The organism is Nitrospira sp. (assembly GCA_029194535.1).
Lineage (GTDB): Bacteria > Nitrospirota > Nitrospiria > Nitrospirales > Nitrospiraceae > Nitrospira_C.
Genome location: JARFXR010000002.1, coordinates 1 through 115,343, shown reverse-complemented (window position 1 = coordinate 115,343; position 115,343 = coordinate 1). Strand labels below are relative to the sequence as shown.

At 59.6% G+C, this 115,343-nt stretch carries 98 protein-coding genes, 1 rRNA gene and 1 pseudogene (1 of these 100 running past the window's edge); 72 read left to right on the top strand and 28 right to left on the bottom strand.

Annotated elements, in window-relative coordinates:
- Nucleotides 1–830, top strand: partial view of an SUMF1/EgtB/PvdO family nonheme iron enzyme gene (locus P0111_11930; protein MDF0644735.1) — the 3' portion only. The gene continues 778 nt to the left of window position 1, outside the view; only the last 830 of its 1,608 coding nucleotides appear in the window; its start codon lies beyond the left edge, outside the window; it ends in the stop codon at nt 828–830.
- Nucleotides 831–880: 50 nt separating this feature from the next.
- Here P0111_11930 and P0111_11925 read toward each other — a convergent pair whose 3' ends face one another.
- The 3 genes from P0111_11925 to P0111_11915 all read right to left on the bottom strand — a co-directional run bounded on the left by P0111_11925 (nt 881) and on the right by P0111_11915 (nt 4,039).
- A complete protein-coding gene (locus tag P0111_11925) occupies nt 881–1,681 on the bottom strand; it encodes a PaeR7I family type II restriction endonuclease (protein ID MDF0644734.1) in 801 nt (266 codons plus the stop codon).
- Entirely contained in the window at nt 1,671–3,299 is a 1,629-nt protein-coding gene (locus P0111_11920) for an Eco57I restriction-modification methylase domain-containing protein (protein ID MDF0644733.1), read from the bottom strand. The genes P0111_11925 and P0111_11920 overlap by 11 nt, the downstream gene beginning before the upstream one ends.
- Nucleotides 3,300–3,814: 515 nt before the next feature.
- A complete protein-coding gene (locus P0111_11915; GenBank protein MDF0644732.1) occupies nt 3,815–4,039 on the bottom strand; it encodes a hypothetical protein in 225 nt (74 codons plus the stop codon).
- Nucleotides 4,040–5,304: 1,265 nt separating this feature from the next.
- Here P0111_11915 and P0111_11910 point away from each other — a divergent pair.
- The 5 genes from P0111_11910 (at nt 5,305) to P0111_11890 (ending at nt 8,580) form a co-directional block, all read left to right on the top strand.
- A complete protein-coding gene (locus P0111_11910; protein ID MDF0644731.1) occupies nt 5,305–5,667 on the top strand; it encodes an STAS/SEC14 domain-containing protein in 363 nt (120 codons plus the stop codon).
- Between the two features lie 264 nt (nt 5,668–5,931).
- Nucleotides 5,932–6,699 (top strand): GDSL-type esterase/lipase family protein, encoded by a 768-nt coding sequence (locus P0111_11905; GenBank protein ID MDF0644730.1) that lies wholly within the window; start codon nt 5,932–5,934, stop codon nt 6,697–6,699.
- Nucleotides 6,700–6,790: 91 nt separating this feature from the next.
- Entirely contained in the window at nt 6,791–7,942 is a 1,152-nt protein-coding gene (locus P0111_11900; GenBank protein MDF0644729.1) for an acyltransferase, read from the top strand.
- 274 nt (nt 7,943–8,216) lie between these two features.
- The gene (locus tag P0111_11895; GenBank protein ID MDF0644728.1) at nt 8,217–8,351 is read left to right on the top strand and encodes a hypothetical protein; all 135 of its coding nucleotides are present in this window, start codon (nt 8,217–8,219) and stop codon (nt 8,349–8,351) included.
- Nucleotides 8,341–8,580, top strand: a complete 240-nt coding sequence (locus P0111_11890) for a hypothetical protein (GenBank protein MDF0644727.1) — start codon at nt 8,341–8,343, stop codon at nt 8,578–8,580. The genes P0111_11895 and P0111_11890 overlap by 11 nt, the downstream gene beginning before the upstream one ends.
- Nucleotides 8,581–9,516: 936 nt before the next feature.
- Here P0111_11890 and P0111_11885 read toward each other — a convergent pair.
- The 5 genes and pseudogenes from P0111_11885 to P0111_11865 all read right to left on the bottom strand — a co-directional run bounded on the left by P0111_11885 (nt 9,517) and on the right by P0111_11865 (nt 20,749).
- Nucleotides 9,517–10,875 carry an outer membrane protein transport protein gene (locus P0111_11885; protein MDF0644726.1) on the bottom strand — a complete coding sequence of 453 codons (1,359 nt, stop codon included), beginning with the start codon at nt 10,873–10,875 and terminating at the stop codon, nt 9,517–9,519.
- The gene (locus tag P0111_11880; protein MDF0644725.1) at nt 10,872–11,294 is read right to left on the bottom strand and encodes a hypothetical protein; all 423 of its coding nucleotides are present in this window, start codon (nt 11,292–11,294) and stop codon (nt 10,872–10,874) included. Before P0111_11880 ends, P0111_11885 begins: the two co-directional genes overlap by 4 nt.
- Before the next feature lie 247 nt (nt 11,295–11,541).
- A pseudogene (locus tag P0111_11875) lies at nt 11,542–12,498 on the bottom strand (IS5 family transposase).
- Between the two features lie 174 nt (nt 12,499–12,672).
- On the bottom strand, nt 12,673–15,375 hold the full coding sequence (locus tag P0111_11870) for a hypothetical protein (protein ID MDF0644724.1): 2,703 nt from the start codon (nt 15,373–15,375) through the stop codon (nt 12,673–12,675).
- 3,106 nt (nt 15,376–18,481) lie between these two features.
- Nucleotides 18,482–20,749 (bottom strand): hypothetical protein, encoded by a 2,268-nt coding sequence (locus tag P0111_11865; protein ID MDF0644723.1) that lies wholly within the window; start codon nt 20,747–20,749, stop codon nt 18,482–18,484.
- Nucleotides 20,750–20,843: 94 nt separating this feature from the next.
- Here P0111_11865 and P0111_11860 point away from each other — a divergent pair, with 94 nt between their 5' ends.
- Nucleotides 20,844–22,571, top strand: coding sequence for a hypothetical protein (locus P0111_11860; GenBank protein ID MDF0644722.1), 1,728 nt, complete (start codon nt 20,844–20,846; stop codon nt 22,569–22,571).
- A 38-nt stretch (nt 22,572–22,609) separates the two neighbouring features.
- Here P0111_11860 and P0111_11855 read toward each other — a convergent pair whose 3' ends face one another.
- From P0111_11855 to P0111_11830, 6 genes are all read right to left on the bottom strand, one after another.
- Nucleotides 22,610–23,257 (bottom strand): response regulator, encoded by a 648-nt coding sequence (locus P0111_11855; protein ID MDF0644721.1) that lies wholly within the window; start codon nt 23,255–23,257, stop codon nt 22,610–22,612.
- Entirely contained in the window at nt 23,254–25,923 is a 2,670-nt protein-coding gene (locus P0111_11850; protein ID MDF0644720.1) for a PAS domain S-box protein, read from the bottom strand. Before P0111_11850 ends, P0111_11855 begins: the two co-directional genes overlap by 4 nt.
- 161 nt (nt 25,924–26,084) lie before the next feature.
- Nucleotides 26,085–26,441 carry a hypothetical protein gene (locus P0111_11845; GenBank protein ID MDF0644719.1) on the bottom strand — a complete coding sequence of 119 codons (357 nt, stop codon included), beginning with the start codon at nt 26,439–26,441 and terminating at the stop codon, nt 26,085–26,087.
- 151 nt (nt 26,442–26,592) lie between these two features.
- Entirely contained in the window at nt 26,593–28,233 is a 1,641-nt protein-coding gene (groL, locus tag P0111_11840; protein ID MDF0644718.1) for a chaperonin GroEL, read from the bottom strand.
- A gap of 53 nt (nt 28,234–28,286) precedes the next feature.
- The gene (locus tag P0111_11835; protein MDF0644717.1) at nt 28,287–28,592 is read right to left on the bottom strand and encodes a co-chaperone GroES; all 306 of its coding nucleotides are present in this window, start codon (nt 28,590–28,592) and stop codon (nt 28,287–28,289) included.
- A gap of 281 nt (nt 28,593–28,873) precedes the next feature.
- Nucleotides 28,874–29,872: an RNA polymerase factor sigma-32 gene (locus P0111_11830; protein MDF0644716.1), complete on the bottom strand. Its 999-nt coding sequence runs from the start codon at nt 29,870–29,872 to the stop codon at nt 28,874–28,876.
- A gap of 348 nt (nt 29,873–30,220) precedes the next feature.
- Between P0111_11830 and P0111_11825 the strand changes: the two genes are divergently transcribed.
- The 28 genes from P0111_11825 (at nt 30,221) to P0111_11690 (ending at nt 55,148) form a co-directional block, all read left to right on the top strand.
- Nucleotides 30,221–31,453 (top strand): bifunctional 3,4-dihydroxy-2-butanone-4-phosphate synthase/GTP cyclohydrolase II, encoded by a 1,233-nt coding sequence (locus P0111_11825; GenBank protein ID MDF0644715.1) that lies wholly within the window; start codon nt 30,221–30,223, stop codon nt 31,451–31,453.
- A 76-nt stretch (nt 31,454–31,529) separates the two neighbouring features.
- Complete coding sequence (ribH, locus tag P0111_11820; GenBank protein ID MDF0644714.1) at nt 31,530–32,066, top strand: 6,7-dimethyl-8-ribityllumazine synthase; 537 nt, start codon at nt 31,530–31,532, stop codon at nt 32,064–32,066.
- Nucleotides 32,067–32,068: 2 nt separating this feature from the next.
- Complete coding sequence (gene nusB, locus P0111_11815; GenBank protein MDF0644713.1) at nt 32,069–32,512, top strand: transcription antitermination factor NusB; 444 nt, start codon at nt 32,069–32,071, stop codon at nt 32,510–32,512.
- A 93-nt stretch (nt 32,513–32,605) separates the two neighbouring features.
- Nucleotides 32,606–33,943, top strand: a complete 1,338-nt coding sequence (gene purB, locus P0111_11810; GenBank protein ID MDF0644712.1) for an adenylosuccinate lyase — start codon at nt 32,606–32,608, stop codon at nt 33,941–33,943.
- The gene (locus P0111_11805) at nt 33,940–34,740 is read left to right on the top strand and encodes a chlorite dismutase family protein (GenBank protein ID MDF0644711.1); all 801 of its coding nucleotides are present in this window, start codon (nt 33,940–33,942) and stop codon (nt 34,738–34,740) included. The genes purB and P0111_11805 overlap by 4 nt, the downstream gene beginning before the upstream one ends.
- A gap of 23 nt (nt 34,741–34,763) precedes the next feature.
- The gene (locus P0111_11800) at nt 34,764–35,468 is read left to right on the top strand and encodes a phosphoribosylaminoimidazolesuccinocarboxamide synthase (protein ID MDF0644710.1); all 705 of its coding nucleotides are present in this window, start codon (nt 34,764–34,766) and stop codon (nt 35,466–35,468) included.
- A 252-nt stretch (nt 35,469–35,720) separates the two neighbouring features.
- The gene (locus tag P0111_11795; GenBank protein MDF0644709.1) at nt 35,721–35,939 is read left to right on the top strand and encodes a hypothetical protein; all 219 of its coding nucleotides are present in this window, start codon (nt 35,721–35,723) and stop codon (nt 35,937–35,939) included.
- Nucleotides 35,936–36,175 carry a phosphoribosylformylglycinamidine synthase subunit PurS gene (gene purS, locus P0111_11790; protein ID MDF0644708.1) on the top strand — a complete coding sequence of 80 codons (240 nt, stop codon included), beginning with the start codon at nt 35,936–35,938 and terminating at the stop codon, nt 36,173–36,175. Before P0111_11795 ends, purS begins: the two co-directional genes overlap by 4 nt.
- Before the next feature lie 147 nt (nt 36,176–36,322).
- On the top strand, nt 36,323–37,039 hold the full coding sequence (gene purQ / locus P0111_11785; protein MDF0644707.1) for a phosphoribosylformylglycinamidine synthase subunit PurQ: 717 nt from the start codon (nt 36,323–36,325) through the stop codon (nt 37,037–37,039).
- A gap of 155 nt (nt 37,040–37,194) precedes the next feature.
- The gene (locus P0111_11780; GenBank protein ID MDF0644706.1) at nt 37,195–38,364 is read left to right on the top strand and encodes a hypothetical protein; all 1,170 of its coding nucleotides are present in this window, start codon (nt 37,195–37,197) and stop codon (nt 38,362–38,364) included.
- A gap of 5 nt (nt 38,365–38,369) precedes the next feature.
- Nucleotides 38,370–38,699: a pyrimidine dimer DNA glycosylase/endonuclease V gene (locus P0111_11775; protein MDF0644705.1), complete on the top strand. Its 330-nt coding sequence runs from the start codon at nt 38,370–38,372 to the stop codon at nt 38,697–38,699.
- A 6-nt stretch (nt 38,700–38,705) separates the two neighbouring features.
- Nucleotides 38,706–40,955 (top strand): phosphoribosylformylglycinamidine synthase subunit PurL, encoded by a 2,250-nt coding sequence (purL, locus tag P0111_11770; protein MDF0644704.1) that lies wholly within the window; start codon nt 38,706–38,708, stop codon nt 40,953–40,955.
- A 27-nt stretch (nt 40,956–40,982) separates the two neighbouring features.
- On the top strand, nt 40,983–42,413 hold the full coding sequence (gene purF, locus P0111_11765; protein ID MDF0644703.1) for an amidophosphoribosyltransferase: 1,431 nt from the start codon (nt 40,983–40,985) through the stop codon (nt 42,411–42,413).
- 165 nt (nt 42,414–42,578) lie between these two features.
- Entirely contained in the window at nt 42,579–43,049 is a 471-nt protein-coding gene (locus P0111_11760) for a lasso peptide biosynthesis B2 protein (GenBank protein MDF0644702.1), read from the top strand.
- A gap of 304 nt (nt 43,050–43,353) precedes the next feature.
- Nucleotides 43,354–44,349: a hypothetical protein gene (locus P0111_11755; GenBank protein MDF0644701.1), complete on the top strand. Its 996-nt coding sequence runs from the start codon at nt 43,354–43,356 to the stop codon at nt 44,347–44,349.
- A complete protein-coding gene (locus P0111_11750; GenBank protein ID MDF0644700.1) occupies nt 44,273–45,184 on the top strand; it encodes a hypothetical protein in 912 nt (303 codons plus the stop codon). The genes P0111_11755 and P0111_11750 overlap by 77 nt, the downstream gene beginning before the upstream one ends.
- Before the next feature lie 94 nt (nt 45,185–45,278).
- Nucleotides 45,279–45,734 carry a PqqD family protein gene (locus tag P0111_11745; GenBank protein ID MDF0644699.1) on the top strand — a complete coding sequence of 152 codons (456 nt, stop codon included), beginning with the start codon at nt 45,279–45,281 and terminating at the stop codon, nt 45,732–45,734.
- A gap of 228 nt (nt 45,735–45,962) precedes the next feature.
- A complete protein-coding gene (locus P0111_11740) occupies nt 45,963–46,997 on the top strand; it encodes a hypothetical protein (protein MDF0644698.1) in 1,035 nt (344 codons plus the stop codon).
- Nucleotides 46,998–47,003: 6 nt separating this feature from the next.
- A complete protein-coding gene (locus tag P0111_11735; GenBank protein ID MDF0644697.1) occupies nt 47,004–48,041 on the top strand; it encodes a sterol desaturase family protein in 1,038 nt (345 codons plus the stop codon).
- Entirely contained in the window at nt 48,038–49,333 is a 1,296-nt protein-coding gene (locus P0111_11730; protein MDF0644696.1) for a nucleotidyltransferase family protein, read from the top strand. The genes P0111_11735 and P0111_11730 overlap by 4 nt, the downstream gene beginning before the upstream one ends.
- Nucleotides 49,334–49,482: 149 nt before the next feature.
- Nucleotides 49,483–50,019 (top strand): TlpA disulfide reductase family protein, encoded by a 537-nt coding sequence (locus P0111_11725; GenBank protein MDF0644695.1) that lies wholly within the window; start codon nt 49,483–49,485, stop codon nt 50,017–50,019.
- A gap of 30 nt (nt 50,020–50,049) precedes the next feature.
- Entirely contained in the window at nt 50,050–50,289 is a 240-nt protein-coding gene (locus tag P0111_11720; protein MDF0644694.1) for a hypothetical protein, read from the top strand.
- A gap of 97 nt (nt 50,290–50,386) precedes the next feature.
- Entirely contained in the window at nt 50,387–50,992 is a 606-nt protein-coding gene (locus P0111_11715) for a hypothetical protein (GenBank protein MDF0644693.1), read from the top strand.
- Complete coding sequence (locus P0111_11710) at nt 50,989–51,801, top strand: tetratricopeptide repeat protein (protein ID MDF0644692.1); 813 nt, start codon at nt 50,989–50,991, stop codon at nt 51,799–51,801. The genes P0111_11715 and P0111_11710 overlap by 4 nt, the downstream gene beginning before the upstream one ends.
- Nucleotides 51,794–52,231, top strand: coding sequence for a hypothetical protein (locus tag P0111_11705; GenBank protein MDF0644691.1), 438 nt, complete (start codon nt 51,794–51,796; stop codon nt 52,229–52,231). Before P0111_11710 ends, P0111_11705 begins: the two co-directional genes overlap by 8 nt.
- Entirely contained in the window at nt 52,228–53,283 is a 1,056-nt protein-coding gene (locus tag P0111_11700) for a methyltransferase (GenBank protein MDF0644690.1), read from the top strand. Before P0111_11705 ends, P0111_11700 begins: the two co-directional genes overlap by 4 nt.
- A 381-nt stretch (nt 53,284–53,664) precedes the next feature.
- Complete coding sequence (locus P0111_11695; GenBank protein ID MDF0644689.1) at nt 53,665–54,084, top strand: DUF393 domain-containing protein; 420 nt, start codon at nt 53,665–53,667, stop codon at nt 54,082–54,084.
- Nucleotides 54,085–54,359: 275 nt separating this feature from the next.
- On the top strand, nt 54,360–55,148 hold the full coding sequence (locus tag P0111_11690) for a hypothetical protein (GenBank protein ID MDF0644688.1): 789 nt from the start codon (nt 54,360–54,362) through the stop codon (nt 55,146–55,148).
- Between the two features lie 2 nt (nt 55,149–55,150).
- Here the strand turns inward: P0111_11690 and P0111_11685 are convergent, their stop codons facing one another.
- Nucleotides 55,151–56,581 (bottom strand): peptidase MA family metallohydrolase, encoded by a 1,431-nt coding sequence (locus P0111_11685; GenBank protein ID MDF0644687.1) that lies wholly within the window; start codon nt 56,579–56,581, stop codon nt 55,151–55,153.
- 88 nt (nt 56,582–56,669) lie between these two features.
- Here P0111_11685 and recG point away from each other — a divergent pair, with 88 nt between their 5' ends.
- The 4 genes from recG to P0111_11665 all read left to right on the top strand — a co-directional run bounded on the left by recG (nt 56,670) and on the right by P0111_11665 (nt 61,025).
- Nucleotides 56,670–59,267 carry an ATP-dependent DNA helicase RecG gene (gene recG / locus P0111_11680; GenBank protein MDF0644686.1) on the top strand — a complete coding sequence of 866 codons (2,598 nt, stop codon included), beginning with the start codon at nt 56,670–56,672 and terminating at the stop codon, nt 59,265–59,267.
- 84 nt (nt 59,268–59,351) lie between these two features.
- A complete protein-coding gene (locus P0111_11675; protein MDF0644685.1) occupies nt 59,352–59,675 on the top strand; it encodes a hypothetical protein in 324 nt (107 codons plus the stop codon).
- Nucleotides 59,672–60,646 (top strand): Ppx/GppA phosphatase family protein, encoded by a 975-nt coding sequence (locus P0111_11670; GenBank protein MDF0644684.1) that lies wholly within the window; start codon nt 59,672–59,674, stop codon nt 60,644–60,646. The genes P0111_11675 and P0111_11670 overlap by 4 nt, the downstream gene beginning before the upstream one ends.
- An 85-nt stretch (nt 60,647–60,731) precedes the next feature.
- Nucleotides 60,732–61,025, top strand: a complete 294-nt coding sequence (locus tag P0111_11665; GenBank protein ID MDF0644683.1) for a hypothetical protein — start codon at nt 60,732–60,734, stop codon at nt 61,023–61,025.
- Between the two features lie 552 nt (nt 61,026–61,577).
- On the opposite strand, the gene P0111_11660 is transcribed toward P0111_11665, so the two are convergent.
- Both P0111_11660 and P0111_11655 read right to left on the bottom strand, forming a co-directional pair.
- Entirely contained in the window at nt 61,578–63,068 is a 1,491-nt protein-coding gene (locus P0111_11660) for a methyltransferase domain-containing protein (protein ID MDF0644682.1), read from the bottom strand.
- A gap of 134 nt (nt 63,069–63,202) precedes the next feature.
- Nucleotides 63,203–63,574, bottom strand: a complete 372-nt coding sequence (locus tag P0111_11655; GenBank protein MDF0644681.1) for a hypothetical protein — start codon at nt 63,572–63,574, stop codon at nt 63,203–63,205.
- Between the two features lie 156 nt (nt 63,575–63,730).
- On the opposite strand from P0111_11655, the gene P0111_11650 reads away from it, so the two are divergent.
- The 3 genes from P0111_11650 (at nt 63,731) to P0111_11640 (ending at nt 65,887) form a co-directional block, all read left to right on the top strand.
- Nucleotides 63,731–64,720 (top strand): hypothetical protein, encoded by a 990-nt coding sequence (locus tag P0111_11650; protein ID MDF0644680.1) that lies wholly within the window; start codon nt 63,731–63,733, stop codon nt 64,718–64,720.
- 155 nt (nt 64,721–64,875) lie between these two features.
- A complete protein-coding gene (locus P0111_11645) occupies nt 64,876–65,310 on the top strand; it encodes a hypothetical protein (protein MDF0644679.1) in 435 nt (144 codons plus the stop codon).
- A 118-nt stretch (nt 65,311–65,428) separates the two neighbouring features.
- On the top strand, nt 65,429–65,887 hold the full coding sequence (locus P0111_11640) for a hypothetical protein (GenBank protein MDF0644678.1): 459 nt from the start codon (nt 65,429–65,431) through the stop codon (nt 65,885–65,887).
- Nucleotides 65,888–65,913: 26 nt separating this feature from the next.
- Here P0111_11640 and P0111_11635 read toward each other — a convergent pair whose 3' ends face one another.
- Complete coding sequence (locus P0111_11635) at nt 65,914–66,570, bottom strand: hypothetical protein (GenBank protein ID MDF0644677.1); 657 nt, start codon at nt 66,568–66,570, stop codon at nt 65,914–65,916.
- An 83-nt stretch (nt 66,571–66,653) separates the two neighbouring features.
- On the opposite strand from P0111_11635, the gene P0111_11630 reads away from it, so the two are divergent.
- The 12 genes from P0111_11630 to P0111_11575 all read left to right on the top strand — a co-directional run bounded on the left by P0111_11630 (nt 66,654) and on the right by P0111_11575 (nt 81,671).
- Entirely contained in the window at nt 66,654–67,778 is a 1,125-nt protein-coding gene (locus P0111_11630) for a pentapeptide repeat-containing protein (protein ID MDF0644676.1), read from the top strand.
- A gap of 75 nt (nt 67,779–67,853) precedes the next feature.
- Entirely contained in the window at nt 67,854–68,648 is a 795-nt protein-coding gene (locus tag P0111_11625; protein ID MDF0644675.1) for a segregation/condensation protein A, read from the top strand.
- A 2-nt stretch (nt 68,649–68,650) separates the two neighbouring features.
- Nucleotides 68,651–69,496 (top strand): SMC-Scp complex subunit ScpB, encoded by an 846-nt coding sequence (gene scpB / locus P0111_11620; protein ID MDF0644674.1) that lies wholly within the window; start codon nt 68,651–68,653, stop codon nt 69,494–69,496.
- Between the two features lie 174 nt (nt 69,497–69,670).
- Nucleotides 69,671–72,637, top strand: a complete 2,967-nt coding sequence (locus P0111_11615) for a 6-bladed beta-propeller (protein MDF0644673.1) — start codon at nt 69,671–69,673, stop codon at nt 72,635–72,637.
- Between the two features lie 57 nt (nt 72,638–72,694).
- A complete protein-coding gene (gene guaB / locus P0111_11610; protein MDF0644672.1) occupies nt 72,695–74,161 on the top strand; it encodes an IMP dehydrogenase in 1,467 nt (488 codons plus the stop codon).
- Nucleotides 74,162–74,258: 97 nt separating this feature from the next.
- Nucleotides 74,259–75,815 carry a glutamine-hydrolyzing GMP synthase gene (gene guaA / locus P0111_11605; protein ID MDF0644671.1) on the top strand — a complete coding sequence of 519 codons (1,557 nt, stop codon included), beginning with the start codon at nt 74,259–74,261 and terminating at the stop codon, nt 75,813–75,815.
- Nucleotides 75,816–75,887: 72 nt separating this feature from the next.
- The gene (locus P0111_11600; protein MDF0644670.1) at nt 75,888–76,724 is read left to right on the top strand and encodes a pseudouridine synthase; all 837 of its coding nucleotides are present in this window, start codon (nt 75,888–75,890) and stop codon (nt 76,722–76,724) included.
- A 165-nt stretch (nt 76,725–76,889) separates the two neighbouring features.
- Nucleotides 76,890–78,653, top strand: coding sequence for an aspartate--tRNA ligase (gene aspS / locus P0111_11595; GenBank protein ID MDF0644669.1), 1,764 nt, complete (start codon nt 76,890–76,892; stop codon nt 78,651–78,653).
- Between the two features lie 35 nt (nt 78,654–78,688).
- The gene (gene aroC, locus P0111_11590; protein ID MDF0644668.1) at nt 78,689–79,852 is read left to right on the top strand and encodes a chorismate synthase; all 1,164 of its coding nucleotides are present in this window, start codon (nt 78,689–78,691) and stop codon (nt 79,850–79,852) included.
- A 15-nt stretch (nt 79,853–79,867) separates the two neighbouring features.
- Nucleotides 79,868–80,674, top strand: a complete 807-nt coding sequence (locus tag P0111_11585) for an ATP-binding cassette domain-containing protein (protein ID MDF0644667.1) — start codon at nt 79,868–79,870, stop codon at nt 80,672–80,674.
- A 422-nt stretch (nt 80,675–81,096) separates the two neighbouring features.
- Nucleotides 81,097–81,345: a DUF433 domain-containing protein gene (locus P0111_11580; protein ID MDF0644666.1), complete on the top strand. Its 249-nt coding sequence runs from the start codon at nt 81,097–81,099 to the stop codon at nt 81,343–81,345.
- Nucleotides 81,342–81,671, top strand: coding sequence for a DUF5615 family PIN-like protein (locus P0111_11575; GenBank protein ID MDF0644665.1), 330 nt, complete (start codon nt 81,342–81,344; stop codon nt 81,669–81,671). The genes P0111_11580 and P0111_11575 overlap by 4 nt, the downstream gene beginning before the upstream one ends.
- 421 nt (nt 81,672–82,092) lie before the next feature.
- Here the strand turns inward: P0111_11575 and P0111_11570 are convergent, their stop codons facing one another.
- Nucleotides 82,093–83,043, bottom strand: coding sequence for a transporter (locus P0111_11570; protein ID MDF0644664.1), 951 nt, complete (start codon nt 83,041–83,043; stop codon nt 82,093–82,095).
- 29 nt (nt 83,044–83,072) lie between these two features.
- Nucleotides 83,073–84,515 (bottom strand): arylsulfatase, encoded by a 1,443-nt coding sequence (locus P0111_11565; protein MDF0644663.1) that lies wholly within the window; start codon nt 84,513–84,515, stop codon nt 83,073–83,075.
- Nucleotides 84,516–85,014: 499 nt separating this feature from the next.
- On the opposite strand from P0111_11565, the gene P0111_11560 reads away from it, so the two are divergent.
- Nucleotides 85,015–86,811, top strand: coding sequence for a sulfatase-like hydrolase/transferase (locus P0111_11560; protein MDF0644662.1), 1,797 nt, complete (start codon nt 85,015–85,017; stop codon nt 86,809–86,811).
- A gap of 15 nt (nt 86,812–86,826) precedes the next feature.
- On the opposite strand, the gene P0111_11555 is transcribed toward P0111_11560, so the two are convergent.
- From P0111_11555 to P0111_11540, 4 genes are all read right to left on the bottom strand, one after another.
- Entirely contained in the window at nt 86,827–87,033 is a 207-nt protein-coding gene (locus P0111_11555) for a hypothetical protein (GenBank protein MDF0644661.1), read from the bottom strand.
- Nucleotides 87,034–87,628: 595 nt separating this feature from the next.
- Nucleotides 87,629–88,630, bottom strand: a complete 1,002-nt coding sequence (locus P0111_11550) for a trypsin-like peptidase domain-containing protein (GenBank protein ID MDF0644660.1) — start codon at nt 88,628–88,630, stop codon at nt 87,629–87,631.
- Nucleotides 88,631–88,686: 56 nt separating this feature from the next.
- Nucleotides 88,687–89,142: an FUN14 domain-containing protein gene (locus P0111_11545; GenBank protein ID MDF0644659.1), complete on the bottom strand. Its 456-nt coding sequence runs from the start codon at nt 89,140–89,142 to the stop codon at nt 88,687–88,689.
- On the bottom strand, nt 89,139–90,038 hold the full coding sequence (locus tag P0111_11540; protein ID MDF0644658.1) for a zinc metallopeptidase: 900 nt from the start codon (nt 90,036–90,038) through the stop codon (nt 89,139–89,141). The genes P0111_11545 and P0111_11540 overlap by 4 nt, the downstream gene beginning before the upstream one ends.
- 289 nt (nt 90,039–90,327) lie before the next feature.
- On the opposite strand from P0111_11540, the gene P0111_11535 reads away from it, so the two are divergent.
- The 3 genes from P0111_11535 to P0111_11525 all read left to right on the top strand — a co-directional run bounded on the left by P0111_11535 (nt 90,328) and on the right by P0111_11525 (nt 93,049).
- Nucleotides 90,328–90,756: a DUF3015 family protein gene (locus tag P0111_11535; protein ID MDF0644657.1), complete on the top strand. Its 429-nt coding sequence runs from the start codon at nt 90,328–90,330 to the stop codon at nt 90,754–90,756.
- Nucleotides 90,757–90,822: 66 nt separating this feature from the next.
- Nucleotides 90,823–91,464 carry a pseudouridine synthase gene (locus P0111_11530; protein ID MDF0644656.1) on the top strand — a complete coding sequence of 214 codons (642 nt, stop codon included), beginning with the start codon at nt 90,823–90,825 and terminating at the stop codon, nt 91,462–91,464.
- Nucleotides 91,457–93,049 (top strand): SGNH/GDSL hydrolase family protein, encoded by a 1,593-nt coding sequence (locus P0111_11525; GenBank protein MDF0644655.1) that lies wholly within the window; start codon nt 91,457–91,459, stop codon nt 93,047–93,049. The genes P0111_11530 and P0111_11525 overlap by 8 nt, the downstream gene beginning before the upstream one ends.
- 18 nt (nt 93,050–93,067) lie before the next feature.
- Here the strand turns inward: P0111_11525 and P0111_11520 are convergent, their stop codons facing one another.
- Nucleotides 93,068–93,892: a hypothetical protein gene (locus P0111_11520; protein MDF0644654.1), complete on the bottom strand. Its 825-nt coding sequence runs from the start codon at nt 93,890–93,892 to the stop codon at nt 93,068–93,070.
- A 304-nt stretch (nt 93,893–94,196) separates the two neighbouring features.
- Between P0111_11520 and P0111_11515 the strand changes: the two genes are divergently transcribed.
- Nucleotides 94,197–94,574, top strand: coding sequence for a hypothetical protein (locus tag P0111_11515; GenBank protein ID MDF0644653.1), 378 nt, complete (start codon nt 94,197–94,199; stop codon nt 94,572–94,574).
- A 22-nt stretch (nt 94,575–94,596) separates the two neighbouring features.
- Here the strand turns inward: P0111_11515 and P0111_11510 are convergent, their stop codons facing one another.
- Nucleotides 94,597–95,154, bottom strand: coding sequence for a DUF4136 domain-containing protein (locus P0111_11510; protein ID MDF0644652.1), 558 nt, complete (start codon nt 95,152–95,154; stop codon nt 94,597–94,599).
- A gap of 568 nt (nt 95,155–95,722) precedes the next feature.
- On the opposite strand from P0111_11510, the gene P0111_11505 reads away from it, so the two are divergent.
- Nucleotides 95,723–97,861 (top strand): S8 family serine peptidase, encoded by a 2,139-nt coding sequence (locus P0111_11505; GenBank protein MDF0644651.1) that lies wholly within the window; start codon nt 95,723–95,725, stop codon nt 97,859–97,861.
- A gap of 80 nt (nt 97,862–97,941) precedes the next feature.
- Nucleotides 97,942–98,400, top strand: coding sequence for a JDVT-CTERM system glutamic-type intramembrane protease (gene mrtJ, locus P0111_11500; GenBank protein ID MDF0644650.1), 459 nt, complete (start codon nt 97,942–97,944; stop codon nt 98,398–98,400).
- Between the two features lie 65 nt (nt 98,401–98,465).
- On the opposite strand, the gene P0111_11495 is transcribed toward mrtJ, so the two are convergent.
- On the bottom strand, nt 98,466–99,497 hold the full coding sequence (locus P0111_11495; protein MDF0644649.1) for a molybdopterin-dependent oxidoreductase: 1,032 nt from the start codon (nt 99,495–99,497) through the stop codon (nt 98,466–98,468).
- A 149-nt stretch (nt 99,498–99,646) separates the two neighbouring features.
- On the opposite strand from P0111_11495, the gene P0111_11490 reads away from it, so the two are divergent.
- The 4 genes from P0111_11490 (at nt 99,647) to P0111_11475 (ending at nt 102,484) form a co-directional block, all read left to right on the top strand.
- Nucleotides 99,647–100,195, top strand: coding sequence for a ubiquinol-cytochrome c reductase iron-sulfur subunit (locus tag P0111_11490; protein MDF0644648.1), 549 nt, complete (start codon nt 99,647–99,649; stop codon nt 100,193–100,195).
- 98 nt (nt 100,196–100,293) lie between these two features.
- Complete coding sequence (locus tag P0111_11485; protein ID MDF0644647.1) at nt 100,294–100,650, top strand: cytochrome c; 357 nt, start codon at nt 100,294–100,296, stop codon at nt 100,648–100,650.
- 21 nt (nt 100,651–100,671) lie between these two features.
- Nucleotides 100,672–102,000: a cytochrome b N-terminal domain-containing protein gene (locus P0111_11480; GenBank protein ID MDF0644646.1), complete on the top strand. Its 1,329-nt coding sequence runs from the start codon at nt 100,672–100,674 to the stop codon at nt 101,998–102,000.
- A 151-nt stretch (nt 102,001–102,151) separates the two neighbouring features.
- Complete coding sequence (locus P0111_11475; protein ID MDF0644645.1) at nt 102,152–102,484, top strand: cysteine rich repeat-containing protein; 333 nt, start codon at nt 102,152–102,154, stop codon at nt 102,482–102,484.
- A gap of 18 nt (nt 102,485–102,502) precedes the next feature.
- Here the strand turns inward: P0111_11475 and P0111_11470 are convergent, their stop codons facing one another.
- Entirely contained in the window at nt 102,503–103,213 is a 711-nt protein-coding gene (locus tag P0111_11470) for a DUF3313 domain-containing protein (GenBank protein ID MDF0644644.1), read from the bottom strand.
- Nucleotides 103,214–103,410: 197 nt separating this feature from the next.
- Between P0111_11470 and P0111_11465 the strand changes: the two genes are divergently transcribed.
- The 7 genes from P0111_11465 to P0111_11435 form a co-directional block, all read left to right on the top strand.
- Complete coding sequence (locus tag P0111_11465) at nt 103,411–104,568, top strand: efflux RND transporter periplasmic adaptor subunit (GenBank protein ID MDF0644643.1); 1,158 nt, start codon at nt 103,411–103,413, stop codon at nt 104,566–104,568.
- Nucleotides 104,569–107,742 (top strand): multidrug efflux RND transporter permease subunit, encoded by a 3,174-nt coding sequence (locus P0111_11460; protein ID MDF0644642.1) that lies wholly within the window; start codon nt 104,569–104,571, stop codon nt 107,740–107,742.
- A 24-nt stretch (nt 107,743–107,766) separates the two neighbouring features.
- Nucleotides 107,767–110,934, top strand: a complete 3,168-nt coding sequence (locus tag P0111_11455) for a multidrug efflux RND transporter permease subunit (protein MDF0644641.1) — start codon at nt 107,767–107,769, stop codon at nt 110,932–110,934.
- Between the two features lie 2 nt (nt 110,935–110,936).
- Nucleotides 110,937–112,475, top strand: coding sequence for an efflux transporter outer membrane subunit (locus P0111_11450; GenBank protein MDF0644640.1), 1,539 nt, complete (start codon nt 110,937–110,939; stop codon nt 112,473–112,475).
- Nucleotides 112,476–112,590: 115 nt separating this feature from the next.
- Nucleotides 112,591–112,998, top strand: a complete 408-nt coding sequence (locus P0111_11445; protein MDF0644639.1) for a hypothetical protein — start codon at nt 112,591–112,593, stop codon at nt 112,996–112,998.
- A 44-nt stretch (nt 112,999–113,042) separates the two neighbouring features.
- Nucleotides 113,043–114,125 carry a calcium/proton exchanger gene (gene cax / locus P0111_11440; protein MDF0644638.1) on the top strand — a complete coding sequence of 361 codons (1,083 nt, stop codon included), beginning with the start codon at nt 113,043–113,045 and terminating at the stop codon, nt 114,123–114,125.
- Between the two features lie 433 nt (nt 114,126–114,558).
- Nucleotides 114,559–115,343: ribosomal RNA gene (locus P0111_11435) — 16S ribosomal RNA — on the top strand; the annotation flags it as partial.

Sequence of the window (115,343 nt, the reverse complement as noted above, 5' to 3'; positions counted from 1 at the left end):
CCTCGTCACCCGTCGCTCAGCCGACGGGAGAAAGCCGCGCTCCCCGGCACTCCGCTCCGGACCAGGCGTCGATTCAGCAAGTCAACGAGCAGCTCAGGCTGGAGCAGCAGGAACAGTTGCAGCGATTGACTCAGCAGGGGGGTACCGTCCCGGAAGGGATGGTGCTGATTCCCTCGGGAGAATTCCAGATGGGCGCCGAGGACGGCTTGCCGGATGCGCGTCCCATGCATCGCGTGTACGTGAGCACCTATTGGCTCGACCGCCACGAAGCGACCAATCGGCAGTATCGCCGATGCGTGGAGAGCGGAGGCTGCACTCCCCCTAAAGATCACTCCGCCTATGACGATCCGAATATGGCCGATCACCCGGTGACCAATGTGACGTGGGCGCAGGCCCGCCATTATTGCGGATGGCTCGGGAAGCGGCTGCCGACGGAGGCCGAATGGGAAAAGGCGGCCCGCGGGATCGACGGCCGGCTGTATCCCTGGGGCAATACCGATGAGGTGGCAAAGGCAAGGCCGCGCCTCGCAGAGCGGGCGAAGAACGGAACGGCTCCGGTCGGCACCATGGATTTTGCACGCTCTCCGTATGGTGTGGCTGATCTCGTCATGAATGTGTCCGAATGGGTGAATGACTGGTACGCAGACGACTTCTATCGATCGTCCCCCAGTCGCGACCCGCAAGGTCCAGCCAGGGGGACGTTCCGCGTGCTGCGCGGGGGCGAACCCAGCGACCGTCCGCTCGAGTTACGCGCCAGCTACCGGGGTTGGGATGACATGACGTATTGGGGCCCCTCGCTCGGGTTCCGCTGTGCGCAGGATGGGTCCTGAACTGGGTGGTGTCGCCGGATCGTCTGACCGCCGAATAGCGCCGTCAGAGACTACCGCACATCCGCGGGGTGTCGCTTCACTTGTCTCACGCCCTTTCCCTCCTGGCTTCCAAGGAACGTGACAACATGGCCCTGAAGCGCAGCTACAAATCGTCGGAAGGTTAAGTCGGGGGCGGGTTGCGTTATCTTGGTTTTAGCGGAATTTGTCGCCATGAGGAAGCAGGCCGAAGTGTAGAGCCGTTCAAGAACTAAACGACGACATAACAGTTCGTATCTCCTGCTGTAGGATACGCCTTCATACTGTGACTGGCCCTTCGTTTTGAGAAGCTTCCCGCGAAACTCCGGATCAACCTGAAAGTACGGCTCCTTATTGCCGACAGGGGCTTTTACGTTGTCGCGATCTTCGAGCAAGAACAGGTAACCGAGAAAGGGAGGTGGACATTGTCCGAAACGACTTTCGCGAAAGGCTGTCCATATATCTTTTGCACTGCCCACCGCTTCTTCAGATCGATTGTTAACGTTGTTGCCAATGGACTTGCCGGCTTGAGACTTCAATTCCATTGCAAGAACAAGTGCTCCGTTGGATATAACGATCAGATCCCACTTCTTTGTGGCTCGAAAATACCCAGGAAGCTCCAGTGCTGTTCTTGTCCTGACATCGGGTCGCTTTAACCCAGCCTCACAGAGGATGTCAGAAACCAAAACCTCCAACGCACCCATCTGAGTGCCGCCTGTCACCTCGCCCCTGGATCCTGCATCGACTTTCCCAGATTGAACCTGCTTCTCCCTATTCTTCCTCCTAGCGTCCCAGTAGCTTTGGACGGCCACATGTAGTCTCTGCTCAATGTTCAAGCGCGGCCTCCATAAGACTCCTTTCGATTCCGTATATCTGCAATGCTATCTCGGTCGCGAGTTGTCGATCGCGGCGATGAAAGGCCTTTCGCAGTTCGCGAGCATGTTTAGCTGCTACGGCGGCTGGCTGAGGAACTCGGATTCGACGAAGATATTGAGCCTGAAAGCGCAAGTATCCACCTCGCATGCGGATTCCGTATGATTCCACAAAGAATTGTCCGAGGGCGGACAGAAGAAGTCCTCCGAGGACTTCCAAGTCCCATTCGTCTGATTGCACAAAGTACAAATTGTGGTGCGGATACGTCTCGCCGCGATCCAAGACTGGCTCCAGCGTGTTCTTGATGTCTGGGATATACAGCTTCTGCTTCGCGAGGAGTTCGTGATTCACACGGTCGATGGTCTTATACCATCCCCTTGTACATTTTTCCGCAGTATGACGTTTCTTCAGATCCGCAGCATGGGCTTCATAGTAGGCTTTGAGCTTCGGAAACCGGGTCAGGTCTACCAATCCGTCGCTGTCCCAGGGATTGACAAGATAGTGTCCGGACCACTGTAGCTCGCCGCTGGACAAGTCTTTTGCAAGAGCAAGCTTGAGCAGGCGAGAAGTTTCAACTAACCTATCATCCGGCGTGATGTAGATGCCGTCATTGCCGGTCGCTACGCCAATTCCGATCTTCGCACTGGTCTCTAGCTGAGAGAAGTGATCTTCAAGCCTTCGAAGTAAGGTGAGTTGCTCGGGTGAATGGCAGGGCCATGGATCCGTTCCCTTGAACCACTGTTGTACGTGAGCCAACCGTAGACAGGTTGAGGGAGGAAGGAATGTCTGCTGCCCTCCACGAATGATTGCGGCCAACTGATTTGGCGGTAGGTTCTCTATTTCTGGTCCCGCGCTTGCGACGGCGGCCATCCTCTGCTTGGTGTGTCGGATGATCGTGATCGCTGGATAGGCGTCTACCGCATCGTGAAAGGCATCGGCTTCGTGCATGCTCAAGATCACTTCTACGTCGTACGCGGAGGTAATGAGTTGTCGAAGTTTCGCGCCGTAGTGATTCCTCATCCAACGGTCCGCGCAGATGAATGCACAGACCCCTCCGCTCTTCAGTTGTCGAAGAGCCGCTTCAAAGAATGCCACATAAAGGTCAGCGCGCCCTTGCATGGTCGGATACATGTTTCGGTACACGGTTGCGGTGTCTTCCGGGATATCTTCCAGTCGCACATATGGGGGGTTGCCGATGACAAAGTCGGCCTGTAGCTGGTTGCTCACGTCGAAAAGGTAGTCTTTCGTGACCACCCATTCTCCCGCCAATTCTTCAGCCAAAGTTCTGTCCGCTCCGTGGTGCAAGAGGATTCGCGTGGCTAACAGCCGAGCGCGCGCCGCGCTTGGTTCATCCACCTCATAAGCGAGCAGAGAGTGACGACACTCGGAGAGATTCCGCCCAAACTGCTGACAAGAATCAAGAAGACGCTCGATCATCGGCTCTAGAAATGCACCTTCACCTGCCGCCGGTTCGATCGCGAGCATGTCGACTAGGTTTTCCTGTGGAGAATAACCGGATAGGTCCAGCATCAATTCCACCACCCATCGCTTGGTGTAAACGACTCCTTTCGGTTCGGCCAAGCCGACAGGGACCGAAGGCTGGGATGGCTCGAGGAGCTGGAGTTGAATGCCCTGAGTCGAAACTGATGAATGGGTTCGGTCGTTGGCCACTAAGCCCTCGAATTACCAGAACGAGTTGCGTGGAAGCATCCGAATAGTAATCTCTTCAAAAGCTCCGTTCAAGAAGCGGTAACCACGACTTGTGCAAGCGTGCCGGTTACGCTTCAGAATACATTCATTAGCTGGACGCTTTTCCAATCTTGCCGGTCTCATGTTCCATGCGGGATAAACGAGAGGATTGGCTTCCCTGCGACATGCGGCGGGTCATCAATAGCATGCTCCCGCCGAGCTTGCTACTCCCTTCCCCTCCGGCATGGGAGGATGGAAGATCGAGCAGTGGCACAAGCAGCGAGGCTTTAGCATGCTACTCCCTTCCCCTCCGGCATGGGAGGATGGAAGGGCTTGCCGGCGACATGCACTGGTGAGATGCCGCCGGAGCCGCAAGTCCTTCATCCTTTCAATGCACCCGATTGATCCTATTCTGGAATGGGCGGTACAGGAATGACAAGATCTGGTTCACTGTGGATAAAGGTGATCTGCAGTGTCCCCACCGCATCGGACTCCAAGGGTTCACCGACAGTCACGCTGGCTGAAGTATCCCCCACCAGGCCGGGGTGGTCTTCCAGATCGATATCGAGTCCGGTTGATCGAAGGCTTGCCACGAGCTTGGCAATATTCGGGAACGGAATTTCGAAATTCACGCAGAGACTAAGATTGGAAAATTCATGGAAGTCGATGACCCAACCGCCTGCGACTGCAAAGGCGTCTCGTACCTCGCAACCATCTCCAGGCGGTTGTTTCGTGTAACAGCTTCGAGTCGAACAAACGGTGCCATCATGAAGTAGACAACAGCAGCGCCAGACGCATTAGAATTCCGGTTGTCAGAGTATTGCAGGGGAAGGGAGCAGTCAACCAGTCTGGAAGGACCGCCGCTGCACGTCACGAAACGGCTCCTGACAACGTGTTCCTCCGTTGCCCGCTTGTCTTGGTCGCCTACACTGCCGGCCGTGTTGCTTCATCATTCCTCGTTTGATACAACGCCAACAAACAGGGCAGGTCTGACAAGGACAGGCGACGCAATGGATGGCTGCCCCTAAGTGGCACGGACACAAGCAAATCGCGTCTGCTTCCACTGCGTCATACACGAACCATCTCCACAGGCGCATGAGAAGGCCGGACTCCGAATCCTGTGCGCTGGCGGTGGATTGTGGGCTCATGGTCGGTCCTCTTAGCCATACCGACTGAGCAAGGTGAGTGCCAAGGGCCGCAGGAAGTGCTTGTGCCGTTGTCGTTCACCAAAGTGCTGGCGGTACAACGAAGCATCTGACATAGACGGACATGACGTTGCAGCCCCCTGGATCCAATCCAATCCGACGAATTCCAAGAAAGATTCAGTAGCATGCTGTCCGTTTCGGGAGGCGGTTCTACTTGCTCTTCGACCAATAACCGTTGGAAGTCCTCTGCTTTCACGACGCGTGAGCCGACTGATTTAAGAGCAGGTTCGTCGATGTGTAGCTGCAATGGGCCAGGAGACCATGAATTGTCATGTCAATTAGTGCGAGGCTAACCCAACGCCTGCAGCTCTATCTTGAGCCTCCGGCCTGTCGAGTCCGTGACGTTGCGGTGTCGGGCCAGGCTATACGTCAATAGCGTTGCGCATTCTGACTCCTGCAGGGAAGCCGGTGACGGTTGCTGTGCTCTCAAACATTGAAAACTTCTACGAAGTTGAACTCATGGCGTTCACGCTGATCGCCGAACTCATCCAAGACCGCGACTCTGCGCATTAGGGACCTCCGGCGGTTCCTAGCACGATGTCCGCACACCGAGCCCGAGGAGACAGAGAAAACTCTCGAAGCTCTCAGAGAAGTAGTCCGGCCGTTTGGGGGTTCGCTGGTGGGAGCTTGCCGCGGAGAGAGCACAGTCCTAAAATGGGCATCCTTCGTATCCGAGCCATAAGGAGGCGATCATGCTCGTCCATCAGCTTCTTGGCAACGAAGGTATCCTGCTCATCCATCCGGACGGACCGATTGCGGCTGGGGATTTCGAAGCAGTGGCCAGATCAGTGGACCCGTACATCGAGCAAAACGGAACCTTGCGAGGCGTCATGATCCAGGCCGAGTCGTTTCCAGGCTGGGAGAGCTTTGCTGCGCTCATGTCGCACATGCGCTTTGTTCGCGACCATCACCGATCCATCGGGAAGGTGGCCGCCGTCTCCGATAGCGCCATTCTTTCGATCGCTCCACAAATCGCCAAACACTTCGTCCAAGCCGAGGTTCGGCACTTTAGCGCGAATGAGCGCCATGCCGCGCTTGCCTGGTTGCGGGAGTGATTCGAAAGTCCGCAACAGGCAGGGGAGTTCAGCAGCGAGCGATCACACGCGGCGGTTCGATATGCCGACGCCGTTCCCTGGGAGAAATTGAAGACCGGCTATCTGTGGTGGAGGTGTATTTTGTCATCCTTGTCGGTTGGACCGGATCGACCCCAAAGTCCCCCTCAATTCGGAGACCCCATGGCCTGCTGCAAAGCGAAAATGGTCCCCAGTGCCGAAGAGCGGTCCTGGAACCGAGGATGTTTTCCAACGACACGTCAGCTCGTGATTGTACTTCTGGTGTTAGGTGGCGCTCAAGTCTACGCAGAATTGGCGCTGGTCTGCGGCATCGTTCAAGCGGAAACGGCTCTTGCCCCGTTTATCCATGCATCGGTTCCTGAAGGCAAACCGGCGGCGGTCGTACCTGCTCCTCAGGCCGAGTCCTGGTGGACAACCAGACACGAACATGTACTCGCACGCATTCGCCAAGGTAATGTTGGCCTCCTGTTCATTGGAGACTCCATTACACAAGGATGGGCAAGTAAGGGTCGCTCCGTTTGGGACGAGTATTATGAGCGACGCCGTGCCGTGAATTTGGGATTCGCAGGGGATCGCACCGAACACGTGTTGTGGCGCTTGGACCATGGGGAGATCGAGGGGATTACCCCCAAACTGATCGTGCTGATGATTGGAACCAACAACTCGGGGCATCGTCACGATCCTCCGGCGGAGACCGCCGCAGGCATAGAGGCGATTCTCAGAACATTACTCATGGGCCTCCCAGGCACAAAAATTCTGCTGTTGGGCATATTTCCTCGTGGTGCCTCAGGAGCTGACCATCTGCGTCAGTTGAATGCGGCCATCAATGAGCGCATCCGTCACTTCGCCGATAGCCAGCGGGTCTTTTTCTTGGACCTCAGCCGGCGCTTTCTGGATGAACAGGAACATGCCTCTCGAGAGCTCTTGCCCGATTACCTGCACCTCAGTGAGCGCGGGTACCAGGTGTGGGCCGACGGCATGGAAACCATGATCAAGACGCTGCTTGGCGAGTGAAGCGAGAGTCCCATACCCGTAGTTCCAATTCGAAAGACGAAGTAGATAGGCACGATATTGTCGGAGGCGCGGTAATCAGGAACGCTCAACGATGAACGAAGAACATCAACGCATAGAGTTTCTCGATCACTTGCGAGGCGTGGCTATCGCGATGGTTTTTTGTCTCCATGTTTTTGGAGAAACATTCGCGAGCGACTCCCCGCAATGGGGCCGATGGTTTGTGGATATTGTTCACAACGGCATCTCGTACTTTCTGCTGTTTCCCTTTACGTATGGCTGGGTGGGCGTCGCCATTTTCTTCGTGCTAAGTGGTTTCTGCATCCATTTGAGCTATGAACGAGACCAGACAAGAGATTTCCACCGATTCTTCTTCCGGCGCTTCTTCCGGATCTACCCGCCCTACTGTATCGCTGTTGTGCTCTTTACTTTCGTCATCACTCCTTACCCGGCGCCGGCGACAACGAGGGACTTGGTGACTCATGTACTACTTATTAATAATCTGGACGAGGCTTCATTTTTCTCGCTCAATCCTTCGTTTTGGACCATCGCCGTTGAAGTTCAGCTATATGCCCTCTACCCTCTGTTGGTTCTCATGGCGCAAAGATTTGGTTGGGCTTCTAGCCTCTGGTTGGCGGGTTCTGTCGCGTTGGCGATCAAGGCCTATTCTGTTCTGCAAGGATATTTTGAAGGCACAATGCTCCCGCTCCCTTCCTGGCTATGGCACAGTCCATTGAGGTATTGGTTCGCCTGGACGCTTGGTGCAAAACTCGCCGATGATTTCCTGCAGGGTCGGAGAAGTGTGCTCTCAAGATGTCCCATGTGGGTTTGGCCATCCCTCACCATCCTCAGCGGCATTCTGAAGCCCCTTGCGCCATTTACGTGGGAGTTCGCCGCGCTCGCGACAGGGACTGTCATAGCTCATCTCCTGGTGCGTCCGCTGTCTCAGACCTTCCTTTCTCACTTCGTAGTAAGGCATATGCGAACCGTTGGCCTTGCGAGCTATAGTATGTACCTCGTTCACCAACCGATCTTGTCATGGCTCCGGAGACAGGCTTTCCCTGCGGTCTTTGGGAGCGATATGCACCCGTTCATGATTGTTCTGCTTTGTATGGGTGCGTGGTTGCCGATACTATCTCTTGCGTGGCTCCTTTACAGATTCATCGAAATCCCCAGCATCAGTCTCGGCAAGCAATTCCTGAGGCATCGCCAGGCCGGCCGATCAGTTGTCCCTGGGCTTGGTTGACCGATCGATGCCAAGGAGATGATGGAGTTCAGGCCAGAGGGTTCCCTCGGAAGCGACAAGACGACTCCACTTGGTGACACCAGCGAGCTTTGACAGGTCGCTGAGTTGGGAAACTTGTACGGAAAGCCGCATGACCAAGCCTAAGCTAATTGATGATGCCAATGGATCCGTCGTTGTCCATGCAAGCGATTCACGCTCGGTTGAGACTATACATGTCGGGTGAACGCTCGTGCCGCGACTCTTGAATGCATAGGTGGATCAGGAGGACATGTCGATGAAATCAACGGAGACTCTAGTAATGCGCATCAGTTTCGTGGCGGTCGCCGTCCTCGCTCTTGCGTCAACCGCGTCGCCCGAGGAGCCTGGCCGGCCGACTGCGATCTTGGTCGGGCCGATTCATGACGCGTAGGTTGTCCATGGCGATGGCGGCACTGAACCATGTCGAGTACGAAATTCTCGTCGTCAGCGTATTCGACGAACCGGTGACATTGTCGAGCGAGACTGTCCTCGATGCCGCCGGGAACGAACTCATGTGGATCGACGGGGCCGCGCTTGCCGCCGGAACCCAGACCCTCTACGCGGAAGCACCGTCGCCTATTGTTCCCGCATCGGCGGCCGTCTCGGTTGACTTGACCTGATCCTGCCGCCGGACACGGCGCCGGAACGGGTCACGCGCCGGAACGCCTACACCTTCGCGCCGAACTCGAAAAGCGCGGTGATTGCGGAGGCCCACGGCGGTGTCGCCCAACTGGCTGAGGCAGATGAAAAGGGGTCGATGAAAAGGGGTCGGGAGTCTTAAAATAATACGGTCGGTTTAGAAATGACTCCCGACCCCTTAATTGTTTCCAAGAGACCCCCATCCCCTCATGAAGGAGTTTTGAGATAGGTTCTAGGGTAGGGAGGGTGAGAAGGTCGCCCAGTTCGCCGTGCTTCCCGCACGTCGCGATTGATAATGGAAAAGACTCCCGACCCCTTTGATTGTTCGGGGAAGGGTGGCTCGATCGCCTCTTGTGCTTGCGGAACGGGACGAGCTCAGTCGAGGCGAACGCGGCATACGAGAAGTGGGTTTTATCCCGCACGAAACAAATGGAAAGGGCTTTCGGGTCGAACAAGTTCTGTTTGGAGGGGCTCCTTCGGCGCGCATGTTTAAGGCTAATCGAGCCATCCTCACATGAGTGGGATAGACAGAGTGTAAGAGTCGCCTCCGCGGTGCCCGGTTCGCCGCGTCACCCGCACGTCGCGAGCGAGGAGTGAAAAGACTCCCGACCCCTTTGATTGTTTGACCCCTTTGATTGTTTCTATCATATGCTGAAGCACGGGGTTCCGTACCACGAGCTCGGGGCAACCTAATCTCGATCAGCGGGAGCGGGAACAGGCCACGCGCCGACATGTCAAGCAACTGGAGCGGTTGGGACATCACGTGATCCTCAAACCAGTGGCGTAACAGCGGCGGCATTTTCGAAGCAGGTTCTAGTGTGTGCGGACCTTGATTCGAAGTACGGATGTATTAGAAACGCTACTGAGGGACAAATTGAGGACAAACCGCATGGAAGGAAATAAAAAGTACTGTAAGATTAGAAATTGAGCCTGAAGGTCATGGCCCCAATGTGGTTGGTTGTCTGATAAGTACCATCTACCGTAGGGTTTCTGTTCTCGGTCACCGTGCGGGTATCGAAAACAGCCGCAGCGTAGGCTAGGTCCAAGCCCATACCTTTTAGCCATTTTTTCCCTCCTTCCGGGTCGCCGCAGCTAAGAAACCCCAGAAAGTGACCTCCGGGTTTACACATGAAACCTGCCCCAACCGAAAACGTATTCACATTCGAGTCTGGAAGTGCCGGTGTGAATACCACATTGGGAATGGGAGTCTGCGACCGGTTGTAGCCTGTACGCAAGGCTATATCCCAAGCTGAGTGACTACCAAGGCTTAACCACTTGTATTCTGTTCCGATAATAAAGGTCACCGAGTTTGTCCATGGCTGCGGATTCGAGATAGTGATGCCATTCGAGAGTTGAATGTCGGAATTTCGAACTGACTGCCATCTCACGTAATCAAGATCCACTTCGAGTTTCCATTCTCTTTCCAAATTCCTCACAGGCCAGCCGGCGATAGCCCAGGAGAAGCTTTCGGGAAACCGAATACTTGAGGAGGCATTTGCCACGGCAGTGCCGTTCACCAACAGTTGTCCTGACAGGGGAAGTACGGCTTGGCTTCTCCAGATGAATCCGAGATTAAGCAATGGTTTTCCATCGTCGTTCCTTAGCGGCGTAACGAGCAGGCTGGCATTAAGTCCCGCTGTCGTCCCTGTTCCATTCACCTCGATATTTGACCCGGCAGGAATGCCCAATCCGCCCGGCCAGACGAATTGTTGTTCAATTTGCCCCTCGCCCAGGAAACTCGCAAAGGTAAAAATATCAGCGCCTAGGCCTATGGAGATCATATTTGAGATCTTGTAGGCAATCGTTGGCTTGATATCCAGAAGCGGCAGCTGAGCGGTTGTGACAGCAGAGTTAAAAGGACCATCTTGGGGGTACTTCGCACCGAACCCATACAGATTTTCTACCCCCAAGCCTATGGTCAATCCATTCAGGACCTTTGGGCCGAGGTCAGCCATGTTAGCCGTGATGAAAAATTGGCCAGGCGGGGGAAGTCCTACAGGGAAGGACTTTTCATTCTTCGTTGTAACGCCGGTTGGACTCGTATAATTGGTGTTCACACCCACAAATTGAACACCAGCGGCGATCTGGACACCCCGCAATTGCGTCATTCCTGCGGGGTTGTAGTGAATGGCAGAAGGGTCGTCGGCTTGAGCGGCGAATGCTAGCCCTTGGCCGATGGCCGAGGCGCTCTGGAAAGGGTTTCGGAAGGCATCAGCATAAGCAATTTCCGGTATCACCGCCAGGGTGGCTAGTAGATATCCGAACAAATTCTTCACAATCGCTGGACACCGTTTCTGTTCGTATACGCACCAACTTTACAATAGCGACCTGGGGCGATCACGTCGTTCGGATCCAAGACTGATTTCAATTGCGCTGCAAGAGCGAATGGCTGGGGATAGAGCCGCATCAGCCGATCCATTTGATCGATGCTGACACGGTATGGCGGGAATCCTTCGGAGACTAGATCGTTCCAAATGTGGAGCTCGGCGTCTTGTGCGCACTCGGTTTCACGAGTGTCGTCTGTTCGAAAGTGAATTGTGATCAGTGTTCGACCATCGCCAAAGAAAGAAGTATTCAGATTGAGTGCGTACTTCCGGCGTGCCGAATCAACAATATTGACAACTTTGCGGGCATTGTACCCAGATAACTGAATGATTGGAATACATGACTTCATGCCAAACGGAGTGTGATCCACGTCCATTTCATTGGGGCTGTCTGGGATAGGTGTATTCGTTAACTCATAGATGAGCCTGATACTGTTTGTATCTGGGATCCCTTGGAGCAGATTAGGGAAGGGCTGACTAATTCACGGTTCCACTCTGCAATCTGTTCCTGAGCTGGTCACCAGGGCCAATTCGGTGGGCGTCCGCTGCTCTCCCCCACTTTGGGCGGGGTCCCCTCACCATCTGATCGCTCACTCCCAGCGCCCGGGCCCTAGTTTCCTACATCCCTGCAACGAGCCGCCGCCGCGCCACGTACCGATTCGCCAACCCGCAGCTGATCTGGAGCCAGTGGGTGTTCTGCGCCAGCCCCCGGTACCGGACTGTGGCCCATCCAAAGATCCGTTTGATCACCAAGAACGCATGCTCACCTTTCGCCCGCACTTTCGACTTTGTGCGGTTGCGCGCCCGCTCCTCGTTACTCAGCGGCCGATGGCGATGCGCTTTCGCCTGGACAAAACTCTTGGCCGTGGGCGCGTACTCCCGGATTACGACACGTTGCCCGCTGTAGGCGGCATCGCCCCACACCCGGGTCCTCTGGCCATGCAGCAATTTGGCTAACACCTGGCTATCGTGCACATTCGCTGTCGTGGCCGCCACCGAATGAACCGCTTTCGTCTGGCTGTCGACGCCGATATGAGCCTTTATCCAGAATTATCGCTGGTTCCCCTTCTTGGTCTGATGCATCTCCGGATCCCGTTCCGTGGTGCGATTCTCCGTCGAACTGGGGGCACTGATGATGGTGGTATCCACGATGGTCCCCCGCTGATCTGCACACCCCTGCTCGGCCAGATATCTCCTGATCAACGCAAACGGCGGTTCGTCCAACTGGTGGGCCTCCAGGATATGCCGAAACTTGGAGATGGTCGTCTCATCCGGGACGGGTTCTCGGCCCAATTCAATGCCTACGAATTGCCGCATGGCGCGTGAGTCGTACAAGGCCTCCTCGATCGCCGGGTCGGACAGATTGAACCACTGTTGCAAACAATGGAGGCGCACCATGCGCTCGACGCCCACCGGCGGACGCCCGGGCCCCTCGGCCTTGGGGTAGTACGGCTCGATGACCGCCGCCAGCTCACCCCACGGAATCACCCGCTCCATCTCCACCAGAAACCGCTCGCGCCGGGTCGGTTTCCGATACTGCTCAAAGCTAGCTTCCACAAAGGTCTGTTGCGGCATGGTGGGCCTCCCAATTGGTGATAGGCCATCCATAGCCTGGATCCCGCGGAGAATAAATCAGAGCTTCCCTCGTATGAAGGAAGCAGCTTCGCGCGTGGCGCGACTATGCCAGGAGCATTGGGACAAATGGGGGACAGATAGACAAAAACGTGAGTCGAAAATACATGCCATTTACTACTCTGAGGCCGTCGAGGATGAGAGGTGGGGTAAGGCAGGATCTGCTTCCAGGATTCGAGTAAGATTGGCATTCTGCGGGAGAGTATTTCCGGATCGCGCCTTTATGCGTCCGAAGAGACTTACTACACGCTGGCGAAGCCTGTCTCTCAGAGGAAAACTCCAAGGTTTGTCCTCGTCGGCCGGCAAAAATGGTCCTTGATAAAGCAGCAGGGTCGCGTTGGCAAGCCGACTCCACGAATGGTCGTCATGTAGCTCCGGCGTCTCCAATTTCTTCGTCGCCTTCTCGAACGCGATCGCATCAACCCAACAGGTGTCTTCATTGAGGTAAACAGTGCCCCCTCTGAAGTGAAGTGATTCTTTACCGATAAGGCTTTGGAGTCGTTGAAGGTTCTTTTTGAGCGCTTCATGTCCGCGATCGCCCTCCGCGTCAGGCCACAGGGCGTCGACGAGTCGTTGCTCAGATACTTCACCGTTAGATACAGTAGCGACTAGAGTTTTCAGTAAATCGAGCAGACGATGCGGGGATTTCCGGGGAAAGGATGCAGGTGCCCCATTGATCATTAACGAGAACCGCCCGAGCGTCACAATTTTGATTGGCCATGGCCAAGCGGGATTCAGGGTGGCGAGGCCTTCGGGCTTGAGATTGAAGTCGTGAATCAGCTCAGAAACATATTCCACCTCAATTTGTGCCTGCAGAGCAGTGGAAAGGACGAGAGCGGCCGCGTCGCTACGCCAACTTGGCATATAGCGACTGTTACAGGAACGACCTAGTGGTAGGCCCACACGCAGATGACCGATCGCTTTTTCTTCATTACCGCGATGTAACTCGAACAGAGACTTAGTGAGCAGGCTCACAAATTGGAGAGTCTTACTTTCTGTCATTTGGCCAATTTCCCACGCTCTTTCGAGATGTCTCTCTCCTTCCTTCAGATCATCTTTTGCATAGAGTATTTGGGCTGCGGCGATGCGGTCGAGTCCTTCCGGAAACCATGCCTCGCTCTTAACGTTAATTGCGATCGAGGATTCAATGTGTGACAAGGCTTCCTCAGTGTTGCCGAGCAAATGTGCGACCCACGCCGACAGATAGTGAATGGCCATACCGGCAAGGCCTGGCTGATGCGGTGTTTTTTGCAGTTCGCCCAAGAATTTCTTCCCTTGCGACACATCACCAAAAACCAAGGAGGCGAAGACACCTTGGGCAAGGAAGAACGGAACATAGTAGGTTATACCGCTCGCATGACTGAGAGCGAGACCTTTGTCTATACTCATGAGACTTTGATCAAGGCTCCCGGTGCACCAACCAAGACATGCTTCAGCTAAATAAATGGGCAGACGAAACATTGGTAAGCTAGAGTTTCGAGAACTTCGTTCCAACAGCAACTTGACGATTTGCCAGCTCTCGTTCAATTCCCCTTTCCAATAGTGGTATGTCGCTATTTGGAGACCTACCAAACCCCGACGGCCCATGTCTGGTAGTTGCGGAAGAAGGACCATAATTCTATCCTTCCAAATCGGAAGTATTGGATCTTGCGGCCGGCACCACATGAGTGCCGTGAATGAAGCAAAGAGAATGCGAGCTTCTATCTCAGCCGTTGGGAATTCGAAATCATCACGAATGAGTTCTTGGATACGATCCACCCATCCCACTGCTTTGTCCATCTCTCCATAGGTATAAACGTGCGACTCCAGGATGCCGCAACAGGCGAGTACCTGTCCCACACGATCTTGAGACTGTTCAAAGCTTCGGTATGATCGGAGGTAGGTATCTCGTGCTTCTTGGGGCGAAAATGGAAACTTGCAGTTAGCCTCCCAAAACAATAGCCAAGGATTATTCGCAACCGTGTGCACGGGTAGTCGACCCAACCATTCTTCGACGGTGCGCATTCGACCCTGTGCAAACATCTCCGCAGCGACGTTCAGCACAATTCGTACTCTCGCTTCTACCACACCAGCTTGTTCCAACAGCTCAATCGCGTCCTCTGCTCGTGAGGCATCTGCCAGAAGTGCAGCGGCTTGGCAGCGCAGCGAGTTAGTTTGGTTCTTTCCGTACCTGCGATGTGCCGTTTTGATGAGGAATTCTCGAAAGAGTGGGTGATATTGATAGAAAACCTGGTCTTCAGCACGGCGCTCGGTAAAGTATCGCCCTCGATACAGTCTCTCCAAGATCTCCCTTGCCTGACGAGTCCCAGACAATTCCTGAGCCATCTCAGCCGTAAATGCGGGAAACCACGAAGTCTTCAGCAAGAGATGCTGTATCTGCTCATCCAGCCCCTTCATCGCTTCAGCAGCAAGGTAATCAAAAATCACTTCTGGAGTGCTTTCTTGCCACTTTGTTGTGTCAACGTGTCCTTGATAATCTTGTTCAAGCATCAGAACTAGACCAGCTGTCCACCCTTGAACTCGTTCGTAGATTGCGCGGACATCACGAGATGAGAAAGCACGGTTCTTCCTCTTGGCCCACAGATCGACAATATCTCTGGCTTCGCTCTCACTGAGCTGAAGAGCCTGAGGTTCGAACTCTCGTAAGGCACGATTGAGTTCTAGCCGGCTAAACGCTTGGGGGGGTGCCTCTCTGCTGATAATTATCGCGGACTTCCCGGTGGGTAGTGAATTCATTCCCAGCGATAACATCTCGTGAATCGGTGAGTGACTTGCCAGCCCATGGTAGTTGTCTAAAACAAGTACCTGCTGTGTTTTCATACGTCCAAAAAATGCGTCAAAGAAATTGCGAGCAAAGACTGGGAGCCCTAGGAGAAATTCTGGCGTCAGATGAGGCAAGGTTTGCCGATGGCGGGGAGCTATGCGAAGTCCGGCGAGGCCAAGATAGTGAAAGAATGTTGCAGGCTCGGCATCTCGCTCATCAATGTTGTACCAAACTGGAACCAGGCGTCGAGATCGAAGATACCCAGCTGCAAGCGTAGTTTTGCCGGACCCAGGGGGAGCAGTTATCCAAATTACACTAGCTAGTTTCCTTGCTCGATCAAGTTGTCGATAGAGCCTTTCACGTTCAAGGATTAGAGGGAGAGAAGGCGGCGTGAGTTTTGCTAGACCTTGGTGGATTGATGATCTCGGGCGCAATCGAGTCATCGGCATGACCTCGATTTTGCCTCATGATCTCACTATTTCCTCTAAGAAACAATGGTAGTTTTCGGCCAACTCATGCGCTATCAGTATGCAGATTGGCGGATGCCGTTGGCCTAGGACTGATGCTGTGAACCATATATCTACCGGACAGCCGAGCTCGGTGGCAAAGTGAGCAACGGCTGAACTACACAGTTCAGTTGCCGAAATGACGGTGTGAGCTAGCCAATGGCACGCTGATGAAGGGGAAGCGGGCCACACTGATGGTGGCGTTGAGGCGGAGGGGTCTTGTGAACGCGTCAAACCGGTCGCCACGACAGGACCCGCGAGTTTCGAAGAACCGGGACAGGCACCCGCCGAAGCCTCGGCAAGGGCGGGAGCCAGTCCCCTATTGGAAAGACGGGGTGGTTGGCGCTTCAGTCTTGAGTGGTGATGTCGGCATGCCCCAATGCCTCATCCAGGATTGCCTGGTCCGACAAACCGGCAACTAGCGGAATCCCTTACCTAGTTTTGTTTCGAAATGCAATCATTCTGACGGTTGGATAGCGGGTCAGAGTCCTCTTGCGTCATGCCACGAAGGCGGGCTCCACGCCACGATCAAGACTCAATGCTGAGGCGAGAAGGCCTTGGCTGGATTCCCGCTTCCGCGGGAATGACGAACTTCAGTGCTTCTGACGGCAAAGTGACCCACTACCGGGTCGGCCGGCGACGTTGACGATGAATATGGTGTTCCCGCCAACCTCGCTCGTTCCACCCTCTCCAAGGAGAGGTGGGAGGATGAGGTTTCCTACGACATGCGACAGGTTATCAATAGAATGCTCCCACCGAGCTTCCTGATCCCTCCCCCTCCGCCATGAGAAGAGAAGGGTTTATCGGCGAAGTGCGAAGGGTCGCATGAGTATGATGGTACACGCAAGCTTGCTCGGTGCTTCTTTCTCGTGGAAGAAGTTGGAGGGTGAGCTTGCCTGCGACATGCGGCGGGTCAATAGAATGCTTCCACCGAGCTTGCTGATCTCTTCCCGCCGGCATCAGAGGATGGAAGGGCTTCTCGGCGACATGCGGCAGATCGCATGGCCTTGGAGTGACGGTGGCCAAGGTCACGCCGAGGACTGTCTGAAGGTCCGTTGAAAAAGCCAACGGACCGAGTTCCGCAGGCGAGACGTTCTGAGGCCATGCACTCTTGAGCTGCCGCCGGAGCCGAAAGTCCTTCATCCTTTCAATGCTCCCCCTCCAAGCTTGCTTGTACTTCTCTCCCGCGGGGCAGGTGGGAGGATGCGGGTCGGGCGGCGGCGTCGACGATTGGCATGGCGCAGGCTCCCGGTCGTCCTTGCGACGGCCATGAATGTCCGAAGGGTCGTTGACGAGAGTAACAACGGACCGAGGTTGCATGGCCGAGGGGGGGCTGCGCCATGCGGTTTCAATCGTCGTGGAGCCGGCGAGCCCGAATCCTCCCGAATCTCACAACTTTCCAAGACTCCTTAGCGGTGCCGAGGCCTGCGAGTAGTGGATCGCTTAGCACGGGTGCTTCGTCTGGCGGAAAGCCATGTCTGGAAGGAGGCCTGACTTTCTCCCGAAGGCCTACCTGCTAGGAGGCCGTCGATGCCGATGTCCTCGTCCAGCAGGTTCCAATGAATGCCGCGCCCTCGTCCGATCAAGCGCCAGCTTTTCCGTTCGGCCTCTGTGGCATGCACGAGGCGTGGAAACCAGTCGAGCGGTACGGAAAGGCTGCGCCCATCGCTCAGATCGACGGTCAAGGTGTTGTCCGTGACTGTGACTGATTCTGCAGTGGGACTGGTCGTCTCAATCGCCAAAGTATTCATGCCAAGCCTCTCGGAGTTGCTCCTCGTGACGCTGAACGAGATGCCGAATCCGACTTAATTCTGTTCGAGAGAATCCTCCGCTTTCTTGCAACCTGACTGGCAGAAGCCAAAACTTCGCGACTTTTTCCTCTCGTTCGACATGCACATGGTGCGGCTCCTCGCGATCACCGGCAAAGAAGAAGAATCGATAGGGACCTGACCTTAGTACCGTGGGCATGGCGAGCGACCGCGTCCATCTTAACATGCTCCGAGCCCTGTGAGGCGCCGAAAAATATGATGCTCCCACCGAGCTTGCTGGTCTCTTCCCCTCCGGCATGAGAGGATGGAAGGGCTTCTCGGCGACATGCGGCAGATCGCATGGCCTCGGAGCGGCGGTCACCGTGGGTGACGCCGAGGACTGTCTGAAGGTCCGTTGAAAAAGCCAACGGACCGAGTTCCGCAGGCGAGACGTTCCGAGGCCATGCACTCTTGAGCTGCCGCCGGAGCCGAAAGTCCTTCATCCTTTCAATGCTCCCCCTCCAAGCTTGCTTATACTTCTCTCCCGCGGGGTAGTTGGGGAGGATGCGGGTCGGCCGGCGACGTTGACGATTGGCATGGCGCAGGCTCCCGGTCGGCTTTGCGACGGTCAGGCACTGTTAGGACGTTCCCACCGAGCTTGCTCGCCCTTCCTTATCCCCAGAGGCAGGTGAGAGACGGTTGCCTTGTCCTGCGACTTGCGGTGGGTCAATAAGATGCTCCCACCGAGCTTGCTGATACCTCTTCTCCCTCTGGTGTTTGAGTGAATCTTCAAGCGGGTGACGCTGACCAGGGCGCCCGTTCGCCCGCAGCGGAAGGGACCCACTGGGGGATGGGTGGAGCGAGGACGAATGGGATGGTCAGCGGCAGGACCCGCGTCCCTGTTCCACTCACAACTTCCCAAACATCCTCTCCCAAAACTCCCTCACCCTCCCCATATGCTCCTCAATATCCGTCTTCAAATGCCTCGCCCCTGCCTGCCAATCATCCGTCGTGTAGCCAACGCGCCTGGCGAGAAAGATGAACTCGTCGGAGTCGCTTGGAGGCAGAACGAGATCCTTCGCGTGGCCCCTGACCATGCGGAGGCCGTCGATCAACATGCGGATGAAGAGATAGGCCCTTCTGAGATGGTCGCCGTCCTGACGCGTGACGATGCCGGATTCCACGAGGCCATGTAATGCCAGCATTGTGTTGGGCGTGCGCAGGATCGCAAGGCGGTGGCCGTGCATGACCTGGAGATACTGCACGGCATACTCGATGTCGATGACGCCGCCGGGACTCAGCTTGACGTTCACCGTGCCGTATTCGACCAGTTGCTTGAGCTGCTGCCGTCGCAAATCGAGCGCGGTGGGGAGATCCCATGGCTCGCCGCTGTAGACGTAGCGGTCGCGATGGGCTTCGACGTGCTTGCCGAGCGTCGCATCGCCGGCCACATGGCGCAATTTGATCAAGGCCTGGCGCTCGAACGGCGCAGCCAGGCCGTCCTTGCTGTAGTATTTCAAGATCTCGTCGACCGGGTTGGCCAGCGAACCCTTCCCTCCATGCGGACGCAGTCGCACGTCGAGGTGGAAGATGCCTTCCTGTCTAGCTTCGATCTGCTGTAACAAGGCCTGCGCGAGACGCTCGAAATACTCACCGTTGTCGATCCCTTGTTTGCCGCCGGTCCGTCCTGTTCCACCGTAGACGAACAACACTTCGATGTCGGAGGCGTAGCCCAGCTCTCTCCCGCCGAACTTGCCCATGCCTAATACGGCGAACGGACAGACTTTCTTTCCCGCCAGGCGAGGCTCTCCATAGTCTTTGGTCAGCTTGGCCCGGCAGTCGAGCACTGCCCGGTCAAGAATCGCTTCCGCGAGCTCCGTCAGCGCGAGGGAAAAATCTGCAAGACCGGTCGTCGGCTCGACAATGTGTTTCATGTCGATGCGGAACAGCTCGTGGTCCTTGAAACTATTGAGCGCGGCCTTCCGATCCACGTCGGTTTTGGCCCGCGCGACCAGCCGGTTGAGTTCCTTGCGCAGCGAGGCCCTGGGTTTGATGAGCGGGGAGTCGCGATAGGTCTGCAGCAACGGCAGCAAGTTGTCGTGCTGCCGGCGAAGAAAATCTTCCCAGAGAAAATCGCTGGCTCCAAGCAACCGGGCGAGGAGCGGGAAGGTCTTCTTATCGGCCAGAAACGCCAGGGCCTCCTGTCGAGCCTTGCCGGTGCGGTCCTGCACGGTCAAGTCCAGGAATTGGTCGAAGGCTTCGAGTGCCTTGGTCGGGTCCGGCGCCCAGGTGAGGGCATGGGTGAATTGTTTGATTAAGACGGCCGTGAGCCGGAGCTGTTGCTGCTCTTCGGCGTCGGTGAGCTTCTGGCCGTGGCGGTTACGGACGTAGAACCGGTCGTGGAGCTTGTCGCCTTCGAGGGCGATGCTCGCCTTGGCGACGTAGACGTTGCGCATGGCCAGCGCGTTGGCGAAGGCATAGAGAAAGGCCGGTGTATCGTCCGACCGGATGTCCATGATCGTGTCGGTCGGCGACTGGCCGTTGTCGAAACTGATCTGCACCGGATGCAGGAGACCGCTGAAGGAACCGCGCCTCTGGGCGAGCTGCTCGACGAGCTGGCGGTTGACCCAGTGGCGCGCCTCCTCGACCTGGCCGCCGTCGAGAAGGCCGATGACCGAGCGAAGTTCATCGGCGAGACGGCGGTGTTCGTCGGAGTCGAACGGCACGCCCGGAGCCGGCTGCACCCGGAACACGTCGACGATCTTTTTCCGGCCAAGACCCGGCCTGGCCTTGCTGCGCCCACGAGGGCCTTGTCCCATCGACCCCTTCGCCCCGCCGGGAGCCGGATCCGCAAAGGTATAGATCCGTCCTTCCTCGATGTTGAGCCCGAACGCCGACAGCAGGCCGCAGATCGTGGCGAACAAGGCGAAATAGTCGTACGCCACGATGGCCAGTTCCAGTCGGCCATGGTGCGGCTCGCCGATGGACAGTTCGCAGAGGTGATCGGGCGTCAGCGCCGCCGTCATGGAGAGGTGGCGTGCGACCGTCTCAGCCTCGAAGCGGCGGAAATATTCAGGATCCATGCGGTCGACGAAGTCGTCGAGGACGTCCGATGGGACATTCCGAATGAACGGCGACAGGTCTCGCAGAAGGGTTTCGCGCTCCGTGGCGTTCATCGAATTGCAGTATACCCGAAGCGACGGTTCGTTGTGCGCGTGCGAGGCGACCAGTATAATGCCGCGCCATGACCGGAAGCGGGAGGCGTAAAGCGTGAAGCGGGCGTTGGAAAGAAAAGGTATAGTTCAGCCCTCAGTCGGCGGGAAGACGATAGCCGCGCTGCCGTCCAGGGGGCCGGATCCTACGCCGGTCTTGCTGGCGAAGGAGCGCAACGTCCAAGAGGTGCGGGCCATTCTGTCGGCCTATGGGCTGGTCGCTCCGGATCAAGCCGATCGCAATCTGCAGGCGATGGCCGGAGATCCGCACCAGCGCCGCCAGCTGGCCGAGCTGTTGCCCATTCTCTTGGAGTCTATCGGACGCACCGCCGATCCGGATCAGGCGCTCAATCACTGGGAGCGGCTGCTCGACAACGTGACCCGCTCGTCCTTTCTGGACTACTTGGGCAGCTCGCCCCGCATGCTCGATCTGCTCTGTACGATTTTCGGCAACAGCGACTCGCTGGCGTTCACCCTGATTCGGGATCCGATGTTGGTCTATTGGCTTGCGGAACAGGACGTGTTGTCGCGCCCACCCACCGCGGCCGGCATGCGGGAGGGGCTTCGGGAGCAGCTCGGCCAGCTCACGGTGAAGGAATTGAAGCTCGAAGCGGTGCGCCGGTTCCAGAGGCGGGAAATGCTGGGGATCGGCGTGCGCGACCTGTTGCGGTTGGCGGACGTGCGGGAGACGACCGGATCGCTGTCCGATCTGGCCGGGCTGCTGATCCATGCCGTCTACGAGATCGTCGATGTCGATCTGCGCCGCCAGTACGGCGTGCCCATGCACAAAAACCGACGCGGGCACTGGGTCGAGACGGGCTTTGCCGTCATGGGGATGGGGAAGCTCGGCGGACACGAACTCAACTACAGCTCCGACGTGGATTTGATCTACGTCTACGAATCGCATGCGGGCGAGACCAGGGTCCCGCGCGGCCGGGCCGTCGGCCGCGCGGCTGCCGCCGGCATTTCCAATGAGGAGTATTTCGAGATCCTGGCGCGGGAGCTGACCAAAGCCTTGGTGGAGCCGAGCAAGGAAGGGCGCATCTTCCGAGTCGATTTGCGTTTGAGGGCCGAAGGGTCGGTCGGACAACTGGCTCGCTCGCTGGACGAATACCGTTCCTACTATCGAACGAGAGGACAGGTGTGGGAGCGGCTGGCGTTGCTCAAGGCCTGGCCCGTGGCCGGATCCGTCGAGGTGGGCAAATCATTCTTGCGGCTGGTGAAGCCGTTCATCTTCGGCGCTGCGAAGCTGCGCCGCTCCGACGTCCTCGCCGTGGTGGACGACGTGCGGGCAGTGAAGGACATGATCGACGCCAAGATCGCGGAACGAGGTCACGAAAACCGAAACGTGAAGCTCGGCACCGGCGGCATCAGGGAAATCGAGTTCCTGGTCCAGACGATTCAGGTCTTGGCCGGTCGTACAGTTCCGGCGTTGCTGGACCGAGGCACGCTTGGGGCGCTGGATCGACTGGTGGCCCGTAGGGTGATGGCGGCGCAGGAACGCGACGCGCTCGTTGAGGCCTATATGTTTCTCCGGGACGTTGAGCACAAGCTCCAGATGGTGCACGACCTTCAGACCCATGCGCTGCCGCAGGAGGAGGATGAACTGGAACGGTGCGCGATCAGGATGGGATACGAGGGAGTCAACCGATCGGCTGCCAGCCGAGCCTTCAGCGCCGACCATCGGCGGCATACGACAGTGGTCAATCGCGTCTTCCGGTCCTTCTTCAACGAACCGAACAGGTCGGCGTTGTTGAAGGCCGCGCTGCGCGGAAATGGTTCCTGACCCCTTATCGTACCGGTGACCCCGTATCACACCGGCCATTAGAAAGAGGCGCGGGTCGTTTTCGGCGCGCCCTCGCTCGCGCATTTGTTGCAGACGCCGGAGCTGAGCTTGGCGTTGAGCTTTTCTTCAAGATAATCTTCGAGCCGTTGCCACAGCCCGCCGCTGGTCTTGACCCGCTTGCACTTGGCGCAGAGGCAGAGCGTTCCGCGGAGCGACTTGAGTTCTTGGACCGTTTTGCCGAGCTTCTTGGCCTCCTCGTCCAACTCCCGCTCGCGCTCCATGCGATTGTCCAGTTCCTCCTTGACGCTCATGGCCATGGAGACACGCGCCACCAGTTCGGCGGGAATCACCGGCTTGCGGATGTAGTCCGTGGCTCCGGCGGTGTAAGCCGCCGTGAGATCGGAGGCATCAGTCTTGGCTGTGACGACGATCACGGGAAGATGTTGAAGCGGTTCCTCCTCCCTGATTCGACGACAGGCTTCCAGGCCGTCCATGTCCGGCATGAGGATATCCATCAGCACGATGTCGACGTGGTCGGTCGGCGGAGCCGATTGTCCCACCCCCAACCGCTTCAGGGCATCGGCGGCTGAATGGGCGAATATGAGTGAGCGATAGCCGGCTTGCTTCAACGTCAGGGCCAGCAGTTCACGTTGCTCTTCGAAATCATCCACGATGAGGATACTCATGACGCGGCTCCTTTACTGGGCTGTGGTGATGACGATGGTTCGACACAATGAGGCGAATCACGCTGTTCGGCCTCTCTGATCGCCTCGACAAGGTCGGCCACGCTTGCGGTGACTCTGTCGAGCCGGCGATCCAGGGCGGCTTGCTCGATGGCGGCGCCGATGGTTCCAATACCGGGCAGTCCGTAGGAACCGGCAACTCCTTTCATGCGATGACCGATGGTCCTGATCCGCTCAAAGTCGCCGTTGTCGACGGCCGCCCGTAACGTCAGGACATCGTCATGGCGATTCCGGAGAAACCTCGGTCTCAGCCGGCGAAGGTCGGCGTCCAGCGCTCCTGCGTCGTAGGTGTGCGGCGGTCGGTTCTGCGGGAGAGGAGTCTCCGCGTCGGCCACGTACTGCTGGATTGTGTTGAACACGGCATCCATTTTTATCGGCTTCGTGAGGAAATCATCGCAGCCTGCCGCAAGGCTTTTCTGTCGGGACTCCGCAAACCCGTCGGCCGTCAAAGCTACGATCGGCGTCCGTGGCAGGTCCTGTTCCTTTTCCCAGGCCCGGATACGGCGCGTCGCTTCGTAGCCGTCGATGTCAGGCATGTGCAGATCCATCAGGACCAAGTCGTAGCGGCTGGATTTGAACGCCTCGACCACGCTCGTCCCGCTTTCCGCACAGTCGAGATGGTGGGGCGTCCGGCTCAGATACAACCGCATGACATGCTGAGATTCGACGGAGTCCTCGGCCAGGAGGATCCTCGCTTCTCGCCGTACGGAGGGACAAAGAGAGCTGGAGGACCGGAGAGGGCCGGTCGTGTTCTGTGGCGAGGTGGAGAGACGAGTTTGTTCGTTCTGCTTTGATATCCCAAGCGGCAGTATGAAGGAGAACGTGCTTCCGCCGCCCGGCATACGCTCGAACCAAATCCGCCCTCCCATGAGCACCACAAGTTGTTTGCAGATGGAGAGTCCCAGCCCCACGCCGCCGTACTGTCTGTTGGTCCTCAAGTCGGCCTGAGAGAATCGCTCGAAGAGACGTTCCCGCAGGTCTTCGGGAATGCCGATCCCTGTATCCGTGACGGAGAATTGTACGGTGCAGACCGGCGGCTCGATCACCCAGGCCTTTGCCCGCACCAGAATCGATCCGGTCGGGGTAAATTTGACGGCATTCCTGATCAGATTGAGTAGGACTTGTTGGAGGCGATAGGCGTCGCCGGTCAGCCTGGCCGGGAGCGACGGATCGAACTCGACCTTCAGAGCGAGGTCCTTCTCCTGCGCTTCCGGGGTGAGAAGATTGATGCACTCCAGGGCGACTTCTCTCAAGGTAAACGCCTCGGACACCAGGGCCAAGGTACCCGATTCCGCCTTCGCTGCCAGCAGGAGGTCTTCGATCATCCGGAGAAGCCCTTCGCTGGCTTTTGTACACCGGTTGACGAGCGTGAGCTGCTCATGGGTCAAGGACGTTCTGGCTAGATAGTCAGCGATGCCCATGATGGCGGTCAGCGGCGTGCGCATTTCGTGGCTCATGTTGGCCAGGAAATCGCTCTTGGCTCTGCTCTCAACCAGCGCCCTTTCCGCTTGCTTGCGTTCCGTGATGTCCTCGGAAATACCCAGCAGATATTGTGGAGCGCCGGTGTTGTCGCAGATCGTGATTTTCTTCGTGTGCAGAATCCGGACGCCCTTGGACTTGGTCTGAATCGGCTCATCCGGAATATCGATCAACTGCTTCTTGCGCAATGTTTCCCGGTCCTTGGCCGTGAAGAAATCCGCCTCTTCTTTGGCAAAGAAATCATAGTCGGTTTTCCCCAACAACTCGGATCTGGAATAGCCCAGCAGCTCCTCTCCGGCCTTGTTGAATCGGACGAATCGGAGGTCCTTCGCATCCTTGACGAAGACCATGTTGGGCAGGTGCTCGAACAGGGACTCGATGAAATCGGTGGACTGCTGCACCTGCCGCTCCGAGCGCTTGCGTTCGGTAATGTCCCGGATGAAGGAAGAGAACAGTTGATCGTTCCCGGCGAGAATCGGGAGCACCGTCAATTCCACGGGGAATTCCTCGCCGCTCTTGCGGATGGCCGTGATTTCGATGCGTCGGCGCAGAATCGTTTCTTCTCCTGTCGACAGAAACCGTTCGAGACCCTTCGTATGGGCCTGGCGATAGCGCGCAGGAATGATGAGGTCGGCGAGCAGCTTACCGATGGCTTCGTCTCTGGAATATCCAAATATCGTTACCGCCTGCGGGTTCCACTCGATCACGTGGCCGGTGCGATCCATGGTGACCACGGCGTCCAGGGCGCCGGACACGATGGCCTCTAGGTGTGAGTCGCTGGGTTGACGATTTCTGGGGGCGACAAGGCCGGCATACAGGAATCCTGTCGCAATCCAGAGCGTAACGACGCCCAAGGTTCGGTTGAAGACCTTCTCGAAGGCATCATCGGCATGGGAGCGGATCATGGGTTCTCCCAGGATCGCGAGGGACCAGAGGACGGTGGCAAGGATCAGTCGCTTCGGGTCGTACAGGTGCGCGACGGCGACGGCAAGCGCCAGGTAGGGGAGCCAAGGAGCCATGTCTATTGGAGCGTTCAGATCGACCAGAAAGATCGCGAGGGTCAAACAACCGATAAGCGGCGCGGCATATACGCGCACCGCGGGGCGACGAAGAAGCAGGGAGAAGTCCATGGCGGACACATCATTCGGCTTGGTGCTGTGTGTGGGGACAGTATAGGCACGTAGGGCGAAGCCTCAAAGAATTATTGTGTTCTTCGCATCCCTATCGGCGAGCAGTCCGGAGATCCGGCAGGAGGGAGGTGATGGATTGGGGAAGTTCCCTCGCGCGTACGCTAGTGGCTGTAGCGGAGGTCGCGGTCGCTGGCCAGCGACAGGTAGGCCTCGCCCCATTGATGTGGGCTGGTGAGACTCCAGGGCTCATCGCTGCCTGCCGGCTTGAAGCGAAGGCCGTAGAGTCCGCCGTAGACTAGATAGGCCAGGCCGGCTCCGGAGTCTTCGACCGGCTGGGCGAAGGCCTGACAGGGGGGCGCGGCGGGATGCTCGCTCCACCCCGTGACGTCATACCATTCTCCGGCCGGGTTCCGTTCGAAGAGCCGGACCTGTGAGACTGCTCGAGCCGGGCCGGTCTCTTTGAAGCGGGCAAAGAAGCTGCTTTCGCAGTTCTCGTTCGATTCGACCTCGACGATCATAGGATCGTGAAGCGTAACCCGTGACGGGTGAAGCGTTCAAGGACCAGATTCGAGTTAATCCGGTCACGCCAAAACACGAAGGGCCCGGCGGTTTCCCGCCGGGCCCTTCTGATTGTGGCCTTCACTCAGTCCTCAGGACTCAGCACTGGACTTAGTACATCCCTTCCATGCCGTGGTTGTGGCCGTGGCCACCGCCTACCGGTTCCTTCTTCTCTTCGGGGATGTCGGTGATCATGACTTCGGTCGTGAGCATCAGGCCCGCGACGCTGGCGGCGTTCTGCAATGCGCAGCGCGACACCTTGGTCGGGTCGATGATGCCGGCCTTGATCATGTCCACGTACTCATCCGTCGCCGCGTTGTAGCCGGCGCTGCTGTTCTTGTCTTCGCGCACCTTGCCGACGACCACCGAGGCTTCGCCGCCCGCATTGGCGACGATTTGGCGAATCGGCTCTTCCAGCGACCGGCGGACAATATCCAAACCGACTTTCTGCTCGGCCGGGATATCCTTCAGGCTGTCCAGCGCCTTGATGCAGCGGAGATAGGCCGTTCCACCGCCCGGAACGATGCCTTCTTCCACGGCGGCCTTCGTCGCGTGGAGGGCGTCCTCGACGCGCGCCTTCTTTTCCTTCATCTCGGTCTCGGTCGCGGCGCCCACGTTGATGACGGCAACGCCGCCGACGATCTTGGCGAGCCGCTCCTGGAGCTTCTCGCGATCGTAATCGGAGGTCGTCTCGTCGATCTGGGCCTTGATCTGCTTGACGCGGGCTTCGATCTTCTTCGGGTCGCCATAGCCTTCGACGATCGTGCTGTTATCCTTGTCGATCGTCACGCGCTTGGCGCGGCCGAGATCGGTCAGCTTCACGTTCTCGAGCTTGATGCCGAGGTCTTCGGAAATCACCTGCCCCCCGGTCAGGATCGCGATGTCCTCCAGCATGGCCTTGCGACGATCGCCGAAGCCGGGAGCCTTCACGGCCGCCACGTTCAAGGTGCCGCGCAGCTTGTTGACGACGAGGGTCGCCAGGGCTTCGCCTTCGACTTCTTCCGCGATGATCACGAGCGGCTTGCCCATCTTAGCGACCTGCTCGAGGATGGGAAGGAGATCCTTCATGCTGCTGACTTTCTTCTCGTTGATGAGGATGAGGGGCTCTTCGACCGAGCACTCCATCCGCTCGGCGTTGGTGACGAAGTACGGGGAGATGTACCCACGATCGAACTGCATGCCTTCGACCACGTCCAGCGAGGTGGTCATCGACTTGGCCTCTTCGACCGTGATGACACCGTCCTTGCCGACCTTCTCCATCGCCTCGGCGATCAGATCGCCGATGGTCTTGTCGTTGTTGGCTGAGATGGTCCCGACCTGGGAAATCTCGGTCTTGCTCTGGCAGGGCTTGCTGAGCTTCTTCAACTCGGCGACGACGGCCTCGACGGCCTTGTCGATCCCGCGCTTGATCTCCATCGGATTGGCGCCGGCGGTGATGTTCTTGGCGCCTTCGCGATAGATGGCCTGGGCCAACACGGTGGCCGTGGTGGTGCCGTCTCCGGCCGTGTCGCTGGTCTTGCTCGCGACTTCGCGGACGAGCTGGGCACCCATGTTCTCGTAGGGGTTCTTGAGCTCGATTTCCTTCGCGACGGTCACGCCGTCCTTGGTGATGGTTGGAGCGCCGAACTTCTTGTCGAGAATGGCGTTCCGGCCCTTGGGCCCGAGGGTCGCCTTGACGGCGTCGGCGAGCTGGTTGACCCCCCTAAGAATGGAGGCCCGAGCTGCCTCGCTGTACAACAGTTGCTTTGCCATGTGATTCCTCCCTTTAGTGTCGTATGTTCAGATAGACGTGCGACGGATGATCGTCAGTTGGCGAAGATGCCGAGGATGTCCTCTTCCTTCAGGATCAAACACTCCTCGTCCTCTATCCGGAGCTTGCTGCCCGAGTACTTGTCGAAGAGCACCTGGTCGCCGACCTTGACGTTTTCGACCTTCTTGCCCACGGCCTGCACCACACCCCGCTGCGGCTTTTCCTTGGCAGAATCCGGCACGTAAATCCCGCCGGCGGTCCGTTCCAATTCCTCGGTGTAGGTGATGAACACCCGATCACCCAGTGGCTGAAAACCCTTGGCAACGTCCTTCTTCTCTTTGTCCTTCGCTGCTGTGCTCATTGTGCAACACCCTCCTCGTGCTGATTAGTGAACCGGGTTGATAGAGTGACGATTGTGATACTGGTTCAAACTCGACGGCGTACAGGGGTACGTCTCAACGAGCAGAAGCCCTGATCCGTAAACTCGGGGGTTGAGATAGCCTCAGGTCAGTCCAAGTCAAGGGGGGATTCAGAATTTCTTTCCAGTCCGATGCTCATCGTCTAGGGGTATCATAACCCATTGACATTGCAATATACCAGGGTGATCTTTCGGCCGGGTGTCCGACAGCTGTCGGGCTGAGATCAGACTCGCAAGCGGTCGAAATCCTTGACGTCCTTCTTGATATAGTCACGAATACGTTTAATGATGCGCGCTTCCAGTTGCCTGGTCCGCTCCTTTGTGATGCCGTACTTCTCGCCCAGATCGTCGAGCGTGAGGGGAGTTTCGGAGAGGAGGCGATTGCGCAGAATATCCTCGTCCCGCTCATCCAGCGTCTTGATGAACTCCGTCAGCTTCGCGCGGAACAGCGTCTGCAATTGATGCTGGGCGAGTTGCTCATCGGGGCCGACTTGTTGAGATGGCAGGACATCGAGCAGGGTGGCGTCCTGCTCTTCGCCGATCGGCTGGTCGAGGGACAACTCCCAGTTGCCCAGACGTTGATCCATTTCAACCACGTCGCGTTCCCGTACGTTTAACCGGTCGGCGAGCAGTTTGGTGTCGGGTGCGAAGCCTTGCCGCTCGAGCTTCGACTTCTCCTTCTTCAGATTGTAGAAGAGCTTGCGTTGATCCTGCGTGGTTCCGATCTTCACGAGTCGATAGGTGTTGAGAAGGTAGCGCAGGATATAGGCTCGTGACCACCAGGCTGCATAGGCGTAGAAGCGCACGTTCTTCGATGGGTCGAATTTCTTGATCGCCTGCATCAGACCGACGTTGCCTTCCTGGATCAGATCCATATGGTCGGCGCCGGTGTGCAGGTACTCGGATGCGATGGCCACGGAGACCCGGAGGTTGGCCATGATGAGCTTGACCGCGGCCTCGCGATCGCCGTGTGTGTGATATTCGTCGAACAGCTGCAGCTCTTCTTCCTTGGTCAAGTAGGGGTGCCGGCGGACTTCGGCCAGATATTGCTGAAGCGCCGTAACCGGCACAACCGCCGTTGTATCGACGCCCGCCTGCGGTGCCGGTCTGTCGGCCGCCTCGACTACTGCGTTGGTGGCGCCCTCGGCAGAGTCTTCGTCGGCAGGCCCCAAAATTTCAGGCTCCAACGGGGTTTCGGCCGCGGATCTTGTTCGCCGTTTCATAACGGTCGAGACTATCACACTGTCCGATGGGTGACCAAGCGTGGAAGACGACCGGCGTCTCTCGCGCCCTCGCTCGCACTGGTGAAACCGTATTCCCCAGTTACAGGGGCTCCTCGCGGCTTGCCCGCTGCGGAGCGGAGCGCTGTTCCGCATTGTCGTCGGACTGAGCAGTGACTATTTAGGGGCCAAGACGACGACGGCTGTACGTGCTGGTTTGCTGATGCGCGACGATGTGGCCGCAGCAAATCGGATCGGCGTAGGTCCTTTTACCCGTTGACAGTCGGGGGCCAAAAAACCGATAAATGTTCGATGTTCAATGACAAATCGCTCGCTCATTGAACATTCAGCATGAAACAGTCAACATTGTCCGCTATGGCCGTTCCATTTGACACCATCGAAGAGGCGCTTCGAGACATCAGGAAAGGCCGGTTCGTCATCCTGGTGGACGACGAAGACCGAGAAAACGAAGGGGATTTGGTCATCGCGGCCGAGAAGGTGACGCCGCAAGCCATCAATTTCATGGCCAGATATGCGCGCGGGCTGATCTGTCTCGCCTTGCCGCCGGAACGGGTGGAAGAACTGCAGTTGCCTCAGCAAGCGGTCGAGAATACGGCCACGTTCGGCACCGCCTTCACCGTGTCCATCGACGCGCGCAAGGACATCACCACCGGCATTTCTGCGGCCGACAGAGCGACCACGATCCATGTGGCGATCGATCCCAAATCCAAGCCGACGGACCTCGCGCGGCCAGGCCACATCTTTCCGCTGAAAGCGCAGCAAGGAGGCGTGTTGAAGCGGGCGGGCCAGACGGAGGGATCGGTCGATCTAGCGAGGCTGGCCGGGCTGACTCCCGCCGGCGTGATCTGCGAAATCATGAACGAGGACGGCACGATGGCCCGCGTGCCGGAACTCACCAAGTTCGCTAAAGCGCACAAGCTCAAGATGGTGACGATCAAGGCCTTGATCGAGTACCGGATGCGCCGCGAGACATTCGTGAAGCGGGTGGCGAGCGCGCGGCTGCCCACGACGTTCGGCGAGTTCGAAGCGGTGGCGTTCGAGAACCAGGTCGACAACGTGACGCATATCGCTCTCGTCAAAGGACGGGTGGACATCGGTGAGCCGACGTTGGTGCGTGTCCACTCGGGTTGCCTGACCGCCGACGCGCTCGGGTCGTTGCGCTGTGACTGCCGCGACCAACTCCACAAGGCGATGGAAATTATTCAAAAGGAGGGCCGAGGCGTGCTCCTCTATCTCAATCAAGAGGGCCGCGGCATCGGCCTGCTCAATAAGATCAAGGCCTATGGACTTCAAGACCAGGGCAGCGACACGGTCGAAGCGAATTTGAAGCTGGGATTCAAGGCCGACCTGCGCGACTACGGGGTCGGCGCGCAAATATTGGTGAATCTCGGACTTCATCCGATCAAGCTCATCACGAACAACCCGCGCAAGATCGTCGGCATCGAAGGCTACGGTTTGAAAGTCGTGGAGCGTGTGCCGATCGAAATTCCCCCGCACGACGCCAATGTGAAATATCTGCGGACGAAGAAGAAGAAGTTGGGGCACATCCTCAAGAAGGTGTAGCGGCTCCTGAACATGACATGCAGCCGCTCACTCGCGCCGGACCAAATGTCCGCGGTGTCCACAAGGGTGCTTTGATATGAAGCTTCGTAAAGGGTCCCATAATGCGACGGGGCTGAAGTTCGGGGTCGTCGTCGCGAGGTTCAACAAGTTCGTGACCAGTAAACTGTTGTCGTCCTGTCTGGATGGTTTGATGAAACACGGGGTGGTGGAGCAGGACGTTGAGGTGGTGCGCGTACCCGGCGCGTTTGAGATTCCGCTCGTTGCGCGGACGCTCGCTGCGACCAAGCGATTCGACGCCGTGATCTGCCTGGGAGCCGTGATTCGCGGTGATACGCCGCATTTCGACTACATCAGCGGTGAGGCGAGCCGGGGAATCGGCCAGGCGGCGCTGGATGCGGACGTGCCCATCATTTTCGGGGTGTTGACGACCGACACGGTGGCGCAGGCGATCGAGCGGTCGGACCCGGCGAAATTCAATCGCGGTGGGGAGGCTGCCAAATCGGCGATCGAGATGGCGACGGTTATGCGGGCGCTGCGAGGCGGCGACCTGCCCTCCGAAGGAAACCCCAAGCACAACGGCGGCCGGCGGCCGGCGCGAAAGCGCTCCGTCTAGTCATGGGGTCCCGCCATCAATCCCGTGAACGGGCGCTCCAGATCCTGTTCCAATACGACATCCACGGCAGACCCGGCGTCTGGCTCGACGAGTTCTGGAACCAATGCGAAGCGACCGAAGACGTCAGGACTTTCGCGGAAGCATTGGTGCGCGGGGTGTTGGAGCATCAAGCCGAACTGGACGCCCTGCTCGGCCGCTACGCGACGAATTGGAAAGTCAGCCGAATGCAAGTCGTCGACCGCAATATTCTGCGTCTGGGAGTCTACGAACTACTATGGCGCGACGACGTGCCGGCGAAGGTGACGATGAATGAGGCGATCGAGCTGGCCAAAGATTTCGGCGACGACGAGGCGGCCAAGTTCGTGAACGGTGTCTTGGACAAGGTCCTGGCGAGCGAAGCGAAGTTGGAAGCGAAGCGAGCCGAAGCGGCTAAGAGCGTGAAGTAGAAGCTTCGTGTTTCGGGTTCGTGTTTCATAGCCGGAAGATTCCAGTCGCGCGATACGCGAGACTCGTAACCCGAAACTCATGATCGAGGCGAAATGATCGATCGCTACAGTCGTCCGAAGATGAAAGCCATCTGGGATCTCAAGCACAAGTACGAGATCTGGCTCGAAGTGGAATTGCAGGCCTGCGCCGCCTTCGAGCGCGCGGGCCAGGCGCCGCGCGGGACCGCCGCCAGGATCCGCCGGAAGGCCAGGATCCATGTGGGGCGCATCGCAGAAATCGAGCTGGTGACGAAGCACGATGTGATCGCGTTTCTGGAATCGTTGGCGGACGACGTTGGGTCGGAGCACCGGTTCCTGCACATGGGATTGACCTCCTCCGATATCGTGGATACGTCGCTCGCCGTGCAAATGACCGAGGCGCTCGATGTGATTCTCGACGGAGTGAAAGGGTTTATGGATGTCTTGAAACGGCAGGCCCTGCTCCATAAGCAGACCGTAATGGTCGGCCGGTCGCACGGCATCCATGGGGAGCCCATCTCGTTCGGTTTCAAGCTGGCCGTCTGGTACGAGGAGATCGGCCGGCATCTGGAGCGGCTGCGCCAGGTGCGCAGCACCATCGCGGTGGGAAAACTGTCCGGGGCGATGGGGACGTTTGCCCACCAGGGCCCGGAGATCGAAGCCTACGTCTGCTCGAAACTGGGACTCTCCGTCGATCCGGCCTCCAACCAGGTGGTCCAGCGGGACCGGCACGCGGCCTATGCCACAGCCCTGGCGTTGTTGGCGGCGACGATCGAAAAAATCGCGACGGAGATCCGTCATCTCCAGCGGACGGAAGTGCTGGAGGCTGAGGAATATTTTGCGCAGGGCCAGAAGGGATCGTCCGCGATGCCGCACAAGCGGAATCCCATCGTGTCGGAAAACCTATGCGGCCTCGCCCGCCTCGTTCGCGCGAACAGTCTGGCGGCGATGGAAAACGTCGCCTTGTGGCACGAGCGAGACATCAGCCACTCGTCCGTCGAACGGGTGATCATGCCGGACAGCACGATTCTGGTGGATTACATGCTGGCGAAGGTCGCCGATCTGATCGCCGGTCTGGTTGTGTATCCGGAGCGAATGAAGCGCAATCTGGAACTGACCGGAGGGCTGGTGTATTCGCAGCGCCTGCTGCTGGCGCTGGTCGCCAAAGGGGCTCAGCGCAAGGAATCGTATGAGGCGGTCCAACGCAATGCCATGGTGTCGTGGCAGGGCGCGGGAATGCTGCAGGATCTCGCCGCCAAAGATCCCTTCATCGCCCGATACCTGAAAAAGAGCGAGATTGCGGCCTGTTTCGATCCGCACTATTATCTGCGGCATCTCGACAAGATCTTTCGTCGCGTGTTCCGGGGGCACGGAGCGGGAAGGGCCGACCACACAAAGCGAGGAGGCAGATGATTCAATCACGATATGTCGGCTTGTGCGTCGTCGTCCTATGTGCCGTGCTGGGAGGTGCGATTTCGGCGTCTCATGCCGCCGCCGATCGCGACAAGTTGCTCAGTGAGCCCGGAGTCTATGGGACGTTTGCTGCGTTCGGCCTGACCGAGGAATGGGACAAGCAGGACGCGCCGACCAGGATCGCCCACCTGACCGCCCTGAAAGGCGTGGTCGAACAGCATCGCGAAAAGATTGCGATCGATCTGTATCTTCTGCGTGGACTGTCCGACTATGCGGATATCCTCTTTCGAGTCCATGCGACGGAACTCCGTGATTCGCAGAAGTTCCTGATCGATCTCCATGCCAGTCCCATGGGCCGGTATCTCAAAAAGGCCGGTATTCTGAACGGGATGAGCAAGAAGGCGATTTATGTCCCTGGGTTTCCGGACGAGATAAAGGCGGAGCTCAAGGTTGCCGATGAATCAGGCGCCTCGGCCTATGCGATTGTGATTCCGATCAGAAAAACCGCCGATTGGTGGGCGCTCGACCAGGAGAAACGCGCCGCCATGATGAAGGAGCACACCGTGGCGGCGTTGCCCTATCGCAAGGCCGTAAAGCGGAAGCTGTATCACTCCAGCGGGTTGGATGATCTGGACTTCATCACCTATTTCGAAACCTCGAAGTTGGAGGATTTTCACAACCTCATTCTGTCGTTGGAAAAGGTGAAAGAGTTTCAATATACGCGCCGATTCGGACATCCCACTCTGCTCGGAACAATGAAGTCCCTCGACGAAATCATCGAAACCTTGGCGCAGTGACGGCCCGACCGAGAGGCGACAGCATGAGTAGCGGCACCATGATCTACGAAGGCAAGGCGAAGAAGCTCTTCACGACGCCCGATCCCGACCAGGTCGTTCAATACTTCAAGGACGATGCGACGGCCTTCAACGCGCAAAAGCGCGGGACCATCGTCGAAAAAGGCATCATCAACAATAGAGTTTCCGAGCGGCTGTTCACGTTGCTGGAACAGAACGGAGTGCCGACGCATTTTGTTCGTCGCTTGAGCGACCGGGAGATGCTTACCAAGCGGGTGACGGTCGTGCCGATCGAGGTGGTCGTCCGGAACGTCGTGGCGGGCAGTCTGGCCAAGCGACTGGGACTGAAGGAAGGGGAACCGATCCAGCCTGCGATCGTCGAATGGTATTTCAAACAGGACGCGCTCGGCGATCCGTTGATCGCCGACGAGCACGTTCGCCTGCTCAAACTCGCCACGCCGGAGCAGCTGGCGGAGATCAAGAGGCTGGCGCTGAAAGTAGACAGCCTGCTGCAGCCGTTCTTTCTGGAACGCCGCATGATTCTCGTCGATTTCAAGCTGGAGTTTGGCTGGCACAAGGACAAGTTGATCCTTGCCGATGAGATCTCTCCCGACACCTGCCGGTTCTGGGATGCGACTACGAAGGAATCGATGGACAAGGATCGATTCAGGAAAGATTTGGGCAAGATCGAGGAGGCGTATCAGGAGGTGTTGAGGAGGGTATGCGGATGAGGTGCAGTGCCGATCAGGACGGGCTTTCGGGCTCCGGCACTGCGGCTCGACCGCACTAGCCCTTCCCGACGCTCGGCTGTGCAACTTGTTCCGTTCCGAGCCTGGCTCGAACGCAACTTCGAACAGTGCTCGCCGTCCGTTGTACGGACCGCGGCGGTTCAGGGAGTGCGGTGGCCCGAACCTCCGTGCAGGTCGCCCGGAAATCCCGGCCGATCCTCTCCCTTCGAGGGAGGAAGGCGGAGAAGAGAAGGAATGCTCAAGGGGTTTTTGAATTATGGGTTGGTGGCGGCGGTGTCGGTATGGGCCGCCGTGGTCGGTCTCATGGCCTATCGGCTCGACGATTCACCCTGGCGGTGGGCCTTCATTGCCCTGGCTTTCGGGGGGATCCTGACCATTGTCGCCATTTTCGGGATCAGACGATACATCGACGGCTTGAATAAGGCCGGGGAAGAGCGGGGGAGCCAATCGTGAAAGCAAGAGTTCATGTGACGTTGAAGCAGGGGATTCTCGATCCGCAAGGAAAGGCGATTGAACATGCGCTCCAATCGCTGGGCTTTCGGAGCGCGTCGAACGTCCGTGTCGGGAAGTATATGGAGTTGGACATCGAGGAGAAGGATAGGGCGAAGGCCGAGGTTGAGGTCAAGGCGATGTGCGAGCAGTTGCTGGCCAATACGGTCATTGAAGAATATCGGTACGAGTTGACGTGAGGAATTTAGAATCCTAGTGCGGGTCCTGCCGCTGGTTCCGCTCGTCCTCGCACCCCGCCCGGTGTAGGGACCCCGCTGCGGGCGAGCGGGAACCAGCGCCACCCGCGCAGGGAAGTTCGCTCAACTCTTAGGGGGGAGAGGAAGGAAGTGAAGATCGGGGTTGTAGTTTTTCCGGGGAGTAATTGCGATCACGATTGCCGCCATGTCCTCCAGGATGTGCTTGGCCAGTCGGTGACGATGGTTTGGCATAAAGATCCGTTGCCGGTCGGATTGGACGCGGTCGTGATTCCCGGAGGGTTCTCGTACGGCGACTATTTGCGCACCGGGGCGATCGCGCGGTTCTCGCCGGTCATGACGTCGGTCAAGGAGTTTGCCGCGAAGGGCGGGTTGGTTTTGGGGGTTTGCAACGGCTTCCAGATCCTGCTCGAAGCCGGATTGCTGCCCGGCGCCATGTTGCGGAATCGCGGGCTGCATTTCGTCTGCCGGGATGTCTTCGTGCGGGTCGAGAATGCGGCTACTCCCTTCACGAACGCATGCACTCCCGGCCAAGTGCTCAGGATTCCGATCGCGCATGCCGAGGGGAGCTATTATACGGATCCGGTGACGCTGGCGGCGTTGCAGGCGAATGCGCAGGTGATCTTCCGATATTGTGATCGAGACGGAAAAGTGACGCTGGACGCGAATCCCAACGGCTCCCTAGACAATATCGCCGGCATTCGCAACGCCGAAGGCAACGTCTTGGGCATGATGCCCCATCCCGAACGATGCGCGGAGGCTTTGTTGGGAAATGAAGACGGACGCGCGATCTTTGTGTCCATGTTGGAGGCGATGAAGAAAAGGCAGCCCAAGATGGTAGGGGTATGACGCGGGTCCTGTCACTGACCCAGCCCATTCGTCCTCGCTCCACCCATCCCCCAGTGGGTCCCTTCCGCTGCGGGCGAATGGGCGCCCGAGTCAGCGTCACCCGCGGTCAGAAATTGATAGCTAGCACATGGGTAGTTCCCATGAGGCAACGGTAGATGTCTCTTGTAGGCCTGTGGAGTAGATCAAGAAGCCAGCTTGAGAGTAAGCATGTCCAGCAGATCATTGGCATCGCTGGAACAGGAAAATTGTTAGATGGCGAGGATGCTTCCAAGGAGTTTCGAGAGTTTCTTTCTAGCGTTCCAAGCTCTCTCCTTTCGCGCTATGCGACAGAATGTTTAGCAGGCAAATTTGATGCAAACGGGTTGGCCCTACAAGATATTGTTAATCAGATTGGTCGCAGGCTCGGCTTTCATGTTGAAGATGGAAGATATCGAGGCAGCTCAGCGCAAATCGGTCACGATGGGCTTTGGAGATCGTCTTTCGGCAATGAAATTATAGTCGAAGTCAAGACTACAGATGCGTACCGAGTATCTCTCGATTCCGTTGCTGCATATAGAAAGCGCCTCGTCCAGGAAAAGCAGGTGCAAGAATCGAAATCATCAATTTTGATCGTAGTTGGTAGACAAGATACTGGCGATCTCGAAGCTCAGATTCGTGGCTCAAGGCATGCGTGGGATGTTCGCCTTGTTAGCGTAGACGCATTGGTTCGCCTAATGCTCTTAAAGGAGACGGTTGAAGATCCACGGATGCTCAAGAAAGTTGCAGATGTCCTTGTGCCACAAGAGTTTACTAAGATTGATGGAATTATAGATCTGGTCTTCTCTGCCGCTGAAGAGGTTAGGCATGATGCCGAGGAAACTGAATTAGGTGAGGAGCTTGCAAGCGGAAAGATCAAGAGGGCTCCACAATTCATTCCTTCTGATTTTCATGCTGCCTGTATAACCCGGATCGAGAAGAGTCTGAATCGTCCACTGGTTAAGCAGACTCGCGCAACCTATAGCTCACCTGATAAGTCCTTAGTAGTCGTTTGTGCCGTATCCAGGGCACATACGAGAGGAATGTATTGGTACGCCTTTCATCCTCACCAAAAGGAGAAACTTGAGGATGCAAAGGATGGGTATGTGCATATGGGTGCGGTTCAGACAAAATTGTTCTCCTTGTTCCATTCGAGGACTTCACCAAGTGGCTTGAAGGAATGTGGATCACGCAGTTGGAGGACAGATTCTATTGGCATGTCAGTATTCGGCAAGAAAACGGCGAACTTTTTCTCAGAAGAAAAAAAGGGATTCAGTGAGATCCATCTCACAAAGTACCTAATAAAGTGAAAACAATGCACATTTGGGTTATCTCGCCGAAGAAGCTGTGCCGGAACCAGTTGCTGGGTGAGCACCAGGAACTGCACGCAATTTGGTCTGTCCTACTCCAACGCAAGAAGGGCAATGCGCATCATCCGGAGACATTGAGGTGGAAGGGGAAGTTGAAGGCGCTCGATGGCCGGCATGAGGCGCTGATAAACGAGATGGCGGTTTCGGGGCTATCGGCATCGGAGTCCGTCGGTAAAGAGGGAAGCGACAGGCAGAGCCATGCACAGGGGGTTGTGGATCCACCACGGCAGCAAGTCAGTATGGTGAAGAACAAGCATTGTCACTGTGACGTCTAGGGAGTCATGAATATTTCGACCGTTCGCATCACCAAAGATCTCATTGCCCAGCATAATCTCACGGAGGACGAGTACAAGAAGATCGTCGACATCCTCGGTCGTGAGCCGAATCTCACGGAACTGGGCATGTTTTCCGTCATGTGGTCGGAGCATTGCTCCTACAAGAGCTCGCGCGTGCATTTGAAGAAGTTGCCGACTACGGGTCCCCGCGTCGTGCAAGGTCCAGGTGAAAACGCCGGCGCCGTCGACATCGGTGACGGCCTCTGCGTCGTCTTCAAGATGGAATCGCACAACCATCCCTCGTTCATCGAGCCCTATCAGGGAGCGGCGACCGGTGTGGGAGGGATCCTGCGCGACGTGTTTACGATGGGCGCCAGGCCGATCGCGCTGCTCGACTCGCTGCGTTTCGGAGAGCTGAACTCGGCCAAGAACCGTCATCTGATGAGAGGCGTGGTGGCCGGAATCGCCGGATACGGGAACTGTATGGGCGTGCCCACCGTCGGCGGGGAGGTGCGTTTCGACGACATCTATTCCATGAATCCGTTGGTAAACGTGTTCTGCCTCGGCATCGCGCACAAAGACAAGATCTTCAGGGGGACCGCGGCCGGCGTCGGAAACCCCGTGATCTACTTCGGCTCCAAAACCGGTCGCGACGGCATTCACGGCGCCACGATGGCGTCCGACTCGTTCGACGATCAGTCGGAGCAGAAGCGTCCCACCGTCCAGGTCGGTGATCCGTTTCAGGAAAAGCTGCTGTTGGAGGCCTGTCTCGAGCTGATGGCGGAGGATCTGCTGGTGGGGATCCAAGACATGGGGGCGGCCGGTTTGACGAGTTCCTCCTGTGAAATGGCGTCTCGGGCCGGCAACGGGATCGAACTCGACCTGACTCACGTTCCTCGGCGGGAACCGAACATGTCTCCCTATGAGTTGATGCTCTCCGAATCTCAGGAACGCATGCTGATGGTGGCGAAAGCCGGCAAGGAAGAGGACTGCATCAGGATCTGCAGAAAATGGGACCTTGACGTCGCGGTCGTCGGGCGAGTGACCGGCGACGGCATGCTACGGGTCAGGGATCAAGGACAGGTGGTGGCGGAGATTCCCGCTAAGGCGCTGGCGGACGAAGGGCCTCGCTATGAACGGCCCCATCAGCCGCCGGCCTATCAGGAGATGCTGGCCAACCTGAATTACGATGCGGTGCCGGACGTGAAGAATGCGAATGCCGCGTTGCTGGCGTTGTTGGAATCGCCGACGATCGCCAGCAAGCGGTGGGTCTACCAACAGTACGACCATATGGTGCGGACGAACACGACGGTTCGCCCCGGCTCGAACGCCGCCGTGGTTCGGATTAAGGGGACCAACAAAGCCGTGGCGATGACCGTGGACTGCAACGGGCGTTATTGCCTGCTCCATCCCTATGAAGGAGCTAGGTTGGCGGTCGCGGAGGCGGCGCGCAATCTCGTCTGCGCGGGCGCGGAGCCGATCGGACTGACGGACTGTCTGAACTTCGGCAACCCCGAGCGGCCGGATATCATGTGGCAATTCGTGCTGGCGATCGAGGGCCTCAAGGACGCCTGCGAGTCCCTCCAGATCCCCATCGTGAGCGGCAATGTGAGTTTCTACAATGAGACGAACGGGCTCTCCATTTATCCGACGCCCATGCTGGGCATGGTGGGGTTGATCGAGGAGGCCGACTGCTCCATGACCCAGTGGTTCAAGCAGGAGGGCGACGACATTCTTCTGCTTGGCTCGTCGAGGGACGATCTCGGCGGATCGGAGTATCTGAAGATCGTGCACTCGCGCGAGCAGGGCTCGCCGCCCTTTTTGAACATGGAGACCGAACAACGGCTGCAGGACTGTGTCTTGAGTCTGATCCGTTCGGGCCTGGTGCAGTCGGCTCATGATTGTTCCGACGGCGGCCTCGCGGTCGCGCTGGGCGAGTGCTGCATCTCCGCCGAAGACCGGAGGCTCGGGGCTGTGGTAACATTACCGGTCGGGCGGTTGAGGCGCGATGCGGTGCTGTTTGGAGAAAGCCAGTCGAGAGTCGTGCTGTCGGCCAAAGCAGGAACTCGGGAGGCCGTCCTGGAGCAGGCGCGGCAGCGCGGCGTGCCGGCCGAAGTCATCGGAACCGTCGGCGGCGGACGCCTCGTGGCCTACTTGAGAGACGCGCATTCCACGACCAAAACGATCGATGTGGAGGTTTCCGCGTTGTACGACTCGTGGGCGAACTCCTTGGCACGGACGTTGGCGCAGGAATAGTCGAGATCCGAACCGACGGCATTCATCATGATGAAAGACCTTCCATTGGTCCCGTCCGATAAATTCCACGACGAATGCGCCGTATTCGGCGTCTATGGCCATGAGGAAGCCGCCAATCTCACCTATCTCGGCCTCTACGCGCTCCAGCATCGCGGACAGGAAGCCTCCGGCATCGTCTCAGGGGACGGCGACCAGTTCTTTGTGCAAAAGGGGATGGGGCTGGTCGCCGACATTTACAACAAGTCGATCCTCGAAGCGTTGTCGGGGCACATGGCCATCGGACATAACCGATATTCGACCGCCGGAGGACAAGATCTGAAGAACGTGCAACCGCTGATCGTAAACTTCGCGTTTGGAAATCTGGCGCTGGCGCACAATGGGAATTTGATCAACGCCCAAGTCCTGCGGCATGAACTCGAAGCGTACGGCGCGATTTTCCAATCGACCTCCGACAGCGAGGTCATCATCCATCTGATTGCCCATTCGCGGGCCAGCACCTTTCTCGCGCGCGTGATCGATGCCTTGAGCCAGATCCGCGGCGCCTTTTCCGTCGTGCTGATGACGGACAACGGTCTGATCGCTGCGCGAGACCCGCACGGGTTGCGGCCGCTGTGCATCGGGAGGCTCAGGAGCAGCTGGGTCGTGGCGTCGGAGACCTGCGCCTTTGACTTACTCGATGCGGAATACGTCAGAGAAGTCGAGCCGGGCGAACTGGTGGTGCTCAATGATCAGGGTTTGGAGAGCCATCACCCCTTCACCCATGTGGATCCGGCCATGTGCGTCTTCGAGTACGTGTATTTTGCCAGGCCGGACAGCAGAATCTACGGGGCCAATGCGGTCTATGGCACCAGAAAGGCGCTGGGCCGGCAACTGGCTCAGGAGTCCTGGGTGCCGGCCGACATCGTGATTCCAGTGCCGGATTCCGGCGTGCCGGCCGCCTTGGGATATGCCGAAGGCGGGGGTATCCGGTTTGAGACAGGGCTGATCCGAAACCACTACGTCGGCCGGACATTCATCGAGCCGGAACAGTCCATCCGGCATTTCGGCGTGAAAGTGAAGTTGAACGCCGTGCCGGAAGTTCTGGCGGGCAAGCGCGTCGTGGTCGTCGATGATTCGCTCGTGCGGGGCACGACCAGCCGCAAGATCGTGAAAATGATCCGTCAGGCCGGCGCGAAGGAAGTCCACGTGCGAATCAGCTCACCGCCGATCATTTCGCCCTGCTTTTACGGCATTGATACGCCGACCAAGAAAGAACTGATCGCCTCGAGCCACTCGATCGAGGAAATCAGAAAATACATTACGGCCGATAGCCTCGCGTATCTGAGCTTGGAGGGCATGTTGAAGTCCGCTCCCGGGTCGCCCACCCAATACTGCAGCGCCTGCTTCACGGAAAAGTATCCGATCTCCTTCACCAGAGCCGAGGAGCTGCAACTCGGACTGTTCGAGCCATCCCCGTGACGGCCGCTGTCGGCTGCTTCTCGCAGCCGGTTCCGATCCCCGAGCCCACCTTTGCTTCGTCATAGGGTAACAGTGCGCGAGAGATGCTCTCGAGCGGTCCGTATGTCGTCAGCGCAGGGCGCGAACGCTGGATTTCCCTCTCCGTCCTGCTACACTGAGTCGATCATGATTCGGCTGCTGTCGAAATACCGGACCATAGCCGGCGTGGGGCTCCTCCTGTGTACTGTGCGGCTCCTGCTGAGGTGGAGAAGTCTGCCCCAAGTCCTGGACCTGCTGAACCGCGGGGCGGAGGCCGGCTGTCGCGACATCTCCACGTTGGAACTCCGCATCTATTATGTGGATCGCTGGCTCGAACGGTTTCCCTACAATACCAAAGGCAACTGTTTCCCCCGGGCGTTGGCCCTCTACTGGTTGACCAGGCGGGCCGGCCGCCCCGTCCGCTTTTGTTGTGGGATCAGGAGGGAAGGCTCGAATCTCGATGGCCATGCATGGCTCACACTTGATCAGGAACCGTTTCACGAGCTGAGCGAACAATGGCGCCAGTACACGGTGACCTTCTCGTATCCCGAGCTTGCGGCGGGACAGGACGAGACGAAGAAACGGCCTTCGCCTGAAGGCTCTGCACGCGTGGCATGACTTCCGTATCTCCGCGCCGTTGAGGCTCGACCCGCAATCCGTCACCCCGCCGTCTTTTCAATCAGTCCAGCCGAACATCCCGTTTCCAGATGTTTCCAGTTTTCGCGAAGAAGTTCGTCCAGACGGTCCGATCCATCACTCCACGCAGTAGTACTGACCTGCCAAAGTAGGGCTCTATCCCAGCTTCCAGGGAGCTAGGAAGAATCCGGTTACTGACCTACTCTGCTCAAAAGTCGGCGAGACCTTGCGGGTTATCTGCGACCGGCCTGAAGCTGATCCGGTCCGATGGGAGGAGCGCTCGAACGTGGTGCTGGTGCTGGCCGATACGACCGACCCCTGGGCGTCACTCGTACATGCGGAGCTGGGCCGGCGTGGACTGGACGTGCTCCTGATTCCCCGGGCCGAACTCCTGGACAGGATCCGGCTGAATTGGTCGATCATGGCCGGCTCTCCCACCATGACGGGCGCACTGGTCATCGACGACCGATCTATCGAGTGCAGCACCCTTCGCGGAGTGTTCGTCCAGTGGGTCCTCCCGTTGCCGCTGGTCCTCGACGAGCTCGCCGCTCACGACCGCGAGTACGTTCTCCGTGAAACCACGGCGACGTGGATCGCGTTCTTGAACAGCATTCCCTGCACCGTGGTCAACCGACCGATACCGGGGGGACGTCCTGCTCTGCTCGGGGGGAGCGCGGCGCTTTCACGGATCGCGCGGGCCTATGGGTTTGATCTCCCGGTCGCCCGTTATACTTCCAGCCAGGCCGATGCCGTTCGGCAATTCTCGGCTTGGGGAGAACGGGCGTACCTCAAGCCGTTGGGATCAGTGGAGCCGGGACTCGTTCTCTGTCGGTGGAACGGGATCGAGCAAATTCGTCACATGATGGAGCGCCACGCTGTTTCGCTCCAGGCCGTACCGCAGGGTCAACGAATGACCGTCTATGTCGTGGGAGAGGACGCAGCGGCAACCATCCTCCACGCCGACGAAGAAGTGTTCTTGCAGGGCGCCGACCTGCCGGCGCTTCCGACCGGGCAGTGTGTGGATCTGGTCCGCGCGTTGGGTTTGACCTTCGCCGAGTGCCAAGTGGTCGTCACTCCTGACGGAGGGAGCTACTGTCTTGATGTAAACGGCCCCCCCAACTATTGGCGCTGTACCCGAGCGGTGCAGCGTCGACTCGTGCGGCGTCTCGCCGATTATTTGTCTGAACCGAGGAGTCCGGCTTTTTATGATTCTGCTCGTGGGGCCGATGGCGGACCCGGTGTTGGCCAACATCTGTGCCAGACTGGCAGTCCGGAACGCTGAATTGATGCTCGTCCATCCGGATTCCGACGGCGGAATCTGGAATCTGTCGTGGTCGATTGAAGACGGCCGCGCCTTGGACCGGATCAGCCTGGGAAACCGGATTCTTCACGCGGAGGAGATCGACTCGGTCTATCTTCGCGCGATGACCAGTCGTGGTACGTCGACGCCGGCCACGTACATGGCCGTCACCTCCCTGTGGGAATTCACGGAGAGTCTGCCCGTTCTCGTCGTGAACCGAAGACAGGCATCACATACGAATATGTCGAAGCCTTATCAGCTGCAGCTGATCGAGCGGTATGGGTTTCGGGTCCCCAACACCCTGGTGACGATGGTGCCGGAAGCAGCTCGTGCCTTTTACGAGGAGTGTCGAGGCCGCGTCATCTACAAATCGATCAGTGGGGAGCGGTCGATCGTGAAGCGGCTGACCCGGGACGATTTTGCGCGTCTCGATCTGATCCGAGATTGTCCCACACAGTTTCAGGAAATGATTCCCGGCACGGACCTGCGCGTGCACACGGTCGGGGAACGACTCTTCGCCACCGAGGTGATTGCCGATGCTGTGGATTACCGGTATGCAGAAGCGGGGTGCGACCGTCGCAGCATGCGGGCCGTCGAGTTGCCTCCGGCGATCCAGTCAATGTGTCTGGATCTCGTGAAGGGGATCGGCCTGAGTCTGAGCGGGATCGATCTTCGCCGTACACCGGACGGCGCCTATTACTGCTTCGAAGTGAACACGAGTCCGGCATTTACGCTGTTCGAAAATCATACCGGACAGCGGATGGGTGATGCCTTGGCCGATCTACTCTGCGCGGGAACCACGCGCGGCACGACGTGAAGAGTCGGGCAGACGCTCCACGGAGAGGCGAAAAAGGAAACGGAACGCGCTGATCATGGGATGTGCGCGAGGGGGAAAAGGAGGAACGTCGATCATGAGCAGACAACCGTTCATTACTGCCGATTTGAGACCGAACGTGGAGGGGGGGGAAGCGGAGTGGCCTGCGGTCGACGCATCCGCCGGAACGGAACAGCTGGCGGAAGCCGCCCGCAGCCTGCTGAGTCAGGAGGAGCAGAGGCAAATCGAACGCGGGAACCAACAGAAGCGCCAGGAATTGATGGCGGCGGTTCCGCGGCTCAGTACTAATGTGCAGGGCACGACCTTGGATGGGGAGACCGTGCTGCTGGATTTTACCAGCGGACGGTACTACACGCTCAATCGCGTGGGGTCCGCCGTGTGGGAGCGGTGTACGGGAAACGAATCCCTGCACGACATTCATACGGCGCTGTGCGCCAGATACAACGCTTCACCCGAGCGCATCGCCGACGATCTGCTGGCTCTCGTCACCCAACTGGGTCACGAGGGACTCTTAACACTGGAAAGGAGGTGAAGACGAATGGACGTTCATCAGAAGGAATCCTATACGGAGCCTGTGCTGACGATTCACGCATTGCTGCGCGACATCACCGGTAACAAGTATCGGGAGAAGTTCAGCGATAAGGTCAATGACAATTAATTCACTTAATTGCCTCTAGACCTTGGATTCGACGGCTGGCCGATCGCTGAAGATCGGCCAGCCACTGGTAGTGCCGGCATGTGCGACAAGAAGAGGTATGAGATGTTTGCAGCGAACCAGGCTCACGACTACGTGTTCACCTTCCACGGGATCGAACTGCACTATCACGCATCGTCCATCACGTTGGCCGCGCCAGTTCTGGCGTTTCTTCGGCATTATCGGGCCGAGTCGGCCCCAGGAAACACGGTCCTGACGGTTCGCTTCGAAGAGGTCGGCACAAGGGCGGATATTCCGTATCGACCCTCGAAGACGATCACGACATTGTTTTCCGGGACCAGGCCGTCGATGGGGGACTCGCTACGGTCCATCTGGCGTTGTGATGTGATTCAGGACAGGGACCGGCTGGTCGCAGACTTTCACGATCAAGGACTGCTCGTGATCGACGGAGCCCTGGGAACGGCCGATGGCTATTTTATCAATCCGGAGGCGATGCACGCGGATGTCTGCACGAGTTTCTTTCATTTCGCGCTCACGGAGCTGCTCAAGCGGCGGGGGTTGTTCACGGTCCATGCGACCGCTCTGGAGTATCAGGGCCGTGGCGTACTGATTCCGGGCTACAGCGGCCAAGGAAAGACCACGGCGTTTCTGTCCCTGCTTCGTTCGGGGTTCCGGTATCTGTCCGATGACTATCCCCTCCTCCGTGATCTCGGCGGTCACATGGAGATCCTGGCCTTCCCGATGAAGATCGACGTCACCGACCATAGCGTGGAATTCTTTCCGGAGATCAGAACCGCGCCGGCCGGGCTGTTGCAACAGGGGATCTGCAAGAAGTTTTTCTACGCCGAAGATCTCTACGCTGATTCCGTGGGGTCGTCCTGCGTACCTGCCATCATCATGTTTCCGCACGTGGTCGATATGCCGCACAGCTGCCTGGAACCCTTGGCGAAGAGCCGGGCGCTGGAAGCGCTTATGCCGCAGGGAATGTTGGTCTACGACCAGGCGGTGGCGCGGCGTGAGTTCCACGCGTTATCGAAACTGGTCCAGCAGTCGGACAGCTACCGCCTGCATTTCGGGCGCGACATTCTGGACTTGCCCCAGTTGATCAAACCGCTTCTGGAACTGCGTAAGAGCGCTTGAGCGTCGATGGCGATTGAAGCGATCACATGGTTCGTCGAGCGGGCGACGGAGTACGGGTTGGGAGCGGTGTCCTCGTGGTCGAACGTGCTCGCGGCAGTCTCACAGATTCCGACGGTGTTCCTGGATCTGTCGCACCCTCTTGCTTGGCCGTATCTCGTGTCCAGCCTGGTGATCGCCTGGATGCTGTTCGCGGCGGTCAAGCGCCACGGAACAGCAGGGGACCGATCGTTCGGCGAGTTTGCGTTTCCCGCGCAGCTGTATCAGCACCCCTCGACGAGGCTCGATTGGCAATTCGGAGTCTGCGATCTGGTGCTTCAGTTCTTGCTGTACATGCCGATCATGACCGGCATCGGGCTGCTCGGAGCGAAAGCGATGACGGCGCTTGTGGTCGGGGGTTGGGGATGGAAGCCGCCGAGCGTGCTCTCTCCAGCGGGGATCGTGGCGGCGGCAGCCGGATTTTTCGTGCTGCACGACTTTATCAATTACTGGACTCACGTGCTGTTCCACCGCATTCCGCTGCTGTGGATGTTTCATCGGGTCCATCATTCCGCAGAGGTGCTGACGCCGGTCACGGCGTTTCGGGTGCATCCGGTCGAGATTCTCACCTTCGCGGCCGTTCAAGCGCCCGTCGTGGGGATGACCGCGGTCTTTTACCAGAACCTCCTGGGGGAGGATCAGCGGATTACCATGGTGTTCGGCGTCAGTATATTCACGTTTCTCTCCGGCATCTTGGGGTCCCACTTACGGCATTCCCACCTCTGGTTTTCCTACGGACCGGTCCTGAATCGAGTATTCATGAGCCCGGCGCACCATCAGATTCATCACAGCGCGGCGGCGCATCATTGGAACAAGAACTTTGCGGTGAAGCTGGCCGTCTGGGATGCGCTGTTTGGGACGTTATACATACCCGGGAAGCGGGAGACGTTGGACGTGGGGCTTCCTAGTTCCGACCGTCACGAATTCACTTCTGTGTCCCGACTCTATCTGTTGCCGTTCGTGAGGGCGTTTCAGACCCCGGCGCGCTTGGAAAACAGGAGGGGATGATGCAGGAACCGTCTGATCAGTTAGAAACCCCGCTCGCTTCGATCTCCGGATTGAAGAGGGCGGCGGCATCGTCCCGGTTTTCCGAGGCGAGATTCATCCTGCTGTGTGCCCGCGCGTCGCTAAGCGACCCGGTTCGACAGCGTGTGAGAGAAACGGACTTGGAGTCGCTCAATTGGACGTTGGTGCTCGACCTCGCCCGGTTTCATGGGGTCGGTCCGCTGCTGTGGCGGTCGATCACCGCGACCTGCGCGGACCTAGTTCCTCCCGCGACGTTGACGGCGCTTCGCCGGGTGACGCAGGCCGGGATGTTGCTGAACGGAGCCTTGGCCCGCGAGACGGTCCGGATCAGCCGCGCATTCGAACAGAGGGGCCTGCCGGCCATCCCGTTCAAGGGCGCCACTCTCGCCGCGATGGCATATGAAAACGCGAATCTTCGAGATTTCGACGATCTGGATTTCATCGTGCCGCAAGCTCGCTTGGCCGAGGCGCAGAAGATCTTGTCGGCTCATGGATACCGGGCCCTGCGTCAGTCCCGTGAGTCATTTCAGGCCGCGCACTACGATGAACCATATCATCTCTACGTGCACGAGACGAGTCGTCTGCTGGTGGATCTGCAATGGGTTATGGCCCACGAGCAATTCTCTTTCCGGCTGGATCGATCCGACATTTGGGAGCGGCAGGTTTCCCTGTCTGTCGACGGCGGACGGCTCAGCACCATCGCCCCCGAGGAACTCCTGATCATTTTGTGCGTGCACGGCTCGAAACACGCGTGGGAGAGACTGAAATGGATCGTGGACGTGGCCGCCTTGATTCGGACGCGAACATTGGACTGGGATCGGGTATGGTCAGCAGCGAAGGGATGGAAGTGCCGGCGCATGTTGCTGCTCGGATTGAGACTGGCGCAGCAGACGATGAATACCGCGCTGCCTCCAGCCCTGTGGGCGGCAGTCCGGGCCGACCCAGACGTACTGGGCCTGGCGGCGCGCATGCCGAAAAGCCTGCTCTTCCAGCCGGAGGACGGAATCGACGAGCACGATGGGCCGGCATTGTATTATGCGCTGAAAGATACTAGGCTGGAGCAGTGGCGCTACGCGCTCGCCCTCTGCCGCGACGATCATCGCGTGGTCCATGACCCACCTGAATGGTTCCGCCAGCGCCGATTTCTGCAGCGGTTGGCGCGGACGGTGCAACCTCTCCGGTCATGGACCGCCAGATTGCCCCTGGCCAAACAGGCTCGTCGAGGGATGGCCCGCCTAGCGGGCCGTTCTCGAACCGCTGATCTTCAGTGCTGATCCTCCGTGCGTCTCCGTACGTTGCTCCCCAAAAAAACCGCGTGGTAGGATAGCCGCACAAGAAGGCCTGAGTGCTCGGTGCTGAGTCCTGGGCAAGGCTGTCCTGCTCAGAACTCAACTCGAAGCACTGTTCAAGAAAGGGAGGCATTATGAAACGTTCCATCCTTATCGCAGCAGCCGCTCTGGCGGCTCCGATGGTGGTTTCCTACGCAGTCTTGGCGGCGGGATTCTTCAAGGTGGGCGAGAAAGCGCCGGACTTTACGCTGAATGCCTTGACCGGCGACACGGTGGGCCTTGCGTCGCAAAAGGGAAAGGTCGTGGTCCTGGGGTTGTTCCATATCTGTGATCCCTGCATGATGCAGGGCACCAATCTTCAGAGAGTGTACGAATCGACCCACGGGAAGAATGTGGCGGTGATCGGCGTGAATTCCTCCGGCAACTCAAAGAAGGATGTCGGGGAGTTTCTTTCGGCGTTTCCCGTCAAGGTCACCTATCCATATCTGCTGGATCCCGGAAAAGTGACGGACAAGCTCTACGGAGGGGGAAAGTTCATCCCTAACGTGTACGTCATCGACCAAGACGGAGTGATTCGCTGGCAGCGCGTCGGGAACATGGACCTGGCCGGTGCCGACGTGATAGTGGCCGAGGTCGAAAAACTATTGGCCGGGTCCGGGCACAAGATGTAACGACACGGCCGACGGGAGGCGGGATGCTCTATGGACGAGATTGAAGCCGGGAAGCAGAAGTTTCTGGAGGTGGTCAAGGGCATTGATCCCGCCGTGCAGGTGGTCATACCCGTCTCGCCCTCCAATAGCATGTTTCTGATTTCCCTCACGAAGGGGTCGAACCGGAAGTTCATCACGCTGCCCGAGGACGACATCATCGATCTACCGAGCGACCCGAGCATTGAAACCAAAGTCACGAAGGTCCTGAAGGACGCGGTTGCGGCGCTGTGAGCCGTTGAGACGGGTCCTTTCCGTCTGATGCGCGCGAGCTGTTCATCACCGGCTCCTACCAGAGAGATTCCGCTTGGCGTGTGATCCGGAGTATTCCATGAAACAACTGCTTCGCGACATCTGGCAATGGTCCTGGTTCTCCGAAGAGAAACAGCTGGATTTCAACGGACTGTTCCTGGCGATCGGCGAGCACAAGATTCTCGTGGATCCGCCTCCCCTGACGGCGGAGGCGACTACGCTGATACGCCGCCAAGGAGGCGTCGATTACATCGTCGTCACGAATCGCGATCATCGGCGGGAGGCCGAAACGTGCAGAAATGAATTCCGATGTCAGTTATGGGTGCCTGATGCGGATGCCGGACACATGGATCTTCAGCCCTCCAGAACGTTCAAGGACGGAGAGTTGCTGCCGGGTGGAATGTGGGCGGTCCAGCTGAGTGATCAAAAGTCTCCCGGAGAGTCGGCGCTGTTCATTCCGCAGGGCAAGGGCACCATCATCGTCGGCGATGCGTTGATCGGAAAGCCCGCCGGGGTCCTGAGTCTGTTGGCTGCGGAGAAATACGCCGATGTCGCCAAGGCGCGGGAAGGGCTGCGGCGCCTGTTGAAGTACACCTTCGATGCGCTCTTGGTCGGCGACGGAGTCTCGATTCTCACCGGCGCGAAACAGGCGGTGGAGTTGGCGTTGAAGGACTCGCCGCCATGATGCTCAAGAACGGCTTGTCGGAGGAGCTCAATCGGCAGGGGAACGAACACTTCTCGCGCGGGCACTATACCGAGGCGTACACCTGCTATGCCAAGGCGCTCGAATGCGATCGGATGACCGGCGACCAGCGGGCCTTGGTGGCCACGCTCGGCAATCTCGGCAACATCTGTGCGGTCAGCGGCCGGCGAGAGGCGGCGCAGGACTATTATCAGGAGGTGTTGGAACTGCAGAAAGTGTTCGGCGACGAGAAGGGGATCGGGACGACATTGGCCAATCTAGGTAACCTGCGCGCGGACGCGGGAGAATGGGAGCGGGCGAGGGCCTACTATCTTGAAGCGTTGGACTTGATGACCAAGACACGCGACGAGACGGCCAAGGCGGTTCTGTATTCCGATCTCGGCCTGATCGCGAGGGAGACCGGCCAATTCGATGAGGCGATCCGATGGTATGAACGTTCGCTTCTGCTGATGCGCCGATTGGAGAATCCAGGCGGTGCGGCCGATGCCTGGCGCATGATGGGGCGGACCTTCTTGATGCAGCGCCGTCATGACGACGCGATTGCTTGCTGTCAAACCAGCCAATCCATTGCGGAACGGGCGCATGACGAACTCCGCGCGGGCGGCGCTCGCTACGTGCTGGCTCAGTGCTACGAGGAACTCGGCCGTCTTGGCGAAGCGGTCGCCTTGCTGGAGCGGGTGGTGGAAATGGACCGGAAATATCAGCTGCCGAAATTGAACGAGAACACCAAGCGGCTGCGGGATCTCCGTGAGCGACGAGAACGGGAAATTGTCGGGGGACCACATGAGTGAACCGATATCGCCGGGTTGGGCTGAAGCCCGGACCAGGTTGAACGCGGCGTTTCCCCAGCTCTACGAGCTTGAGCCGGGCGGTGCGTTGGCGCTGGATCTGGGAGACGACGGCTGGCTGTTGGAACTCAAGCCGGAAGGGAAGGTGCTTTGTCAGTACGGAGTGGCGATGGATGACGTGATGAGCCTCATGTCCGACGGCACTCCGGAGGATCTGGGCACGGACGAGATCGCCAAGCAGGCGAAATACTTCATTCAGCCGGCGGTGTCGAAATTCAGGGGCCTTCTTTTACAGTCCGGATTCTCGGAGCAATCCGAGATGAATGATGAATATGTGGCGGTGACGTTCGAACGGCCGGTGGACTTTCATAACCTTGCCAAAGTGGAGGATCTGATCCGCTGGTGCCGGCGGCAAATCGGCGGAGCGACATGATGAGGGCGCCGGCGACCTTTTCCGAGTTCCGCGACCTTCTTGCCGGGTATCGTCTTCCGCGGATCATTCTCACCGCCCTCGAACTGAAACTCTTCACGGTCATGGACTCCTCGACCTGGACTCCGCCCCAATTAGCCCGATCGCTCAAGGTCAGCGAACGGGGAGTGACGATGCTCTGCCGGAATTTGGCCATGGCCGGACTGCTCATAAAGAAGGGAGAGCGGTACCGGAGCGGCCGGTTGGGTCTGACTCTGTTGAACGGCGACCATCCCGCTTATCGAGGCAGCTATATCGACCTGCTTGCCGATCAGTGGCGCGATTGGGCGGATTTGACTGAGTCGGTGCGAACCGGAAAACCTGTCGACCACGACGAGCCCGAGGAGCCGGACTATCGCTCACGATTCACCTGGGCCATGCATCAACGTACGATGGATCTCGCACCGCGTCTAGCCGCCGGTATTTCGCTCAAAGGAGCGAAATCGCTGCTGGATCTCGGCGGGGGACCGGGGACATATGCGTTGGCGTTCCTCGCCAGAAACCGAGGGCTGCGGGCGACGGTCTGTGATCGTCCCGCCGCGCTCGAAGTGGCGAAGACCATCGCCCGAAGCCACAAGTCCGGCGCAAGACTGTCATGCCTGCCGCTGGACCTGTTGAGTGATCCGATTCCCCGCAGCTACGACGTCGTGTGGTTTTCGAACGTCGTGCACATTTATTCTCCGGAGCAGAACCAGGCTGTCTTTCGGCGGATCAAGGCGGCGTTGAATCCCGGCGGTCGCCTCCTTGTCCAAGACGCCTTCCTTCATGATCGGGAAGGGCTTCTTCCCGAGGATGCCAGCCTATTCGCCCTATCCATGCTCTTGTTCACCGAAACCGGGGATACCTATCGCGCAGCCGACGTCACCGCCTGGTTGAAAGCAGCCGGGTTCGAGGATGTCAGGTTGTTGAAGTTGAAGAAGGCACAGGAGGATTGGGAGGGAGGGGTTTTGGAGGCCCGGGTTCCCAGAGCGATCGCACGAACGCGTGCCAGCCGGCGACGATCAACAAGAGGTTGAAGCAACCGCTCAACCAGTTCAATGACGCGAACCGAGCCTGGGAATCCGCCGATCCTGTCAGGGTGGCCAGGTCCAGGGCAAGCCCGACCGTTCCATAGATCACGCAAGCCATTCCAGGCCAATTCCATTTGGTCCAGACCAAGCCAATCAGGGCCGGCGGGATCACGATCAAGAACAGATCCCAAGGCACGAAGCTTCGATCGAGCAGGTTCGCGCCCGTCATCGCACGGCGGGTTTCAATTCCGATCAGGAGCAGACCAGCCAAGACGGCTGTCAGTGCCGCACGCATACGCCGATCATACGCATACCCTCTTGCAGGGGCAACAGGCGCTTGTCCTTGCGTGCGTCTGCTGCTAGGGTGGCGTGCGGAGGAAGGAAGGTATGAAGCGATCGACCGGCAACGGATTGGCCGGCTGCACCCTGGTGTATGACGGCCATTGCCGTTTCTGCGTTGCGGCCAAGAATCAACTTGAACGGTTGGAGGTCGGAGGGCCAGAATCGCCCCTTCGGATGGTTCCCTATGACGACGAGGAGGCTAGGCGACTGCTGCGCGAGGCCTATCGGCCTGGACGTCCGGAGGTCGCGTTTCTTGTTGATTCGAGGGGCAAGATCACCAGAGGACTCGATGCCTTCCTGCCGTTCCTTCCCGCTTTGAAGGGTGGGCCTTTCCTGGCCGGATTCTTCCGTCTGCCGCTGGTCAAGCCGTTCGCCCGTCTGCTGTATGCCATTGTCGCCAGGCACCGATACAGACTCTTCGGCGAGGCCCAGTCGCCGCGTCGGGGTTCCTCCCCTCATACCTGACAGCTCCCTGCCCGGCATCGTCTCAACAACTGGTACACATCTGTTCAAATTCATACCCCCTCCTTTTGGGGGTTGCTTGCCTATACCGAGGAATTTACCCTTGGGCCTCTTGCTGGGACACTGCCGGGCAAGGAGGATCGAAGCTCATGCTCTTCACACGGTTGTCGCTCACAGTGCCGTCGCTCCGGGAATCAGAGCCAAGGTTTCCCGTGCCGGCACCGGCTCGTTGTCGGAGGACGGGACGCAGGCTTGCCCAAGGTCGAGGCGCGGGTTTGATGACGCTGGTTACGCTGTCTGTGATGTTCCCTCTGTTCTTGGTTGCTCTGCCGTTCGAGGCCGACGGTGCGGACCGTACCGAGCCGCACTCGTCGAAACTCAGAAAGACCGTCGCGGCCGGGTTCGGGGTGCAAACGGCCGAATCGTCGATGATTACCGTCAAGACGTATGATGCGGAGTCCGGGGAAATCCTCTCCGATGAATCCTATGAGCTCGACATCAAGGAAGATCGACAGACTACTGCTCCACAGTCGCGGGAGCGCATCGTCGCCGGAGGGGTCGGAATCGGGGCCGATGGGCTTTCAGAATTCATGCTGCGCGTCTATGACGCCGCGGACGGGAAGTTTCTCTGGGAAGGCCGTCTGAATTTGAATGTGAGCGGACCGGCAGGAGAAGCGGTTCCGGCCGCGGTCGCGGTTCGACCCCATGGGACGGTGACTCAGGTTGCTCAAAAGAGCGATCCCACGGGTCAGCCGTTGTTCCTGCTCCGGGTGCTCGATCGGGACACCGGACGGCTGATGTGGTTCGATCAATTCTCGACGGAGGGCGCGGGTGTCCGTCCGGAGCGAGTCAATCGGGCCCTCTCAAGCCTGCGGCAGATCGATCTCCATGATGTCGATTTTCGGATCCGAATGTTCGACGGGCCCGGGCGGCGATTGCTCTGGGAAGATCAGGTCGCCGAAGCGACTGAAGAAAGCCCCTCGGCTGAACCGAGGGAGGAGGGGGCCGGAGTCATCCCCCAGTGGTTTGTCGGCCCCCCGGATTCCGGGAGCCGAGAAGAGATCTGATCCTACCCTTTGGCGAGTTCCCCTTTGAACCGCTCGGCCCAGCGTGATTGGAACTGTTCGTAGGACAGGGACAGTTGCGATTGCATGGCCGCGCTGAGTGTCTGTCTGGCCTTGAGATGGGCCAACAGCTGATTGACTCCGTGCAGGCCGTAACGATCGATCATGTAATGGACGGCGGAGCTTGCCTCCAGGTACGCGACCGACGCGGTTTCGGTCGGCAGATTGCCCCAGCCTCCTTCCAGCGCGGTCAACGGAATAAGGGCGACCTCCTGGTGTTTCACCGGTTGAATTTCCGACCACTGCTCACCGGCAAGCTGCATGGCGAGTCCTTCGTTCAGCCATGTGGGAATGGCGCTGCCGCTGCGCCCCTGTAAGTCGTGAAGCACCGCATGGGCGAACTCGTGCCGGAGCACCCTGGTGAGCCAGACTCGATCCGTCAGGGCTCCTTGAGAGGGGATCTGAATTCGGCCTAAGACCGGATCGAACAATCCGTCCGCCCATACCGGACTGCCGGTCGCGCCTTGAAAGGCCGCCTCCGTCTGCAGCACCACGACGACCGGCTTCGACGGGAAATGTCCGAGCCGTTGGCCGATCTCCCGGTAGGCCTCTTCGAGAATGTCCTGCACCGTTGTCCACGTGGCCTGATCCGCCTGCCCGTCGAACTTGACGATGAAGTGCGCGCTTTCTCGGCTGGACAACTGCTCCTCCGCGTGGTCCGTCTTCCGCACTTTGGCGGCCACGGTCCGCAGATAGGATTGTACTGCCGGATCTTTTGCGGCGCGTTGCGTCGCTTGGTCGAGGTGCCGGGCCGCTTCCTTCAAGCGGTCCCGTTCCTGGAGGAGTTCCGCCATGGCCAGGTGGGGAAACGGTTCGTCCGGTGCCAGGGAGATCAGCTTGTCGAGAAACTCCATCGTCATGGCCGGGTCCCGCAGCTCCCAATAGGCGTGGGCCAGATTCAGTTGGATCACCGGATTTTTGGGGTCCAGGGAAGCGGCCCGCTTGAACGTCTGAACAGACTCCTTGGTACCACCGGTCTTTTCCTGTTCGATTCCGACGTTGTTCCAGAGGACGGCGACATACGGTCGGACGCCGGGGTCGTTGGTGGTTGAAGAGGAAAGATTCTCCAGCTTCGACGCGGCTGCGGCGAAATCTCCCTTCTCCAGGTCGTCGCGGATGGCGGCCAAGATATCCTGATGTTTGGTTCGGGGAACCACGCTGTGATCGATGAGCCGCGTCTGTTTGGGGGGCGGTTCGACCGGCTCGGCAGGAGGCCTGGTCTCCGGCGAGGGGTTCGCCTCCGCCTTTTGTATATCCGGAGTTTGGCTGGGCGGTCGCTGCAGGTAGGTGGGCTTGAACCATGCTCCGTAGAGGATGATCAAGACCACGATGAGCGCGACCTTATAGAGTAGATGCGAGATGTTTCGGCGATACATGAGTTGACGGTTTTCTCGATGTGCCCTGAGTCTAACACCCGACAATCATGCGGCAAAGAACTGTCGGCAAATCCTCAAGCCGCCGTCGTTGAGCCCACCCTGGGCCTGTGATACGATCCTCGCCGACATGTGGCGCTCTGCCGAGGACGAATCTTCCGAGTCCTTCCAGCGATGGCTGGACCGGCTGGCGCGTCCGATCGCGTTCGCTACCCGCGATGCCGGTGCCTGTCTCCCCATAATCAAGAATCTCGACAGCTTCGTGACCGACCAGGTCTCGCGGACCTTGTCGCGGCAGTCGTATCCTCGAGCGGTCGAAGCCTCTCTTCTGAAGTTGCGGGAGATCTTCGACACGGAACATCGGAAGCTCTCGACCGCCGACCAGCAGCGCCGGCTGTGTGAGGCCGCTGCGATCGTGCAGACCTTGCGTGCGATGCATCACCGGGATTCCGCCGCCGAGGTGCCTATCGCCCCGACGGCGCCTTCCGGTGGGGGCGGCGGGCTGCGCGGCGCGCTGTGGTCTGTCCCCATCCGGTTCGTGAAGGGGGTCGGTCCCAAACGCACCTCATTGCTCCAGCGGTTTGGAATCGAAACGGTCGAGCAGGCCCTATGGACCATTCCTTGGCGATACGAGGATCGGTCCGTCATCACACCGATCGGGCAACTCGCGCCCGGGATGGACGCTTCGATTTGCGGCATCATCGTGCGCAGCGAGGCCAGACGCGCCCGGCATCGGCGACTCAGCATTTTGGACATTTTCGTGGAAGACCGGACCGGTCGCATGCAGGCGGTGTTCTTCAACCAGCCCTTCCTGGAGCCGGTTCTTGCCGTGGGCGTCACGGTGCTGCTGACTGGCCGCGTCGTCGCGGGGGCGCGGGGTTGGGTGGACACCAGAATGGATGTGTCCCAATACGAAGTCGTCGGGTCCGACGTAGAAGCGCCGGTGCATGTGGGGCGGATTGTGCCGATCTACCATGAAACGAAGGGCTGGACGTCGAGGCAAATGCGGCTGTTGACGAAAGGATTGCTCGACGCTTATGCGGCTGGGATGCAGGATATTCTTCCGACCGCGATGCGAGCCCGGTATCGATTGCCGCCGATCGACCAGGCGGTCGAAGAGGTTCACTTCCCCAGGCCGGGCACGCCCTTGCCCGCACTCGAGCAGGGACGAACGCCCGCGCATCGCCGGCTCGCGTTCGAAGAACTCCTCCTTTTGCAGTTGGCGCTTGCGGTGCGACAGGGCGCCCTCAAGGAGGAGCGCAAGCCCATGCGTTGTGACTCCAAGACGGCGCTCCTCGGCAAGTTGTCACGACGCATTCCATTCAAGCTGACGGCGGCGCAGCAGCGGGTTATCGGCGATATTGTCGCGGATATGACGTCCTCGAGGCCGATGAACCGATTGGTCCAGGGAGATGTGGGATGCGGGAAGACGATGGTGGCGCTGCACGCGATGGTCCTTGCCTGCGGGTCCGGATATCAGGCCGCGCTGATGGTCCCCACGGAAATTCTGGCGGAGCAACACTATCGGGCGCTGAAGCACCTGCTGGAATCGGTCGGGTTGTCGGTGGCGCTGATCAGCGGAGGCGGGCGCGCGAACGAACGAAAGGCTGCGCGTGAACGAGTCGCGTCGGGTTCGGTGCAGGTGGCGATCGGAACGCATGCATTGATTCAGCAAGGTGTCACATTCCCCAAGTTGGCGTTGGTGGTGATCGACGAGCAGCACCGGTTCGGTGTGCTGCAGCGGAAGACCCTGGCCGAGAAGGGATATGCTCCGGATGTGCTGGTCCTGACGGCCACTCCCATCCCGAGAACCTTGGCCATGACCGTCTATGGAGATCTCGACGTCTCGGTCATCGATCAATTGCCCCCAGGTCGCAGGCCGGTCCGCACGTTCCTCTATCAGGAGTCGCAACGAAGGCGCGCCTATCAGATCCTGAAGGATGAAGTGCGTTCGGGCCGCCAGGCCTATGTGGTCTACCCGCTCGTCGAGGAATCGGAGAAGGTCGATCTGCAGGCGGCCATCCAAGGCGCTGATCGGCTCCGCACGGAGGAGTTGTCCGAATTCCATGTGGCGGTTCTCCATGGCCGGATGAAATCGACGGACAAGGACCGGACGATGGAGGACTTCACGAAGGGCAAGGTTCAAGTCCTGGTCTCGACGACCGTCGTCGAAGTCGGGGTCGACGTCCCCAATGCCACAGTCATGCTGATCGAGCATGCCGAGCGTTTCGGATTGGCGCAGCTTCATCAATTACGGGGACGGGTGGGGCGCGGCGAACACCAATCCTATTGTCTGCTTATGGCCTCCGGGATACCACGCGGTAAGGGGGTGCTGGGTCAACGGGGTAACGCTGCAACCCTGCCTCGCCACTCCGCTACCCCGCCTTCTTCATCCGCAGCCGGGGAGCGGTTGGAAGCATTGGTCCGGTCGGCCGATGGATTCGTCATTGCCGAAGAAGACCTGCGGATTCGCGGACCCGGAGAGTTCTTCGGCTATCGGCAGTGGGGCGTGCCGGAGTTTCGCGTGGCCAATCTGATACGGGATGCGGATCTGCTTCAACAGGCCCGTCAGGAAGCGTTCGCCTTGTTGAGGAACGACCGGACATTGGCCGCCCCGGCCTATCGCATGTTGCGCGACGCGATGATGCGGAGGTGGGAAAAGAAGTTGGATTTGGGATCGGTGAGTTGAGAAGCGCGGGTCCTGCCCTAGTCGAGGTCACCCGCTTAAGTGGAAGACGGATCCTAGGGAGAGGAGTAGTCAGAGGAAGAATCGATGGGACTGTTGCAACGGTTGAGGCATGATCTGAAAGCCGGTCTGGCGACCTTGCGTCTGGGAACGGCTCAGGCCGCCACTCGCGCGCTGGAGGAAACCGAACTTCTGCGGCTGCGGCTGGAAGGGCGCAAAATCGATCAACGGCTCACCGAGTTCTATCGCGACCTGGGCGAGCGCGCGGTGGATCTTCGGGAAGCGGGCGAGCCGGCTGAGCGCGTGCTGCACGATGCGGAGGTCGGCAGGCTTGTGGCCGAGATCCATCAACTCAAGCATGCCGGTCGGAAGCTCGAAGCCGACATGCGTGAAATCAGAAATCCCGAATGAGCCTGGTGCGTCTTGCCGGAATCGACATCGGTACGTTGACCTGCCGCCTTCTGATCGCCGACCTGCCGTCCCACGGGCCGCTCAGCAACTTGCGTTCGGAACGCCGTATCCTGCGGCTCGGCGAAGGCGTCGATCGATCGAAACGGCTCAACGACGCCGCGATGGAGCGAGTCGTACACTGTCTGAAAGAATGGCGTGACGTCATCGACAGCTACCGGGTCGACGGCTGTGCCGTCGTGGCAACGAGCGCCGTACGTGATGCCGCCAATCGGCGGGAATTCCTCGATTGTGTGAAGCGCGAAACGCGATTCGACATCGAAGTCATCACCGGCGAGGAAGAAGCCCGGCGCACGATGCTCGGCATTCGGTCGGGCTTGCCGGATGGCGTTGCCGACATGCTGGCGCTCGACATCGGCGGCGGCAGCACGGAATTCATTCTTGATCGTCCAGGGCAGCCGCCGGTCGTGAGATCGATCAATATCGGCGTGGTGCGACTCTCCGAGCGGGTACTCGTTCACGATCCGCCGACCGCCGCCGAAATTCAGGAAGCGCGCGACTGGATCAGACCAGAGACGGAAGCCGCGGTCGCGGACATGCCGCGATCTCCGGAGCACATCTTCGTCGGGACGGCCGGAACCATTACCTCGTTGGCGGCCATGGCGCAGAAATTGTCGTCGTACGAGCCGGCGCGCATTCACAACTATCGTCTCAGTCTTGATGCCGTCCGCGACCTGGAGGAGCAACTGCTCGCAAGGAGGAAGGCCGACCGCGTCGGTTTTCCCGGACTGGAGAGCGGTCGCGAGGACGTCATCGTCGCGGGCGTGATCATGCTACGAACCATTATGGACACATTGGCGGCGGGCAGCTGCCTGGTCAGCGATCTGGGATTGCGCGAAGGGGTGCTGATTGATCTGGCGAGGCGGATGGGAAATCGGTGTACAGAGATGCAGACCGGAGTTGCTCGCATGTAGCTGGTGGACTAGACTCTCGGTTATTGGAGGAACTGTTATGGCAATTTCGAAGCCGGGCCGTCGGCGGGCAAAGGAACCCAGGATCATGGTCGCTGACCCCCTTCTGACGGTTTTGTTTGCAAAGGACAACGGCCACTATTGTGCCAAGTGCCCGGAGCTGGACCTCGTGACGGAACTACCGACAGTCGATGCCGCACTGAAAGATTTGATCGAGGCCATTCGGGACTATGCAAAGGAATATCTTCGAGAGCATGATTGGTACAGCACAAGTCCTAACCGAGCCCACCACGTGCCCTACGTCGAGGCCATAGCCGCTTGTAAGACCGATTGGGAGTTACGGACCTTGATCGAGATCAAGCATGGCCTCGTTCACATATAGCGATTTCCGCGTCGCGCTCACGCGCGCAGGATTCGAACATCTCCGCTCAGGAGAACACGAGACCTGGCGCAAGTTCCTGCCGAATGGGTCGATTCTGCGAGTCCGGATCAGCCATCAGCACAAACGCGACATTCCCAAGTGGCTGTTCCACAAAATACTTCGGCAAGCGGTCCCTCCTTCAGATGACCTGCGACTCTCGCCCGCTGGAGGGGCCCATTCTCAACAAGATATTTCACCTGTTGTGGCCGATTTGAATCGCCAGAGTACGGTCTCGATCTTCGAGACAGATCGAACTGCTCACGAATTCAGAGTTGCAAGCCTGGTAAAGAGATTCGAGTTCTCGTTCGTCCTGAACGCGACACCACAGCGCAGCCGATATTAGCCAAGGCTACCCTCAGCAAAGATGGTGCGTCCCTCTGTGTCGTCGTAACGACAGCAGATGGCGAACAGACTCACGACTGGGGCTACAAAGATCTCTTGGAGGCAATCTCCGTACATCAACCAGATTGACCCTCCAGCATTGCTTGATTTTGCACCTGACCAGCCCCGTTCCTATCGCTGTGAATACCAGCGATATCCCTTCTGCTCGGTGAAAGCTGATTTGACCATGCCGCCGGGTTTTTCCAGCAGCAACACTTTGAAATCGAGGAGGCCGAACCAGGCCGGGTCGGCCACGTCGTGGTAGTGGAGGCCCTGCAATCGCGGGAACATCTCCCCTAAGGCCTCCTTGAGTTCCCGTTCGGTGTAGGCCCGAACGGTGAAAGGCCGATGGATCGCCCCGCAGAATCGCTGGATCGTATAGGCGGCGCCGGTGCAGAGCACCTTTGTATCGGGCTTGATCGAAAGGAACTGCGGGAGCGTGAGGTATTGCTCCTGGAACCCCAGCCACCGCACGGCTTGGCGTAGGTGGCCGTACTGCACTTCGTATTCGGTATGGCCCGGGAGTTTCACCGGCGCCGGCCAGCCCTCTTCGATGCCGAATTCGGTTAAGAACGCCTTTCCTCCCGGTTTCAGCACACGCCACAGTTCCGCCACGAACCGAAAGGGGCCGAGGTTGAAGATAACCTCATCGGGCGGATCGTTTTCGATGGGAAGCCGCGCGCGTCTGATCCAATCAAGCGCTTCCTGATGCTGCGCGGTCTCCCCCGTGCCCGATATCAATTCCTGCCTGGTGAGTTTGACCGGCGTCATGTCCGCCATGTTTTCGTTGTCGATGACGAGGTCGACGGAATTATCCTTGAACGGTAGGAATTCCCCGTTTGCGCGGGCGCCGGTACAGGACCAGCCTCCTTCCGCCGCGCGGACCAGCTGTCGTTTCAGAAAGGGCTTGGTGATGTCGACGGACAGGTACTTCACGCCCTGTTTCTCAAAGGGCAGAAGCTCTTTACCCAGATCTCGCGCCACATAGCCCAGTCCGCCGCCGATCTCCACCAGCACCTTGGGTTTGGGGCTGAACCAGCCGAGCCGGCGCAGCTTCTGCATCAGCAGCCGCCCGTAGGAAAGGCCGTTCAGCGTCTCGTTCGACTCCCGGAAGAGGTGGGAGACGGTCGTTTCGATCAGATCGAAGTGACCGTCGTCCTCTCCGCCGTCGTTGAGCCCATGCACGTGAAAGTCCTCGAGATGCTCCTCGCCTTCAAACTCGTCCTGGCCGGACCATCCCTCTCGGATTTGCTGGAGCAGCACATCCCATTTGGCCTTGTGTCGATGTCCACCCGGAGGTTCGGTCCCGTAGAAGCACAAGGAATAGGTGGGCAGAGACCAGCGTTCCAGGTGCCACCGGCCCGGCTCCCCGTCGGGGCCGCAGACTCTCTCGCCGTACTTCTCCAGCAGCGCGCCGACGGTGGTATGTCCGTTCATCGACTTGAGCATTTCAAGGCCGGTGCGATTGAGCCGGACAATCGGCAGATTGTCGTCGAGCGGGGCGAACCACCATTCGTCCTCACTGTGCTGATAGGCGACCAGGTCGGGAACGTGCCAGGACAGGAGCGCGCGGGTCTCTCCATCAAGGGAACGTGGTTCGTGGAGGGCGACGGCGGGTTTCATGGATGAGGATTCCAGTTGGAGCGTCGCAGCCTACATGAGGACGCGCGCATCCCGCAAGATGCGCCAGCAGGCGGTTCCGCTGCCGATGGCGGAGGATGTCCATGTCGGTTGGAAGACCGAGGTCGGTCAGTCGTTCACAGGTGGGAAGGCTGTTGTGAGTCGGTAACGGTCAGGATCCCAAACATGATCGGGTGCACGCGGCAAATGTAGGGATATTTCCCTGGGGCAAGACCTGAGATCGTGAAGCTGTCGTTGGGGAGTACGAGACCGGAGTCGAAGGCACAGGACGCACCGTCCTCCATACATCCGGTATGGGTGATCGTATGCTCCGCCGGGGTCGGGTTTTCCCATCTGACGGGAGCCCCGCTGGAGATGGTGGCGGATTTCGGTACAAAGTAAGGCGAGCCGTTGTCGATGATGATGGACGTATAAGGGGCGGTGGCCGTAGTCGGACCCGCTCCCACGAGGGCCAACACAACCAAGCTGATGAAGATGTGCAGTCTCATACGGTAGCCTCGACCATTTCTAAAGTATAACCATTGTACCATGCCGATCAAGGGAGGGCATATCCCGCCCGAACCCCATGTCTTGACCCGCACGGGCAATTATACGATTCTCCTGAGGGCTACACACACAGCGTGAGAACCAATATGACTCAGCCTGTGGCACATCGTGCAGGGAGAGTGAGGCTGTTCGCCGGCGTGCTGATCTTCGGTGCCGCCTCGGGAATCGCCGATGCGTTTACCCTCACGGAGCCGATGGAATATGCGGTGCTTCGGTCCGGCGGCAACGTGGCGGTGACCGTACAAGGCGGAACCGATGTCAGCATCCGGACCATTCGCTATTACTGGTATCGGCTGGACGAGGAGCCCGTGGCTTCTCACCAGGCGTCTCCGGCCCGGTTCACGGCTACGGCCGACGGTACGCCGTTTTCCGGCCAGCTTGAAATCCCAAGCGAAGCAATCGGAGCCATGCGCCTACTGGCCATCGGCGAAGTGACCAGAGGGCGGTTGGGGACGGCTGAGGACTTCGACGAGGTGATCGTGCAGGTCAAGCCCGACGTTCCGCTGACGTCCATCGAGTTTTCCGTCCAGCGACCGTGGCGACTCGACACGATCGGGAAGCGGATTCCTGTGCCAGTCGTCGGTCAATTCGACGACGGGATCGCGCGCTCGCTCACGGGGCCGTCGTCCGGGAGTCGATTCCAGTCATCGAACGAGGAAGTGGTCTCCGTGGACGACGCGGGGATTCTGAGGGTGACCGGCAACGGACGCGCCCAGGTCAGAGTCGAGAATCAAGGGAAGGTGGGGACGATCCAGGTCGTGGTGGCCGCAGATTCCAGTCCGAATCGCCCGCCAGTCGCGGCGCTTGAGCGGGAATTGCAGGTCCGGTCCGGTCAACTGGTGGTCTTGGACGGCCTACGGAGTCGTGATCCAGACGGAGATCCATTGCGATATGAATGGCGACAGCTCAGGGGACCGCGCGTGCCCTTGTCGAGCGTGGACGAGGTCAAGGCGACCTTTGTGGCGCCGAAAGTTTCCGAGCGCAAGCTGTTCCAATTTTCTTTGACCGTGATCGACATGGCCGGCCCCGACCGCGTCAAGGGTGCCGAAAGCGCACCAGCCATCACTTCCGTCTGGGTCGGTCCGTGAGCGGCTTGGAAGGGCGAACTTCCTATGGCTGAGGCGTCATGTGAGGGGTGATATGTCATTCCGGCTCGACGACTGCAACAGGCCGTTGCAAGACGCCGAGCGTTCATGCTAGATGGAACCCAGGTCAGCATTCGCGGGGGTGGAGGAATCATTCAATGGCAAAAGCGAAAAAACATTCGACGAAGAAGAAAATGAAGGCAAGCGGCAAGAGCGCGGCGAAGAAACCCGCGAAGAAATCGTCCGTGAAAAGGCTCTCTGCCAGAGTCAAACCGTCCGGTAAAAAGCCTGCACGGAAGGCGGTTCCCGCTCCCAAACCGGCAACGCCTCCGACAAAGAAGCCGGTTAAGCCCGGCGTGGATGAGGAGATCAAAAAACCGGTGTCGTCGAAGGTGCCGCCGGCCGTCGCGCCGAAAGCACCGGAACTCGACGATGACGACATGGGCGACGACGAGTTGGAGATGGGCGGCGACGGCGAGATGGAAGAGGACATGGAAGAAGACCTCACGCTCGACGATGACGAAGAAGAGGTCGATTATCTCGAGAAGTCGGAAGATCTGTTGGACGACTCCGACGATTACCGCACCCATTGATCGGTGCCGGATCATGTCGGCTTTGGTGATCGCTCCCTGGTCTCGCGCACTCCGCTGGCCCTAATTGCCGCCCGCCTGGTCTCTCCCCTCAGGCGGTCATTAGACGAGGAGACGCGAGGTGAGTCATTTTCTGTTCATCGCGGGAGCCCTGCGCGAACGAACATCCCAGGAAAGCGCGGAGATCCAACTCTCGAAAGGGGTCTGGGGACTCTGCAGTTCGCTGATCCGGACGAACCTCCAGACCTATCTTGCACCGCACTCTCGCGGGCTGGTCTACGCGCTGAAGATCGGCTTATGCGCCGAGTTCACGATCGTGCCGCCCGTGCGGGACTTCGCCGAACTGGACGACTTTCTCAAGGATGAGTTACGGGCGGAAGCGCGGTTCGGCTACGTGCGGATCGAAGACATTCGCCGTCGAGCCCTGCCTTCGACGGCGAGCCAGGCGGTTCTCCTGGAGGTGCTGCAGATTCCGGATCAGGCGGAACTGGCGCGCCGGCTCAGCCTCGGAATGCATCGCGTGACCCAATCGGAGTTCGACGCGATCGCCGGCAAATTGCCCGACGGGCTCGGCGCGTAACGGCGCCTGGGCTCCCCATGGATGGCCTAAACACGGTTGCCGGTCATGAGGTGGTACGCCTCATCCACCGTGTGGACTTCCTTCACGGCGATATTGAGCCGGAGCGCCAATTCGTTGAGATTCCAGCCGGCGTCGTGAATCTGTCCGCTTGGTATCAGCACCGTGTGATACCCCTCCCGCTTTGCGGCCCGGATCTTGTCGGGGATCCCGCCGACAACGCCGATCCGGCCCTCGCTCTCCAGCGTGCCGGTGACGGCGATGCCCCGCTGAACGCGATCTCCCTTGAAGAGAGCGATGAATCCGACGGCCATGGCCGCCCCGCCGCTCGGTCCGTCGTTCCCTACCGGACGATATGCCGCTCCTCGGACCGTCACGGTGCCCCCGTGCTGGAGACCGGGAGTCCGTTGGATCGCATAGGCGAATGCCTGCGCCATCGCTCCGAGTTGAGTCGCTCCGAAGCGCACGCCGCCCATCACGCATTGCAGCTGCGGTGGGGTAGGCTCGCTCTTGCCGTCCCACGTCATGAGCAGCACTTCGAAAACGCCCTGGTCGTTGGCGTGAATCGCGCCCAACACCGGCAGCTCGACCACGCGCTCGGCCGCGAAGGAAAACGGAAGTGCAATCAGTACGATGCCCAGGCCGGCCGTGATGAGGACGCCGAGCCGGGAGATCGGAAATGGCATTACTCGGACAGACTCCTAGGGAAGGCTGAGTCGTCCAGGAACATGCTCCGGCATCCCATGCATGGGAGTGTAGCAATTTCCGGGTGGGAGTAAAGCCAGAAGATCGTCGCCTTGCCTTGACCCCGGGCATCTCGTATAAGGGCGGCATGCTGGTGCGCGCGTACATCGTTGTTCTGGCGGGCTGGCTGCTGTGGGCCGGTATCGCGATCCCCGTATCTGCGGCACCGTGCCGGATCGAGACCGGTTCGGGACGCGCCGCGGCGGCCCTGAAGAAGCGACTGGGCGCCGATTGTACGGCGCAAGACCGTGAACGGTACAAGCTCCAAGCCGTCGAAGTGCTGGCCGCCATCAAGCAGGGGAAATCGGTTGACCTGGACGGAGTCGTGATCGAGGGCGATCTGCGGTTGAACGAGCTCCATCTCGGGGCCCTTCCTCGCGAGAGCGAACGTCAGCCGATCGTTCCGGCAAGCGTCGCTCGGGTCATTTCCGGCTCTGTTTCCGTGACGCATTCGATCGTCCGCGGGTCGGTGCGGCATGGGGCCGAGCGGGACGCGCTGATCGTCAAGGGAGCCGTCGACCTGACCGGCACGCGATTCGAGCAGCCGGTCGACCTGTCTCATGCGGAGTTCCTGCAGCCGGTGACGCTCTCGGGCGCCGTGTTTCTCCGGGAGAGCTACTTCGTTCGTGCCGGCTTCCTCCACGGCCTGACGGCCGAGGGAACGGCCTTCGGTCCCCACAGCAGATTTCATCGCGCGCGATTTCACGATCGCGCGTCGTTCCGGAACGCACGGTTCAACGGGCTCGCGGAGTTCCTGGAGGTCGAGTTCTATCCGGACGCCGACTTCTCCGGGGCGGGATTCGCATCCGGCACCGGATTTTCCGGAGGTGTCTTTCACGGCGTCGCAGATTTTTCCGACGCCAGCTTCGAACGTGGGGCGTTCTTCACCTTTACGCGATTCGAGGGAGACGCCCGGTTCCGTCGCACGATCTTCCACGCGACTGCGGATTTCGACGACGCACGATTCACGGCGCGCGATGATTTCTCCGACGCGGTGTTCGAACGGGACTCCAGATTCGGCAGAGTCACGCGAGGGGACCGGCCGTCGCCGGCATCGGAGGGCCAGGACCGGCCGATGCAGTACGTGGTAACCCTCGCGTTGCTCGTCCTGAGCGCCTTGTTGATCGCCTACCTGGTCCGATCCCGCTGAGGGGCGATTCCTCGTTGACCACAAGTAATAGGCAGAGGCTTGCTCCGGCCTCCCAAAGCTGGTATAAGGCCCCTTGTGGATAACCAGCTCGACGGAGTGGGTCAGACCGAACTCCCCTACCAGGTTCGCATCGAGAATTTTGAGGGACCGCTCGATCTTCTGCTGCATCTCATCAAGAAGAGCGAGATCAACATCTACGACATTCCGATCGCCCTGATCACCGGCCAATACCTCGACTACCTCGAAACGATGACCGAGTTGAACCTCTCGGTGGCGGGGGAGTTCCTGGTCATGGCGTCCACGCTGCTGCAGATTAAGTCGAAAATGCTGCTTCCAGTCGATGAAGCCGCGGACGACGAGGAAGACGGACCGGACCCGCGCGAGGAACTCGTCCGCCGATTGCTCGAATACAAGACCTACAAGGACGCCGCCCGCCAGCTGGACTCTCAGGAGCGCATGTGGCGGGAAATCTATACCAGGGCGCCGGCGCCGCGCGAAGAGGCGGCTGCGGGCGAGGAGACGCTGGAGGATGTGAGCCTGTTCGATCTGGTGGACGCGCTGCAGGGAATCCTCAATCGGAATCCCGGCAAGTCGCTCATGGAAATCATCCCCGACAACCTCACGGTTCGCGATCGCATGAACACGATTCTTGAAGCGCTGGAGGGACGAGAGTCGGTCAGCTTCGCCGCCCTGTTCGAGGCGTCGTCGCATCGGCTGGTCGTCATCGTCACGTTTCTCGCGCTGTTGGAACTGATCCGGTTGAGGACGGCCCGGGTGTTCCAGGCGGAAAATTTCGGGCCGATCCTGGTCTCGCGCAATTTTTCGTTGGTGCCGGAGCCGGCGGAACTGGACGATTCGGAATGGAGGTAAGCATGAGTTCGACCGAACTGCAGGAGAACGGGTGCATGGATCAGGCGGAGCCGGATCCTTCAGGGCACACCGGTCAGAACTCGGACGATGCCGCCGGTGCGGCGGGGCCGAGCGAGAGCGATGCAGCGGGACAGATGGAACTCACCGCCATTCTCGAGGCCTTGCTGTTCGTATCCGGCGAACCGCTTGCGCTCGCGCGACTGGCTTCGACCATCGGCACCGTATCCAAAGCGGAGGTGCAACAGGCACTCGGCCGGCTTCGGGACCAGCTGGCGCACGACGGCCGAGGGATCCAACTGGTTCAAGTCGCCGGAGGCTATCGGCTTGCGACGAAAGCGGACTGCGCGCCGTGGCTCAAGCGGTTGGAGAAGGCCAAGGCGGCTCAGCGCCTCTCGCGATCCGCGCTGGAATCGCTGGCGATCATCGCGTACAAGCAGCCGCTGGTTCGTGCGGAGATCGAGGAGATCCGGGGAGTGGAAACCTCGGGCGTCATTCGCACGTTGTTGGAGCGAAAGCTCGTCCGCATCGTCGGGCGGAAGGAAGTACCGGGCCGGCCGATCATGTACGGCACCACCAAATATTTCCTGGAGCATTTCGGCCTGCAAGACCTCAGTCAGCTGCCTCCGCTTCGCGAGTTCAAAGAACTGGGTGAGGCGGAACAGGCTATGTTGCCCATCGAAGAAGTCACGATGGTCGGCGAGCAGCAAGCGGAAACGGTCGATGCGTCCGAGCCGGCTTCTGCTTCCACGGAGCCGTTTCAAGCCGAAGAAGGGGAGACGGCGGAGGAAATGGCGATGGTTGCCGGGAGTGCTCCCGCGTTCGTCAGCGAATCGGTCGAGCACGCTTAGCCGTGCGGCAGACAAGAGATGGCAAGTTGGATCTGTGAAACTGACCCACAACCTCGTCGTTCCTCGCCTTGACTCTCTTTCCGCGGCTTTGCTAGACTCCACAATCTTGTTCTAAGTTATTGAAAGAGGCTGGTTCTTCGCTTCATCGATGTCTGTCACACGAGGCAATATTTTATGATCAACGCATGGCTCATGGATGAGATGTTTCGGTTCGATCGCGCGCCGCTGTGGGCGGAGGGAAACCCGGGCGAATGGGGCGCCGGTGATTCGATCGCCGAAGAAGAAGAGTTACCTCCGGCGCCGGCCAACGTCGCGGCCAAGTGCGGAAACGGCCGTATCACGATCACATGGGATCCCGTGCCGGATGCCATGTACTACAACTTATATTTTCAAACGACCAAGGGCGTCCAGATCAAGTTTTCGGAGCTCACCAGGCCGATTGCCGGGGCGGCCGATTTCAAGGCCGTCATCGGCGTGAAGAAGGACAAGGCGACCTGTCTTGAAGGCGCGCAGTCGCCGTTCGTGCACGACGACCTGGCCAACGGCACCTGCTACCACTACGTCGTGACGGTGGTGACCCCGAAGGGAGAAAGTCAAGAGTCGCAGGAAGTCATGGCGATCCCCTCGCCCTACCTGCTGGCCATGAACCTCGGCTCGGAAGGGGTGGATGACGGAGAGTTCAGCTCGCCTACCGGGATTGCGCTGGACAAAGAGGGAAATATCTACGTCGCGGATACCGATAACCACTCGATCCAGAAATTCGACAAATCCGGAAAGTTCCTCGCGCGCTGGGGCGGAGAGCCCTCGTCCCAGGAGGGGAGTTTTTACTATCCGCGCGGTCTCGCAGTCGGCGCGAACGACACCCTGTATGTGTCCGACAGCGGCAACAACCGGGTGCAAAAGTTCGATCTCGAGGGCAACGTCATGCAGGCCTGGGGCAAGTTCGGCTTTGCTTGGCGCGGTGCTGAAATGGGCGTCTTCGACGTGCCCTGGGGTGTGGCGACGGACCAGGAGGGCAATCTCTACGTTTCGGACACGAGCAATTCCAGAATTCAGAAGTTCAAGGCCGACGGATCGCCCCTGCTGAAATGGGGACGGGACGGCAGCTTCGACGGAGCGTTTTTCTTTCCTCGCGGGGTGGCGGTCGATTTCGTCGGCAACATCTTCGTCGCCGACGAGAGTAACAATCGTATCCAGAAGTTCGATGCTCGGGGCAGCTTCCTGTCCAAGTGGGGCCGCGAGGGCTCCGGGCCGGGACAATTCAAGGCACCGTGGGGCGTCGCCTGTGACGCGGTCGGCAACGTCTACGTCGTCGACACTGGAAACCATCGGATCCAAAAGTTCGACGGCAACGGGACCTTCTTGTGCGCGTGGGGCAACCGAGGCAAGACGGAGGGGCAGCTCAATTTTCCCTACGGGATCGCTGTCGACAAGGAAGGGTGCGTCTACGTCGTCGACAGCGGCAACAACCGGGTGCTCAAGTATGTTCCGACCGAGGAGGAACTCAGCCGGGGCCACGAGGCCGCCGCCGCGCAGGAGCCGACCGAGGCTCCGGCGCCGCACAGTGTCGTGGTCAAGGCCGGTGACACGGAGATCTTCGTCAGCTGGATGGAGGTGCCGGGCGCCGTGTCCTACAACCTCTACTTCAATACTTCCCAGGGCCTGACTAAACCGACCGGAACGAAGATCGAAGGTGTGACCAATCCATTCACCCACACGGGCTTGACCAACGACACCCCCTACTTTTATGCAGTCGCGGCCGTCTTCGAGAGTGGGACCGAAAGCGAATTGTCGGCCGAGGTCACCGCGATGCCGGTGCTCATCGACGTGACGGCTCCGCAGAACGCCTACGCCGTCATCAACCACGGCGCATTCATGACGAATTCGCCGGAAGTGGTGGTGACGATTTCCGCCAACGACGTCGACACGGGCGTCGGAGCGTATTTCATTTCCGAAGCGCCGCTGACCCCCATGGCGGGCACGCCCGGATGGGTCGACGTGACGCCGGCGCTCAAGTTCGGTGCGACGATTCCCTTCATTCTCTCGTTAGGCGACGGCCCGAAGACGGTCTACGTCTGGTTCAAGGATATCGGCGGCAACGTGTCCACGCCGGCCGCGGCCGGCATTCTGGTCAACACGTCGGGCTACCTCTGCGTCGCCAAATGGGGCCGTCCGGGCCGCGGCGCCTCGCTGCTCCACGGCGGCGAATTCATGGCTCCGATGTACGGCCTTTCGGTGGACCAGCAGGGGTCCCTGTTCGTGGTCGACAACGGGAACAACCGCATCCAGAAATTCGACAACGCTGGCAACTTCATCATCCTCTGGGGAAATTTCGGCTCGGCTAACGCGAATTTCCACAATCCCACCGGCATCGCCTGCGACGGCAAAGGAGATGTCTGGTCCGTGGACACCAACAATCATCGGGTGCAGAAGTTCGACGGCAAACTCGGCGGCTACGTTCTGAAGTTCGGCTCCAGGGGGAACGGCGAGGGGCAGTTCAATTCGCCCTGGGGGATCGCGGTCGACCGGGTGCGAGGCTATGTGTATGTCGTGGACAGCGCCAATTTCCGCGTGCAGAAATTCGACATGACCGGAGAATTCGTCATGTCGTGGGGGAGCTTCGGCAACGCCGACGGACAGTTCTACTTCCCGAGAGGCGTGGCGGTCGATCAGTCGGACGGCTCGGTCTATGTCGTCGACATGGGCAACCACCGCGTGCAGAAGTTCGACACCAGCACCAACGTCCTGCCGCAATTGCTCACCAAGTGGGGCGGCAGTTCGGAGCCAGGGCACGCCAGCAGCCAGTTGGCCCAGGAAGCGGGACAATTGCGTTCGCCGTGGGGCGTGGCCGTCGACGGAGCGGGCGACGTGTACGTCACCGATACGGGCAACCACCGGGTCGAAAAGTTCGACAGGGAAGGTAATTTCATCACCCAGTGGGGCGGGTACGGCAACGGAGACGGGCAGTTCAATTTCCCGTACGGGATCGCGGTCGATGCGAAAGGCAGCGTGTTCGTGGTCGACAGCGGCAACACACGTGTGCAGCAGTTCATGCCCGCCGACGAAGGCAGCGAGCGGCTGCAGGAGGAATCCGAGGCGGCGGCAGAAATTGCGAAGGCGCAAGGCGCGACGAGCGCCTAGGCTTGCCCGAGTTGAACCCATACGGGCGGGTACCTCAGAGGGTAGTCGAGGGGACGTATGCTGGATAAGGAACCGCGTCTGGGCCTGACCTACGACGACGTGATTCTCGTGCCCGCCAAGTCGGCGGTGCTGCCGAGCGAAGTCGACGTTCGGACGCAACTGACCCGTAACATCCAGATCAACGTGCCTATCATCAGTTCGGCGATGGATACCGTGACGGAATCCCGCATGGCGATCGCCATGGCGAGGGAAGGAGGGCTCGGGATCATTCATCGCGTGCTCTCTCCCGCCGATCAAGCCGCCGAGGTCGATCGGGTGAAGAAGTCCGAAAGCGGTATGATTCTCGATCCCGTCACCATTTCTCCGGACGAAACAATCCGCGATGCTCACCAACTGATGGCAAAATACCGCATCTCCGGCATTCCCGTGACCAAGAACAAGAAGCTTGTCGGCATCTTGACCAACCGCGATCTCCGGTTCGAAACCCGACTGGAACTCAAGGTGTCGCAAGTTATGAAGCGGGATAAGCTCGTCACCGCGCCGGAAGGGACCAGCCTGGAGAAGGCGCGCGAGATCCTGCACGAGCATCGCATCGAAAAACTGCCGGTCGTGAACAAGCAGGGAGACCTGAAGGGCTTGATCACGATCAAGGACATCGAAAAACGCATCAAGTATCCCAACGCCTGCAAGGACACACACGGGCGGCTTCGCGTCGGGGCGGCCGTGGGGGTCGGTCCGGACACGGAGGATCGTGTCGCCCAGGTGAAGCGCGCCGGAGTGGACCTGGTGGTCGTCGATACGGCGCACGGCCATTCTCAGGCGGTGCTGGACGTGGTGAAGCTGATCAAGAAGCAGCACCCGACCTTGGAAATCATCGCCGGCAATATCGCGACCGCCGAAGCCGCCAAGGATCTCCTCAAGGCCGGGGTCGACGCCGTGAAGGTGGGGGTGGGCCCCGGGTCCATCTGTACCACCCGGATCGTGTCCGGTTCCGGCATGCCTCAATTGACGGCGATCGCCGATTGCGCCAAGGCGCTCGCCGGCAGCGGCGTGCCGATCGTCGCTGACGGGGGCATCAAGTTCTCAGGCGACATCTCCAAGGCGCTGGCGGCGGGGGCTTCGACTGTCATGCTCGGCGGCTTGCTGGCCGGCACGGAGGAATCGCCCGGCGAAACGGTCCTGTACCAAGCGAGGACCTACAAGGTCTATCGCGGGATGGGCTCCATCGGGGCGATGGAGCGCGGGGGTGGAGATCGCTATGGTCAGAGCGGGCGCCCGGCGCAGAAATTGGTGCCGGAAGGCATCGAAGGACGGGTGCCTTACAAAGGTCCCATCTCCGCCGTGATGTATCAGTTGGTCGGGGGAGTGAAATCGGGAATGGGTTACTGCGGATGCAAGACGATTCCGGAGCTGCAGCGGAAGGCGGCTTTCATCAGGCAGACGGTGGCAGGCCTGCGCGAGAGCCATGTGCACGACGTGATCATCACGAAAGAAGCGCCGAACTACCGAATGGATTGGGAATAGCCCCGCGTGAATCGTCCTTCGTGAAGCGTCTCTCGCAATCAAGATTCAGCTCCCCTTACTAAACGAACGACGCTTCACGCGTCACGAATGACGCTCCATGGAACTTTGGCACAATAGGATCCTCGTCCTCGATTTCGGCTCGCAGTACACCCAGCTGATCGCGCGGCGTATTCGCGAAGCCGAGGTCTACTCCCAAATCCTTCCCTGCACGGTCCCGCTCGCGACGATTCTGGCCTATCGCCCGCAAGGCATCATACTGTCCGGAGGACCATCGAGCGTCTATGAAAAGAAGGCGCCGACCGTGCCGAAGGAACTCTTCGACCAGGGCATTCCCATTCTCGGCATCTGTTACGGCATGCAGTTGGTGACGCATGTGTCCGGCGGCGAGGTCGCCCGGTCCAAGCACCGCGAGTTCGGCCGCGCCGATCTGGTCATCGACGACGCGAGCGGCCTCTTTCGCGGCATCGGCGAGGGCGGGGTGACGACGGTCTGGATGTCCCACAGCGATCGCATCGAGCGGATGCCGCCGGGATTCCGGTCCATCGCCCATACGGACAATTCCCCCGTCGCGGCGATGAAGCGCGAGGACCGGAAGCGCCGCGTCTATTGCCTGCAGTTTCATCCCGAAGTCGCGCATACCCCGGAAGGGGCGACACTCCTCCGCAACTTCGTCTACGAGATCTGCGGCTGCAAGCCGACCTGGACGATGCGGTCCTACGCGGACAGCGCCGTGGAAGAGATTCGCCGGCAGGTCGGCAAGTCCCGCGTGATCTGCGCGTTGAGCGGCGGGGTCGATTCGTCGGTCGCGGCGGCCTTGACGCACCGGGCGATCGGCGATCAGTTGACCTGCATCTTCGTCGACAACGGAGTGCTGAGAACAGGCGAACGGGACCAGGTCCAGAAGACCTTTGCCTCACAGTTGCACCTGAATCTTCGGATCCTCGATCGGACCGAGCAGTTTCTAGCCGGCTTAATGAACGTGACCGACCCGGAGCGCAAGCGGAAGATCATCGGCCGGTTGTTCATCAGGAATTTTGAGGCCGAGGCCAAGAAGCTGAAGGACATCAGGTATCTGGTCCAGGGGACGCTCTACCCGGACGTGATCGAAAGCGTGAGCTTCAAGGGACCGTCCGCCACGATCAAGACCCACCACAACGTCGGCGGCCTGCCGGCTCGGATGAGACTCAAGCTGATCGAACCGTTGCGCGAGCTCTTCAAGGACGAAGTGCGGGTGTTGGGGAAAGAACTGGGCTTGCCGGACGAGATTATCTGGCGGCAGCCGTTCCCCGGTCCCGGTCTCGCGATTCGAGTCCTGGGATCGGTCACGATGGAACGGCTGATGATGCTGCGGGCGGCGGAAACCATCGTCGATCAGGAGGTCAGAGCCGCGGGACTCTATCGCGAGATCTGGCAGGCGTTCGCCGTACTGCTGCCGATCCGGACGGTCGGCGTCATGGGCGATCAGCGGACCTACGAGCACGTCGTCGCGATTCGCGCGGTGACCAGTCTGGACGGGATGACGGCCGATTGGGCGAAAATTCCCAACGATGTGCTGGGTCGGATGTCGAACCGCATCATCAACGAAGTGAAGGGCGTGAACCGGGTCGTGTACGACATCAGCTCGAAACCGCCGTCAACGATAGAATGGGAATGACGGAAGGCTAAGGTCGAGGTGAAGGTTAAGTGGGGTAATGCCCTCAGCCTCAACCTTAACCTTCGCAGCCATATGGAAGTTCGGCTACAAAAACTGATTGCCGGGACCGGTCTCGCGTCCCGGCGGAAGGCAGAGGCGCTGATCTCGGCGGGCCGGGTGACCGTCAACGGCAAGGTCGTCACGGAACTCGGCACCAAAGTCGATCCGAGCCGCGACCACGTCAAGGTGGACGGCAAGCATCTCAGCGCGGCGCAGCCGTTCGTTTATCTGTTGCTGCACAAGCCCAAGAACGTCATGTCTACCCTGGACGACCCGGGCGGCCGGACGACGGTGAAGGACTACCTGCGCGGAGTCTCGGTTCGAGTGTTTCCGGTGGGCCGTCTGGATTTCGACAGCGAAGGGCTGATGCTGCTCACGAACAATGGCGATCTGGCCCAAGCGCTGTTGCATCCCCGCTACCATGTGCCCAAAACCTACCTTATCAAGGTCAAGGGTGTGGCGACGGACGAAGAGATCCGTCAATTGGAGCGCGGCGTGAAACTCGAAGACGGCATGACCGGCCCGGCGACGGTCAAAAAGATCAAAAAAGCCGAGCAGAATTCCTGGTTGGAGGTCACCATCCGGGAGGGACGCAAACACCAAGTGAGACGGATGCTGGAGGCGGTCGGCCATCCGGTGATCAAGCTCGTGCGGGTCAAGATGGGGCCGCTGACGCTCGGCAACCTCGCCCCCGGCGAGTTTCGGTTTCTGACCGACCGGGAGGCGAACGCTCTGCGCGAGTTGGTCGAGAGGCGACTGACGTCCGATGAAGGACAGGAGTCTCTTGCGCCGCGCCGTCAGAGGCCGGCCAAACGTGAAGGCTGGGCCCGTCCGAAGAGAGCGAAGAAGAGTCGCGGCCGGGCCGCATGATCTTTAATATTTGAAGACGATCAAAAAGGTCTTCCAGCAAGGCCGCAGCGAGCACAGAGGCGAAGCGTACTTTGGGCCGTACGTTAAGCCTCTAAGCGATGCGAGAACGAAGCTGGAGGACTTTTTCATCGTCTGATATCGTCTGATAAGGAAGGCGCGATCAGCATGAAAATCCGGACACATCGTTGCGGTGAGTTGAACGGTTCCCATGTGGGCCGGTCGGTCGTCTTGAACGGCTGGGTCCAGCGGCGCCGAGATCACGGGACCGTGATGTTCATCGACTTACGCGACCGTACCGGCATCACGCAGGTGGTGTTCAACGCCGAGCGCAACGAAGCGGTGCATAAAGCCGCCCATACGTTGCGGAGCGAATGTGTGGTCTCGGTGACCGGTCAGGTCATGGCCAGACCGGCGGAATCAAAGAATCCTAACCTGCCGACGGGCGACGTGGAGGTGTTCGTCGACGCCGTCGAGATTTTGAACGAGGCCAAGACGCCGCCGTTTCTCATCGAAGACGAGGCCGACGTCACGGAGTCGATCCGGCTCAAGTACCGTTATCTGGATTTGCGCCGGCCGAAGATGCAGCGGCTGTTGAGCCTGCGCCACGGCATCGCGCAGGCCGTGAGGGCGTTCCTGAACGCCGAGTCGTTTCTCGAAGTGGAGACGCCCATTCTCACCAAGAGCACGCCGGAAGGAGCGCGGGACTACCTCGTTCCAAGCCGTGTGAATGCCGGACAGTTTTTCGCCCTGCCTCAATCCCCGCAGCTGTTCAAGCAGGTCCTGATGGTCAGCGGTGTGGACCGCTACTACCAGATCGCCCGCTGTTTTCGGGACGAGGATCTCCGCAACGACCGCCAGCCGGAATTCACGCAGGTCGATGTGGAAATGTCGTTCGTCGATCGTGAGCAGGTCATGAGCCTGATGGAGCGCATGATCGTCGCGGTGTTTGCGGACGCGGGCGGCGTGCGGCTGCCGACCCCCTTTCCGCGAATGACCTATGCCGATGCGATCGGCCGTTACGGATCCGACAAACCCGATCTCCGGTTCGAGATGCCGCTGTATGATGTCACGACGTTCGGCGTGGGCAGTGAATTCAAAGTGTTCAAAGAGGCGGCGACGAAGGGCGGGATCGTCAAGGCGCTGATCGTCAAGGGTGCGGCGACGATGCCTCGAAGCCGCATCGACGCATTGGGGGAGTCCGCCAAGAGCTTCGGGGCGAAAGGGCTTGCCTGGCTGAAGATCACCGCCGAGGGCCAGTTGGAATCTGTGATCGCCAAGTTTCTCGACCCCAAGGCCTTCGGCACCGCACTGCCGGACGCGAAACCGGGAGACCTGGTGCTGTTCGGCGCCGACAAGCCTGCCATCGTTCATGACGTGCTCGGACGCATCCGGCTCGCGTTGGGCGAAGAATTGGGCCTGATCGACAAGACCGCCTGGAAACCTCTGTGGGTGACGGAATTCCCCTTGCTCGACTATTCGCCGGAAGAGAAGCGGTACATCTTCATGCACAATCCGTTCGCCGCGCCGATGGACGAGGATGTGCAGCTGCTCGACAGCGAGCCGGTCAAAGTCAGGGCTAAGGCCTACGACATGGTGCTTAACGGCAACGAGATCGGCGGCGGCAGTATCCGCAACCACCGCAGCGAAGTGCAGCTGCGGATTCTGGATCTGCTGGGCATCGGCAAGGACCAGGCCCAGGCGAAGTTCGGATTTCTGCTTGAGGCTCTCGACTACGGCGCACCGCCCCACGGTGGCATTGCCTTCGGCCTGGACCGGCTCATCATGCTGCTGGGCGGCGCCGATTCGATTCGCGACGTGATCGCATTCCCCAAGACCCAGCGTGCCCAATGTCCGTTGACCGACGCACCGTCTGCCGTCAGTGCCGAGCAGTTGAAAGAGCTGCGGATCAAGCTCGATCTCGTCGAGTAGCCCTGTCGCACTGTTAGCGAGGAGCCTCTCAACCGATGCCTGCCAATACGTTCGGCCGTATCTTTACCGTGACGTCGTTCGGCGAAAGTCACGGGCCTGCGATCGGCTGCGTCGTCGACGGCTGTCCTCCGGGCCTGGCTCTTGCCACCGAGGACATCCAGAAGGACCTCGACCGGCGCAAGCCGGGCACCTCCCGTCATGTGACGCAACGGCAAGAAACCGATGCCGTGGAGATTCTCTCCGGTCTGTTTGAGGGGAAGACGACCGGTACGCCGATCGCCCTGCTGATCCGAAACCAGGACGCCCGCGGCAGGGACTACGGCAACCTCGTCGACACCTTCCGTCCCGGCCATGCCGACTATACCTATTGGCAGAAGTATGGCATCCGCGATCACCGCGGTGGCGGGCGGGCTTCGGCCAGGGAAACGGCGGTACGGGTCGCGGCCGGCGCGATCGCACGAAAATGGCTCAACGAGAAGTACGGTGTCGTCATCCGGGGATATCTGAGCCAACTCGGGCCATTATCCATTCCGTTCAAGAGTTGGGAGGCGGTGGGAGCGAATCCGTTCTTCGCGGCGGATCCCGGCATGGTGGACAAGCTCGAATGCTTTATGGACGAGCTGCGCAAGTCCGGCGATTCCGTCGGCGCGCGGATCACCACCGCGGCCGAGCATGTGCCGGTCGGATGGGGCGCGCCGGTCTACGCGAAATTGGACGCCGATCTGGCCGCGGCCATGATGAGCATCAACGCGGTGAAGGCGGTGGAGATCGGCGCGGGGTTCGCCTCGGTGGCTCAGCGTGGCTCAGAACACGGCGACGAGTTGACCCCTGAGGGATTCGCCACCAACCATGCCGGAGGGATTCTCGGGGGCATTTCGACCGGCCAAGACATCGTGGTCAGCATCGGGATTAAGCCCACGTCCAGCATCCGGCTGCCCCGGCGGTCCATCGACAAGCAGGGCAACGCCGTGACGGTTGAAACCAACGGACGCCACGATCCCTGCGTCGGGCTGCGCGCCACGCCGGTCGCGGAAGCGATGCTGGCGCTGGTCTTGATGGATCATGCGCTCCTTCATCGCGCGCAAAACGCGGACGTCAGGACGCCGACCCCGAAAATTGCCGGATCCGTCGAGAATCCGAGCGCGCCAAGTACGAGCAAACCTACCGCAAAGCTGAATCCGGAACCCTACGAAGCGTAACCCCTCGATTCAGGCATGCCGTCATTCTCTGCCTACGAAGGTCCAATCCTCGACATCCGCAACGCCACCGTCTATCGCGGGGACACCTGCGTCTTCGACGATCTTACCTTCTCACTGGAAGAAGACCGGCACACGGCCATTCTCGGGCCAAACGGCGCCGGCAAGTCCACCATCCTCAAGCTGCTGGCCGGCGAAGTGCATCCGGTCGCGGACGACCGCCTGTCGATCCGCGTGTTCGGAGAGGCTCAGTGGAGCGTGTGGGACGTGCGCAAACGGCTCGGGATGGTCTCGCACGATCTACAGCACCGGTACTTGGACGAAGTCACCGGGCTGAAAGTCGTCCTGTCGGGTTTTTACGCCAGCATCGGCATCTATGAGCGGCAGGGCTTCAACTACGGCCAGCTGGCCCGGGCCGACGAGATCCTCGCGGATCTGGGCGCACAGGGACTCAGAGACAAGCCGTTCGGCGAGATGTCCACGGGAGAGCAGCGCCGCTGTTTGCTCGGCCGGGCGCTGGTGCATGATCCGCCCGCGCTCGTGCTGGACGAGCCGACCAGTGGTCTCGATTTGACCGCCACGTTTCACTACCTGGATCTGATCCGGCGGCACATGCGGCATGGAAAAACCGTGCTGCTCGTCACGCACCATATCCATGAAATCCCGCCGGAGATCAACCGGGTGGTGCTGCTGAAGCGGGGCAAGATTCTTCAGGACGGAGAGAAGCGGGAGGTGCTGACGGATCGGAACCTGTCCGAGCTATTTGACTGTCCCGTGACGCTCGCCCGCGCCAACGGCTGGTACCAGGCTTTCCCAGGACGTTGAAACGACCCGTCAGGGACTGGCTCCGGAGGACGCGGAGGACGGGGTCAGGAACCATTTGTCGGAACGACCCGCCGGGCGCTGTGCGCAAATGGTTCCTGACCCCTTGGGCCAATCGCTTTTCTGTTCCTCTGTAAACATCATTCAAAGCGCTCGTTTCGAGGAACGTACAGTACGAGAAGCAGCGGCCGGTAGTGGGTCAGTTTCCTCTTGCGTCATGCCCGCGAAGGCGGGCATCCACTCCGAGAGCGAGACTCCATGCTGAGGAGAATGCCTTGACTGGATTCCCGCTTCCGCGGGAATGACAAACTTCAGTGCTTTTATGGATGACTAACTGACTCACTACCAAGAGGCCTCCGTTGTTGATCGAACCCTAACCTGATGTTATAGTGCCGCTGGTTTTACAGCAGATGGAGTCCATTGGCATGTCGTCATCGATGAAGACACCCCTTCTGCAACGTATCACCATTGAGCCTGGGAAATGCGGCGGGCGTCCTTGTATCCGCGGCTTGCGTATCCGCGTGCAGGACATCCTCGATATGCTGGCGGCTGGTACCTCCGAGGAAGAGATCCTGCATGACTATCCCTACTTGGAGCGCGACGATATCCGCGCAGCCATGGCCTATGCCGCCGCGTATTTGAACCATAGTATCGTGCCCGCACGGTCTGGATGAAGTTCCTCGTTGACGCGAATCTCCCACCCGGCCTTGCGACTTGGCTCTGCGAGCACGCACAAGAATCGATTCACGTTTGTGATCAGCCTGGTTTGACTTTCGACGATCGCGCGGTCTTCGAATTCGCCCGCCGAAACGACTATATCATCATGACAAAGGACGAGGACTTTGCCACGCTGGCCACACTTGTCGATGGTCCAGCATCCGTAGTCTGGTTGCGATTGGGCAATGCCACGAATACTGCTCTTCGGAATTGGTTGGAACCGCTGCTTCCGGATATCCTGCAACGCCTTGCCGCTGGCGAGACACTTATCGAGGTGGTCTAAGCCTCTTTCGAAGGCCCTTGGCCGCTCGCCCGAAAGCTGGCTTGCGATGCAATACAACTATGATCTTTGGCAGGCAAGGCAACGTGTGAAGCTCGGTAATGTCGGCAGAGTCAAACTCACGGCGACATGACCCCTTGCGCTACCCGGCCCGCTGCGAGCACGACGCAATGGGGGTCTTGCTTCGTGCATCACCGCGCGCGACGGAACAGCAGGGACGGGTGTCTTTCTAGACGCCTCGTGGGCATTTAAGACTCCCGAGCCCTTTTCGTGACCCAGGAGTAAAGTTGTATCTCAACAGGTTCCGTGGTCACTTTTAAAACGTGACGTAAGTATTGAGGTAGAAGTAGTTTGATGGCATGCGATAGTGATCGTAAAGATCATGGAGCCACGAAAATGCGAACGTCAGGTCCTCCTTCGCCACCTAGTTGATTTGAGGGCCGAGACCGTATGACTGGCTCCTTACGGCGCTGGTGTTGAGATTCAGCAAGTTGAGAGCGGCGGCTGCTGTGGGACCTGGGTGGTCATTGGCGACTTGCGAGTAAAAGTAACCATGCAGACCGATGGACAGGAAACTCGTCACAAATTGGTTGGCTACGTACTCAAGGTGGAATTCAGGAGCGGTCCAGTAATCGGTATGCGAGTTGGTTGTGTTGGCCATCAGACCTCCCGTCACGGACAACTCCGTCCCCGATTTTTCGTGAAAAAAGGTGAGCGCCAGATTTGTGTCGAAACTCCAGTAACCCCGGTTGAGGTTCAAGGGGCTGTTCGAGTCCCACCCACCGGTTGGCATATAGATCAATTCGAAGGTGGCCAAGGAGAAATCGTCACTTAATTTCCAGACAAAATACGCCGGAATGAGGCCAGACGTACCGAATCCGGAATTGCTGGCTGCGGACTGTGGTGATCGGTTCGGAGTGGTGAGCGTCGATTGTAAGGAGGCCGCGGCGACAGAGAAAAAACCACCGATGGAAAAGGTGGCATCGCCCAGAACTGGTTTCTTGAAAGTGTAGAGGCCCAACGGCGCCACAAAACCTTGCTGAACGTTCACGTCTACGAGCGCCTGGTTGTTAATTACGGCTCTGTCTATCTTGCTAGAGACATAGCCCGCATAGTTGACCAGCTGAAACGAGCTAGGTTTGGGTTGCACAGCCACGAGCACATCGCCATACGTGCCTGGAAAATAGTTGCTGCTCGCGCCTTCGGCTGCGTGAGCCGTCTGGATCTCCGCCCACGCCCAAATCATGGAGACGATTACTAAACCCTTGAAGAGTAGATGGGCATGAGTCCTGCCGCACGTGCCCTTCTGAAACGCGTTGTCGGGTGAATTGGTCTGACCGCCTATGTCGCGGAAAAATGAGTTCATACTACCCATAGTGTGCTGATGCATCCTCCTAAGATCCCTCACTTTAGAGAATAGCCCTTGAACTCTTCTCCAGGTTTTGTGTTCGGGTATTTCTGCAGTCCCATCTGGTACTTCATGACCTCCCGGAAGATCGGCGCAAAGATCCAGCCATGGGTCAACTGTGTGCTGAAGAGGTTCCAGTCCTCGTGCGGATCACTGCTCAGGTCGTAGGTTAACGGGAACTGCGGCTTGACGATGGGCTTGTCCACTCCTTCGGAGTAGCGCAGGATCATCTTGTAAATCTTCCACTTGACGGACATCAGCTCACCGTCAGGGCCGAAGAGCATGTAGGAGTCTCGACCCGTGGCCGGGGCCTTGCCCAGCAGGAAGGCGGAGGCATCAATGCCGTCAATCGGGCGGTCCATTGGCACCAGGTCCGAGGCACCGACTAGTCCAGCAAAGGTGGGCAGCCAGTCAGCTGCGGCGAGCATTTCTTCGGTGACGACCCCCGCCGGCACCTTCCCGGGCCATCGAACTATCCCCGCAGTCCGGTAGCTCCCTTCAAACGGCACATTGAAGAAGTCCCCTCGCCAAGGCCCGCTGGATCCTCCCTGGCTGGCCACCAGGGACGCGCCGTTGCCGTTGTCGCTGGTGAGCACCACAAGCGTGTTATCGTCGATGCCCGCTTCCTTGATGGCATCAAGGATTTGCCCGATGCGAAAGTCCATCTCACCAAGAAGGTCAGAATAGACTCCGCCGCGCTGCGCCGATTTGCCCACAAAGTTCGGGTTCACCATGAAGGGCGGATGCAACTCCGAATACCCAACATAGACGAAGAACGGCTTCTTTGCGGCAGCCTCCCGCTTGATGAAGTCAATCGTCTTTGGAACGAGGTATTTCTCGTCCACGACGGGCCGCACGTTCAAATCAAGCGGCATGACCGGAGTGGAAGGCTGACCCTTCTTGCCTTCCCAGATCATGGGTGGCTTCATGCCCGATTCCTTGAAGAGCGGGTAGCTCGTGTACCCGGCTTCATCCCAACTATCCTGCACGCCCCACCACTCATCGAACCCTTGATCGTTCGGCAGCCGGCCTGGGGCGTTACCGAGATGCCACTTGCCGTACAGGGCGGTGGTATAGCCGGCCTGAGACAACAGCTCGGCGGTGGTAAATTCCCAGGGAGCTAGGCCATAGTGGCCCTGTCCAGGCAAGGGCACGGTGTACGTGCCAGATCGGACCGAGTAGCGTCCGGTCATGATGGCGGCCCGTGATGGTGTGCATTGCGCCTCGACGTTGTAGTTGTTGAAGCGGATACCTTCGCTTGCCAGCTTGTTGATGCGGGGAGTGGGGGTGGTTCCGCCGTAGACGCCGAAATCACCCCAGCCGACGTTGTCGACCAAGATGAAGACGATGTTGGGCTTATCGGCCGCAAATGTGGCCGGGGGCAGTGCCCACGTTGCAGCCGATACAAGACAGAACATAAACTGTTTGAACTTTCCCATCGTGTCCTCCTCACCTCATCCCGAGAGGAGGCGAGTCTGCCCCAAAAAGATGAGAATAACAACCGTCAATATCTACAGTACTCCTATCGACATGCCGGGGGAAAAAAGGGGTCGGGAGTCTTTGTTTGCGGGGGTGAAAAAGGGGTCGGGAGTCTTTATTTGACACCGTCCGCGGACTACGCTGCGATAAAACAAATGGCGGATAAAACAAAGGGGTCGTAAAACAAAGGGGTCGGGAATCGTTTCGATGATCGGATGGCAATTAAGACTCCCGACCCCTTTCCTGTGTCCAATGCACTTCAGCATGCCCGACCTATCAAGGGGACTCGGCCACAGTCCCCCCCCTCGAGTTACTCAGACTGAAAGTTTTATGCTGACTCTCCGTGGACCGCGGAGGGCTTCAGACGCTATTGATTTCCTCTGAAATTCGGCATATCAATCCGGCAAACAACCCAAGAACCGTATTTGCCGAGCTGGGATAACCACAGAGGAGAAAGAGATGAAAAGAGATACGGACCAAGTTGCTTCCATATCGCGTCGCGATTTGCTGCGGATGAGCGGCTTCGGAGCGATAGGACTTAGTCTGGGCTTGGGCTCTGTTGCACAGAGCCTGGCTTCTTCGCGCCGCGCCGTCCACAGCCCCAGAAGCAGCTCGGGCCCATACAACATTCTTTTCCTTCTGACCGACCAAGAGCGATTTTTCCGCGCCGGAGAACTCCCGAGCGGCTACCGATTGCCCGCCCATGAGCGGTTGATGAAACAAGGCACGACGTTCCTGAATCATCGAATCAATTCCTGTGTCTGTACCCCCTCGCGATCCGTGCTCTACACGGGGCAGCACATCCAACATACCCGCATGTTCGATAATACCAATTTCCCGTGGATCAGCAGTCTGTCAACCGATGTCCGGACTGTGGGCCACATGCTTCGGGATGCGGGGTACTACACCGCCTATAAAGGCAAGTGGCATTTGACCAAGGAATTTGAGACCGTCAACAAGCTGAGCGCACCGACAAAGATTTTTACCCAGGAGATGGAGGCCTATGGCTTTTCCGACTACTTCGGGGTGGGCGACATCATTGCGCATACGCAAGGCGGATACCTCCATGACGGTATCTTTGCGGCGATGGGCGGCAGTTGGCTGCGGGGGAAGGGACGAGAGTTGGCTGCGGAAGGGAAGCCCTGGTTCCTCGCGGTCAACTTCGTGAATCCCCACGACGTGATGTTTTATGACACTGATGCGCCTGGCTCTCCCGTCCAAGCGAAACGAGGCCTGACGCATGTGGCGCGTGATCCGGCCGATCCTTTATATGCGAAGCAGTGGAACTTCACGCTTCCGCCAAATCATGCGCAGCCGCTGGATGCGTCGGGCCGCCCGCCCGCACACCGGGATTTCCTCCGTTCACATGATGCCCTGGTCGCGCCGATCCCGAACGAAGAAGCTCGCTGGCGGAGACGGCATAACTACTATCTCAATTGTCTTCGCGATGTGGACCGGAACATTGCGACCGTGCTGTCCGAGCTCGATGCATCAGGACTCGCAAACCGGACGATTATCATCCTCACCGCAGACCACGGGGACCTTGATGGCGCGCACCAGCTCCATGCCAAAGGGGCAGCGTCATATCGGGAACAAAACCATGTACCGCTGATTATCTGTCACCCGGCTTATGCGGGCGGCACGCGATGCCCTGCCGTCACATCGCATCTCGATTTGGCCCCGACGTTGCTTCGATTTACAGGCATACCCGAAGACCGCCGGGTGAAGATTGCGAAAGATCTCCCGGGCAAAGATTTGTCTGTCTTACTCGCTGATCCTGAACGCGCCGACGTGCACACCGTCCGGGAGGCCGCGCTCTTCAACTACAACATGCTCGCCTACCTCGACGGCGATTTTCTCTACAAGGCTGTTGAGTACATCCATCAGGGGGGGAAACCCGCCGAGTTGAAGGCAGCAGGCATCGTGCCAGACATGACAAAACGAGGCGCGGTACGCTCTATCTATGATGGACGGTATATGTTTGCGCGGTATTTCTCACCGAAGCAGCATAATAGGCCGACGAGTCTGGAAGATCTCTACCGGTTCAATGATGTCGAGCTGTACGATCTCCAATCAGATCCCTTAGAGATGAACAACCTTGCCATGAGTGGCAAGCAGCATCACGAGCTGGTCGTGGCCATGAACGAGAAACTCAATCGACACATCGACGCGGAGGTCGGTGAGGACCGAGGACAGATGCTCCCCGGAGGAGTGGAAGCGGGATGGGAAGTGACGCCGGAGACGATGGCCCCGTAAGGTGTCTCCATACCTTCACCGAGGGACACAGTTATCACAGATCACATGAATGGGTTCCCAATGCAAGGCAGGGGCTTTCTCTATACCCCTTATTTGGATATCCATCACACTCAGCGGTTGGGCGCCGGCAGTGACCGGCATGGTGGTCGGTTTCATCACAAGGGCAAACAACGAAAGCGCTATGATTGTTAAGACCACTTTTGTATAAAGATCAATTTGCATCCCTACGCCTCCTTGTTAATCAGTGGGCAACCGCAATCATTTGTTTTTGAACAATTCGCAGGTTGCGCCAAAGCACTAAAGACATCGACTTCTCAATACTCATGGGTTGTTGGCCAATCATGGCATATTCTGTAGAGCCCTGTGCTAAATTTGTGCTGAACGCCGTCCGAATCGGTGAGCACCACTGGAACCAATAGGATGCCAATCATCCTCCCAAAGTATGGCATTCATATGAAGGAACTAAAAGGGGTCGGGAGTCTTTGTTTGATACCGTCCGCGGACTACGCTGGAAGACGTCATGCTTCGTCGTCCACCGCTGGCTCTCGGTGGTCTCGGCTGTCATGTGTTGAATCCTCACGTCGGTCGACCGCCGTTGTTTGAGAAGTCCGCCGACTCTGCTGCGTGTGAGAAGATTTCAGCCGAGGCCTACGGGCGCACGTTCACCACCTGGCCCAGCGCCTGGCCGATTGACCGGCCACGCAAGTGGGCGGCACGGGTGAATCGGCCGCGCGGAGTGTCGGAACGAGAGGCGCTTCGGATCAGTGCGCAGCGGGGTTGGCCAAAGGGCTCGTGAGAAAGGACTTCCCCCCTGGCCTTATCCGCCTCCCAACACGACGTGGAAGGTGAGGTCCGCGTCGATGCGGCGGATTTTTACCGAGACGCGCTGCCCTGGCGATGTCCGTTCGATCAGATAGTTCTTCAGCTGAGCCGCATCCAGAATTTCGGTCTCTTCGATCGCGATCAATAAATCATGCTTCTGGATGCCGGCCGATTTGGCCGGCTCTCCCACATCCTTGACCGCAATCCGCCATTTGGTGCCGTCCTTCACGGTCGTCATGTGGATGCCGAGCTTCGAGAACGCCAAGGGCTTGCCGCTCAGCGCGGCGTTGACCATGCGCTCCGCCAGCGTCGTCGGAATGGCGAATGCGAGGCGGCTGCAATGACCCTGGAGCTCGTCTTTTTCCGTCTGGATGATGGCGTGCATCACCCCGACGACTTCGCCCGCGGCGTTGAAGAGCGCTCCGCCTGAATTACCGCTGCAGACAGACAGGTCGGTCTGCATGAGGCGTGTATCGACCGTCTGGAGAAAGGTATTGGCGTTGCCGATCCGTCCGAACGCCATCGTCGGTCCCCAGCCCAGCGGATAGCCGACGGTAAACACATCCGTGCCTGGTCCGGCTTCGCCGGTAGCGAAGGGAGCCGAGGCGGCGAGCGTGGGCCGGTCCTTTTCGTTCAGCCGATAGACGACAACGTCCAGATAGGCGCTGTCGCCGACCAATTGAGCGACGAGCTCGTGCAGGTCGGATGTCAGGACGTGGATGATTTTGGCAATAGTCGGCCCTGACGGACCATTCTTTTCGACTGCGTGACGGGCGGTGACGATGTAGCCGTCGCGCAGATGGAACCCGGTGCCTCGGACGGCGATTCGTCCGGGTTTTTCTGGGGTGCGGGGGTCTTGCGTATCTTCTAACACGCCGACAGTGGCGCGTTTGGCCTGCTCGAGAACGGCCGTTTGGTCAAATGTGCCTGCCGACGATGGAGTAGGCAGCCCGACAATCATGACACAGGCTGCTACTACTTGAAGACGCCACAACATCACGTGAAGACACCTCCTTCAACATTTGTGCATCGCGCGTGCGCCTGTTGACGCCGCTATTTTTTCCGAAACCCGAAAAACGCTCCCACGGCCCCGGCGCCGGCGGATGGCAAGTATCCGGACAGAGTCTGTCTCAACCCTTGAGCCCCTTGCTGGATGGAAGCGGCAGCCTGGCCGACCTGGGTTTCCACGGATCCCCAGTCCAGATCGATCCAGCCCGAGTGTTTCAAGAGGGTGATGGAGGCGAGGGTGCCGCCGACGATCAGCGCTGCGATTCGCACGAATCGACGGAAGGCCCAACCGATGAAGTACCCACCCAAGTAACTGCCGCCGAACCGGGCGGCATCCGGCGAGGCGAAGTTCGTGACCCAAGCGATCAGGGCGCCGACCGTGGCGACCGACACCGCCACAAACGACTTGGCCGTCCATGGCCCATCCGCCATCAGCGTCTCGAAGAATCCCCGCGGCGCAGGTGAGGATCCTCCCGGGTCGTCGTCGAGCGGCTCCTTCACAAGCCCTTACCGGAAAAAGTGTCGCACGTTCGTGGATCGCCCGACTCCAGCCCTCGGCGGAGCCAGGTCATCCGTTGCTCCGAGGAGCCGTGGGTCCAGCTTTCCGGTCGGACGTAGCCTTGGGACGTTCTCTGCAATTGATCGTCTCCGATGGCCGCCGCGGCGCGCAGACCTTCCTCGAAGTCTCCCGGCTCGATGAGATTGCGTTCGCGCTTGGCGTGGTGACCCCAGACACCGGCGTAACAGTCGGCCTGGAGTTCCATCCGGACGGACAGGGCGTTGCCCTCGGTTTCCGACGTCCGGCGCTGCAGCCTGTTGACTCGCTCGGCCGTGCCCACAAGATTTTGCACGTGATGGCCGACCTCATGGGCGATCACGTAGGCCTGGGCAAAATCGCCCGGCGCGCCGAGGCGGTGAGACAGTTCGTTGAAGAACGACAAGTCGAGGTAGACCTTGTGATCGCCGGGGCAATAGAAGGGGCCGACGGCGGACGACGCAGTGCCGCAAGCGGATTGCACCGCGCCGGTGAACAGCACCAGTCGCGGTTCTTCATAGGGGCCCCCGAGCGCCGGCAGGAGTTGGCCCCAGGTCCGTTCAGTATCCGCCAGCACGACGGAAGCGAATTTTCCCAATTCATCGGACGGAGGTCCGGTCGGCGCCGATTCTTGAGTCAATTCCGGCGACATGCTTTGGACTCCGCCGAGCATTTCCAGAAGTGCGAGTGGATTGGTTCCGGTAAAGTAGCTGACTGCCAACACGAGGACGATCCCGCCGAGTCCGAGCCCTCCGACGCCGCCCACGCGCGCCGGTCCCATGCGACGACGGTCTTCGACGTTGTGGCTTTCCTGTTGACCTTCCCAGCGCATGGGTCTCTCCGACAGATTCTTGGTCGTCATGGAATCACATCTGATAGGGAAGGATCAACACCTGCGGTCGTGGGTCAGCTTTCTCTTGCGTCATACCCGCGAAGGCGGGCAGCCAGATCCCCGATCAAGCCTGCATCCTGACCCGAAAGCCTTGACTGGATTCCCGCTTCCGCGGGAATGACCAACGTCAGTGCTTCTGAAGGCAATCTGGTCCACGGTGCACCTGCCTGGGGCGGCCGCCGGCCCGTATATTGCCAAGGTGTGGGACAGTGACTATACTGGCGTCGGTTGCGAATGGATTGGATCAAGGAGGTGGACCATGGCTGTGCGTGGAACCAGACTGTTGGGTATCGCCGTCGTCACTTGTGCGCTCCTATCCGGCGCCTGTACCGTTACGGAGTCGGTTAAGGGAACACTCGGTGATATATCCGACTTTATTTCCAGCACGACGCCGGGGGCATGGTCCAAGGACGGATTGCTTCGGGCCGAACACCGGCAGATCGTTTTCGCCACCCACAACTACGACAGCGTGAAACGGGATATTGCCAGGGGACAGGGTGAACATCTGGCCTCCCTCGGCACGTTGCTCGGTGTGGCCGCGAGCCGAAGCCAAGAATTCGGGCTTCTCGCGCAGGCCCGCTATACCGAGGTCGAGTCTCCCAAGACTTCGCCTGAGGATCTCTTGAGCTCCATGAGGGCGATCGTTCAGGAACATCCGGAGTTGATTCTGGTGGCCGACGCAAAGTAGTACAATCATCCGATTCCAGCCACAGTGGGCGCATCCGGTCTGCCCCCAGTCTCCTTATCTTGTCGCATGAGTATCGGGGCGTCACGCGATGCCCCGCAGACGCTTGCCTTCCACAAGCCGTACGGCGTGCTGCCCTGCTTCACCGATCCGGAACATAGACCTACGCTGGGAGACTTCATTCAGATTCCCGGCGTGTACGCCGCGGGTCGACTGGATAAGGACAGTGAAGGCCTCATGATCCTGACGTCGGATGGTGGACTTGCCCATCGCATTACCGATCCGACGGCGAAGTTGCCGAAGGTGTATCTGGTCCAGGTCGAACGGATTCCCGAGGAGGCGGCATTGGAGAGGCTCCGACGAGGTCTACGGCTCGGTGAGAAGCGGACCAGACCGGCCTTGGCTCGCCTTCTGCCGGAGGCGCCGGCGTTGCCGGAACGGCCTGTGCCGATCCGCTACAGAAAGCATGTCCCGACCGCATGGCTGGAATTGACGCTCCGGGAGGGGATGAATCGGCAGATCCGGCGCATGACCGCCGCGGTCGGGCATCCCACCTTGCGACTGGTGCGGGTTGCGATCGGCCCGATCTCGCTCGACGGTTTGCAGCCCGGCCAGTGGCGGAGCCTCTCGCCGGAAGAATCGACGGCGCTCCGGCAGCCGGTCTTCGACGAGCGTCGCCCCGGCGATTTCCGACGGAATCCGCATGGCTGATCGTCGAGGGACAGCGCTCGGCATGCTGTTCCTCGTCGTCGCCGGTGGTCTCGCCGTCATCGGGGTCGACCTGCTCACCTTCGTGCTGCCGTCCTCTCCGCGCACCGGCATGTCGGGCACATGGGAGCCGGCGAAATTGGGATGGATCGCGGCGCTCTGTCTGTTGGCTGCCGGATTCTGGGCCGCCAACGCCATGAGCCTGTTTCGCCACCACTCTCGCCGCTGGACGATCGCTGAAGACTGGTCCCTATCGTCTGGGCTGCTTTGGCTGACGCCGGTCCTCCTGAGCGTCCTCGTCTACTACCCGATTCCGTACTTCAACCATCATATCGACAAATTCGTGCTGGCCGTCGGTCTGCTCCTCGCGTGGGCCGCCTGGCGGTGCGTTCATCCGGCCAGTCTCGAATGGATGCTCCGAACCGGTGTCTACCGCTGGTTACGAGTCGTCATGGTCAATGCGGTGGTCTTCTTGCTCGTCGCCGAGGCCAGCCTGCGGGTGGCCGATCCCTTGCTGGCGCGGAGCGGCCTGTTCGGTTCCGACCACGACACGCCCGGAGGGGGGATTCCTCACCAGGTCACGGACCGATCCGGCATGAAAACGAACTCGCTCGGATTTCGAGACCGAGAGCGAACGATCGAACGGAAGTCTTCTGCCTGGCGCGTCGTCGCGATCGGCGACTCATTTACGTGGGGAGCCGGCGCACGCTACGACGAGGCGTACCTGACGGTGGTGGAACGGGCGCTGGCCGGAGAAGGGCCCGGTGTGGAAGTGATCAATCTCGGCATGGTGGGCTATCAGCCGGAAGAATATTACGCGCTGCTCAAGGACCATGGCATAGTCTACGGACCCGACGTCGTGCTCGTGAACTTTTTCATCGGCAACGACTTCATGCCGGCGCAAGGCGCGCAAATGGTCGTCGCGGGTCTCCGACACCGGGTGCATGTCAACGGCAACTGGTTTCATGACCGACTCTCCTGGGACCATTGGTATCTGTCGCACGACCTGGCCTACATCCGTGTGTTGGGCGAGGCATGGCTCAGACGGATACAGAGCGAGCCCGACCTGGGAATGTTTGCCTCCGATCCCGTCCCTGCCGCCTCCGATGGGCCACAGGCCTTTGCCGGCTGGAGTCCCCGGTACGTGCGCATGATTCAGGGGATGCGGGACCAGTATCTCAAGGCCGACAGTCCCCTCTTCCTCGCGCGCTGGAACGAGACCAAGGCGGCGCTCGAACAGATCGACGGACTGCTTCGAGCACGCGCTGTTCCCTGGGTGTTGGTGCTGCTGCCCGCCGAGGAGCAGGTCGATCCTCGGTTGCAGCGGCTGTATGTCGACACAAGCGGTGTCGCTTCGACGGAATATGATTTTACGAAGCCGCAGCGGCTGCTGTCGGCATGGGCCGGCGAAAAAGGACTGGCGGTCATCGATCTCACGGCTGCCTTCGCCGCCGAAGTCACCGGCCGCCGCCTCTATGTCGATAACGATATCCATTGGAACGCCGCCGGGAATGCATTGGCCGCCGGGACGGTGCTGAACGAATTGCGGCTGCTGCTGCGCCGTGCGAAGGGAGCAGGGTCCGATTGATGGAGCAAGAGGGACGGATTATCGATACTTGATCATGCGACCGATGATGCCGATACCGATCCCGAGGAGAATGTAGCCGATCAGCACATTCACGATGACCACGCCCTGGCTGATCACGTTCGCCGGTTGGTAGTCGACGAGCCCCAAGGCGGCGGTGACGTTGACGGAGTAGTAGAAGCCGGACCAGAAGGGAATCCACGCGGCGGTGTTCATGTTGTCCATCGGCTGGAGCCAGCGGATCTGGTAGAAGATTTCATAGAGAAGGCCGAACAGACCGAGGGTGCCGACCACCCACAGCCCCCAGCGGGAAAAGCTGGTCCCGTAGTTGCTCGTGGCTTTCCAGGCCAGCTGAGCCCAAGGGTGTTTTCCCTGCATCTTCGCCCAGGCGACACGGGCGTTGCGTTCGTTCAGATATTCCGCTTCCGACCATTCCAGCTCGCCGACTTCCGCGAAACAGTGGTTCGCGCGCGAATAAGACCGTACCGCGAAATGCTGCAAGTCGTGTTTGGCCGGAGCGCCGTCCGCCGTCTGCGCGGCCCGTTCGCCCAATCGACCGGCATTGGAGTAGGCGCGTGCCGCCTGGGAGAACTGTTCCAGCCGGTGTAGTTGCGCGCCGGCCTGATGATAGGCCTGGGCGGCCTTCGCCGGATCCCGGTCTTCCAGAAAGTGCGCGGCTGCCAGGAAATAAAAGGCCGATTGCATCACCTCGGCCCGCGCATCCCTCCTGCCGAAGTCTTCCGCTTTCCGCAGGACGGCATCGGCCGACTGCGCGGCTTCGAGCTCGCTCTCGCCCTGCCTGTAAAATTCCTGTGCAGCGGGATCGGTGAATCTGACCTGGCTCATGAGGATGCTCCGGCGGCGCGCTATCGTACCGCACTGTCGGGTAACAGGGAAAGGGCCGGTGCGCCGGTGAGTGGTGATGACAGGACGGTAGCGGGCCCAAGCAATCCAGCGGCAGGCGCACTGGAATCCGCTTGCCACAATGAGTGTTTTGGGATGTCGCTTGAAGGTGTATCGAATCCTGGACTACACTACCGCCCGAGATCTCAGGCCGTACTACCCAGCGCACATTGTCGGTCGGTCATATTCGGTCGGTCATACTGCGAGCGCCGGTCCATGGCCGCCGCTCAGAGGTGAGGTGATTCCCATGAAGACCACGATCGTCGTCGTGCTTGCCGGGCTGATGTGTTTGGGATCCGCCTGCACTGTCTTAGTCTCCAAGGAGACCCGATACCTCAAGGCCGCGAAGGACCATGCCACACAAGAACAAGTACACACGCGTCTCGGCGAACCGAAATATACCGCGACGACGGAAGACGGCAAACCTATTTGGGTCTATCAGGTCATGTGGGTCGACACCGGCGTCAACAACCAGTGGGGTACGCCGGGAGCCTGGTGCGACGAGTACGTGTTGACCTTCGACAAGCAGGGGATTCTGAGGGATTGGACGCACAAGTCGGAGGGGCACGGAGGCGAGACCATGCCGGAGTACTGTGTGAAAGACGGGTTCGAGTCTCCAACTTAAAAGATTCGAAGCCGGGGCTGTCCTACTTCGGGGGGAACTTTTCGAACATTGCCGCCGTCGCTTCGTGGATCTTCTCGGTATTCTCGACCGGGTCCTGACTGACCGTGTCGCTCCCGGTGCCTCGCCAGATCATCTGCTTGTTCTTCGCGTCGAAAATATCGACGTTGAGTGTCCCGGTGACGACCGTATTCGGGGTCGTCACGGATGTCCCTGAGGCCATTCCCCAGCCTGCGCCTCGTCCATACCATCCGTAACCCGGACCCCAACCCGGCCCGTAGCCGACTCCCATGGACGTGGTGTTGTAGTAGATTTCTTCACTCAGCGCCGCGTGATAGGTGACGTACATGTCGGGATTGCCTTCGCTTCGCTGATAGCCCTTCGTGGTCAACTGGTCGTCGATCGCCTTGACGATGCGGCGGTCCATCAAATCATTTCTCACCGGCGTGCCCTTCTCCCAGGCATAGGTCCGGTAGTGCGTGAAGTCGACGTCTCTATCGTAGTCGATCGTCACTCGCGGCGCGCAGGCCGACAGCACGAACCCCAAGACTACGGCGACCAATTCTATTGTGCGACGTGACATGAATGATGCCTCCCGCTGTCCGCCGAGCGGAAGTGTACGCCCGGCATAGAGAAATTCCAAGAGCGAAACCCGGCGGCTCTGACGAACCTCGGTGCCTTGCCCTTTCCCGCCGACTGTACTACTTGTATGACATGAAACACCCCGTCACCGTCCGGCGTGATTCCGACCTCGCGCGCGCGCTCGGCAGCTTCTGCGGCGCACGACGCGCAAGCGAAGGGAGTATTGTACTTGGAGAGTTTTTAGCGAGAGGTCGCCGTCCGGAAGGGCGTGGGCATCTACAGAAGGTTGCCACCCTGCAGAAGAGGGGTTGTGATCGTCGCTCCTGACACCCTAGATTCGGTGTTGAAGGACGGTCTTACGGGTCGGGTGCCGTTTCGATGTAGACACGGTGAGGGGCTCGTCTTCGAGTGGGGAACGATGTGATTCATCTAGGCTGGTCATTGTTGCATAGGGGGTATTCATGTTGGCTACTTTGAGGCGTCGGACGGTGGGGATGGGTCTGGCCATGACCGCATGTATGGTTGTTGTCGCGGTCGTAGCTTCCGTCACGACAGCGGAGCCTCCCAAATTGCCCTCGAGATCTGTCTTGAATCAAGCGACGATTCCGCCGGACGAGACGATGATTTCGAGTCTGATCGTGAAACCACAAGCCGGCTCGAAGGTGGCGAGCGAGTTGGACGCGTTCGATGCCGGCGGGCTCACCAAAAAGGCGGGCGTGCCGCTCTCCGTGGTCCGTCGCATGTCCGGGGGAGCGTATGTGCTCAAACTGCACAAGTCGGTGACCCTGTCCGAAGCGCGGGCCATTGCCGCGCGACTGATGCACAACGACCCAAGCCTGCACTATGTCGAGCCGGACCGGTCCATGCATCCGCAGACGACGCCGACCGATCCCAATTATGGCAGTCAGTGGCACTATTTCGCGCCTGCGGACGCCACCGGAGGCGCCAACCTGCCGACGGCCTGGGACGTCACCAAGGGCAGCGCGTCCGTCGTCGTCGCGGTGGTGGATACCGGGTATGTGCCGCACGCCGATCAGCCGGCGTCGTTGCTGCAGGGCTATGATTTCATCACCGATCCCGCGCGCGCCAACGATGGGGATGGCCGCGATAGCAATCCGCAAGATGCCGGGAATTGGGTCGCGGCGAACGAATGCGGACCGGGATCACTCGCCAGGGACTCGGTGTGGCACGGCACGGGCGTGACCGGGATCATCGCGGCAAAAATGAATAATGGCCTCTTCGGCACCGGGGTGGCGCCGAATGTGACGATTCTTCCGGTGAGGGTGAGCGGGAAATGCGGGGCCGTCACGTCCGACATGGCGGACGGGATGCGCTGGGCGGCGGGGTTGGCGGTGGCCGGGGTGCCCGCCAATGCGAACCCCGCAAAGGTTCTCAATATCAGCATCAGCGACCACAATGCGTGCAGTCAGGCTCTTCAGGACGCCGTGACGGACGTGATTAGCACGGGGGCCATCATCGTGTCCGCAACGGGGAACAACGGAGATGCCACCGCGATCGATGAACCGGCGAACTGCGCCGGGGTGATCGGCGTGGCGGCGAACGCGATCGATGGCGATCTGGCCTATTACTCCAATGTCAGCGGGCAGGTGGCGATCACTGCCCCTGGCGGATTGTGTGGGAAGCTGACAACGGGGAACAACTGTACGGATTTCGTCACGTCCAACGGGCTGGGCACCTATACCATCTACAACACGGGCACCACGAGTCCGGCGGCCAGCCCAGGGGGGGATACGTCGATTAACGGCTCCGGAACCAGTAGCTCGACTCCCCACGTCTCAGGGGTAGCGGCGCTCCTCTGGTCTGTGCAACCTTCGCTGACTCGTGCGCAGATTCTCTCGGTCTTGCAATCGTCCGCTCGGGCATTTCCAGCCGGCTCGTCGTGCGCGTCAGGCGGTAGCGTCGTCGGAAAGTGCGGCGCGGGGCTCCTCGATGCGCGCGCGGCGCTGGATAAGTTAAACGCGAGTGCGTTGCCTCCGGCGGTGACGATCACGACCCCATCGCAAGTTGTGGCACCGGCCGGTACGGTTTCGCTGGCGGGGATGGCGACGGCGGCTGCCGGAAAAAGCATCACCTCTTACCAGTGGGCTCAAGTGACCGGCGGCTCGGTCGGTACCATTGCCAACAGCAATACCGCCAATGCGTCCTTTACGGCGCCGGCAACCGGCACCTTCACCTTTCGGCTGACCGCGACGGACAGCAGCGGGCTGACCGGGCAGGCAACCGCGACGGTGAGGGTGAACTCTCCGCCCGTGCTGACACCGGTTGGATCCCAGACTGTGTCCCAAGGAAGTGCCTTAGACTTCACGGTGGGTGCCACAGACGCCGACGGCGATACGCCGACTTTCGTTGCTGTGCCGCCGCTGCCCGCTGGGTCAACGTTGAGTGCCGCAGGGCAATTCAGCTGGCCTTCAGCCACTCCGGCCGGCAACTACAGCCTAGCTTATTTTGCGCGAGACAACGATGCCGACAGCGCTCAGGGTACCGTCAACATTACTGTTCAAGCCGATTCTTCCGGTCCTTCTGTCTCTCCCGCGCCTGCAGCGTCTCCCGCTCCTCCCGGTGACGGCGGGGGCGGCGGGTGCACATTGAGTGCAGACGGCAGGATGGACATGATGTTGCCGATGTTGGCCCTTCTCGCTGTTGGTCTCTGGGCTCAACGGTTCAAGAACAGGACCGGCAGGAAGTAAGTGTCCGAGCGCCCAGACGTTCCTTTGGCCCGGCCAAAGGAACGTCTGGCGCCGCTCGACAAACAGGATCCCAGAGAGTTGTGCTCAATCTTCTCGGACTTGATCGTTGTCCCCCTTTTCATCGGGACGCCGGCTTTCTGCTGGCGGCGGCTGGAGGGCCGGTCGTTTGGGCGGCCTTGGCCCTCACCACGTCTCTTCAGCCCCTCCACTGGTCTCGTCTCTGGTCTTTGCCGTTTCTGACGGTGGCGCTCTGGCTGCCGTTAGTTGAAGAACTTCTCTTCCGTGGATTGATTCAGGGGCGACTCACCCAATGTTCATGGGGGCGGCGTGCGATTTATGACGTGACGTTGGCGAACTGGGCCACGTCAGTGCTGTTCGTGGCCGGGCATTGGTTCACTCATCCGCCCCTCTGGGCGTTGTCTGTCCTGATTCCGTCTTTGATGTTTGGATTCTTGCGGGATCGTTTCCAGAGCACGTATCCGTCCATCGTGCTGCATTGCTTCTACAACAGTGGATATTTCATCCTGACAGGAGTGTAACCGCAGGTGGATACAAAGCAAGAGCAGGGACCGTTGGGCCGAGCAGGTTTAGTCGATGAGAAGCCTCAACTGCGCCGGAGGTCCACACTTTCCACGTCGGCGATAATCGTATGCAATCCACTCGCTCCCGCCGGCTGCGGGCGGACGATTTCTGCAATCTGCAATTGGCCTTTCGTGTCGGTCGCTCGGACCACCGTTTGAAATTTTCCCTGTTTGGTCGGCTTCCATATGTACTTCCAGATGATCCAGGAGTAGGGCGACATCGGCGGTTCGATCTGACAGTCGTTCCACGTGCGACCGGCGTCGAAGCTGATCTCGACTTTGCCGATTGAATTGGGCCCTCCAAAGGCAATCCCGCGGAATGTCTGCTCCGGTCCTCGAAGCGTCTGGTAGTGTCCCGGTGAATCGATCCGGGAAAAAATCTTGATCGTGCCGTCGTCGGTCCAGCCTTTCCGCTGCCAGTAGCCCAGGTGGTCACCCGGATAGACTTCGATTTCCACGATCCATTTGACGTTCTTGATCCCGTAGAGACCGGGCACCAGCAGCCGGAGCGGAAAGCCGTGCTCTTTCGGCAGCTTTTCACCGTTCATCAGAAAGGCGAGCATGGTGTCGTCCTGCATCGCCCGTGTGAATGGGATGCTGTCGTCGTACCCGTCGATGCCGCGAAAAATGACGTCCCGCGCGGTCTCTTCGTCCGCGCCGGCCTCTTGCAGCAGCTTCTTGAGCGAGATCCCTCTCCATGTCGCATTGCCCATGCTGTCGCCCCCCGGCAACGTGTCGATGCACATCAGCGTCGAGATCTGGTCGTAGGAGTCGCGATTCAAGATGTCGCGCCAGCCGAGCGAAAGGGGTGTCTTGACCTGGCCCTTGACGGTCAGTTTCCATTGTTCGATGTTGATTTCTCTCGACATCGAAACCGCGGAGTCGGCGTAGTTGACGACGTAGAACTTGCCGTTCGGGGTGAAATAGGTCGTCTCGCGCGGCGGGATCGCGAACATGCGGCCGAAAACGCCGCCGACTTCGTCGCAGCCGCCGGTCATGCCGGCGAGGGCTCCCAGTCCCGCTGCCTTGAGTATGGTTCGACGAGAAAACGGCATGCTGCCTCCGGAGAACGCTGGACCTCAATACAGCATTATCATACAGGAAGCAGAGCGACGCAATGCAGCCGTGAACGAGAGAGGCGGCGACAAAGTCGCTTGACTCACCTCGGAGGACTCACTAGAGTGCCGTTGGCGCTGATCACACGATGTCTGCTCGCGATCCACAACCATTCGAGGCGTCAGGATTATCCACTCCCGCCGGGACTCGGCGGCGGTTCTTTCAGTGGGCCACCAGAGCTGCGGCCGGGCTGATCGGGCTCAGCCTTGCCGTGCCCCTCGTCGGCTACGTGATGTCACCTGCATTCAAGCGGCGCGCTCAGTCGTGGGTCGATGTCGCGGCGCTCGATGAACTCTCCGTCGGAACACCCAAGCAGGTGGACTATGTGGCGACCGTGCAGGACGGCTATCTGGAAACGAAGACTCAAAAGGCCGTATGGGCCGTGAAGCAAGCCGACGGGCAGGTGACCGTGTTTTCTCCCATGTGCACCCATCTGGGGTGCGGGTATCACTGGGCCGGGGGCGAACAGAAGTTCAAGTGTCCCTGCCACGGGAGCGTCTACGACGTGACCGGCCGGGTGGTTGCGGGACCGGCCCCGCGACCCCTGGATACCTTGCCTGTCAAGACGGAGAATGGACGTCTCCTTGTGATGTACAAGGAATTCAAGTCCGGAATCACGGGAAAAATCGAGTTGTGATACGGCGCCGCGCTGATGCGAGGAAAGCTGACGGCTTGGGAAAATCTCGTTTCGGCAGCCATGGGCGCGAAGATGACTCACCGAGGAGACATGCCCAGATGAAACGAGCGCGCTCTGTCGCGATCCTGTCCGTGTGCGTGGTGTCGGCTCTGCTGTTGTCGCCTGTGCGGCCGGTCGATGCGGCTGGAGACGCATCGAAGGGAAAACCCCTCTACGAGAAGCATTGCATGGTCTGCCATGGGCCGCAGGGCAAGGGTGACGGACCGACGGGCACCTTGATCAAGCCGCCTGCCGCAAACTTTACCGGCGAGGCCAGTAAGAAAAAGACCGAGGCCGAGTTGCTGGGAACGATGGAGAGCGGAAAGCCGGGCACCGCAATGGGGCCATGGAAGGGCCTGTTGTCCCCATCCGATTTGAGGGACGTGCTCGCGTACGTGATGGCTCTGCGAAAGTAGTCCGGATTTTTTGGGGAACCGATGGCCTCCCGCATCTATGCCTGGCTGGACGGCCGGCTGAACTTACAGGCGGTTGAACATTCGCTCCTGAACGAACCGATTCCGGGCGGAGCCAGCTGGATCTACGTCTTCGGCTCGGCCACGCTGTTTCTGTTCGTCCTGCAAGCCGTCACCGGGATGTTTCTCGCGATCTACTATGCCCCGACGCCCGACCATGCCTATGACAGCGTGCAGTTCATCGAGAATCAGGTGACCTTCGGCTGGTTCGTCCGGGGACTGCATCACTGGGGCGCATCCGGTATGGTGATGGCGGTCGGTCTCCACATGCTCCAAGTGTTCCTCTACGGAGCGTTCAAGCCTCCCCGAGAAATGATGTGGATGGTCGGCGTGGTGCTGCTGCTCCTCGTGCTGGGGTTCGCCTTTACCGGCTACCTGCTTCCCTGGGACCAGACCGCCTATTGGGCGACGCAAGTAGGCATCAATATGGTCGGCACGGTTCCCCTGATCGGGGATTTTCTCGTGAAGGTCATGCGCGGCGGAGAGCAGTTGGGGGCCCTGACACTCTCGAGATTCTTCGCCGTTCACGTGTTGTTTCTGCCGGCCGTCATCGTGACCGGCATCATGCTGCACCTGTTCATTCTCAGACGAGTCGGTCCTGCCGGTCCCTGGGACGAGAAGAAGGCCGCCGCGGGCAGCGAGACGTTTTATCCCAGGCAGGTCTTCATGGATGCGGTGGTGATGGTGGGGGTCTTCGCCGCGCTGGCAGCCTTGGCGTACCTGGTTCCGTTTCCCCTGACCGACAAAGCCAACCCGTCGGATACGAGCTTCGTCCCGATCCCTGAATGGTATTTCCTCTTCTATTATGAACTGCTGAAGTATGTGCACGGACCGTTGGAGCCGTTTGCCACGTGGGTCTTGCCCGCCCTGTTCGTACTCGTTCTTCTGCTCTGGCCGTTTCTGGATTGGCAAAAGACCGTGCGGGCTCCGGCGTCACGACCGGTCGGCATGGCGCTCGGCGCCCTGTTTTTGCTGGTGGTCTTTTCGCTCCTCGGGGTGTCGCTGAACAATCTCTATGGAGTCAAGAAGGCCGATCCGGCGGTTGCGCACGGTCAAGCCCTGTATGCGAACTTCGGCTGCGCCGGATGTCACCGAATTCATGGAACAGGCGGAGCCGTCGGCCCCGACCTGTCGTACGTCGGCGACGAGCGTCCTGACCGAGCATGGCACCTGAAACACTTCCACGATCCGCAATCCGTATCGCCGGGATCGATCATGCCGAAGTTCCCGCTCACGGAACAGGAGCTCCACGATCTCACCAGTTACATGCTGAGTCTCAGGAAGACGGCGTAGCGGTCTCAACGCCGTACTCTGAAGACACCGGTCCGTATGAAGAATGCGGACCCTGTGCAATACAGGACTGTGCCATGCCGTACGACCCGGATCTCGTGAATCAGGAACACATCGTGACGTCGCGGGATGACGAGACGAAGAGGGGAATCACATGTTCAAACGAGTCGAACCGAGAGCACTCCGGGGCCCCGTGCTGATGGCGGGCTTGTTGTGGTGCGCGCTTGCACTCTTGCCCGCCGTGGGTGCGGCGGCGGATCCCGCCGCGCCTGCTTCCAAGCCAGCCGGTGAGCAGTCACCGGAGCAGGCGGCCGGCGGTCGCGAGAATTTCAATCGAATGAGAGCCGCCTGCGCAGAGGACGCCAAGCGCCACTGCAAAGGAGTCATGCCCGGCGGCGGGCGGATCATCAAGTGTCTGCGCAAGCATGAATCGGAACTGACGTCCGGCTGTCGCGCGGCGTTGCCGCCCGTGTCCACGAAGCCGTAGCGGACGTCGGGAGTCCTGTTACTCCGGCGACAGGCAATTCTGCGCCTGACGCTCTTGGCACAGGCGATATCTGGCCTTCTTCACCCAATACTCGAGTGCCTTGTGAACGTCGTCCCAGGAGTCGAAGGAGTCGGCGTCGAGGCGTTTTTTCCCCACGCGTCGATCGGCAGACGCACCCAGCACCTCGCCGGTCTGAGAGTCGGACAACTTCAGCTCAAGACTGGCGTCGCCGACGAACAACGGTTTGCCGGTTCCGATATTCTTCAGCATCGACGCCACCGCAAAGGCGTTCATCGGCGCGGGAACCGTCGAGACCGCCCGAAGGACCACGTAGGCCGGATCCGCCCTGGTGATGGCGACCTGGGCGTGCAATGTGCCCGGTCCCGGCTCCGACACCATCTCGTAGTCTTGAGACATGCCGTCATAGGCTAGGGTGTAGAGCAGATCGGCGATCTTTTGCGCGCGGGCTTGGCGATCCGGGTCCGTCGTCGGCGGACCCCAGACCTGCACGTGATCCAGCAGCATCTTCTTGTACGTGCCGCGCGGGATCGTCGCAACCTTGGGATTCTTGTAGAGCAGCAGCGCTTCGCCATCTTCGCCCTTGTGCATCAGCGGATAGATGGGACCGAGAAACCCGGACGTCTCAACGGAACGCGCTTGCTTCGTCGGCGAGCAGCCGGCCAGCAGTGCCGCGAACACCGTGAACAGGATCGAAGAGAATCTGAGCATCGGGGCCTCCAGGTTCAGCTAGGGAGCGCGCGGTGCGAGTGAGAGAGTACGGCAGGAAACCCTTGAGATCAAGCCCCGATCTTGACGGTGTGATTAGGGCAATTGTATAAGTAAAGCCCTTCCCAAAAATGAGAGAGGGACCTGCCGTCTTGGCGCGTTCACACTGCTTAGAATTCCCTCCTGCCAGTGCCTGCTTCATGATGATCGTTTGCCTTGCCGTGTTGGCGGTCTCAGGCTGCGAGCGCAAGGATGCGGTCTCGGCGCTGGCCCCGGACGTGCTGGTCACGGAAGTGATCCGGCGGGACGTGCCGATCTACGCCGAGGGGGTCGGCACGACGGCCGGCACCATCGATGCGCAGATCCGGGCCAAGGTCCAGGGCTATCTGCTCTCGCGCAACTATGTCGAGGGCGCTTTCGTCAAGGCCGGAGATCTGTTGTTCAAGATCGACGCGCGACCCTACCAGGCGTCCTTCGATCAACTGAAGGGCGAACTGGCCAGGGCGGAAGCGGCCTACAAGAAGACGCAGCTGGATGTGAAGCGGGATACGCCGCTCGCGAAGCAAGGGGCGGTGAGCCAGAAGGAGCTGGACGATTCCATTCAAGCGAACGAGGCCAACAAGGCCTCCGTATTCGCCGCCAGAGCCAACCTGGAGAAGGCCAAGCTGAATCTGGATTGGACGAGCATCGCCTCGCCGGTCGACGGGGTGGCCGGCATCGCCAGCGCCCAGATCGGCGATCTGATCATGGAGAACACCGCTCTGACGACGGTCTCGCAGGTCGATCCCATCAAAGTGCTCTTTCCGATCAGCGAGAAAATGTATCTCCGCTTCGCCGAACGGATACAACGCGCCGTGGCCCAGCCGGCTGGGGACCATCCGGATCGACCTCAGCTGGAATTGATCCTGGCGGACGGAACTCTGTACCCGCACAAGGGGAAGGCGGCGCTTCCGGATCGTCAGGTCGACATCAAGACCGGCACCATTACCATCGTCGGCTATTTCCCAAACCCGGGCAATGTGTTGCGGCCCGGTCAGTATGCGAAGGTGCGCGCGATCATCGAGAATCTTCCGGGAGCGCTTCTCGTGCCGCAGCGCGCGGTTCAGGAACTCCAGGGGACGTATCACGTGGCGGTCGTCGATGCGGAAAACAAAATCGCCGTCCGCACGGTCAAGCCCGGGGCGAGGGTCGGGAATCAGTGGGTGATCACGTCCGGTCTGAACCAGGGAGAACAGGTCGTCGTCGAGGGACTGCAGAAGGTCCGCAGTGGGGTCGTCGTCTCGCCCAAACCGGTTCCCGCCGAACCGGCTTCCACCGATCCGGACCGGCCGCTTACGCCGCCGCCCGCCGGTACCTAAATGGTCAGGTTCTTCATCCATCGGCCCATCGTGGCCATGGTGATCGCGATCATCACGGTGCTCGTGGGGATCGTCTCGGTGTTCCGCCTCCCCGTCGCGCAATTTCCCAATCTGGTTCCGCCGGAAATTCAAGTCCAAACGACCTATCTGGGCGCCGATGCGCTGTCGGTCGAGCAGGCGGTCGCCACGCCGCTGGAACAACAGATCAACGGCGTGGACCACATGCTCTACATGTATTCCACGAGCGCCGGCAGCGGACAGATGACCCTCCGTGTGGCTTTCGACCTCGATACGGACCCGAATACCGACCAGGTGCTGACGCAAATGCGGCAGACCATCGCCGTCCCGCAGCTCCCGGAGGCCGTCCAGCAGTACGGCATCACGAATCCGAAAGCCCTCAGCAGTCCCTTGATGATGCTCTCGCTCTATTCACCCAAGGGAACCTACGACGCGACGTTTCTCGCCAACTACGCCTTCATCAACATCAATGATCCTCTGACGCGCGTTCCGGGAGTCGGCCAGGTCCAATTGTTCGGCGCGGGTCAGTACGCCATGAGGCTGTGGTTGAAACCGGATCAACTCGCCAAGCTCGAACTGACCGTGACGGATCTGGTCAACGCCATCAACCAGCAGAATACGGTCAACCCGGCTGGTCAGGTGGGAGCCGAGCCGGTCCCGGCCGGTCAAGAGTTTACGTACACCATTCGAGCCCAGGGACGTCTCGTCACCGAAGAAGAGTTCGGCAACATCGTGGTGCGTGCCAATCAGGACGGCTCGTTCGTCCGGTTGCGCGACGTGGCTCGGGCAGAGTTAGGCGCCCAGATCTACAACGTGTTGGGTCGATTGGACGGGGCGCCCGCCGCGGTTATTGCGGTGTACCAATTGCCGGGTTCCAACGCGATCGACACGGTCAAGCGGTTGCGCTCGCTGATGGACGAGATGAAGGGGCGGTTTCCGGACGATCTGGACTACGTGGTGTCGCTGGACACGACGTTGGCGGTGACGGAAGGGCTGCACGAGATCTTCACGACGCTGTGGGAAGCGATCGTGTTAGTGATCCTGGTGGTGTTTCTGTTTTTGCAGAGCTGGCGGGCGACGCTGATCCCGCTCTTGGCGGTGCCGGTGTCGCTGATCGGGACGTTTGCGATCTTTCCGCTGCTGGGCTTCTCCATTAATACGCTTTCGTTATTCGGCCTGGTGCTGGCGATCGGCTTGGTGGTGGATGATGCGATCGTGGTGGTGGAGGCGGTGGAGCATCATATTGAACAGGGGATGGGGCCGCGGGAGGCGACGCTGAAGGCGATGGAGGAGGTGGCGGGGCCGGTGGTGGCGATTGCGTTGATCTTGGCGGCGGTGTTTGTGCCGACGGCGTTTATTCCGGGGATTACGGGGCGGCTGTACCAGCAGTTTGCGGTGACGATTGCGGTGTCGGTGCTGCTGTCGGCGGTGAATGCGTTGACGTTGAGTCCGGCGCTGGCGGCATTGTTGCTGAAGCCGAAGGTGCCGATGGGGGGCTTGCTGGGCCGGTTCTTTGGATGGTTCAACGGGGCGTTCGCGCGGCTGACGGATCGGTATGTGGGGTGGTGCGGGGGGTTGATGCAGAAGGCGGGGCGGACGCTGCTGGGCTTGGCGGTGGTGACCGTGGTGGCCGGGCTGCTCGGCGCCCGCCTGCCCGGCGGGTTCGTGCCCTCCGAAGATCAAGGATTTTTGTATGTGAACGTGCAGCTGCCGGAGGCGGCCTCGTTGCAGCGGACAGACCGCGTGTCCCGGAAGGTCGAACAGATTCTCCATGACACGCCGGGGGTCGCCTCCTTTACCGTGACGGTCGGGTACAGCTTCCTGAGCCAGGTCAGCACGACTTACAACGCCTACTTTTCGGTCAATCTCAAACCGTGGCACGAACGAAGAAGCCGTGAAGAACAGTACGAAGCAATCCTGGCGCACGTGAACGGGGAGTTGGCCAAACTTCCTGAGGCGGAAGCCTTCGCGTTTTCTCCCCCGCCGATCCCAGGCATCGGCACAGCCGGGGGAACGACGATGATGCTCGAAGATCGCGTCGGGCGCGGCGTCGAGTTCCTGGCCGAGCAGACGAAGCGATTCCTCGCCGCGGCGCGGCAGCGTCCGGAATTGGCCAGCGTGACCACGACCCTGCTTCCGAACGTGCCGCAACTCTTTGCGCGGATCGACCAGGCCAAGGCGTTGAAGCAGGGTGTGGCCCTCGCCGACATCTATCAGACCCTTCAGGCGTTCATGGGCGGGCCGTTCGTGAATTACTTTAACCGCTTCGGGCGGCAATGGCAGGTCTACCTGTTGGCGGAGGGAGAATATCGGGCCCGCGCGGAAAACATCGGCCAGTTCTACGTTCGCAACAATGAAGGCCAGATGGTGCCGCTCTCCACCCTGGTGAGCATACAGCCTACTTCCGGGCCGGAATTCACGATCCGGTTCAACGAATATCGTGCAGCGCAGATCAACGCGGTTCCGGCGCCCGGATATAGTTCCGGGCAGGCCATGCGGGCGCTGGAGGACGTGTTTGCCGCGACGATGCCGGGCGAGATGGGCTTCGACTATATGGGCATGTCGTACCAGGAGAAGACGGCGGCGCAGGGCGTCTCGCCGGGGATCATTTTCGGGTTCTCGCTCCTGTTCGTCTTTCTCATTCTCGCGGCGCAATACGAAAGCTGGGCCTTGCCGTTCAGCGTCTTGTTGGCCACGCCGATCTCGGTCTTCGGCGCCTTTGTCGCGCTGTGGATTCGGGGCATCGAAAACGACGTGTACAGCCAGATCGGCCTGGTCATGCTGATCGGCTTGGGCGCGAAGAACGCGATCCTCATCGTCGAGTTCGCCAAGATGGAAGTCGAGCAGGGACGATCTCCCTGGGACGCGGCGCTGGCCGGGGCCCGTCTCCGTCTGCGTCCGATTCTGATGACGGCGTTCGCGTTCATTCTCGGCGTCATGCCGCTGGCCCTGGCATCGGGGGCGGGGGCGCAGTCCAGAATCGTCCTGGGCAGTGCGGTGATCGGCGGCATGCTGGCGGCCAGCGTACTGGCTATCTTTCTGATCCCCGTTTCATTCTATGTCGTCGAAAAACTGGCCGGCCGGAATCGCGTGGTCGCCGCGACGACGCCCCCTGTCTCGCCGGTACCGGTCGGCCATCTACCGGAGCAGACGTGAGCCGCTGAAGGACGAAACTCGACCATGACGAGATTCTTCATCGACCGTCCGATCGTGGCGATCGTCATCTCGATCCTTCTGGTCTTGCTGGGCGGGATCTCGATTTTCAGGCTGCCAGTCGCGCAGTTCCCTAAAATCGCGCCCCCGGAAGTGATGCTGCAGGGCACCTACGTCGGCGCCGATGCCATCACAGTCGAACAGTCGGTAGCCACGCCGCTCGAACAGCAGATGAGCGGGGTCGATCGCATGCTCTACATGTATTCGATCAACGGCAGCAACGGACAGACGACCCTCAGGGTGGATTTCGACGTCGCCACGGAACCCAATGTCGACCAGTTGCTGGCCCACATGCGCTACGCGCAGGCGGAACCGCAATTGCCGCAGGAAGTCCGCAAGTACGGGGTCACGATCCGCAAGTCGTTCGGCATCCCGCTCGTGCTGTTCGCGCTCCACTCGCCCCGCGACACCTATGACGCCCGGTTTTTGGCGAACTACGCCTATATCAACCTGTCCGATCCGCTGGCGCGCGATCCCGGCGTCGGACAGATCACGATCTTCGGCGCGGGCCAGTATGCGATGCGCCTGTGGGTGCATCCGGACCTATTGGCCAAGATGGGCGTGACGGTCAAAGACATCTTGCAGGCGTTGAAACAGCAAAATGTCGTGACCCCGCTCGGCCAGATCGGAGCGGAGCCGGTTCCCGAGGGCCAGGAATTCACGTACACCGTCCGCACCGACGGCCGCCTGGTCAGCGAAGAGGAGTTCGCGAATATCATCATCAGGGCCAACAGCGACGGCTCGTTCGTCCGGCTGCGTGATGTCGGTCGCGCCGAACTGGGCGCGCAGCTCTATAACTTTGTGTCGCGCTTGAACGGAAAACCGACGGCGGTGATTGCGGTCTATCAGCTGCCGGGCTCCAATGCGATCGAGACGGTGGACCGACTGAAGCGCAAAATGGACGAGATGAAGGGGCGGTTTCCGGACGATCTGGACTACGTGGTGTCGCTGGACACGACGTTGGCGGTGACGGAAGGGCTGCACGAGATCTTCACGACGCTGTGGGAAGCGATCGTGTTAGTGATCCTGGTGGTGTTTCTGTTTTTGCAGAGCTGGCGGGCGACGCTGATCCCGCTCTTGGCGGTGCCGGTGTCGCTGATCGGGACGTTTGCGATCTTTCCGCTGCTGGGCTTCTCCATTAATACGCTTTCGTTATTCGGCCTGGTGCTGGCGATCGGCTTGGTGGTGGATGATGCGATCGTGGTGGTGGAGGCGGTGGAGCATCATATTGAACAGGGGATGGGGCCGCGGGAGGCGACGCTGAAGGCGATGGAGGAGGTGGCGGGGCCGGTGGTGGCGATTGCGTTGATCTTGGCGGCGGTGTTTGTGCCGACGGCGTTTATTCCGGGGATTACGGGGCGGCTGTACCAGCAGTTTGCGGTGACGATTGCGGTGTCGGTGCTGCTGTCGGCGGTGAATGCGTTGACGTTGAGTCCGGCGCTGGCGGCATTGTTGCTGAAGCCGAAGGTGCCGATGGGGGGCTTGCTGGGCCGGTTCTTTGGATGGTTCAACGGGGCGTTCGCGCGGCTGACGGATCGGTATGTGGGGTGGTGCGGGGGGTTGATGCAGAAGGCGGGGCGGACGCTGCTGGGCTTGGCGGTGGTGACCGTGGTGGCCGGGCTGCTCGGCGCCCGCCTGCCCGGCGGGTTCATTCCGTTGGAAGATACCGGTTACTTCCTGCTCAATGTCCAATTGCCCGCCGCCGCGTCTCTTCAACGGACGGACGCGGTCATGAAAAAGGTCGATGCGGTGCTGGCCGAGACTCCCGGTGTCGAATTCTACACGACCGTCGCGGGCTACGGCGTGCTGAGCCAGACCTTCACGACCTATAATGCCGTCGTGTTCGTGGCCTTGAAGCCGTGGGAAGACCGGAAAACCGCCGAGCAAAAGTACCGGGCGATTCTCGTCGGATTGAACACACGATTGAGCCGGATGCCCGAGGCCATCGCCTTCGCCTTTCCTCCTCCGGCCATCCCAGGCGTCGGCAATTCCGGAGGCGTGACGTTCATCTTGGAGGACCGCTCCGGCGGGACGTTCGAATTGCTTGCCGCCCAGACCGAGCGGTTCTTGGACGCGGCATCGAAGCGGCCCGAGATGGCCAGGGTGGTGACCACGTTGATTGCCGGGACGCCGCAGTGGTTTGCCGAGGTGGATCGCGATAAGGCGCTCAAGCAGGGCGTGGCGTTGGGCGACGTCTACCAGACGCTGCAGGCCTTCATGGGCGGCGCACTGGTGAACTACTTCAACCGGTTCGGCCGTCTCTGGCAAGTCTACGTCGAAGCGGAGTCGGAATATCGGACCAAGGCCGAACAGGTCGGTCAGTTTTACGTGCAAAACAACCAGGGCCAGATGGTGCCGCTCTCGACGTTGGTGACGATGCGACCGATCAATGGACCGGAGTTCACGATGCGCTACAACGAATATCGGTCGGCGCAGATCAACGCGATGCCGGCGCCGGGGTACAGCACGAGAGAGGTGATGGCCGCCCTCGAAACGGTGTTCCGCGAAACCATGCCCAAGGAAATGGGCTTCGATTATATGGGCATGTCCTATCAGGAAAAGGTCGCGGCAGAAAGCGTGCCGGCCGCGGTGATCTTCGGCTTCTCGTTGCTGTTCGTCTTCCTTATTCTCGCGGCGCAATACGAAAGCTGGGCCCTGCCGATCAGCGTGCTCCTGGCGACGCCGATCTCCGTCTTCGGCGCCTTCGCCGCTCTGTGGGCAATCGGTTTGGAGAACGACGTGTACTCTCAGATCGGGCTGGTCATGCTCATCGGCCTCAGCGCGAAGAATGCGATTCTGATCGTGGAGTTCGCCAAGATGGAGGTCGAAAAAGGGCGTTCCATCGTCGAGGCGGCCCTGGCCGGGGCGCGTCTCAGGCTGAGGCCGATCCTCATGACGGCCTTCGCCTTCATCCTCGGCGTCTTGCCGCTCGTATTGGCTTCCGGAGCCGGCGCCCATGCCAGGGTGATCTTGGGGTTCACGGTTCTTGGCGGAATGCTGGCCGCCAGCCTGCTCGCGATCTTGGTTATTCCTGTGTTGTATTACATGGTCGAACGATATGCAGCGGGGCGCAGGGTGGGCGCCTCGACGATTATGCCTGTCGTCATTGCAGAACCCGTGAAGGGAGGACACTGAACATGCATTGCCGGAGCTTGGCTTCTCCGAAGACCGATCTTGCCGGTCTCGCTTTTCGCGCAACTCTCGCGTTTCTCGCGGCGTTGCTGCCAGCGTGCAAGATGGGGCCGGACTATGCGCGCCCCGACATGCCGCCCGCGGAGTCGTGGAGAATGGCGCCGGCGACCTCTGAATCGATCGCGAATCTGTCCTGGTGGGAACTCCTCAAGGACCAGGAGCTACAAAATCTGATCCACGTTGCGCTCACCGAAAATCAAGACGTCCGGACCGCCGTGGCCTCTGTCGATCAATACCGCGCGCAACTCGTCATGACCAAATGGGATTTGGCGCCTTCGCTGTCCTACGGAGCCTCGGCCTTTGTGTATCACACGTCGGGAGGCGACGCGACGACCATCCCGGGCGGCGGCGGCGCGATCGTTCTTCCCGGACAGGGAGGACAGGACAGTACGACTTTTTCGAATACGATCGGGTTCGGCAGTTTGAAGTGGGAACTCGATGTGTGGGGACGGCTGCGGCGCGCCGTCGAGTCGTCCGAGGCGCAGATGTTCGCCCAGGAGGAGAACCAGCGGGCGGTGATTCTGAGTCTCGTCGGCAGCGTCGGCGAGGCCTATTTCGCGCTGCGATCGCTGGACCTTCAGGTCGATATCACCAAACGCACGCTCAAGTCCTGGGAAGAATCCGTCCGGCTCTCTCAGCTTCGCTACAAGCAGGGCTACATTCCGAAGCTGGATCTCGATCGGTTCGAAGCGGAACGAGCAGGCACTGCGGCGAAACTTGCCGATCTCGAAAGGCAGGTCGTTCAGAAGGAAAATCAGCTCAACGCGCTCATGGGCCGCAAGCCTGCGGCCATCACGCGCGGCTTGCCGTTGACGGAGCAACCTATGCCGCCGGCCGTGCCGGCGGGGCTCCCGTCGGAGCTGTTGCAGCGGCGGCCGGACCTGCTGCAAGCGGAACAGACGCTCGCCGCCGCAACCGCCAACATCGGCGTCGCACAGGCGCAGCGCTTTCCGCAACTCGCCTTGACGGGCGCCGTCGGAGGCGCCAACGCGAATCTCGGCGGGACCTCGATCGGACCGCTGTTCATCCAAAACGCCGCGGCGGCGTTGAGCGGTCCATTACTCAACGCCACCGCGTTGGGGTATCAGGTGAGCGTCAACGAAATGAAAGCACGGCAGGCGTCGCTGCAATATGAAAAGGCCGTCGTGAACGCGTTCAAAGAAGTCGAGGATGCGTTGATCGCGGTGCAAAAAACGCGGGAGCAGCGGGAGGCTCAGGAGCAGCAGGTGGCCGCGCTGCAATCGGCCCTCAAGTTCGCCGATCAGCGGTATCAAGGAGGGCGGGCGAGCTATCTCGACGTGCTCACGAGCCAACGAAGTTTGTTCGAAGCGGAATTGGCCTTGGCGCGCACGCTGCAGACGCAACTGGTGTCCGTGGTCCAGCTCTATACGGCGCTGGGCGGGGGCTGGTCGGTGGCGGATCATCCGGAAAACAATCTGCCCGACCCGCGTGTGAGTAGACGAGTCTCGAACACCACGCATTGAACGGTGCGAGATAGGCGACAGAACGTAAGGCCGGGCCAAGCGTTGGCAGCGACAGATTCGGAATAGGGATGAAGGCCGAAGAGGCGGCCAGACTGAACTTATCATAAGGTGATGTATGCTGACGTCGCTCTTGCTTCTGTTCAAGTTCGGATACGACCTTGTCAAACGGTTGATCCATGACGCCTATTTCAGGGCTCTTGGCAGCGCCCTCCTGACGATGCTTTTGGTCGGCACACTGTTCTTCTGGTTGGCCGAAGGCCAAACCTTTCTCCATGCCCTGGCCTATTCGGCGGCGACGATGGCGATGAATTCTCCGTATGGGATCGGTTGGGGTCCCCAGACGACCGGCGGCATCCTCTTCAACATCATCTATCTCTTCCTTAGCGTGGGGCTCTTCCTTCTCTTTGTTCTCGAAGCTGGTAAGACCATGGTCCAGTCGTACGAAGAACTCTTCAAGAAACTGGCCGAGCGTAAAGCGCGGAGACGCACACAATCACCGCCCACCACGGAATCGATTCCGTGAGGAAGAGGCGAACAGGCGCCCGCGTTCAAGTAGAGGCTCAGCTCATGAAGCCTTCCACCCAGTGGTTGCTGATCTTTCTACCGACGACGATTGTTCTCGAGCACGCGGGTTCGGCGCCGACGCCGGTCATCTTCGCGTGTGCGGCGCTGGCGATTGTCCCGCTTGCGGCGTTGATCGTGCATTCCACCGAACATTTGGCTGCGCGCACGGGCGACGCGATCGGTGGATTGCTCAACGCGACGTTCGGCAACATGCCAGAACTGATCATCTCGTTCGCGGCTCTCAGGGCAGGCTATGGGGATATGGTGCGGGCTTCCATCGTCGGAGGCATTCTCGCAAATCTTCTCCTCGCCATGGGCACAGCCTTTCTCCTGGGCGGCGCCCGACATCACGAGCAGAAGTACAATCCCGTCGCGGCCCGAATGAACGGCACGATGATGTTGCTGGCAGCTGTCAGCATGATGGTGCCGAGCGCGTTCAATCGTCATTTCGCGGCGGAGAGCGGAGCGGCGAAGGAGCACCTTCTGAACATCGCAATCGCCGGCGTCTTACTGCTCGCGTACGTCCTGTACCTTGTGTTCTCGTTGAAAACACACCCTGGTTCATTCGCCAGCGTAGAAGCAGGGAAGGAGGCGGAGCATCAAGGACGAGGATGGAGTGTCCCGCGGGCGCTCGCAAGCCTGATCGGGACCTCGGTCCTCGCCGCCTGGATGAGCGAGATGCTTGTCGGGGCCGCGGAGGGTACCGGAACAACCCTCGGCATGTCGCAGATGTTCATCGGTATCATCTTCATCGCCGTCGTCGGCGGCGCCGCGGAGATCGGAGCGGCCATTGCCATGGCGCGGAAGAACCGTATGGACTTGTCCGTCGGTATTTCCATGGGCAGTTCCATGCAGATCGCGCTGTTTGTTGCGCCGGTATTGGTGCTCGCGAGTCACTTCATCGCGCCGCATCCGCTCGACTTGTCGTTCAGTCAAGTGGAAGGGTGGGCGCTGTTTCTCGGAGTGCTTGTCGGCGCGATCGTGTGTGGGGACGGTCAGTCCAATTGGTTCAAGGGCGTCCAATTGATCACGATCTATATGATCTTCGCCCTCATGTTCTATTTCGTGCCGGCCGATCAGCACTGACGTTCATCCAAACAACCTGAGATCAAGAATAGATCGTAACCATTTGATAGTTTCAGAATCGACGAGCATGCGGAATACTTGCGATCACCGACGTCGTCGTGCCTAGAAAGGCTGCTCGGGTGATGTTTTTTGTCGGGTGATTTTTTTGAGCGTGAGCGTCTTGACTCTCTGAGAAAGTCCTGTTATCTTCCACGAGCGTTTTGTGCTCCTGCCTGTTGACCGCGCCTGACGGCGAGTCACGGTGCGGTTCCAAAGGGAAACTACCCGAAGCCAAAAGCTCCGAGCACGTCCCTTGACACGTGACTGTGCACGATGTATAGTGCACGGCCCGCGTGATGAGCGCGGATGTTCTTTGACAACTGAATAGAGGACGATGAGCAAAGGTGTAAGGTGTATTGAAGTGGTGGCCCTTGGTCCAATTTGAAAACAACACCTATATGAGAGTTTGATCCTGGCTCAGAACGAACGCTGGCGGCGCGCCTAATACATGCAAGTCGAACGAGAATGTGTAGCAATACACATGTACAGTGGCGAACGGGTGAGGAATACATGGGTAACCTACCCTCGAGTGGGGAATAACTAGCCGAAAGGTTAGCTAATACCGCGTACGCCTCCCGGACTGCGGTTCGGGAGGGAAAGCGATACCGTGGGTATCGCGCTCTTGGATGGGCTCATGCCCTATCAGCTTGTTGGTGAGGTAACGGCTCACCAAGGCATCGACGGGTAGCTGATCTGAGAGGATGATCAGCCACACTGGCACTGCGACACGGGCCAGACTCCTACGGGAGGCAGCAGTAAGGAATATTGCGCAATGGGCGAAAGCCTGACGCAGCGACGCCGCGTGGGGGATGAAGGTCTTCGGATTGTAAACCCCTTTCGGGAGGGAAGATGGGATGGGGTAACCCATTCGGACGGTACCTCCAGAAGCAGCCACGGCTAACTTCGTGCCAGCAGCCGCGGTAATACGAAGGTGGCAAGCGTTGTTCGGATTTACTGGGCGTACAGGGAGCGTAGGCGGTTGGATAAGCCCTCCGTGAAATCTCCAGGCTTAACCTGGAAAGTGCAGAGGGGACTGTTCAGCTAGAGGATGGGAGAGGAGCGCGGAATTCCCGGTGTAGCGGTGAAATGCGTAGAGATCGGGAGGAAGGCCGGTGGCGAAGGCGGCGCTCTGGAACATTTCTGACGCTGAGGCTCGAAAGCGTGGGGAGCAAACAGGAT

Bases quoted from the DNA above. Each gene is read 5' to 3' on its own strand.
- P0111_11910 (MDF0644731.1), top strand. From the start codon at position 5,305: ATGCTCGTCCATCAGCTTCTTGGCAACGAAGGTATCCTGCTCATCCAT.
- P0111_11900 (MDF0644729.1), top strand. From the start codon at position 6,791: ATGAACGAAGAACATCAACGCATAGAGTTTCTCGATCACTTGCGAGGC.
- P0111_11895 (MDF0644728.1), top strand. From the start codon at position 8,217: ATGAAATCAACGGAGACTCTAGTAATGCGCATCAGTTTCGTGGCGGTC.
- P0111_11890 (MDF0644727.1), top strand. From the start codon at position 8,341: ATGACGCGTAGGTTGTCCATGGCGATGGCGGCACTGAACCATGTCGAG.
- P0111_11870 (MDF0644724.1), bottom strand. From the start codon at position 15,375: ATGAAAACACAGCAGGTACTTGTTTTAGACAACTACCATGGGCTGGCA.
- P0111_11865 (MDF0644723.1), bottom strand. From the start codon at position 20,749: ATGAACGCCACGGAGCGCGAAACCCTTCTGCGAGACCTGTCGCCGTTC.
- P0111_11855 (MDF0644721.1), bottom strand. From the start codon at position 23,257: ATGAGTATCCTCATCGTGGATGATTTCGAAGAGCAACGTGAACTGCTG.
- P0111_11850 (MDF0644720.1), bottom strand. From the start codon at position 25,923: ATGGACTTCTCCCTGCTTCTTCGTCGCCCCGCGGTGCGCGTATATGCC.
- P0111_11845 (MDF0644719.1), bottom strand. From the start codon at position 26,441: ATGATCGTCGAGGTCGAATCGAACGAGAACTGCGAAAGCAGCTTCTTT.
- groL (MDF0644718.1), bottom strand. From the start codon at position 28,233: ATGGCAAAGCAACTGTTGTACAGCGAGGCAGCTCGGGCCTCCATTCTT.
- P0111_11835 (MDF0644717.1), bottom strand. From the start codon at position 28,592: ATGAGCACAGCAGCGAAGGACAAAGAGAAGAAGGACGTTGCCAAGGGT.
- P0111_11830 (MDF0644716.1), bottom strand. From the start codon at position 29,872: ATGAAACGGCGAACAAGATCCGCGGCCGAAACCCCGTTGGAGCCTGAA.
- P0111_11825 (MDF0644715.1), top strand. From the start codon at position 30,221: ATGAAACAGTCAACATTGTCCGCTATGGCCGTTCCATTTGACACCATC.
- ribH (MDF0644714.1), top strand. From the start codon at position 31,530: ATGAAGCTTCGTAAAGGGTCCCATAATGCGACGGGGCTGAAGTTCGGG.
- nusB (MDF0644713.1), top strand. From the start codon at position 32,069: ATGGGGTCCCGCCATCAATCCCGTGAACGGGCGCTCCAGATCCTGTTC.
- purB (MDF0644712.1), top strand. From the start codon at position 32,606: ATGATCGATCGCTACAGTCGTCCGAAGATGAAAGCCATCTGGGATCTC.
- P0111_11805 (MDF0644711.1), top strand. From the start codon at position 33,940: ATGATTCAATCACGATATGTCGGCTTGTGCGTCGTCGTCCTATGTGCC.
- P0111_11800 (MDF0644710.1), top strand. From the start codon at position 34,764: ATGAGTAGCGGCACCATGATCTACGAAGGCAAGGCGAAGAAGCTCTTC.
- P0111_11795 (MDF0644709.1), top strand. From the start codon at position 35,721: ATGCTCAAGGGGTTTTTGAATTATGGGTTGGTGGCGGCGGTGTCGGTA.
- P0111_11780 (MDF0644706.1), top strand. From the start codon at position 37,195: ATGTCTCTTGTAGGCCTGTGGAGTAGATCAAGAAGCCAGCTTGAGAGT.
- P0111_11775 (MDF0644705.1), top strand. From the start codon at position 38,370: ATGCACATTTGGGTTATCTCGCCGAAGAAGCTGTGCCGGAACCAGTTG.
- purL (MDF0644704.1), top strand. From the start codon at position 38,706: ATGAATATTTCGACCGTTCGCATCACCAAAGATCTCATTGCCCAGCAT.
- purF (MDF0644703.1), top strand. From the start codon at position 40,983: ATGATGAAAGACCTTCCATTGGTCCCGTCCGATAAATTCCACGACGAA.
- P0111_11760 (MDF0644702.1), top strand. From the start codon at position 42,579: ATGATTCGGCTGCTGTCGAAATACCGGACCATAGCCGGCGTGGGGCTC.
- P0111_11750 (MDF0644700.1), top strand. From the start codon at position 44,273: ATGATTCTGCTCGTGGGGCCGATGGCGGACCCGGTGTTGGCCAACATC.
- P0111_11745 (MDF0644699.1), top strand. From the start codon at position 45,279: ATGAGCAGACAACCGTTCATTACTGCCGATTTGAGACCGAACGTGGAG.
- P0111_11740 (MDF0644698.1), top strand. From the start codon at position 45,963: ATGTTTGCAGCGAACCAGGCTCACGACTACGTGTTCACCTTCCACGGG.
- P0111_11735 (MDF0644697.1), top strand. From the start codon at position 47,004: ATGGCGATTGAAGCGATCACATGGTTCGTCGAGCGGGCGACGGAGTAC.
- P0111_11730 (MDF0644696.1), top strand. From the start codon at position 48,038: ATGATGCAGGAACCGTCTGATCAGTTAGAAACCCCGCTCGCTTCGATC.
- P0111_11725 (MDF0644695.1), top strand. From the start codon at position 49,483: ATGAAACGTTCCATCCTTATCGCAGCAGCCGCTCTGGCGGCTCCGATG.
- P0111_11720 (MDF0644694.1), top strand. From the start codon at position 50,050: ATGGACGAGATTGAAGCCGGGAAGCAGAAGTTTCTGGAGGTGGTCAAG.
- P0111_11715 (MDF0644693.1), top strand. From the start codon at position 50,387: ATGAAACAACTGCTTCGCGACATCTGGCAATGGTCCTGGTTCTCCGAA.
- P0111_11710 (MDF0644692.1), top strand. From the start codon at position 50,989: ATGATGCTCAAGAACGGCTTGTCGGAGGAGCTCAATCGGCAGGGGAAC.
- P0111_11705 (MDF0644691.1), top strand. From the start codon at position 51,794: ATGAGTGAACCGATATCGCCGGGTTGGGCTGAAGCCCGGACCAGGTTG.
- P0111_11700 (MDF0644690.1), top strand. From the start codon at position 52,228: ATGATGAGGGCGCCGGCGACCTTTTCCGAGTTCCGCGACCTTCTTGCC.
- P0111_11695 (MDF0644689.1), top strand. From the start codon at position 53,665: ATGAAGCGATCGACCGGCAACGGATTGGCCGGCTGCACCCTGGTGTAT.
- P0111_11690 (MDF0644688.1), top strand. From the start codon at position 54,360: ATGACGCTGGTTACGCTGTCTGTGATGTTCCCTCTGTTCTTGGTTGCT.
- P0111_11685 (MDF0644687.1), bottom strand. From the start codon at position 56,581: ATGTATCGCCGAAACATCTCGCATCTACTCTATAAGGTCGCGCTCATC.
- P0111_11675 (MDF0644685.1), top strand. From the start codon at position 59,352: ATGGGACTGTTGCAACGGTTGAGGCATGATCTGAAAGCCGGTCTGGCG.
- P0111_11670 (MDF0644684.1), top strand. From the start codon at position 59,672: ATGAGCCTGGTGCGTCTTGCCGGAATCGACATCGGTACGTTGACCTGC.
- P0111_11665 (MDF0644683.1), top strand. From the start codon at position 60,732: ATGGTCGCTGACCCCCTTCTGACGGTTTTGTTTGCAAAGGACAACGGC.
- P0111_11660 (MDF0644682.1), bottom strand. From the start codon at position 63,068: ATGAAACCCGCCGTCGCCCTCCACGAACCACGTTCCCTTGATGGAGAG.
- P0111_11655 (MDF0644681.1), bottom strand. From the start codon at position 63,574: ATGAGACTGCACATCTTCATCAGCTTGGTTGTGTTGGCCCTCGTGGGA.
- P0111_11645 (MDF0644679.1), top strand. From the start codon at position 64,876: ATGGCAAAAGCGAAAAAACATTCGACGAAGAAGAAAATGAAGGCAAGC.
- P0111_11635 (MDF0644677.1), bottom strand. From the start codon at position 66,570: ATGCCATTTCCGATCTCCCGGCTCGGCGTCCTCATCACGGCCGGCCTG.
- scpB (MDF0644674.1), top strand. From the start codon at position 68,651: ATGAGTTCGACCGAACTGCAGGAGAACGGGTGCATGGATCAGGCGGAG.
- P0111_11615 (MDF0644673.1), top strand. From the start codon at position 69,671: ATGATCAACGCATGGCTCATGGATGAGATGTTTCGGTTCGATCGCGCG.
- guaB (MDF0644672.1), top strand. From the start codon at position 72,695: ATGCTGGATAAGGAACCGCGTCTGGGCCTGACCTACGACGACGTGATT.
- guaA (MDF0644671.1), top strand. From the start codon at position 74,259: ATGGAACTTTGGCACAATAGGATCCTCGTCCTCGATTTCGGCTCGCAG.
- P0111_11600 (MDF0644670.1), top strand. From the start codon at position 75,888: ATGGAAGTTCGGCTACAAAAACTGATTGCCGGGACCGGTCTCGCGTCC.
- aspS (MDF0644669.1), top strand. From the start codon at position 76,890: ATGAAAATCCGGACACATCGTTGCGGTGAGTTGAACGGTTCCCATGTG.
- aroC (MDF0644668.1), top strand. From the start codon at position 78,689: ATGCCTGCCAATACGTTCGGCCGTATCTTTACCGTGACGTCGTTCGGC.
- P0111_11585 (MDF0644667.1), top strand. From the start codon at position 79,868: ATGCCGTCATTCTCTGCCTACGAAGGTCCAATCCTCGACATCCGCAAC.
- P0111_11580 (MDF0644666.1), top strand. From the start codon at position 81,097: ATGTCGTCATCGATGAAGACACCCCTTCTGCAACGTATCACCATTGAG.
- P0111_11575 (MDF0644665.1), top strand. From the start codon at position 81,342: ATGAAGTTCCTCGTTGACGCGAATCTCCCACCCGGCCTTGCGACTTGG.
- P0111_11570 (MDF0644664.1), bottom strand. From the start codon at position 83,043: ATGGGTAGTATGAACTCATTTTTCCGCGACATAGGCGGTCAGACCAAT.
- P0111_11565 (MDF0644663.1), bottom strand. From the start codon at position 84,515: ATGGGAAAGTTCAAACAGTTTATGTTCTGTCTTGTATCGGCTGCAACG.
- P0111_11560 (MDF0644662.1), top strand. From the start codon at position 85,015: ATGAAAAGAGATACGGACCAAGTTGCTTCCATATCGCGTCGCGATTTG.
- P0111_11555 (MDF0644661.1), bottom strand. From the start codon at position 87,033: ATGCAAATTGATCTTTATACAAAAGTGGTCTTAACAATCATAGCGCTT.
- P0111_11550 (MDF0644660.1), bottom strand. From the start codon at position 88,630: ATGTTGTGGCGTCTTCAAGTAGTAGCAGCCTGTGTCATGATTGTCGGG.
- P0111_11540 (MDF0644658.1), bottom strand. From the start codon at position 90,038: ATGACGACCAAGAATCTGTCGGAGAGACCCATGCGCTGGGAAGGTCAA.
- P0111_11535 (MDF0644657.1), top strand. From the start codon at position 90,328: ATGGCTGTGCGTGGAACCAGACTGTTGGGTATCGCCGTCGTCACTTGT.
- P0111_11530 (MDF0644656.1), top strand. From the start codon at position 90,823: ATGAGTATCGGGGCGTCACGCGATGCCCCGCAGACGCTTGCCTTCCAC.
- P0111_11525 (MDF0644655.1), top strand. From the start codon at position 91,457: ATGGCTGATCGTCGAGGGACAGCGCTCGGCATGCTGTTCCTCGTCGTC.
- P0111_11520 (MDF0644654.1), bottom strand. From the start codon at position 93,892: ATGAGCCAGGTCAGATTCACCGATCCCGCTGCACAGGAATTTTACAGG.
- P0111_11515 (MDF0644653.1), top strand. From the start codon at position 94,197: ATGAAGACCACGATCGTCGTCGTGCTTGCCGGGCTGATGTGTTTGGGA.
- P0111_11510 (MDF0644652.1), bottom strand. From the start codon at position 95,154: ATGTCACGTCGCACAATAGAATTGGTCGCCGTAGTCTTGGGGTTCGTG.
- P0111_11495 (MDF0644649.1), bottom strand. From the start codon at position 99,497: ATGCCGTTTTCTCGTCGAACCATACTCAAGGCAGCGGGACTGGGAGCC.
- P0111_11490 (MDF0644648.1), top strand. From the start codon at position 99,647: ATGTCTGCTCGCGATCCACAACCATTCGAGGCGTCAGGATTATCCACT.
- P0111_11485 (MDF0644647.1), top strand. From the start codon at position 100,294: ATGAAACGAGCGCGCTCTGTCGCGATCCTGTCCGTGTGCGTGGTGTCG.
- P0111_11480 (MDF0644646.1), top strand. From the start codon at position 100,672: ATGGCCTCCCGCATCTATGCCTGGCTGGACGGCCGGCTGAACTTACAG.
- P0111_11475 (MDF0644645.1), top strand. From the start codon at position 102,152: ATGTTCAAACGAGTCGAACCGAGAGCACTCCGGGGCCCCGTGCTGATG.
- P0111_11470 (MDF0644644.1), bottom strand. From the start codon at position 103,213: ATGCTCAGATTCTCTTCGATCCTGTTCACGGTGTTCGCGGCACTGCTG.
- P0111_11465 (MDF0644643.1), top strand. From the start codon at position 103,411: ATGATGATCGTTTGCCTTGCCGTGTTGGCGGTCTCAGGCTGCGAGCGC.
- P0111_11460 (MDF0644642.1), top strand. From the start codon at position 104,569: ATGGTCAGGTTCTTCATCCATCGGCCCATCGTGGCCATGGTGATCGCG.
- P0111_11455 (MDF0644641.1), top strand. From the start codon at position 107,767: ATGACGAGATTCTTCATCGACCGTCCGATCGTGGCGATCGTCATCTCG.
- P0111_11450 (MDF0644640.1), top strand. From the start codon at position 110,937: ATGCATTGCCGGAGCTTGGCTTCTCCGAAGACCGATCTTGCCGGTCTC.
- P0111_11445 (MDF0644639.1), top strand. From the start codon at position 112,591: ATGCTGACGTCGCTCTTGCTTCTGTTCAAGTTCGGATACGACCTTGTC.
- cax (MDF0644638.1), top strand. From the start codon at position 113,043: ATGAAGCCTTCCACCCAGTGGTTGCTGATCTTTCTACCGACGACGATT.